The organism is Cytobacillus firmus (assembly GCF_023715565.1).
GTDB lineage: Bacteria > Bacillota > Bacilli > Bacillales > Cytobacillaceae > Cytobacillus > Cytobacillus firmus_C.
The window spans coordinates 1-97,504 of the sequence record NZ_JAMBOJ010000010.1 but is presented as its reverse complement, the minus strand read 5'-3'; the positions used below and the strand labels follow the sequence as shown (position 1 = coordinate 97,504).

General features: G+C 40.0%; 101 protein-coding genes, 1 pseudogene and 1 other annotated feature. Of the genes and pseudogenes, 81 read left to right on the top strand and 21 right to left on the bottom strand.

Going from position 1 to position 97,504, the window contains the following annotated elements; translation table 11 throughout:
* The first annotated feature begins 8 nt into the window (after positions 1-8).
* The 9 genes from M3205_RS25885 to M3205_RS05885 all read left to right on the top strand — a co-directional run bounded on the left by M3205_RS25885 (position 9) and on the right by M3205_RS05885 (position 8,959).
* Positions 9-92, top strand: coding sequence for an IS3 family transposase (locus M3205_RS25885; RefSeq protein WP_224936932.1), 84 nt, complete (start codon positions 9-11; stop codon positions 90-92).
* A 285-nt stretch (positions 93-377) separates the two neighbouring features.
* On the top strand, positions 378-1,511 hold the full coding sequence (mltG, locus tag M3205_RS05920) for an endolytic transglycosylase MltG (protein ID WP_251169058.1): 1,134 nt from the start codon (positions 378-380) through the stop codon (positions 1,509-1,511).
* 269 nt (positions 1,512-1,780) lie between these two features.
* Positions 1,781-2,416: an O-methyltransferase gene (locus tag M3205_RS05915; protein ID WP_251169065.1), complete on the top strand. Its 636-nt coding sequence runs from the start codon at positions 1,781-1,783 to the stop codon at positions 2,414-2,416.
* A 5-nt stretch (positions 2,417-2,421) separates the two neighbouring features.
* The gene (locus M3205_RS05910) at positions 2,422-3,351 is read left to right on the top strand and encodes a peptidase U32 family protein (RefSeq protein ID WP_251169057.1); all 930 of its coding nucleotides are present in this window, start codon (positions 2,422-2,424) and stop codon (positions 3,349-3,351) included.
* 35 nt (positions 3,352-3,386) lie between these two features.
* The gene (locus M3205_RS05905; RefSeq protein WP_251169056.1) at positions 3,387-4,655 is read left to right on the top strand and encodes a peptidase U32 family protein; all 1,269 of its coding nucleotides are present in this window, start codon (positions 3,387-3,389) and stop codon (positions 4,653-4,655) included.
* Positions 4,656-4,658: 3 nt separating this feature from the next.
* Positions 4,659-5,294, top strand: coding sequence for a uridine kinase (gene udk / locus M3205_RS05900; RefSeq protein WP_251169055.1), 636 nt, complete (start codon positions 4,659-4,661; stop codon positions 5,292-5,294).
* A gap of 251 nt (positions 5,295-5,545) precedes the next feature.
* The gene (gene greA / locus M3205_RS05895) at positions 5,546-6,022 is read left to right on the top strand and encodes a transcription elongation factor GreA (RefSeq protein WP_095245918.1); all 477 of its coding nucleotides are present in this window, start codon (positions 5,546-5,548) and stop codon (positions 6,020-6,022) included.
* A 56-nt stretch (positions 6,023-6,078) separates the two neighbouring features.
* Positions 6,079-7,872: a peptidoglycan D,D-transpeptidase FtsI family protein gene (locus tag M3205_RS05890; RefSeq protein WP_251169054.1), complete on the top strand. Its 1,794-nt coding sequence runs from the start codon at positions 6,079-6,081 to the stop codon at positions 7,870-7,872.
* Positions 7,873-8,293: 421 nt separating this feature from the next.
* Entirely contained in the window at positions 8,294-8,959 is a 666-nt protein-coding gene (locus M3205_RS05885; protein ID WP_251169053.1) for a YrrS family protein, read from the top strand.
* Positions 8,960-8,982: 23 nt separating this feature from the next.
* Here M3205_RS05885 and M3205_RS05880 read toward each other — a convergent pair whose 3' ends face one another.
* Positions 8,983-9,189 carry a YrzA family protein gene (locus M3205_RS05880; protein WP_251169064.1) on the bottom strand — a complete coding sequence of 69 codons (207 nt, stop codon included), beginning with the start codon at positions 9,187-9,189 and terminating at the stop codon, positions 8,983-8,985.
* Between the two features lie 203 nt (positions 9,190-9,392).
* On the opposite strand from M3205_RS05880, the gene mtnN reads away from it, so the two are divergent.
* From mtnN to sigK, 4 genes are all read left to right on the top strand, one after another.
* On the top strand, positions 9,393-10,097 hold the full coding sequence (gene mtnN, locus M3205_RS05875) for a 5'-methylthioadenosine/S-adenosylhomocysteine nucleosidase (RefSeq protein WP_251169052.1): 705 nt from the start codon (positions 9,393-9,395) through the stop codon (positions 10,095-10,097).
* Between the two features lie 116 nt (positions 10,098-10,213).
* Positions 10,214-10,474, top strand: a complete 261-nt coding sequence (locus tag M3205_RS05870) for a YrhC family protein (protein WP_251169051.1) — start codon at positions 10,214-10,216, stop codon at positions 10,472-10,474.
* A 424-nt stretch (positions 10,475-10,898) separates the two neighbouring features.
* Positions 10,899-11,120: a YrzI family small protein gene (locus M3205_RS05865; RefSeq protein WP_251169050.1), complete on the top strand. Its 222-nt coding sequence runs from the start codon at positions 10,899-10,901 to the stop codon at positions 11,118-11,120.
* An 838-nt stretch (positions 11,121-11,958) separates the two neighbouring features.
* A complete protein-coding gene (sigK, locus tag M3205_RS05860) occupies positions 11,959-12,678 on the top strand; it encodes an RNA polymerase sporulation sigma factor SigK (protein WP_035331221.1) in 720 nt (239 codons plus the stop codon).
* A 25-nt stretch (positions 12,679-12,703) separates the two neighbouring features.
* On the opposite strand, the gene M3205_RS05855 is transcribed toward sigK, so the two are convergent.
* The gene (locus tag M3205_RS05855) at positions 12,704-13,669 is read right to left on the bottom strand and encodes a F510_1955 family glycosylhydrolase (RefSeq protein ID WP_251169049.1); all 966 of its coding nucleotides are present in this window, start codon (positions 13,667-13,669) and stop codon (positions 12,704-12,706) included.
* 732 nt (positions 13,670-14,401) lie between these two features.
* Here M3205_RS05855 and M3205_RS05850 point away from each other — a divergent pair.
* The gene (locus M3205_RS05850; protein WP_174749532.1) at positions 14,402-14,554 is read left to right on the top strand and encodes a hypothetical protein; all 153 of its coding nucleotides are present in this window, start codon (positions 14,402-14,404) and stop codon (positions 14,552-14,554) included.
* A gap of 123 nt (positions 14,555-14,677) precedes the next feature.
* Positions 14,678-16,477 (top strand): M3 family oligoendopeptidase, encoded by a 1,800-nt coding sequence (locus tag M3205_RS05845; RefSeq protein WP_251169048.1) that lies wholly within the window; start codon positions 14,678-14,680, stop codon positions 16,475-16,477.
* A gap of 37 nt (positions 16,478-16,514) precedes the next feature.
* Here M3205_RS05845 and pssA read toward each other — a convergent pair whose 3' ends face one another.
* A complete protein-coding gene (gene pssA, locus M3205_RS05840; protein ID WP_251169047.1) occupies positions 16,515-17,054 on the bottom strand; it encodes a CDP-diacylglycerol--serine O-phosphatidyltransferase in 540 nt (179 codons plus the stop codon).
* Between the two features lie 274 nt (positions 17,055-17,328).
* On the opposite strand from pssA, the gene M3205_RS05835 reads away from it, so the two are divergent.
* A complete protein-coding gene (locus M3205_RS05835; RefSeq protein ID WP_251169046.1) occupies positions 17,329-18,105 on the top strand; it encodes a phosphatidylserine decarboxylase in 777 nt (258 codons plus the stop codon).
* 56 nt (positions 18,106-18,161) lie between these two features.
* On the opposite strand, the gene M3205_RS05830 is transcribed toward M3205_RS05835, so the two are convergent.
* The gene (locus M3205_RS05830) at positions 18,162-18,302 is read right to left on the bottom strand and encodes a sporulation histidine kinase inhibitor Sda (protein WP_035331211.1); all 141 of its coding nucleotides are present in this window, start codon (positions 18,300-18,302) and stop codon (positions 18,162-18,164) included.
* Between the two features lie 506 nt (positions 18,303-18,808).
* Between M3205_RS05830 and M3205_RS05825 the strand changes: the two genes are divergently transcribed.
* Genes M3205_RS05825 through M3205_RS05790 form a run of 8 tightly spaced genes read left to right on the top strand, consistent with a single transcriptional unit; the run spans position 18,809 to position 23,877 of the window.
* Positions 18,809-19,324 (top strand): YqeG family HAD IIIA-type phosphatase, encoded by a 516-nt coding sequence (locus M3205_RS05825; protein WP_251169045.1) that lies wholly within the window; start codon positions 18,809-18,811, stop codon positions 19,322-19,324.
* Between the two features lie 3 nt (positions 19,325-19,327).
* On the top strand, positions 19,328-20,434 hold the full coding sequence (gene yqeH / locus M3205_RS05820; protein WP_251169044.1) for a ribosome biogenesis GTPase YqeH: 1,107 nt from the start codon (positions 19,328-19,330) through the stop codon (positions 20,432-20,434).
* A gap of 46 nt (positions 20,435-20,480) precedes the next feature.
* The gene (gene aroE, locus M3205_RS05815; protein WP_251169043.1) at positions 20,481-21,320 is read left to right on the top strand and encodes a shikimate dehydrogenase; all 840 of its coding nucleotides are present in this window, start codon (positions 20,481-20,483) and stop codon (positions 21,318-21,320) included.
* Positions 21,314-21,604, top strand: a complete 291-nt coding sequence (yhbY, locus tag M3205_RS05810; protein WP_251169042.1) for a ribosome assembly RNA-binding protein YhbY — start codon at positions 21,314-21,316, stop codon at positions 21,602-21,604. The genes aroE and yhbY overlap by 7 nt, the downstream gene beginning before the upstream one ends.
* Before the next feature lie 39 nt (positions 21,605-21,643).
* Entirely contained in the window at positions 21,644-22,213 is a 570-nt protein-coding gene (locus tag M3205_RS05805) for a nicotinate-nucleotide adenylyltransferase (RefSeq protein ID WP_251169041.1), read from the top strand.
* A complete protein-coding gene (gene yqeK, locus M3205_RS05800; protein ID WP_251169040.1) occupies positions 22,203-22,778 on the top strand; it encodes a bis(5'-nucleosyl)-tetraphosphatase (symmetrical) YqeK in 576 nt (191 codons plus the stop codon). Before M3205_RS05805 ends, yqeK begins: the two co-directional genes overlap by 11 nt.
* Positions 22,775-23,131, top strand: a complete 357-nt coding sequence (gene rsfS, locus M3205_RS05795; protein ID WP_095245902.1) for a ribosome silencing factor — start codon at positions 22,775-22,777, stop codon at positions 23,129-23,131. The genes yqeK and rsfS overlap by 4 nt, the downstream gene beginning before the upstream one ends.
* The gene (locus tag M3205_RS05790) at positions 23,128-23,877 is read left to right on the top strand and encodes a class I SAM-dependent DNA methyltransferase (RefSeq protein WP_251169039.1); all 750 of its coding nucleotides are present in this window, start codon (positions 23,128-23,130) and stop codon (positions 23,875-23,877) included. The genes rsfS and M3205_RS05790 overlap by 4 nt, the downstream gene beginning before the upstream one ends.
* Positions 23,878-23,952: 75 nt before the next feature.
* Here the strand turns inward: M3205_RS05790 and comER are convergent, their stop codons facing one another.
* Entirely contained in the window at positions 23,953-24,777 is an 825-nt protein-coding gene (gene comER / locus M3205_RS05785) for a late competence protein ComER (protein WP_251169038.1), read from the bottom strand.
* A gap of 89 nt (positions 24,778-24,866) precedes the next feature.
* Here comER and M3205_RS05780 point away from each other — a divergent pair, with 89 nt between their 5' ends.
* The 3 genes from M3205_RS05780 to M3205_RS05770 all read left to right on the top strand — a co-directional run bounded on the left by M3205_RS05780 (position 24,867) and on the right by M3205_RS05770 (position 28,560).
* Positions 24,867-25,499 carry a helix-hairpin-helix domain-containing protein gene (locus tag M3205_RS05780; protein WP_251169037.1) on the top strand — a complete coding sequence of 211 codons (633 nt, stop codon included), beginning with the start codon at positions 24,867-24,869 and terminating at the stop codon, positions 25,497-25,499.
* A gap of 102 nt (positions 25,500-25,601) precedes the next feature.
* On the top strand, positions 25,602-26,165 hold the full coding sequence (locus M3205_RS05775) for a ComE operon protein 2 (RefSeq protein ID WP_251169036.1): 564 nt from the start codon (positions 25,602-25,604) through the stop codon (positions 26,163-26,165).
* 67 nt (positions 26,166-26,232) lie between these two features.
* Positions 26,233-28,560, top strand: a complete 2,328-nt coding sequence (locus M3205_RS05770) for a DNA internalization-related competence protein ComEC/Rec2 (protein WP_251169035.1) — start codon at positions 26,233-26,235, stop codon at positions 28,558-28,560.
* 126 nt (positions 28,561-28,686) lie between these two features.
* Here M3205_RS05770 and M3205_RS05765 read toward each other — a convergent pair whose 3' ends face one another.
* Positions 28,687-28,821 carry a YqzM family protein gene (locus M3205_RS05765; protein WP_035331183.1) on the bottom strand — a complete coding sequence of 45 codons (135 nt, stop codon included), beginning with the start codon at positions 28,819-28,821 and terminating at the stop codon, positions 28,687-28,689.
* A 298-nt stretch (positions 28,822-29,119) separates the two neighbouring features.
* On the opposite strand from M3205_RS05765, the gene holA reads away from it, so the two are divergent.
* Positions 29,120-30,157, top strand: coding sequence for a DNA polymerase III subunit delta (holA, locus tag M3205_RS05760; RefSeq protein ID WP_251169034.1), 1,038 nt, complete (start codon positions 29,120-29,122; stop codon positions 30,155-30,157).
* 88 nt (positions 30,158-30,245) lie between these two features.
* Here holA and rpsT read toward each other — a convergent pair whose 3' ends face one another.
* Positions 30,246-30,512, bottom strand: coding sequence for a 30S ribosomal protein S20 (gene rpsT, locus M3205_RS05755; protein WP_095245631.1), 267 nt, complete (start codon positions 30,510-30,512; stop codon positions 30,246-30,248).
* Between the two features lie 253 nt (positions 30,513-30,765).
* Between rpsT and gpr the strand changes: the two genes are divergently transcribed.
* The 13 genes from gpr (at position 30,766) to deoC (ending at position 45,779) form a co-directional block, all read left to right on the top strand.
* Positions 30,766-31,893 carry a GPR endopeptidase gene (gene gpr / locus M3205_RS05750; protein ID WP_251169033.1) on the top strand — a complete coding sequence of 376 codons (1,128 nt, stop codon included), beginning with the start codon at positions 30,766-30,768 and terminating at the stop codon, positions 31,891-31,893.
* Between the two features lie 69 nt (positions 31,894-31,962).
* Positions 31,963-33,168, top strand: coding sequence for a stage II sporulation protein P (spoIIP, locus tag M3205_RS05745; protein ID WP_251169032.1), 1,206 nt, complete (start codon positions 31,963-31,965; stop codon positions 33,166-33,168).
* A gap of 17 nt (positions 33,169-33,185) precedes the next feature.
* Entirely contained in the window at positions 33,186-33,530 is a 345-nt protein-coding gene (locus M3205_RS05740; protein WP_251169031.1) for a YqxA family protein, read from the top strand.
* 196 nt (positions 33,531-33,726) lie between these two features.
* Positions 33,727-35,562, top strand: a complete 1,836-nt coding sequence (gene lepA / locus M3205_RS05735) for a translation elongation factor 4 (protein ID WP_251169030.1) — start codon at positions 33,727-33,729, stop codon at positions 35,560-35,562.
* A 121-nt stretch (positions 35,563-35,683) separates the two neighbouring features.
* On the top strand, positions 35,684-36,817 hold the full coding sequence (gene hemW, locus M3205_RS05730) for a radical SAM family heme chaperone HemW (RefSeq protein ID WP_251169029.1): 1,134 nt from the start codon (positions 35,684-35,686) through the stop codon (positions 36,815-36,817).
* Positions 36,818-36,937: 120 nt separating this feature from the next.
* Positions 36,938-37,969 carry a heat-inducible transcriptional repressor HrcA gene (gene hrcA / locus M3205_RS05725; RefSeq protein ID WP_251169028.1) on the top strand — a complete coding sequence of 344 codons (1,032 nt, stop codon included), beginning with the start codon at positions 36,938-36,940 and terminating at the stop codon, positions 37,967-37,969.
* Positions 37,970-38,062: 93 nt separating this feature from the next.
* The gene (gene grpE / locus M3205_RS05720; RefSeq protein ID WP_251169027.1) at positions 38,063-38,674 is read left to right on the top strand and encodes a nucleotide exchange factor GrpE; all 612 of its coding nucleotides are present in this window, start codon (positions 38,063-38,065) and stop codon (positions 38,672-38,674) included.
* Positions 38,675-38,699: 25 nt separating this feature from the next.
* Positions 38,700-40,520: a molecular chaperone DnaK gene (gene dnaK / locus M3205_RS05715; RefSeq protein ID WP_251169026.1), complete on the top strand. Its 1,821-nt coding sequence runs from the start codon at positions 38,700-38,702 to the stop codon at positions 40,518-40,520.
* Positions 40,521-40,620: 100 nt separating this feature from the next.
* Entirely contained in the window at positions 40,621-41,742 is a 1,122-nt protein-coding gene (gene dnaJ / locus M3205_RS05710) for a molecular chaperone DnaJ (RefSeq protein ID WP_251169025.1), read from the top strand.
* A gap of 20 nt (positions 41,743-41,762) precedes the next feature.
* Positions 41,763-42,701, top strand: coding sequence for a 50S ribosomal protein L11 methyltransferase (gene prmA, locus M3205_RS05705; RefSeq protein WP_251169024.1), 939 nt, complete (start codon positions 41,763-41,765; stop codon positions 42,699-42,701).
* A gap of 129 nt (positions 42,702-42,830) precedes the next feature.
* Positions 42,831-43,580, top strand: coding sequence for a 16S rRNA (uracil(1498)-N(3))-methyltransferase (locus M3205_RS05700; RefSeq protein ID WP_251169063.1), 750 nt, complete (start codon positions 42,831-42,833; stop codon positions 43,578-43,580).
* 6 nt (positions 43,581-43,586) lie between these two features.
* Entirely contained in the window at positions 43,587-44,939 is a 1,353-nt protein-coding gene (gene mtaB / locus M3205_RS05695) for a tRNA (N(6)-L-threonylcarbamoyladenosine(37)-C(2))-methylthiotransferase MtaB (protein WP_251169023.1), read from the top strand.
* Between the two features lie 168 nt (positions 44,940-45,107).
* Positions 45,108-45,779, top strand: a complete 672-nt coding sequence (deoC, locus tag M3205_RS05690; protein WP_251169022.1) for a deoxyribose-phosphate aldolase — start codon at positions 45,108-45,110, stop codon at positions 45,777-45,779.
* A gap of 26 nt (positions 45,780-45,805) precedes the next feature.
* Here deoC and M3205_RS05685 read toward each other — a convergent pair whose 3' ends face one another.
* A complete protein-coding gene (locus tag M3205_RS05685) occupies positions 45,806-46,732 on the bottom strand; it encodes a Na/Pi symporter (protein WP_251169021.1) in 927 nt (308 codons plus the stop codon).
* A 232-nt stretch (positions 46,733-46,964) separates the two neighbouring features.
* Here M3205_RS05685 and rpsU point away from each other — a divergent pair, with 232 nt between their 5' ends.
* From rpsU to M3205_RS05655, 6 genes are all read left to right on the top strand, one after another.
* Positions 46,965-47,138 carry a 30S ribosomal protein S21 gene (rpsU, locus tag M3205_RS05680; RefSeq protein ID WP_009333009.1) on the top strand — a complete coding sequence of 58 codons (174 nt, stop codon included), beginning with the start codon at positions 46,965-46,967 and terminating at the stop codon, positions 47,136-47,138.
* Between the two features lie 15 nt (positions 47,139-47,153).
* On the top strand, positions 47,154-47,597 hold the full coding sequence (locus tag M3205_RS05675) for a GatB/YqeY domain-containing protein (RefSeq protein ID WP_095245646.1): 444 nt from the start codon (positions 47,154-47,156) through the stop codon (positions 47,595-47,597).
* Between the two features lie 203 nt (positions 47,598-47,800).
* Positions 47,801-49,132: an NfeD family protein gene (locus tag M3205_RS05670; protein WP_396105209.1), complete on the top strand. Its 1,332-nt coding sequence runs from the start codon at positions 47,801-47,803 to the stop codon at positions 49,130-49,132.
* A 21-nt stretch (positions 49,133-49,153) separates the two neighbouring features.
* Positions 49,154-50,152 (top strand): flotillin-like protein FloA, encoded by a 999-nt coding sequence (floA, locus tag M3205_RS05665; RefSeq protein ID WP_048010291.1) that lies wholly within the window; start codon positions 49,154-49,156, stop codon positions 50,150-50,152.
* A gap of 34 nt (positions 50,153-50,186) precedes the next feature.
* Complete coding sequence (locus M3205_RS05660) at positions 50,187-50,660, top strand: cell envelope integrity TolA family protein (protein ID WP_251169020.1); 474 nt, start codon at positions 50,187-50,189, stop codon at positions 50,658-50,660.
* Between the two features lie 244 nt (positions 50,661-50,904).
* Positions 50,905-52,209 (top strand): hypothetical protein, encoded by a 1,305-nt coding sequence (locus tag M3205_RS05655; RefSeq protein WP_251169019.1) that lies wholly within the window; start codon positions 50,905-50,907, stop codon positions 52,207-52,209.
* 183 nt (positions 52,210-52,392) lie between these two features.
* On the opposite strand, the gene M3205_RS05650 is transcribed toward M3205_RS05655, so the two are convergent.
* Positions 52,393-52,995, bottom strand: a complete 603-nt coding sequence (locus M3205_RS05650; protein WP_251169018.1) for a recombinase family protein — start codon at positions 52,993-52,995, stop codon at positions 52,393-52,395.
* A 609-nt stretch (positions 52,996-53,604) separates the two neighbouring features.
* Here M3205_RS05650 and M3205_RS05645 point away from each other — a divergent pair.
* Together M3205_RS05645 and M3205_RS05640 are read left to right on the top strand one after the other, a co-directional pair.
* Complete coding sequence (locus M3205_RS05645; RefSeq protein ID WP_251169017.1) at positions 53,605-54,051, top strand: hypothetical protein; 447 nt, start codon at positions 53,605-53,607, stop codon at positions 54,049-54,051.
* Complete coding sequence (locus tag M3205_RS05640; protein WP_251169016.1) at positions 54,052-54,873, top strand: hypothetical protein; 822 nt, start codon at positions 54,052-54,054, stop codon at positions 54,871-54,873.
* A 61-nt stretch (positions 54,874-54,934) separates the two neighbouring features.
* Here the strand turns inward: M3205_RS05640 and M3205_RS05635 are convergent, their stop codons facing one another.
* The 4 genes from M3205_RS05635 to M3205_RS05620 all read right to left on the bottom strand — a co-directional run bounded on the left by M3205_RS05635 (position 54,935) and on the right by M3205_RS05620 (position 59,696).
* Positions 54,935-55,876 carry a hypothetical protein gene (locus M3205_RS05635; protein ID WP_251169015.1) on the bottom strand — a complete coding sequence of 314 codons (942 nt, stop codon included), beginning with the start codon at positions 55,874-55,876 and terminating at the stop codon, positions 54,935-54,937.
* A 24-nt stretch (positions 55,877-55,900) separates the two neighbouring features.
* Positions 55,901-56,761, bottom strand: a complete 861-nt coding sequence (locus M3205_RS05630) for a hypothetical protein (protein ID WP_251169014.1) — start codon at positions 56,759-56,761, stop codon at positions 55,901-55,903.
* A 239-nt stretch (positions 56,762-57,000) separates the two neighbouring features.
* Entirely contained in the window at positions 57,001-58,014 is a 1,014-nt protein-coding gene (locus M3205_RS05625; protein ID WP_251169013.1) for a hypothetical protein, read from the bottom strand.
* Positions 58,015-58,169: 155 nt separating this feature from the next.
* Positions 58,170-59,696 carry a recombinase family protein gene (locus tag M3205_RS05620; protein ID WP_251169012.1) on the bottom strand — a complete coding sequence of 509 codons (1,527 nt, stop codon included), beginning with the start codon at positions 59,694-59,696 and terminating at the stop codon, positions 58,170-58,172.
* 109 nt (positions 59,697-59,805) lie between these two features.
* Here M3205_RS05620 and yqfC point away from each other — a divergent pair, with 109 nt between their 5' ends.
* The 22 genes and pseudogenes from yqfC to M3205_RS05510 all read left to right on the top strand — a co-directional run bounded on the left by yqfC (position 59,806) and on the right by M3205_RS05510 (position 81,543).
* Entirely contained in the window at positions 59,806-60,096 is a 291-nt protein-coding gene (yqfC, locus tag M3205_RS05615; RefSeq protein WP_035331147.1) for a sporulation protein YqfC, read from the top strand.
* Positions 60,097-60,114: 18 nt separating this feature from the next.
* Entirely contained in the window at positions 60,115-61,308 is a 1,194-nt protein-coding gene (yqfD, locus tag M3205_RS05610) for a sporulation protein YqfD (RefSeq protein ID WP_251169011.1), read from the top strand.
* Positions 61,305-62,270: a PhoH family protein gene (locus M3205_RS05605; protein WP_251169010.1), complete on the top strand. Its 966-nt coding sequence runs from the start codon at positions 61,305-61,307 to the stop codon at positions 62,268-62,270. Before yqfD ends, M3205_RS05605 begins: the two co-directional genes overlap by 4 nt.
* Positions 62,271-62,495: 225 nt before the next feature.
* Positions 62,496-64,688 (top strand): HD family phosphohydrolase, encoded by a 2,193-nt coding sequence (locus tag M3205_RS05600; protein ID WP_251169009.1) that lies wholly within the window; start codon positions 62,496-62,498, stop codon positions 64,686-64,688.
* Complete coding sequence (gene ybeY / locus M3205_RS05595; protein ID WP_251169008.1) at positions 64,685-65,155, top strand: rRNA maturation RNase YbeY; 471 nt, start codon at positions 64,685-64,687, stop codon at positions 65,153-65,155. The genes M3205_RS05600 and ybeY overlap by 4 nt, the downstream gene beginning before the upstream one ends.
* Positions 65,133-65,525 carry a diacylglycerol kinase family protein gene (locus M3205_RS05590; RefSeq protein ID WP_251169007.1) on the top strand — a complete coding sequence of 131 codons (393 nt, stop codon included), beginning with the start codon at positions 65,133-65,135 and terminating at the stop codon, positions 65,523-65,525. The genes ybeY and M3205_RS05590 overlap by 23 nt, the downstream gene beginning before the upstream one ends.
* Positions 65,526-65,839: 314 nt before the next feature.
* Positions 65,840-66,304 (top strand): cytidine deaminase, encoded by a 465-nt coding sequence (locus tag M3205_RS05585; RefSeq protein WP_396105205.1) that lies wholly within the window; start codon positions 65,840-65,842, stop codon positions 66,302-66,304.
* On the top strand, positions 66,297-67,211 hold the full coding sequence (gene era, locus M3205_RS05580; RefSeq protein ID WP_251169006.1) for a GTPase Era: 915 nt from the start codon (positions 66,297-66,299) through the stop codon (positions 67,209-67,211). The genes M3205_RS05585 and era overlap by 8 nt, the downstream gene beginning before the upstream one ends.
* 157 nt (positions 67,212-67,368) lie before the next feature.
* Positions 67,369-67,512: a YqzL family protein gene (locus M3205_RS05575; RefSeq protein WP_009332996.1), complete on the top strand. Its 144-nt coding sequence runs from the start codon at positions 67,369-67,371 to the stop codon at positions 67,510-67,512.
* Positions 67,513-67,542: 30 nt separating this feature from the next.
* Complete coding sequence (recO, locus tag M3205_RS05570; RefSeq protein ID WP_251169005.1) at positions 67,543-68,295, top strand: DNA repair protein RecO; 753 nt, start codon at positions 67,543-67,545, stop codon at positions 68,293-68,295.
* 70 nt (positions 68,296-68,365) lie between these two features.
* Positions 68,366-68,550: a binding site (T-box leader), on the top strand.
* Between the two features lie 119 nt (positions 68,551-68,669).
* On the top strand, positions 68,670-69,560 hold the full coding sequence (gene glyQ / locus M3205_RS05565; RefSeq protein ID WP_251169004.1) for a glycine--tRNA ligase subunit alpha: 891 nt from the start codon (positions 68,670-68,672) through the stop codon (positions 69,558-69,560).
* Positions 69,553-71,625 (top strand): glycine--tRNA ligase subunit beta, encoded by a 2,073-nt coding sequence (glyS, locus tag M3205_RS05560; RefSeq protein ID WP_251169003.1) that lies wholly within the window; start codon positions 69,553-69,555, stop codon positions 71,623-71,625. Before glyQ ends, glyS begins: the two co-directional genes overlap by 8 nt.
* 254 nt (positions 71,626-71,879) lie before the next feature.
* Positions 71,880-72,515: a helix-turn-helix transcriptional regulator gene (locus M3205_RS05555; RefSeq protein WP_311315710.1), complete on the top strand. Its 636-nt coding sequence runs from the start codon at positions 71,880-71,882 to the stop codon at positions 72,513-72,515.
* A gap of 28 nt (positions 72,516-72,543) precedes the next feature.
* Positions 72,544-73,362: a pyruvate, water dikinase regulatory protein gene (locus M3205_RS05550; protein WP_251169001.1), complete on the top strand. Its 819-nt coding sequence runs from the start codon at positions 72,544-72,546 to the stop codon at positions 73,360-73,362.
* Between the two features lie 321 nt (positions 73,363-73,683).
* Positions 73,684-74,088, top strand: a pseudogene (locus M3205_RS25880) (DUF188 domain-containing protein).
* Positions 74,089-74,127: 39 nt separating this feature from the next.
* Positions 74,128-75,945, top strand: coding sequence for a DNA primase (dnaG, locus tag M3205_RS05540; RefSeq protein WP_251169000.1), 1,818 nt, complete (start codon positions 74,128-74,130; stop codon positions 75,943-75,945).
* 89 nt (positions 75,946-76,034) lie between these two features.
* Positions 76,035-77,159, top strand: a complete 1,125-nt coding sequence (rpoD, locus tag M3205_RS05535) for an RNA polymerase sigma factor RpoD (protein WP_251168999.1) — start codon at positions 76,035-76,037, stop codon at positions 77,157-77,159.
* 72 nt (positions 77,160-77,231) lie between these two features.
* Positions 77,232-77,759: a hypothetical protein gene (locus tag M3205_RS05530; RefSeq protein WP_251168998.1), complete on the top strand. Its 528-nt coding sequence runs from the start codon at positions 77,232-77,234 to the stop codon at positions 77,757-77,759.
* A 103-nt stretch (positions 77,760-77,862) separates the two neighbouring features.
* Complete coding sequence (locus M3205_RS05525; RefSeq protein WP_048011149.1) at positions 77,863-79,002, top strand: acyl-CoA dehydrogenase; 1,140 nt, start codon at positions 77,863-77,865, stop codon at positions 79,000-79,002.
* 205 nt (positions 79,003-79,207) lie between these two features.
* Complete coding sequence (cccA, locus tag M3205_RS05520) at positions 79,208-79,573, top strand: cytochrome c550 (RefSeq protein ID WP_251168997.1); 366 nt, start codon at positions 79,208-79,210, stop codon at positions 79,571-79,573.
* Positions 79,574-79,723: 150 nt separating this feature from the next.
* Positions 79,724-80,431 carry a tRNA (adenine(22)-N(1))-methyltransferase gene (locus tag M3205_RS05515; RefSeq protein ID WP_251168996.1) on the top strand — a complete coding sequence of 236 codons (708 nt, stop codon included), beginning with the start codon at positions 79,724-79,726 and terminating at the stop codon, positions 80,429-80,431.
* The gene (locus M3205_RS05510) at positions 80,428-81,543 is read left to right on the top strand and encodes a Nif3-like dinuclear metal center hexameric protein (RefSeq protein ID WP_251168995.1); all 1,116 of its coding nucleotides are present in this window, start codon (positions 80,428-80,430) and stop codon (positions 81,541-81,543) included. The genes M3205_RS05515 and M3205_RS05510 overlap by 4 nt, the downstream gene beginning before the upstream one ends.
* A 60-nt stretch (positions 81,544-81,603) precedes the next feature.
* On the opposite strand, the gene M3205_RS05505 is transcribed toward M3205_RS05510, so the two are convergent.
* Positions 81,604-82,554 (bottom strand): 4-hydroxy-3-methylbut-2-enyl diphosphate reductase, encoded by a 951-nt coding sequence (locus M3205_RS05505; RefSeq protein WP_251168994.1) that lies wholly within the window; start codon positions 82,552-82,554, stop codon positions 81,604-81,606.
* A 190-nt stretch (positions 82,555-82,744) separates the two neighbouring features.
* On the bottom strand, positions 82,745-83,308 hold the full coding sequence (locus M3205_RS05500; RefSeq protein WP_251168993.1) for a YqfQ family protein: 564 nt from the start codon (positions 83,306-83,308) through the stop codon (positions 82,745-82,747).
* A gap of 319 nt (positions 83,309-83,627) precedes the next feature.
* Here M3205_RS05500 and M3205_RS05495 point away from each other — a divergent pair, with 319 nt between their 5' ends.
* Together M3205_RS05495 and M3205_RS05490 are read left to right on the top strand one after the other, a co-directional pair.
* Entirely contained in the window at positions 83,628-84,938 is a 1,311-nt protein-coding gene (locus tag M3205_RS05495; RefSeq protein WP_251168992.1) for a DEAD/DEAH box helicase, read from the top strand.
* 24 nt (positions 84,939-84,962) lie between these two features.
* The gene (locus M3205_RS05490; protein WP_251168991.1) at positions 84,963-85,856 is read left to right on the top strand and encodes a deoxyribonuclease IV; all 894 of its coding nucleotides are present in this window, start codon (positions 84,963-84,965) and stop codon (positions 85,854-85,856) included.
* Positions 85,857-85,924: 68 nt separating this feature from the next.
* On the opposite strand, the gene M3205_RS05485 is transcribed toward M3205_RS05490, so the two are convergent.
* A complete protein-coding gene (locus tag M3205_RS05485; RefSeq protein WP_251168990.1) occupies positions 85,925-86,179 on the bottom strand; it encodes a DUF2624 domain-containing protein in 255 nt (84 codons plus the stop codon).
* Positions 86,180-86,337: 158 nt separating this feature from the next.
* Here M3205_RS05485 and M3205_RS05480 point away from each other — a divergent pair, with 158 nt between their 5' ends.
* The 3 genes from M3205_RS05480 (at position 86,338) to M3205_RS05470 (ending at position 88,588) form a co-directional block, all read left to right on the top strand.
* Complete coding sequence (locus tag M3205_RS05480; protein WP_251168989.1) at positions 86,338-87,132, top strand: metal ABC transporter ATP-binding protein; 795 nt, start codon at positions 86,338-86,340, stop codon at positions 87,130-87,132.
* Complete coding sequence (locus M3205_RS05475; protein WP_251168988.1) at positions 87,129-87,971, top strand: metal ABC transporter permease; 843 nt, start codon at positions 87,129-87,131, stop codon at positions 87,969-87,971. Before M3205_RS05480 ends, M3205_RS05475 begins: the two co-directional genes overlap by 4 nt.
* Positions 87,972-88,177: 206 nt before the next feature.
* Complete coding sequence (locus M3205_RS05470; protein ID WP_251168987.1) at positions 88,178-88,588, top strand: Fur family transcriptional regulator; 411 nt, start codon at positions 88,178-88,180, stop codon at positions 88,586-88,588.
* Between the two features lie 27 nt (positions 88,589-88,615).
* Here M3205_RS05470 and M3205_RS05465 read toward each other — a convergent pair whose 3' ends face one another.
* Positions 88,616-89,200, bottom strand: coding sequence for a hypothetical protein (locus M3205_RS05465; protein WP_251168986.1), 585 nt, complete (start codon positions 89,198-89,200; stop codon positions 88,616-88,618).
* A 188-nt stretch (positions 89,201-89,388) separates the two neighbouring features.
* Here M3205_RS05465 and M3205_RS05460 point away from each other — a divergent pair, with 188 nt between their 5' ends.
* Positions 89,389-89,742 carry a hypothetical protein gene (locus M3205_RS05460; RefSeq protein ID WP_251168985.1) on the top strand — a complete coding sequence of 118 codons (354 nt, stop codon included), beginning with the start codon at positions 89,389-89,391 and terminating at the stop codon, positions 89,740-89,742.
* Positions 89,743-89,815: 73 nt separating this feature from the next.
* On the opposite strand, the gene ispG is transcribed toward M3205_RS05460, so the two are convergent.
* The 3 genes from ispG to M3205_RS05445 form a co-directional block, all read right to left on the bottom strand.
* Positions 89,816-90,928, bottom strand: a complete 1,113-nt coding sequence (ispG, locus tag M3205_RS05455) for a flavodoxin-dependent (E)-4-hydroxy-3-methylbut-2-enyl-diphosphate synthase (RefSeq protein ID WP_251169059.1) — start codon at positions 90,926-90,928, stop codon at positions 89,816-89,818.
* A gap of 117 nt (positions 90,929-91,045) precedes the next feature.
* Positions 91,046-91,375 carry a hypothetical protein gene (locus M3205_RS05450; protein ID WP_251168984.1) on the bottom strand — a complete coding sequence of 110 codons (330 nt, stop codon included), beginning with the start codon at positions 91,373-91,375 and terminating at the stop codon, positions 91,046-91,048.
* Positions 91,376-91,515: 140 nt separating this feature from the next.
* On the bottom strand, positions 91,516-92,286 hold the full coding sequence (locus M3205_RS05445; protein ID WP_251168983.1) for a DUF1189 domain-containing protein: 771 nt from the start codon (positions 92,284-92,286) through the stop codon (positions 91,516-91,518).
* A 267-nt stretch (positions 92,287-92,553) separates the two neighbouring features.
* Here M3205_RS05445 and M3205_RS05440 point away from each other — a divergent pair, with 267 nt between their 5' ends.
* From M3205_RS05440 to M3205_RS05425, 4 genes are all read left to right on the top strand, one after another.
* Complete coding sequence (locus tag M3205_RS05440; protein WP_285886183.1) at positions 92,554-94,161, top strand: Na/Pi cotransporter family protein; 1,608 nt, start codon at positions 92,554-92,556, stop codon at positions 94,159-94,161.
* 168 nt (positions 94,162-94,329) lie between these two features.
* A complete protein-coding gene (locus M3205_RS05435) occupies positions 94,330-94,812 on the top strand; it encodes a DUF456 domain-containing protein (RefSeq protein WP_251168981.1) in 483 nt (160 codons plus the stop codon).
* 197 nt (positions 94,813-95,009) lie between these two features.
* Positions 95,010-95,618, top strand: a complete 609-nt coding sequence (locus M3205_RS05430) for a superoxide dismutase (RefSeq protein WP_095245680.1) — start codon at positions 95,010-95,012, stop codon at positions 95,616-95,618.
* Between the two features lie 120 nt (positions 95,619-95,738).
* Positions 95,739-96,956: an MFS transporter gene (locus M3205_RS05425; RefSeq protein ID WP_251168980.1), complete on the top strand. Its 1,218-nt coding sequence runs from the start codon at positions 95,739-95,741 to the stop codon at positions 96,954-96,956.
* A gap of 129 nt (positions 96,957-97,085) precedes the next feature.
* Here the strand turns inward: M3205_RS05425 and M3205_RS05420 are convergent.
* A partial coding sequence (locus tag M3205_RS05420; protein WP_251168979.1) for a transposase occupies positions 97,086-97,504 on the bottom strand: 419 nt, incomplete at its 5' end.

Below are 97,504 nucleotides of genomic sequence, written 5' to 3'. Positions count from 1 at the left end.
AGGATTACATTTACCATTACAATTACAAACGCAGACAAAAGAAACTAAAGAAACGCGCGCCGATAGAATATCGACACGCGCTCACTGCTTAGCTTTTTATGTTGTCTACTTGACAGGGACAAGACCACCCGGGCCAGTTTTTTATTTGTTTCTTTTTTCGGCCGGAGCTGAATAAGCTAAAGTGCAAATCGTGGAAAAAAATGGCGGATCCTTTTGGTTTTTGTAATATCCTGCGACTTACAAAAGAAAATATAGTATAATAAGCCCGTGATGTCTCAGAAATAATAAGAAAATACGAGTTCTTAGGCCAGTTGGCAATAAAACATGCTAGTTAATTTCCAAGGAAGCCAACGTCTTTTTTAACGGGGGGATATGTGATGTCGGCAGACGATCAAAAAGGGAAAAAAGAAATAATACGGGAAAAAATGATTGAGCGCCAAGGCGAAGCAAAAGTAGTACGTAAAATTGTACTGATAGTTGCAATTATATTATTAATCTCAGCTGCTGCAGTGCTCGGCGGCGGATATTTTTATATTAATTCAGCATTAAAGCCTGTTGATCCCGATAATAATAAGCCGAAAAAAGTCGAGATACCAATCGGGTCATCTGTGACGGGAATCGGCACTGTGCTTGAAGAAAATGGAATTATCAGGGATGCACGTGTATTTAAATATTATGTGAAGTTTAAAAATGAAGCTGGATTCATGGCAGGAGAATATGAATTGAAGCCTTCCATGAATATGAAGGAGATCCTTGATAGCTTGAAAACAGGTAAGGTAATGGAAGAAGTAGCTTTCAAGATCACCATTCCTGAGGGAAAACAGCTTGAGCAGATAGCGGGAATCATTGCAGAAAAAACTGAAAAAAAACCTGAAGATGTTTTGAAAAAACTTAATGAAGAAGCTTTTATTAAATCTTTAATGGCAGAATATCCTGATTTGCTTACAAAGGAAATCCTGGGTGAGAATATTAAATATCCTCTTGAGGGATACTTATTCCCGGCAACCTATCCTTTTTACAAAGAAGATCCGACTATAGAAGAAATTGTCAAAGTTATGCTTGATAAAACGGAATCAGTTATGGAAAAGTATAGCGGTGATATGGAGAAGCAGGAATACACTCCGCACAAATTATTGACAATGGCATCGCTCATAGAGGAAGAAGCAACTGCGAAAGTAGACCGTGATCAGATTGCGAGTGTTTTCTACAACCGGATTGACACAGGGATGCCACTCCAGACAGATCCAACGGTCCTGTATGCACATGGTGAACATAAATCAAGAGTCCTATATAAAGACTTAGAGATCGACTCACCATACAACACATATAAGTACCCTGGACTGACGCCCGGGCCAATTTCAAATGCAGGTGTTTCTTCAATTGAAGCAGCATTGGTGCCTGCAGAAACAGATTACCTTTACTTCCTTGCTACATCATCAGGAGAAGTTCTTTTCTCCAGGACGCTGGATGAGCATAATCAGAAAAAGGCGCAGCATATCTCAAATAATTAAATTGGTAAAGGGGAATGTGCAGATATAGCATTCCCCATTTACTTATGGTAAAATAGATCAGGTGTTTTATATAAGCTTCGCGATAGCGTGAATCACGGACAAGCATGGATACAGGCTCATCTAGCCGGAATGCAGCACAGCGCATTTTTACATCCTATCTGTGAACGCTATTTTTTCATGTCTAAATAAAAAAGCGGCTGAGATCTGAGTTTCTCTTAAATCCGCAGATTGACAATAAAATTCCATCCGATTGAGGTGATGCTAGCTTGATGAACAATAAGCTGCATGCATATATAGAGGAAATAATACCTGGTAGACCCCAGTTACTGGACAAAATGGAGCAGTACGCCAAAGAGCACAATGTTCCAATTATGGAGCTGGCAGGAATCGAAGCGATGCTTCAGCTTTTGCGTATTCAAAAACCGAAAAGGATACTCGAAGTAGGCACGGCAATCGGCTATTCAGCACTCAGAATGGCCTTCACAGTTCCTGAATCGAAAGTTGTTACGATTGAACGCGATGCGGACCGATACGAGCTTGCTGAAAAGTATATAGAAGAAGCCGGGAAAAAGGAGCAAATCTTCATCATTAAGGGAGATGCCCTGGAAGTCGAAGAAGACGTTGAAAAGCACGGACCTTATGATGCTATATTTATTGATGCTGCAAAAGGCCAATATCAGCGGTTCTTTGAAATCTATTCACGATTTCTCACAAATGGCGGCGTAATTATTACAGACAATGTCCTTTTCAAAGGCCTTGTTTGTGAATCAAATATAGAAAATAAACGTATCCGGAATATGGTTAGAAAAATTGATGTATTTAATAAATGGTTAATGAGTCATCCTGAATATCATACAGTTATTTTACCTGTTGGGGATGGCATGGCAATTAGTAAAAAGAGGTGATTATAATGAAAAAACCTGAACTGTTGGTAACGCCAACAAGTGTTGAAGATATAGGGCTCCTTGTGTCTGCAGGTGCCGATGCCTTTGTTGTGGGAGAACAGCGATATGGACTGAGACTTGCAGGGGAATTCACAAGGGAAGATGTGAAAGAAGCGGTTGAACTTGCACACAAGCATGGAAAAAAAGTGTATGTGGCGATGAATGCTTTATTTCATAATGATAAAGTGCCTGAACTTGAAGGTTATATCAGTTTCCTGAAACAAATAAAAGCTGATGCAATTATATTTGGAGACCCTGCTGTATTAATGGCCGCCCGCTCTGCTGCGCCGGACATGAAACTCCATTGGAATACAGAAACTACTGCCACAAACTGGTATACATGCAACTATTGGGGCAGAAAAGGTGCAAAACGTGCAGTCTTGGCAAGAGAGATTAATATGGATGCCATCATTGAAATAAAAAAGAATGCCGAGGTGGAAATTGAGGTGCAGGTTCATGGTATGACTGCCATGTTCCAATCAAAGCGCTCCTTGCTGGGCAATTATTATGAATACCAGGGGAAAGCACTGGAAGTGGAAAACCGCAAACAGGAAAAAAATATGTTCCTTCACGACAAGGAACGGGAAAATAAATACCCGATTTTTGAAGATGAAAATGGCACTCATATCATGAGTCCTAATGACATCTGCATTATAGATGAACTGCAGGAAATGATTGAAGCAGGCATTGATTCATTTAAAATAGACGGGATATTAAAAACTCCTGAGTATATTGCTGAAGTGACTAAACTTTATAGAAAAGCTATTGATCTATGTGTCGAAGATCCGGACCAATACGATGAAATAAAAGATGGTCTTCTCACTGAAGTTGAAGAAATTCAGCCGGCGAATCGTCCGCTTGATACCGGATTCTTCTTTAAGGAAACTGTCTACTAATTTGACTATATGAAAATGAAAGAGGAGGAAGCTCTATGGCAGCGGTAAAAGAAAAAATTTCCGAAATTGTCAACGGCAAACGGGTCATTGTAAAAAAACCTGAATTGCTTGCTCCGGCTGGGAACCTTGAAAAGCTGAAGATTGCCGTTCACTATGGTGCCGACGCTGTGTTTATCGGCGGACAGGAATATGGCCTTCGTTCAAACGCAGGCAACTTCACTTTTGAAGAAATGAAAGAAGGCGTCGAATTCGCCAAAAAATACGGAGCGAAGATTTATGTTACAACCAATATTTTTGCTCATAACGAGAATATTGATGGTCTTGAGGATTATTTGCTGGGCCTTAAAGAAGCAGGAGTTGCAGGAATCATTGTAGCTGATCCGCTGATCATTGAAACCTGCCGTCGTGTCGCGCCTGAGATAGAAGTTCATTTAAGCACACAGCAATCCCTCTCCAATTGGAAGGCAGTCGAGTTCTGGAAGGAAGAAGGATTGGAGCGTGTGGTCCTTGCGCGTGAAACAAGTGCGGAGGAAATCAAAGAAATGAAGGAGAAGGTTGATATTGAAATTGAAACCTTCATTCATGGGGCGATGTGTATTGCCTACTCCGGGCGCTGCACACTCAGCAACCATATGACAGCACGTGATTCCAACAGGGGTGGCTGCTGCCAGTCCTGCCGCTGGGATTATGATTTATATCAGCTTGAAGGAGAGAATGAAGTTCCTTTATACAGCGAAGGAGATGCTCCATTTGCAATGAGTCCTAAAGATCTTAAGCTGATTGAATCAATTCCGCGTATGATCGAATTGGGAATTGACAGTTTAAAAATTGAAGGACGCATGAAATCCATCCATTACATTGCAACAGTAGTAAGCGTGTACCGCAAAGTGATTGATGCCTATTGTGCAGATCCGGACAACTTCCAGATTAAGCAGGAATGGCTTGAAGAGCTTGATAAATGTGCCAACCGCGAAACGGCGACAGCCTTTTTTGAAGGGGTTCCCGGGTATAAAGAGCAAATGTTTGGAAATCATAGCAAAAAGACGAATATCGACTTCGTCGGGCTTGTGCTGGATTACAATCCGGAAACACAAATTGTTACCCTGCAGCAGAGAAACAAATTTATGCCCGGAGAGGAAGTAGAATTCTTCGGCCCTGAAATTGAAAACTTTACACAAGTCATCGATAAAATATGGGATGAAAAAGGCAATGAGCTTGATGCTGCGCGCCATCCGCTTCAAATTGTTCAATTTAAAGTTGATAAGCCGGTATACCCTGACAACATGATGCGAAAGGAGCTCTAATCAATGAAACGCAAACCCGTTGTAATTGGGGTGGCCGGCGGTTCCGGCTCAGGAAAAACGAGTGTAACTAAAGCGATTTATGACCGATTCAAAGGGCACTCAATCCTTATGATCGAACAGGATTATTATTATAAGGATCAGACTCATCTGCCTTTTGAAGAGAGGTTGAAAACGAATTATGACCATCCGCTTGCATTTGATAACGACCTGCTTATTGAACATATTGAAAGTCTGCTGAGATATGAGCCGATAAGAAAGCCTGTGTATGATTATGCCGTGCATACAAGGTCTGAAGAAGTAATTGAAGTCGAACCCAAGGATGTCATCATCCTAGAAGGCATTCTGATTCTTGAGGATGAGAGGCTCCGTAATCTAATGGACATGAAATTATATGTAGATACGGATGCCGACCTGCGGATCATCCGCCGCTTATTCAGGGATATAAAAGAGCGGGGACGCACCATGGATTCAGTCATTGAACAATATGTAAATGTTGTACGGCCAATGCATAATCAATTTATTGAGCCGACGAAAAGATATGCTGACATCATTATTCCCGAAGGCGGGCATAATTACGTTGCGATCGATTTAATGGTCACAAAAATTCAAACAATTCTTGAACAAAAGTCATTTTTATGAAACAATAGCATTGAAAATGTTCTATAGGATTTATCCTTTTACCGAGTGGCTTTTTAAGATCTATTGCTTGTCCCGGTTCAATATAACCGTCAGCTAAATCTTCCAGAGCCGGTCAATATAAAAAGATGATCTGCGCGCCCTTTAACAAAGGACGCGCTCCTGTTCATTTTCCTGAAAATATGATAAAAAGAAGTACATACATTATAGAACACATCCTTTTACAGGAAGTGTAATTCGAAGGAGTGAAGGTTTTGGCTACAGAAAAAGTTTTCCCAATGACACAGGCAGGTAAAGAAAAACTTGAGCAAGAACTGGATTATTTAAAATCGGTTAAGCGCAAAGAAGTGGTTGAACGTATAAAAATCGCAAGAAGTTTCGGAGATCTTTCCGAGAACTCAGAATATGATTCAGCAAAAGAAGAGCAGGCTTTTGTTGAAGGACGGATTACCACTCTTGAAAATATGATCCGCAATGCTAAGATCATTCAAGAAGAAGAAATGGCCGGAGATATTGTTGGACTTGGCCGTTCCGTTACGTTCGTAGAGCTTCCGGATGGTGACGAGGAAACTTACACTATTGTAGGAAGTGCAGAGGCGGATCCTTTTGAAGGAAAAATCTCTAATGATTCTCCAATCGCCAAGAGCCTTATGGGCCGTACAGTTGGAGACGAAGTTACCGTTCAGACTCCTGGAGGAGAAATGAACGTACGCATTGTTTCCATTAAATAAGAATAGCTGGTTTGAAATCAGAAAACCTCGTCAAGACTTTTGACGAGGTGTTTTTTATGTGGAGAAAAAGGGCAGTTGGCTGGCTAATCGTTAGTTTCATAGTAATTTGCTTTCTTATGGGAAGGCTCATACAGCTGCAGCTTGTTTCAACAGAGCATTTTACTGGCAGGAAGATCAATCTTCTTGAAGCGAGTGTCCGTCAGCGATCCCAGGAAATGATTATCGATGCCGGGAGAGGGGATTTTCTTGATCGCAACGGTAATCCCATGACATTTGAAAATAAATCTGTTCTTATATTATTCCCTTTCCTCACAAGAATGGATTGGGATATAAAAAAGGTATCTGAAATTACGGGTGCTTCGGAGTATTCATTGCGGCATTCTATTGAGAATGCAAAAGAACCTTTTGCATTTGGAAGTCCGGAGCCCATTCAGCTGTCTTTCGATCAAATGAAGAAAATCAATGACTTGAAAATTCCGGGTGTCTTTGCTGTTGAGAAGAAATACAGCCGTTCCGAGAAACCTGCATCCCAGCTAATCGGAATTACCGGTCAGAATCAGTCCGTCCTTAAAGAAAGATACCCGGACAAAGATCTATCTTCTGACACAATGATTGGCATTACTGGGATGGAGAAGAGCTTTGATGAATTTCTGCTTCCTGAAGGGGCTTCAAAACTTGTCTATCATGTGGATGGGACTGGCGGACCGCTGTTTGGCATCAACGTGAAATATGTAGAGCCGGCAAACCCCTTTTATCCAGTCAATATTAGGACAACTTTGGATTATGATTTACAGATGATGGCTGAAAAATTGGCGGATCAGCATGGGATTAAAAAAGGCGGTATTATCCTGCTTGATATAGAGACTAGTTCAATCTTGGCAATGGTGTCGCGTCCATCCCTTAATAAAAGTAATCCTTTTGAAGAAAAAAGCAAAGGCACGGTTAATCATATGATTAAACAGCAAATTATGGGATCGGTTTTTAAAACGGTGGTGGCAGCAGCCGCAATTGACCATGGTCTGGACGATCCTAAGTTGCAATTTGACTGCAGCAGGAAAATTAATGGGGAACCGGATCTTAAATATCAGCATGGCATGCTGAATTTCGATGAGAGCTTTGCCAGGAGCTGTAATAATACATTTGCCTCCATTGCTAAGGAGTTGAAAGATATTAACCCGAATCTCCTTGAGCAGTATGCAGACAAACTGTCTTTAATAGGTCCTGTAAGCTGGGAGGGAGATATTTATCATTTCAGCGATTTTAAACAACTTCAGGATGAAGAAAAAGGACGGGTGTTCCTGTCTGAAGATGCTAAAAAGGACAGTAATTTTGCAGGTCTGACAGGAATTGGACAGCATGAGGTGAGAGCTACTCCACTTGCTGTTGCCAACATGATGGCAACTATAGCCAGAGGAGGAGATAAAGAAATGGTCCGGGTTGCTTCAGAAATTGAATATAAAAACAGTACATCTCTTATAGAATTCAAGAAACAGAAGCTGCAGGGAGAAATAATTGCCCCGTTTACCGCTATGAAGCTTCAAAGACTGCTAAGGGAAGTTGTAATTAATGAAGAAGGGACCGGCCGCTGGTTTAAAGAACTTCCTTACGAAGTTGCCGGAAAATCCGGCACAGCTGAAACGGGCATAATGGCTGATGGAAAGCAACTGCACAATAAATGGTTCGCAGGTTACTTCCCGTATAAAAATCCAAAATATGCCCTTGTAACTGTAAATCTGGAGGTTACTGAAGACACAGGGGGAGTAAACCCGCTCTTTGCTGATATCGTCAAAGAAGTTTATAACATTAATCATAAACAAGAAACTGCTCCATTGGGATCTGCAGACCAGTAAACAAATATGGTATAGTGTAACTTTGCTGATGTTGCCTACGTCCATTTACTTGCCGGCAGTACGATGTACATAGGTTATTTCTTTTAACATAACCTAATTCCGTGTTAGAATGTTGACAGCCGCTGTTTGGGTAAAGTAATCCTCATTTTTTATAATTATTTCTTTCATAGTAGATGATTTATGCACTAAGTATGTGCACTGAGTTGATTGGAGTGGAGGGCACTTGACTTCTGCGGGAAGTGAGGGAATGCGAGACCCCACAGGCAAAGCTGAGGAGGCTGGCAGCACTCCTCGCGGAAAGCAAGGCCTGGAGCGGAAATCAACAGACAAAATTATAAGTAAAAATTATATTATTATAGTGCATTAAATAGTTCATTCTGGTATTTACTTGTAATTCTTACAAATTGGGGAGGAGAAAGTCTTGAAAGGAAATAACAGAGAATCCCGTTTTGGTCAACGGGAAAAAAGAAAAAAAACCAATATTATCTTAAATAGCCTTATTGCACTTGTCATCATCCTTATTATTGTTGTATCAGCCAAAATATTCTTTGGCGGTAATAATGACCAGGCACTTCCTGCCGATGAACAGACAGCTTCTGAATCGAAACAAAAAGAGAAAAATAAGGAAGATAAGGGAAATGACATAGAGCAAAATAAGGATAAAGACAAAGAGAAAGCTGATAAAGATCCTGAAGAAGAAAAAGAAAAAGAAAAAGAAGAAAATGCTGAGGAGACTGAGGGAGATCAAGAACAAGTTGTAACAGAAGGCGGAAGCGGGCCTGACGTTGAAAGAACGATTGAAAATCCAGCATGGAAACCAGTAGGAACCTCTCAAACCGGAGAGCATACAGCTGTCTATGATCAAAATCATGCAGATTGGCAGGAAATGCTCAGCGCCATTTCTTATGCAACAGGTGTTGATCAAGGAAATATGACTGTTTGGTTCCTCGGAAATAATGGACCCAACAGCTCTGTTGGAACAATTTCCACAAAAGATAAAAGTGAAAAGTACCGTGTCTATATAGACTGGGTTGACGGAAAAGGATGGAAGCCATCCAGGGTAGAGGTCTTAAATGAAATAAATTAGTTAATAAGGACGCCAGGGCGTCCTTATTTTTTTGCTTTATAGTGGACCACCGCCGAGAAATAAGTCCTTCCATTCTCATCAAGATGCATTTGATGCGATACGTGGTGAACAGATAAAAGGATGGCTTTATTATGCTCAATCTGCAAATTTATCTTCTTTTCAAGCTCCTTTAAACTAGGAGCTTCATAAAACTCAACCTTATCTTCTATCAAATCAAACTGGAAATTCATCATAATTCCTCCTTCCCTTCGATACTATCTTTTATTTTATGGGGTTAGTTTTAGTCTGGCAACTTTCAAAACCTGCATGAATTAATTACGAATATGGCAAACATCACGTTTATGATGGTAGAATAGAGTTTGCATAAATCATATGGGCATGCAAATACCATGATTGTAATCAAAGCAAAGAAAAATCAGAAAGAGGTTTTAAAATGAAAATAGCTATTATTGGAGCAATGGAAGAGGAAGTTACTTTACTTAGAGATAAAATAGAAGATAAGCAACAGGAAACGATTGCCGGATGCGAGTATACAGCAGGAAAGATGAATGGTGCAGATGTTGTGCTGCTCCGTTCTGGAATAGGCAAAGTGAATGCAGCCATGTCGACTGCCATCCTCTTGGAGAGGTACAAGCCGGATTTTGTCATTAACACCGGTTCAGCTGGAGGATTTAATCCTGCACTGAATGTTGGAGATACGGTAATTTCGACTGAGGTTAGACATCATGATGTAGACGTTACTGCTTTTGGCTATGAATATGGCCAGGTGCCTCAATTGCCGGCAGCATTTGAAGCTGATCACGGCCTTGTGCAAATTGCTGAGGCATGTGCCAGAGAAATCGGTGATATCCAGGTTGTTAGAGGGTTAATTGCAACAGGTGACTCCTTCATGAGTGATCCTGCAAGAGTGGATTATATCCGTGATAAATTTACAGATCTTCAGGCAGTAGAAATGGAAGCAGCAGCAGTTGCGCAGGTTGCTCATCAGTTTGAGACTCCTTTTGTTGTCATCCGTGCCCTGTCTGACATTGCAGGTAAAGAATCTGATGTTTCATTTGAACAATTTTTGGAGAAGGCAGCACTTCATTCTGCTACACTCGTAATGAAGATAGTAGATGCCCTTAAGAATAACAAATAATTTTTTAAAGGGATAATCCTTTCCCTTTTTTTCCTATCTTACATTATTTACATCACCTTCAAACTTGCTAAGTATGTTAAAGTAGAAATACAGTCTTTCTTAGAAGGTGATAATAAATGATGAACGAAGCAAAGCACTTATATCAAAAAATGGTTGATTTCAAGCGGTTTGCAATTTCAATGCTCGCTGTTGGATCGTTTTTTTACATTGGTTTAATTATCCCTGACACTGCCAATACAGTTTCTGATTTATATATAATGGCTGGATCTTCCTCAGCTTTCCTTATAGGCTCAATCCTTTTCTTTACCCTTTCCAAACGTTGCAGAACGAAATTGAATGAAACGGATGAAGGCCAGGAATATCTCATGAGAAAATAAGTAAAACCAACGCCCGGATCTCCGGGCGTTTTTTTCATCGGTTATTTTCGTAAAGTATGTTGCTTCTTAATATTTTTATGCATTTTACTAAGCGGATCTTCGCTGTGGGCATTTGATTCTCGAAAATGCTGACGCATCCCTACTCGCGGAAATCGACTGGCTACATTTATAAAAAAAATATAAAATAATAATTTATCAAAAAGAGGTTTACAAACAGCATAATCGTGGATATAATTACCAGTGTAAGCGAAAATTCTATAAAGGAGGTCGAATGAAATGATGTTAACTGCAATTGTATTAAAAGCACAGCTAAATAAATATTGTACAAATTCGACCTATATGGAATGGATCGCTTAGATTTTCTTTATTGACATTACATATCCATGCCGCAGGAAGAATTGTCCCTGCGGTTTTTTATGCCTAAATGGAAAGCCGCTGGGAGTATATCTCTTTGCGGTTTTTTTGTGCCTTTTGGCAGGATATGAAAGAGGAGGTGGAATATTTAATGACATTAAATATCTTATTTTTGACAGTCACGATAAAAAAACGTCACGTATCAGCAGAAGATGTTGTTCGGGAACAAATGGCTAAAAAAATTATTGAACAAAACCGTGATCGTCAATTCTCAATTTACCGTCCATTTTAATTTCAGTGACAAAAAAACATGAAAGGTGGTTTGTAATATGATTTACATTTTACAAGGTCGTCAGGCAATTTTCTGGGTGGAGAAAGATTCCACCTAACAAAGCTGTAACCGGTTAGGAGGTAAGGGGCATGTCTTTGCATATTTTAATTTTAACCTTGAAATTCCGAAAGAAAAGAAACTGATTCATTGATGCTGATTAACAGAATGTTCACATTCCTACCATTTTTTGAAACAGAAACCATGTTACATTAAAGAAAATAAGGAATTATAAAAGGGGTGTGGAGGATGTTCTGGATCGTAATGGGATTGGTTGTGTGCGGTACTGTCGGCTGCATCATTTCTGCTGAGGTAAGCGTAACGGAGGAATATGAAATATAACAAAAAGGACTGACTTCCGGATTGAGAAGTCAGTCCTTTTTGTTAGGGTAAATCCAAAGAAATAGAACAATTCCAGTAACTGCGAGCAATATCAGCAAGGTCTTTAAAGAAAAACCTTCAAATATAAACTTTGCAAGGCTGTCAAGAAAAACAATAAAAAATACAAGGGCTAAAATTATTCTCTGACCATTCAAATTATCAAGACCTCTTTCTTCCTGATTAATTATATAACTTGAAACGAAGCTATGTATACAGCATGTAGGCGATAATAATTATACCAAGAATAATTATAGCCTATCACCACTGTGAAAAGCTTTAATGAAGGTTTAATGCCTGAAAAAATGAGGGCAGCAAATTTTTCTGAGGAAATTATCTGAAGTGGACAGACAAAAACAACTCCATCCACACATAGGAATTAGTTAAAGGCATTTTTGAACGCATTATAAGCGGGGGTGGAACGATGTCCGGTATTTTGACTGCACTCGGATTTTTGGTTAAGGAGATAGTGTTTCTTGTATCTTATGTAAAAAATAATGCATTTCCCCAACCGCTGTCTCCTGCAGATGAAAAGAAATACCTGCGTTTGATGGCTGCGGGCGATTCGCATGCCCGTAATATGCTTATTGAACATAATCTCAGGCTGGTTGCCCATATTGTAAAGAAGTTTGAAAATACAGGAGAAGATTCTGAGGATCTAATTTCAATAGGGACAATCGGGCTAATAAAGGCCATTGAGAGCTATTCGGAAGGGAAGGGCACTAAGCTAGCCACTTATGCAGCCCGTTGTATTGAAAATGAGATACTGATGCACCTGCGCGCATTAAAGAAGACTAAAAAAGATGTGTCACTTCATGATCCAATTGGGCAGGACAAAGAAGGCAATGAAATATCTCTGATTGATGTTCTAAAGTCAGAATCTGAGGATGTTATTAATACGATTCAGCTAAATATGGAGCTGGAAAAAGTGAAGGAGTACATTGATGTTTTAGATGACAGAGAGAAAGAAGTCATTGTAGGTCGGTTCGGGCTTGATCTGCAAAAAGAAAAAACACAAAGAGAAATTGCCAAAGAGCTTGGAATATCAAGAAGTTATGTCTCAAGAATTGAAAAGAGAGCATTAATGAAAATGTTTCATGAGTTTTATCGGGCAGAAAAAGAAAAAAGGAAAAATAACAGCTAAAGGGACAGTTTGACTGTCCCTTTCGTTATTCAATTCTGCCGTTTTTCAATAAGAGCTTCCAGTTCTCACCGCTGTCTGCAGATTCATATACATCTTTGAGATATGTTGAAACAGCAAGCTTTCCGTCAGATTTTTGATCGGAGGCAATATATGTAATAGGGTTGTCATAGCTGAGAAAAGGGATTTTAACCTGTGAGTCTTCCATCGTTATAAGATCAATTTTGTTCATTTGAACCTTTTCCTGATCTGCAGAGGCATAATACAAGCTGTTTTTCGTAAAAGTGAGGGCTGTAGCCATAATTGGCTCAGTTACTAATTTGACGGTTTCTCCTTTATCCTCTGAGTAAAAGATGCCGCTTCTTGTTGACATGGCCATGATTTCCGGATTTGATGGATGTGCCGCGATCATACCAAGTGTGTCGGCCTCAAGTCCTTGTAAGCTGACCGGATCCCATGTTTTGCCTGCATCTTGAGAGCGGTAGACACCTGCCGCAAGCTCCTCGTTTTTTTCCTGATTGATCATATAGATTATATTGGTATCATAGCCTGCAGCTAAAAAAGGAAAAGAACTTGTTCCGCTAAAAGCAAGTTTTTTGAATGAGGCGCCTTTATCTGTACTTTTCACAATTCCAAGAGCGTTTTTTATCACGGAGTTCTTATCAGGATGGCCGCTGACAATGAATCCATCTTTGACTGCCTGAAACCCCATATAGTCATGGTTAAGAGAAGTGGTCTCGTGCCAAATGCCATCTTTGAAAAACTTGAATCCTTCGCTTGATGCAAGATAGAGGCCAGGATCATTTCCCGGATATCCGATCCCTTGAATATGCTCGATTTGCTGGGCTGAGGCCTCAATAATAGTATAGTCAGTCACTTCTGATGTTTCATTTGAAGGTTTATCATCCGTTTTCTTGCTTTGCTGCTCTTCAAGAGAACAGCCAGCTGTAAGCAATAAAAGGAGAACTGCCAAAATCGTTCTGCCTTGCTTCATTTGGTTCACTCCAATTCGTAGAATTCGATGGTTATTATTATCGATGTCATTATATAGTATTTCAGCACAAAATAAAAAACCCTTGCCTGTGAAAGGGTTCATATAATGGCTCCCTGCTATGAGCGAAGAAAATACTTATTCCTCTCCTTATACTTGATATCGGAAGGCTCTTTTCGTATAAATTGTTGTTTTTCGCTTATCAATGTTGTCCGTTGATTGCAGTGAGAGCATGCTCAGCAAACCACGGGGCGGGCGGTGAGCCTCCTCGACGCTACGCATCTGCGGGTCTCACCAGTCCTGCTAATCCCGCAAGGACTCTGAATTGGCTACCTTGATAAACACCGCACGAAGAGAATGCGAATGCATTTTCGAGGATCTCACACCTTCCACTACAATCAACTCAGTAAATATAATATAAATAGCAACAAACTTTGCGAAAACAGCCTATCGGAAAGATGTTCTGTCAGTTTGCCTGACCCCTTACAGGCAGGGCAGGTTTTCTTTAAGAATTTACATGCTTTTATGCTGCCTGTGCCTTTGCATTTCTTGCAGATTGAGATAATCTTCATTTAACACTCCTCCCATAAAATTCCTTCTAGTATATTCTATGAACTGTTCTAATAGAGGTGCTAAGAAAACATCGATTTATAGCAGTTATTTAGTACAAAAGCCTAAGCGATTGTCCATTTGTTACATATCTTAATAATAGAAGGCGAAGGGAGGTAATTGGTTATGCCTTATGGTTACGGCGGTTATCCTGTTCCCCCTCCTTATCCATGTGGTTATTATGGAGGAGGGGGTTTCTGGCTGGCCCTCGCAGTTGTCCTGCTGATTCTGCTTCTTGTCTTTGGGGGATTTGCTTATTATGGAGGCTATTTCAGGTAGCGATAACCAACAGTTGGCTCATATCTTAGGATATGGGCTCTTTTAAATGTGTGATTTTATAGAAATTTCCGAAAAATAAAGGTATAATATTTCTGCATCCGAAACTTTTAATGGGGGGATTTTATGACTGCAACAGCATATTCATTAGTGTGGGATTTAGATGTCTTTTTTAAGGATGGGAGCGGTTCAGCTGAATTTGAACAGCACTTACAGGAAACAAGAAAACATATTGATACATTTTCTAATTCAATACATAATTGGAAGCCTTCTAACTCAGCGGCAGATGCCGCTGAAATAAGTAAAATTATTGAGCTGTTTCAGCAAACGGCCAGAAAAGTGCGCCAAGCAGGTGCTTTTGTCAGTTGTCTTCAGGCTCAAAATACCGAAGACAAAAAAGCGAAAGATCTTAGAGGGGCAACTACGGAATTGAGTGCAGGTTTTCAAAATGCTTTAACTGTATTTGATCAGAAGCTGGCAAGTTTAGATCAGAGTGCATGGGAGCAGATAATAAATGATCAGGAATTAAATGAACTCTCATTTGTATTAAGCGAACGCCGTGAAAATGCCTCAGAAAAACTTTCGCAGGAGGAAGAAACTGTTATTAATGCTCTTGCTGTTGATGGGTATCACGGATGGGGCCAGATGTATGACGTAATAGTAGGAAATATAAAGATTCCCTATACTGAAAATGGGGAGAAAAAACAGCTGTCAGTTGGACAGGCTGCCAATAAGTTTTCGAGTCCTGACCGAAAGTTGCGCAAGGAAGTTTTTGATAATTGGGAAAAATTATGGGGCAGTCAGTCTGATTATTTGTCCAAAACTCTAAATCACCTAGCCGGTTTTAGGTTGAATGTATATAAATTAAGAGGCTGGGATGACTATCTTAAGGAACCGCTGGATTTAAACAGGATGAAAAAAGAAACCCTGGAGACAATGTGGGATGTTATTTCCCGAAATAAAGCACCGCTTGTTAACTATTTGGAGAGAAAAGCAAAGCTTTTAGGTTTAGAAAAATTAAGCTGGTATGATCTGGATGCACCACTCTCTGAGTCAGAAACGAAATTAACTTATCAGGAGGGTGCGGAATTTATCCTTGAGCAGTTTGCTCACTTTGGAGAAGAGATGACCTCTTATTCTACAAAAGCCTTTGAAGAAAAGTGGATTGAAGCAGAGGACCGTCCAGGAAAGGCGCCAGGCGGTTTTCATACTTACTTCCCTGAAGATAGCCAATCAAGAATCTTTATGACATACTCAGGGACACCATCCAATGTTTCTACCCTGGCACATGAACTTGGGCATGGTTTTCATACATATGCAATGAGAGATCTTCATTTGCTGAATCGAAATTATGCCATGAATGTTGCAGAAACCGCTTCTACTTTTGCAGAAATGATTGTCTCTGATGCTGCAGTGAAAAATGCAGGATCAGAAGATGAGAAATTGGCACTTCTAGAAGATAAAGTACAAAGATCCGTTGCACTACTAATGAATATCCATGCGCGATTCCTCTTTGAGACAAGATTCTATGAAGAAAGAAAACAGGGAAATGTAAGTTCTGACCGTCTGAATGAAATCATGGCGGCTGCTCAAAAAGAGGCTTATGGCGACGCACTTGATGAGTATCATCCTTCCTTCTGGGCTTCAAAGCTTCATTTCTTTATTACTGGAGTCCCATTTTATAATTTCCCATATACTTTTGGATATTTATTTTCGCTTGGAATCTATGCACAGGCACTAAAAGAAGGGAAGGGGTATGAGGAAAAATATATTGCATTATTAAAGGATACTGCATCGATGACAGTTGAGGATTTAGCAATGAAGCATTTAAATGCTGATTTAACCAGACCTGAGTTCTGGGAAAGCGCCGTTCAATTATGTATGGATGATGTAGAAGAGTTCCTGGAATTAACTAAAGATAAATAAAAATTGGAAGCCGTGCTCATATTGTGAGCACGGCTTTTTACATTTTTTTCAGCGTGAAAGGGCTTATCATTAAAGTTGATAGTGCAAGCATTATGAAAAGGAATATTGGAGAAGGCCAATACGGAATCGCCAGAAAGCATAATGTGGCGAGACACCCGGAAGCTGTTATAGGCAATCCTGTAAAATAACCGTTATTCTCACTGATGTTAAAACGGGCAAGCCTTAATGCTCCACATCCTATATATAGAGCAGTCAGGAAGGCGCCGGGTGCCCCGAATTCATAAAGTACTCCCGTGTATAAGAGCAGTGCAGGTGCAACTCCAAAGGAAATAATATCACTCATGGAATCAAGCTGCTTTCCTAAATCCGATTCAATATTCATTTTTCTTGCTGCCATCCCATCAAATCGGTCAGCTAGAGCTGCGATAAAAATCAGCAGTACACTCAATTTTAAATTATTATTAATAGAAAATAAAATAGCAAAGCACCCTAAGAACAAGTTAGACAGAGTTAAGATATTGGCTGTCTGTGCTTTTAGCTTCTTAATGGTTAGATCAAGAACATCCTGAAAAAACATATTAAGCACTCCTTACACCGGGAAATCACAGCTTGCAGTCTATTTGGAAGATTTTCTAACAGCTATGTGTTAATGTCTTTCGGCAAATGGGAACTATCGGGAAGGGTAGAAATCATAGAAGTAATCCGCAACTTTAATGAAGCCAATAATAAAAAAAGTGCCAAATCCGGGGAAGTCTATGGCAAACTTAGTTTTATATGTTATATAATAATATTTTATTCTATGCTTTTTATGCCTGTTCGTAAAGAACATATTTAGTTAGGGGGCATTTCCTTTGTTAAAACCTGTATATCGACTGCTGATTGAATTGACAAATGGAAAATGGACATCCGGTATACTTCAGAAATTTGCACAATCAAACCTTAGCAGGAGGGTGATTCCTTCATTTTCAAGAATTTATAATATTAATGAAAGTGAAATGGAAAAAAACCTGCATGAATATCCAACACTTCATGAGTTTTTCATCAGAAGGCTGAAAGCAGATGCACGAGTAACGGATGAGAGCCCTGATTCAGCAGTGAGTCCTGTAGATGCTGTAATTGAAGATATTGGGGATATCCGGGAGAATCGTATAATTACGGTAAAAGGGAAGAACTATTCCATCTCTGAGATGCTTGGTGCAAATAAAGCAGGGAAATATGCAGGCGGCACTTACATGATCTTTTATTTAAGTCCGAGCCACTACCACAGGATACACAGTCCGGTCACTGGAAAAGTAACAGATCAATGGATTCTGGGGTTAAAATCTTTTCCTGTTAACAAATGGGGTTTAAAATATGGCAGAGAAACGCTTTCCAAAAATTTCAGGAGCATAACTGAAGTAAAGCATGGTGATTCAGCCATCGCAATTGTGAAAGTGGGGGCTATGTTTGTAAATTCCATCGAACTTACCCATGAAGGGGACCAGCTTGAAAAAGGAAAGGAAATGGCCTATTTTACATTTGGCTCTACTGTCATTCTTCTGTTTGAGAAGGGGAAATTCCAGCTCGAAAAGTCAATTAAGACTCCTGCTCACATTAAAGTAGGGGAGCGGATTGGAACCCTGTTGTGAATGAAAAGACCAGTTAAATATGAGTATAAAAAAAGCCCTGGTAAGGGCTTGTCCATTTATGATGTTACTTTTATTCTGTTTGATAGTGAACGACGGTGGATTTCTGTTTCAATTAAACGGATGAAGTCTTTGCTAAGCTGCAGTTCTTTTGCTTTATAATAGGATTCGATTAATAATTCATCTGACAGTTTACGCATTCCTGTCCCACCTCCAGGTACTTGATATTTCAGTTCTAAAAGAATTATTTTATACATATAATGTAAGATTTTATGTTGTACCCCTACTTTAGCAAATTAAAACGGTTAGAACAACTGTTCTCTTATCCACAGGATACGGTGGATAACCTGTGATTATTTTGTTTATAAAAAGGGGAAAAGTAGTAAAATCATATTGGGTTATGTGCATAAAGTTATCCACAGGGCTGAGGAGCAGTTGGTTTTTGTCGAAAAATTTTTATTTTAACGTTAATTAACAAGTATTCTGTGGAAATTTACTGAGTTTTGAGTGTCTTTCCCCATTTTGTGGAATCGTATAAAATAGAACGGCCTGATTGAAATCCGTCATGCTTTATTTTGAAAGAGCGGACAAAATTGGGTATGATGAAATCGGTGTTTTCTAATTAACATTTAAGACGGGGATTAATTTGAGGGCATAGATACACTATTGCCGGACAATATGAATCAATGATTGAGGTGTAAATATAGTGTTAAAGCATTTTTTGCCTAATCAGCATGTTAAAAGTATTTTTGAAATAACTCCACATAGTTTACAGGAAAAGGGAGTTAAAGGGATAATTACGGACCTGGATAATACACTAGTCGAATGGGACAGGCCAAATGCAACACCAAAGCTGATTAGCTGGTTTGAGGAAATGAAGCAAAGCAACATTAAGGTTACCATTGTGTCAAATAATAATGAAAATCGTGTTAAGGCTTTTTCCGACCCCCTTGAAATTCCTTTTATTTATCAGGCCAGAAAGCCAATGGGCAGGGCCTTTCGAAGAGCGCTGACTGAAATGGGACTGAAAAAAGAGGAAACAGTGGTGATTGGAGACCAATTGCTGACTGACGTACTGGGAGGAAACAGAAGCGGGTTCCATACCATTTTGGTCGTACCTGTAGCTCAAACTGACGGTTTTTTTACAAAATTTAACCGGCTGGTGGAAAGACGGATATTAAATTGGTTCAGAAAAAAAGGAATGATTCAGTGGGAGGATTAAAAAGTGAGTGAAGAACAATTTGTGTGTGTAGGCTGTGGAGTGAAAGTTCAAACAGAGAACCCTGATGAATTAGGTTATGCTCCTCAATCAGCTCTGCAGAAGGAAACGATTATTTGCCAGCGCTGTTTCAGGCTGAAGCATTATAATGAAGTTCAGGATGTCAGCTTGACTGATGATGATTTTCTAAAGATCCTGAATGAAATTGGGCAAAGTGATGCACTTATTGTGAAGATTGTGGACATTTTTGATTTTAACGGCAGCTGGCTCCCAGGTCTTCACCGTTTTGTCGGCAGTAATAAAATCTTGCTTGTTGGAAACAAAGTTGACCTGCTTCCAAAGTCCGTGAAAACAAATAAGCTGATTAACTGGATGAAGCAGGAATCAAAACAGCTGGGGCTGAAACCGGAAGAGGTGTACCTGGCCAGTGCTGCAAAAGGGTACTCCATTAAAGAAATTGCAGCAGCCATCGATCATTATCGGGAAGGAAAAGACGTTTATGTAGTAGGGTGTACAAATGTAGGTAAATCCACTTTCATCAACCGCATATTAAAAGAAGTAACAGGTGAGGGCGATGTCATCACTACTTCCCACTTCCCAGGAACGACTCTGGATATTATCGAAATCCCTCTATCTGATGGAAAGGCTTTGGTGGATACTCCAGGCATAATTAACCATCATCAGATGGCTCATTATGTAGATAAAAGAGACTTGAAGGTGATAACACCTAAAAAGGAGATTAAACCTAAGGTTTTCCAGCTTAATGAAGAGCAGACACTCTTTTTTGGCGGACTGGCCAGGTTTGATTATATTGCTGGCGGCCGGCGCTCATTTGTTTGTCATTTCTCAAATGAATTAAATATACACCGCACCAAAACAGAAAAGGCGGATGAGCTTTATGAGAATCATGCGGGAGAGATGCTTACACCGCCAAGAATAGAGCAGATGGAGACCTTCCCTGAGCTTGTGAAACATGAATTCACAATTAAAGAACCGAAAACAGATATAGTGTTTTCAGGACTTGGCTGGATAACGGTAAATGAGGGTGGGGCCAAAGTAGCTGCATATGTTCCTAAAGGTGTCCATGCCATGATAAGGAAGTCATTAATTTAGGCTGTTACTTGCATTTGCTTACGCTTTTCAAAAGGGGTGAGGATTTTTGAAAAAGCTTTTTGGAGTGATTGGGGACCCAATTTCCCATTCAATGTCTCCGGCTATGCACAATGAATTATTTAAGATTTACAGTATTGATGCACATTATCATCCATTTCATGTATCCAGGGGAAATCTGAATGACGCTGTTAAAGGGTTCAGGGCAATCGGAATTGAGGGATTTAATGTTACGGTACCCCATAAGGAGGCTATCATTCCTCTTTTAGATGAACTGGATCCTCTTGCTGAGGCAATTGGGGCAGTTAATACAGTGGTCAATCAGGATGGTAAGCTAATAGGCTGCAATACGGATGGAAGCGGATTTGTAAATGGCCTGCTGAATCAGAACCAATCAATTAATGAGAAAAAAGTGCTGATAGTGGGAGCAGGAGGAGCTGCGAGAGCCATTTATTTTACAATTGCTAAAGAAGGCCCAGAGCTTCTGGACATTTGCAATCGGACTCAAGAAAGGGCAGAGCAGATCTTGAATGACTGCCCTTTTGAGGTCCCTGCCCGGGTTTTGAACCGGCAGGAGGCAGAGGAAAGCCTGGAAAAATACGATTTAATTGTTCAGACTACATCAATTGGAATGCATCCGGAAATTGGCAAAAGCCCGCTTTCGGTACATAAACTTATGCCTGGAGCCTTTGTTAGTGATATCATTTATAATCCGCTGCAAACCAGGCTTTTAAAGGAAGCTGCCGTAAAGGGCGCCGGAATTCAGAATGGAATTGATATGTTCGTATATCAGGGGGCTCTTGCTTTTGAAATGTGGACTGGCATTGAGCCTGACATTGAAAGAATGAGACAAAAGGTTTTAAATCAGCTGGGAGGATTATTATGCTAACAGGAAAGCAAAAGCGTTTGTTGCGATCAAAAGCGCATCATTTAAGCCCTATTTTCCAAGTTGGGAAGGGCGGGGTTAATGAAAATATGATTAAACAAGTAGGAGAGGCACTGGAAGCCCGTGAGTTATTAAAGGTTTCAGTCCTTCAAAATTGTGAAGAAGACAGAGATGCGGTGGCACAGCAGCTGTCAGAAGGTGCGAAGGCTGATGTTGTCCAAATCATCGGGAATATTATTGTTTTATACAAAGAATCAAAAGAAAACAAACAAATCAACTTGCAGTAAGCTTTGGGAAAATTAAACTGTTTGTATGGAGGAGTGTAAATGGAAAAGGTAGGCATACTTGGAGGGACCTTTAATCCGCCTCATTTAGGCCATCTCATTATCGCAAATGAGGTTATGTCTTCCCATGGTTTGGATGAAGTATGGTTTATGCCGAACCATGAGCCTCCCCATAAAAAAAGGTCAGATCATGTTAGCGGCAGTGATCGAATTGAAATGCTGAAACTCGCATTACAGAATCACCCAGGCTTTAAAATAGAATTAATTGAGATGGAGCGGGAAGGTCCTTCATTTACCTACGATACAATCAGGATTTTGAAGGAACACTATCCTCAAAAGCAATTTTATTTTATTATTGGAGCTGACATGGTTGAATATTTGCCCAAGTGGCATAACATTGACAAACTTCTTGAATTGATTACCTTTATAGGAGTAAGGCGGCCATCTTACAATTTGCAAACTCCGTACAAAATTCTTTATGCTGACGTTCCTGAAATGGGGATCTCCTCAAGTATGATCAGAAGCCGTATAAGGGAAGGCGGTACTATACGATATTTAGTACCGGATTCTATAAGGAGTTATATAAAGGAGAATCAATTATATGAATCGTGAAAAAGCTCTGGCTATTGTAAAGGAGCAACTGACTGAACATCGCTACCTTCATACAGTCGGGGTGATGGAAACAGCCATTAAACTTGCAGAAAAATATGGCGCTGATAGTAAAAAAGCTGAATTGGCAGCCATTTTTCATGATTATGCTAAGTTCCGCCCTAAGGAAGAAATGAGGGAAATTATCATTAATACTGGTATGCCAGCCGAGCTTTTGAATTACAATAGTGAACTTTGGCATGCTCCTGTCGGTGCTTACTTGGCAGAGAAAGAAGCTGGAGTGCATGATATAGAGGTTTTGGATGCAATAAGATATCATACTTCAGGGAGGCCGGGAATGGCACTACTTGAAAAGATCATTTATCTAGCAGATTATATTGAACCAGGAAGGCATTTTCCTGGAGTTGACGAAGTGCGTGATTTAGCACAGACCAACTTAAACAAGGCTTTAATAAAATCTGTTCAAAATACCATTATGTTTTTAATGAAAAAAGGGCAGCCTGTTTTTCCGGCGTCCTTCGAAACTTATAATGACCTTGTAATGAATAAGGAGGGATTGATTAAATGAAAGAAAATACTATGCTGATGACGGCAGTAAAAGCAGCGGATGATAAACGTGCAGAAGATATAACGGTTCTAAATATGAAGGGGATTTCCCTGATTTCGGACTACTTTGTTATTTGTCACGGAAATTCTGATAAACAAGTGCAAGCCATTGCTCGGGAAATGAAAGAAAAATCTGAAGAACAAGGGTTTACGGTTAAGCGAATGGAAGGCTTTGATGAAGCAAGGTGGATTCTGGTTGATATGGGTGATATCGTTGCACATATTTTCCATAAGGATGAGAGAAGCTACTATAATCTTGAAAGACTCTGGGGAGATGCTCCGGTCGAAAACGTTCAGGGCATTCTTAACCAATGAGCTACGGTAAGTTCGCTTATCTCTATGACAGGCTGATGGAAGATGTTCCTTATGACAGCTGGATTAAATTGATCAATGAAAAGCATATGGAATTTAATGTTACAGGCAAACAATTGCTGGATCTTGCATGTGGCACAGGGCAGCTTTCCATAAGGTTAAGTGAACAGGGCTATGAGGTAACAGGTGTGGATTTATCAGAGGATATGCTGGCTGTAGCCCATGCCAAGGCGGAGCAGAAAGGTCTGCAAATCCCCTTTTACCTGCAGAACATGGCAGAGCTTGAAGGGTTTAGTGAATTTGATATTATTGGCATATTTTGTGATTCTTTGAATTACCTGGAGACGGAATCAGATGTAAAAAACACTTTCCGGCGGGTTCATAGCTATTTAAAAAACGATGGTCTATTTATTTTTGATGTTCATTCCATTTATAAAATCATGCAGATATTTATGAACCAGACCTTTGCTGAAAATGACGAGGAAATCTCATATATTTGGCACAGTTTTCAGGGCGAATACCCAAATTCTGTAGAGCACGATCTTTCGTTTTTTGTTCAGGACGAAAAAACAGGAAAGTATGACCGCTATGACGAACTGCATTTGCAGCGCACTTATCCTATTGACCAATATAAAAGCTGGCTTGAGGAATGCGGTTTTGACCTTGTTGACCTTTCAGGAGACTTTAAAGAAGGAACACCAGACAGCCAGGCTGAACGAATTATCTTTATTGCAAAGAAAAAGAACTAATATAAAACAGCCGGTTTAATTTTTCCGGCTGTTTTTTTAAAATAGTGAAGGATTATTTCTGTTGACATCGAATAGTTAATAGAGAGAATACTGCTTTTTTACTTCTACAAGATCTTCATCAAACTTGGAATGTGTCGCCTGGAATAAGTGTTCAAAAACACTGCCGAGCTCGCTTTCAAGAATTTTAATTCCCTCTCCTGTAATTCCTCCTTTGACACATACCTTCTCCTGCAATGTAGGCAATGTATAAAAGCCTTTTTTCAGCAATTCTCCAAGTCCGATCAGCATTTCACTAGCAAGCTTTGTTGCTGTTTCATTATCAATTTCCGTTTCAGCAACTGCCGCGTTGATGAAGCGCTGTGTTAAGTAGCTGAAAAAGGCAGGTCCGCAGCTGACAATATCCGAAGAAACCCTGGTAATTGCTTCCTCTATAAAAACAGGTGTGGAGATACTTGCAAAAAGCCTGTTAAGTTCCCCTTTCCATTGTTCTCTGCAATGTTCCCCGAATGATAATAAAGACACCCCTGATAAGGCCCTGTTAGTAATGCTTGGAATCGCCCTCGCCGCTGAACAAGGCACAACTGATTCCAACTGTTTTACACTAATGGGGCTGGTTATGGACACTACACATTTATCTTCTGACAGGAACGGCAACATATCCTGAACGACATTATACACATCATGGGGCTTTACACAAATAAAGATCAGCGAAGAACGATGTGCGGCCTCTCTTGCATTATTTACAACAGTAATTTCATGATGTTTTTCCTTTATTTTCCTTGCTTTTACGACTGTCCGATTGGTTATCGTCATGGAGGCCGGGGAAACGGCTCCCCCGTCAAGGAACGCCTCGGTCAATATTCTCCCCATATTACCTGTGCCAATGATTCCGATTTTCAATGCTACATCCCTCCTCTGAAAGCAGGCTCTCTCATATAACGATATGTATCAAAAAAACTTTTATTCCAAAAAGAAAGGATGGATCCATAGTGCCCGAATGGATAAAAGCCTATAAATTTTATTTTGCAGGAGCTGCTGTTGCATTGGCTGCTCTCCTCTATTATTTTTTAATGCCTGTTCAGTATAGTGAGGTATTACCGGAGATTGAACAGTCAATTTCTTTGAACGAAGATGAAGGTAGAGAAACAGCAGGTGATACGCAGGCTGAACAGGTGATGCAGACGATGAAGGCAGATATTAAAGGAGCAGTAAAAAAACCGGGAGTGTATGAAGCAAAAGAGGGTGAAAGGGTAATAGACCTGCTGGAAAAAGCAGGGGGACTGACGGAAGAAGCGGATAGCACTAAAATTAATTTTGCCCTGAAAATTACAGATGAAATGGTAATTTATGTTCCTGAAGAGGGTGAAATTCTTGAAGAGGCCCTGGCGGTAGCCGGAAATGTCGAGGTTAAAGGACAACAGGATAGCAGAAAGGTAAATTTAAACGGGGCGGATGAAACAGAGTTACTGACATTGCCGGGGATTGGGCCTTCTAAGGCTGCAGCGATAATTGAACACCGTGATACAAATGGACCCTTTAAGAATATTGAGGATTTGAAATTAATTTCAGGGATAGGGGATAAAACCTTTGAAAAACTCAAAGAGCATATTAGTGTAAACTAATTTCCTTCCATTGACCTGCACAAGCTTGAGGCTTACACTTATTGAGAGAAAAAGTTATATTTTAATTCAGGGCATTTATGCCTGTGTAAAGGGGAGAGACAGATGGACCGGATTTCCTGGAACCAATATTTTATGGCACAAAGCCATTTGCTTGCTTTGAGGAGCACATGTACAAGACTTGCAGTCGGTGCAACCATTGTTAGGGATAAGAGAATCATTGCCGGCGGCTACAATGGATCAATTGCCGGCGGTGAACATTGTGTTGATGATGGCTGCTATGTTATTGATAATCATTGTGTAAGGACCATACATGCGGAAATGAATGCGATTTTACAGTGTGCAAAATTTGGGGTGCCGACAAGTGATGCAGAAATATATGTAACTCATTTTCCGTGCCTGCAATGTTGCAAAGCAATTATACAGGCGGGAATTAAAACAGTTTACTATGCACAGGACTATAAAAATCACCCTTATGGAATTGAACTCTTTGAGAAGGCTGGTGTGAAAACTGTCCACGTGGCGGCTGAAAAAGTATCCTTCGAGAACAGCATACAGGAAAAACGTGATTTTATAGAGGAATTAATCAATGAGCTTGAAAAAAACGGTAAAAATCAGGACATTATGAAAAGTTATAAAGAAAAAAAGGACAAACTATTTCAAAATTAATTCATAGGAGGAGCGGCGCATTCAATGACAAGTTGCTGCTCCTTTAAAAACTAAAGGAGTAAATAATATGAAAGGCAGATGGATCTACGCAGCTGCTGCCTCACTCCTGGGGAATTTGACATCATTACATCATCCGGCAATTGCTATCATTTTTTCTCTTCTTGCCCTATTTCTCGTCAAAAGAAATATTTTGGCCAAAAAGAACATGATTTTTCTGCTTTTGATTTACCTCGCCTTTACCATAAGGAGTGAACTAGCGGCAGAATATAACAGAACAAGTCTTACAGGAAATGAAAGTAATTTTGAAATTACCCTGTCAGAATCAGTAAAGATAGATGGGGACCTTCTCACAGTCCACGTTGAAATGACCGAAAAAAAAGAAAAGCTGGCTGTCAGGTATAAGATCAAATCGGAAACAGAACAAAAATTTCTTTCAGACTATCTTAGAGTAGGAATGACATGCCGGGTTAATGGCACCTTACAGACTCCTCCAACATCTACAAATCCAAATTCCTTCAGTTACAAGGATTTTTTAAACCACAATAGTATCTTTTGGATCCTCGAGTTGCAACAGTTAAACCTCTCTGATTGCACATACCATAAAAGCCGTATCTCATTACCAATTTTAAAAATGAGGGAGATGGGCACAAATCATATTTTAGAGCATTTCCCTGAACAGACGGCTCCACTTTCAATCGCGCTTGTCTTTGGGAATCGGAGTTTTATTGATGAGGATATTATCGATTCTTATCAGAAAATCGGAATTATCCATTTGCTTGCAATATCCGGACTTCATGTAGGGATGCTTGCGGGGATGTTTTTTCTTGCCGGAGTACGTGCCGGGATCACCAGAGAAAAAATGACCAGCATCCTTATAATGGTTTTGCCAGTATATGCAATACTTACAGGGGCTGCGCCATCTGTACTGCGGGCTGTGTTTATGATGCTTTTGGTTTTAGTGGCAAAGAAGCTGAAGATCCCTGTTCAATTAGCTGATATTATCTCCATTGTGTTTGCCGGCTACCTTTTTATCTCCCCTTTTGTTATCTATAATGCAGGGTTTCAGCTGTCTTTTGCTGTGGCCCTATCGCTAATTCTCTCAGCTCCAGCCATACTCAAAAAGTTTACTCATCCTCTTGCTGCCCTCCTGTCTGTCTCTTTTATTTGCCAGATAGCGGCCATTCCGATCCTCCTTTGGCATTTTTATGAGGTATCGATTATTTCCATAATTGCCAATCTGATCTTTGTACCGTTGTATTCTTCCATAGTCCTGCCTGTGGTATTAATTTTATTTATTTTTGATTTAATAACAGGAGAAAGGGTAGATTTCTTACTCTATGTATTGGAAAAAATGATTGTTTTTCTTAATTGGATTGCTGAAATGCTTGCCGCCATTCCTAATTCGACCCTTATTCTTGGCAGGCCAGCCCCTTTAATGCTGATCATTTATCTTTTTCTCATTCCCGTATTCTTTGCCGGCTGGGAAAGATCAAAAAACAAAAAAGCTATTATTAAGAACGGTGTGCTTCCTATTCTTGCGATAGTCATTCATTATTTTTCAAATGTGTTTACACCAGCTGGTGAAATTACATTTATTGATGTAGGGCAGGGTGACAGCATCGTGATAAAGCTTCCGTATGGGAGAGGGAATTATTTAATAGATGCAGGAGGTGCGCTAATGTTTCAAACTGAGGACTGGAAGATGCGTAGCGATCCATATGAAACAGGAAAGGACACAGTAGTGCCTTTTCTGAAAAGCAAAGGGATTAGTAAAATAGATAAATTTTTTCTCACTCACGGGGATATGGACCACATTGGCGGAGCATCAGCTGTTTTGAAGGAAATGAAGGTAAAGTCCGTCGTGTTTCCGCAGGGAGCTGAGTTCTCGGAGGCTGAAAATAATTTGATTGTACAGGCTGCAAATAGCAAAAGTGAAATCTTGTTCACTAAAGCCGGAGATAGCTGGCTCAATGGAGATTCCGTATTTCAGGTTTTGTCCCCGTTTGGAGGGGAGATGGGGGACGGTGTGAGAAAAAATGATGGATCTATTGTTCTTTTTGCCAAAGTGGGAGGGTTAAACTGGCTATTTACCGGAGATTTGGAGGAACAGGGGGAAGGCCAGCTCATAAAGTCTTATCCCGAGCTAAAAGCTGATGTTTTGAAAGTTGGACATCATGGAAGCAAAACTTCCTCAACTGATTTATTTCTCTCTAGGGTGAAGCCGCGGATTGGCGTTATTTCTGCGGGCAGGAACAACAGGTATGGGCATCCTCATAATGTTGTAATGAGCAGGCTGAATGACTATAATGTCAAAGTATTGAGAACCGATAGGCAAGGGGCAATTACCTATTTTTTTAAAGGGGATTCAGGAACCTTTTCAGTGCAGCTTCCATAGTATATGTTAGAAAGCATCAGGTTCCAGAATTGTTAGTGCTTTATCAAAACTCCGCTCAAAAAAAAGAGGCTGCTGAGGCAGCCTCAACGTGTCAGCAGTATTGTGACACATTACTGTATGTAGCCATTAAGCTCCTAAAAATTTAATGACTGTTGCAATAATAAACAACGTTGCGAAGAAACCGAATGATACGATGAATCCTACACCAGAGTCGATTGCATCATTACGTTTGCTTTGGACGTTCTTTTCAAATTCGTTCACAGTCTACCCCTCCTATTTCCTATATAGTATAAGTCATTCAAATAAAAAAATCTAGAGTTCGCCTGCCCTTTTCCTGTATTAGCAGGAGTTGTCACAAATATGACGAAACATCATGGGGAAAATAATTAACAAAGGTGCACCGCAGCTTCCTGAGTTTCCCGGGCCTCAGGGATGCAGCGTTCTATATAGATTGGAAATTGGCGTTCATTTGGGCGCCAATTTCTTATGTCTTGTCAAATTGCCATCGCTTCTTTAGGATATATAGTGAATATATTGTTTGGCGAACGGAGAGAAGAAATTGGTTTTTGATATTTGGAACAGAATTAAAGCGAAAAGTTTTGCTCCTATTTATTTATTATACGGAACAGAACCATATCTTATAAACGAAACGAAGCAGCTTCTGATCAGCAATGTGCTTAGTGAAGAAGAAGCTGATTTTAACTTATCCTCTTATGACCTTGAGGAAACCCCCATTGATACAGCGCTTGAAGATGCTGAGACATTTCCTTTTATGGGTGAAAGAAGACTGATCTTTTTACATAACCCGGTTTTTTTAACGTCAGAGAAATCGAAAGCTAAACTGGAGCACAACCTGGCTAAGCTTGAAGCCTACATTAAAGAGCCTGCCCCATATTCAGTGGTGGTATTTTCCTCATCGGCAGAAAAACTCGATGATCGGAAAAAAATAACCAAACAATTGAAAAAAACGGCTGCAGTACTTGAAGCCAAGAAATTAAATGAAGGTGAATTGAAAGCCTGGATTAGGGAACGTGCAGCATTGAACGGTGTGCAGATTGATGAATCTGCTGTTGAACTGATTTTGACATTGGCAGGCGCGAATCTGTTTATTCTGACCAACGAGATCGATAAATTAGCTCTATATGCGAATGACACAAAGCGGATAGATGAGCAAATGGCAGAAAAGATGGTATCACGGTCTTTAGAGCAAAATATTTTTTCCCTTGTGGATAAGGTGGTTCACCGCAAAATAGAAGAAGCCTTGAGAATTTATTATGATTTATTAAAGCAAAATGAAGAGCCTATTAAGATTTTATCTGTTATTACAGGGCAGTTCAGACTGATTTATCAGGTGAAGGAGCTTGCCAGGAGAGGCTACGGCCAACAGCAGATTGCCGGCTATTTAAAGATACATCCTTTTAGGGTAAAGCTTGCGGCCGGACAGGCCCAGATGTTTGCTGACGAAGAACTGACAGCAATTATTAGCTTGCTTGCTGATGCAGATTACCAAATGAAAACAGGAGGTATGAATAAAACCATGCTGATTGAAATGTTCCTGTTTCGTCTGCAAAGTCAGGCGCTTAGAAAAAATCCTTAATAAAAAAAGCGGTCCAGTTCACACATCTGGACCGCTTTTTTATGTAAAATAAAAGGCTATCCCTTAAGATAGCCGATATCTTTAAACATTACGCATTTAAAGAGTTCATTTTTTTCATTAAACGAGACTTTTTACGGGCAGCAGCATTTTTGTGGATAAGACCTTTTGCAGCAGCTTTGTCCAGTTTACGAGCAGCATCAGCGAAAGATTCAGTTGCAGCAGCAGAATCGTTGTTTACGATTGCAGCATCAACCTTCTTAACAGCTGTACGCATTCCTGATTTAACAGTAGCGTTTTGAGCTTTGCGAGCTTCGTTAGTTTTAACACGCTTGATAGCAGATTTAATGTTTGGCATTCCATTCACCTCCTGAAAAAGCATCGAGATTCTATAACTCGACATTCACGTTCATTAACAAATTCAGAACAAGTGATATTTTATCAAACACGGAGCCATAATGCAATACTCTGTACTCAAAATTACTGAGGGATAAATCGGTAAGTTCATTCTTTTTCTGCATGTTTTTGCAATTTAAAGGCAAAGATAGGATATATCTGAATTTTAGTCTGTTATTTTCCAACCTAATAAGCTTAGATTGTGAGGGATACATGTGAAGGAATCAATAGATTTAAGCCAGTACTCAGTTCGGACAGATCTTGCCATTGAAGCAAGGGAAATGGTGATTTCCGGGAGGCAGAAAGACAATGTTCACGAGCAGGAGAATCTTTCTCAAATAGAAGGCGTCATAATTAAAGAAAAAGAAGAAAACGATATTAAAATTTCCTTTGTTGAAGTAACAAAGCAAGGAGCAGAAGCATTAGGGAAAAAAGAGGGCAAATATCTGACACTAGAAGTGACGGGCATACGCCAGCAGGATACGGAGCTGCAGCACAAAGTGGAGACTGTATTTGCAAGTGAATTTTCCCAATTTATAAAACAGCTGGGCATTAATGAAGATGCATCCTGTTTAATAGTCGGACTGGGCAATTGGAATGTCACTCCCGACGCATTGGGGCCGCAAGTCTGCGAAAACCTGCTTGTTACAAGACATCTCTATCAGCTTCAGCCTGAAAGCGTAGAAGAAGGCTACCGTCCTGTAAGTGCTATTTCTCCGGGGGTAATGGGCCTGACAGGAATTGAAACAAGTGACATTATTCTTGGCATTGTGGAAAAAACAAAACCCGACTTTGTCATTGCGATCGACGCTCTTGCTTCCCGATCAATCGAAAGAGTCAATTCTACTATTCAAATCTCGGATACAGGGATTCACCCAGGTTCTGGTGTAGGGAATAAACGAAAAGAAATCAGTAAAGAGACTTTAGGAATACCTGTCATAGCGATTGGCATCCCAACGGTTGTCGATGCAGTATCCATCACAAGCGATACAATTGATTACATCCTGAAGCATTTCGGCAAGGAAATGAAAGAAGGTGACCGTCCATCGCGTGCCTTGGCTCCTGCAGGAATGACTTTTGGAGAGAAGAAAAAGCTGACTGATGAGGATTTGCCGGAGGAGCATCATCGAAAAACCTTCCTTGGCATGATCGGAACCTTGCCTGAAGAGGAGAAGCGTAAGCTTATTTATGAAGTACTCTCGCCTTTGGGTCATAACCTAATGGTGACGCCAAAGGAAGTGGATGTATTTATTGAAGATATGTCAAACTTAATTGCCAACGGCTTGAACGCAGCGCTCCACCAGAAAGTGAATCAGGATAATGCCGGATTTTATACAAGATAGAAAATATCATGTTCTATCTTCTCTAGCAAAGTCATAACATTTACTAGACTAGCAAGGAGAGGTGGAACAATGAAACCTTTTAAAACGAACGGACTTGTAGTAACTATTCAAGGGACAAGCCTGCTGAAGGCTATTGGCGGGTTTCTGCTTTTTCTATTTATGATATTTTCCATTAGCGGAGCATTAACTTCCTTAAAGCCTGAATATCGAATCAGTTCTTCTTCAGTAAATTCTGCTGCGAATAGCCTGACGGGAGAAATGCTTTATCATTTTCTTGGATGGGAAAATCACTCATTTCTCCATGGGGTTTCTGAAAGCAGTTCTCCCCCGGGCTTTGCGAATTTAATTTTTAAGTTATCCACGAATGTCAATTTGGATGATCCGAGAAGTCTTCTGGGAAGGGAGCTTCCTTTTTTCTCAATTTATGACAGTAAAATCCTGGTTGCAGGTGAAGGTACAGATTATACAAACATGCCAGTAGAATCTTCTCCACCTTTAGAAGTACTTATGGCCGAACAGGAGGCAACCCTGCAAAACACAGAAGGGCTTGAGACTTCTGGGGATGAAAAGCAGTCAAACACCCCGCCGGTCTCAACAGGTGATAAAAAACCTGTCTATCTATACTTTTCGCATAATACTGAATCCTATCTTCCGTATCTGAAGGGTGTCACCAACCCTGATGCTGCCTACCATTCAAAAATTAATATTACTAAAATCGGTGACAAGCTTAAGGAAGAGTTGGAGAGCAAAGGGATAGGCACATATGTGGATAAAACGGATATTCAAGGAAATTTAAACAAAAAGGGCCTAACATATGGACGCTCCTATCAGGAATCCAGAGAGGTAGTCCAGGCAGCAATCACTTCCAATCGGGATCTGGCTTATTTAATCGATATTCACCGTGATTCAAAAAGAAAAAAAGATACTACGAAAGAAATTAACGGAGAGTCATATGCCAAGCTGGCTTTTATCATTGGAGGAAATAATCCGAATTATGAAAAGAACTTAAAATTTGCTAAAGAACTGCATGATAGACTGAGTGTCAAGTACAAAGGATTAAGCAGGGGTATAATGAAAAAAGAAGGCGCAGGGACAAATGGCAACTTCAATCAGGATTTATCAGGCAATGCCATACTCATTGAGTTTGGGGGAGTCGATAATACATTTGAGGAGTTAAACCGTTCGGCCGAAGCACTCGCGGAAGTATTCAGTGAATATTATTGGCAGGCGGAGGAAGTGAATTCACCGGCTGGCAATGAATCAGAAAAGAACTAGTAATAGGATGATGCAGAATGAAAATGTTTATGCTTAAAGCTCTTTTTTTGACAGCGCTTATGTTTGTCTCAGTGCTATTCGGAATGCAGCAGGCAAATGAAGGAATTCACAGAATGAAGGGATTCTATGACGGGGATTTCAAAAGTGCCCTGACCATAAAAGAAACCAACGAAGGCGAAGTTCATGCTTCTGTCCTGGGGAATGATGTGTCAAGCCATGATATTCAGAAGAAAAGGGAAAAACTTGAAGAAATGAAAGCGTATAATTTCTTTTCTTCATTAGGAAAAAGCATATCCGAAGGCGTATCAGAGCTGACAGAAAAATCGCTCGCAATCATCACAGACTTAATAACAGGGAAATAGGCTGCTCAGGTGGGCAGCTTTATTTTTTTGGAAAATTAGCGGCTTAAAGCTTAGCATTGAATCTTCACAAACCTACTGATATAATCAAAAATAGTGTATAAACTAAAAGGACTATTTTAAAATTGATCACACTTAGCTCCAGGCGCCTGTTTAAGGCGCTTGCGCTTTTCTATAGTAGGAGTTGAAATAATAAACAATGAACAGAGAAGAGAGACTAAAAAGGCAAGAGAAGATAAGGAATTTTTCTATCATCGCCCATATTGATCATGGTAAGTCGACTTTGGCCGACAGAATTCTTGAAAAAACCAATGCGCTGACTTCACGTGAAATGAAGGACCAGCTCCTTGATTCCATGGATCTTGAAAGGGAGCGCGGCATTACGATCAAGCTGAATTCAGTTCAGTTAAATTATAAAGCGAAAGATGGAGAAACATATACTTTCCACCTAATAGATACGCCGGGACACGTCGATTTTACATATGAAGTATCCCGAAGCCTTGCAGCATGTGAGGGAGCCATTCTGGTTGTGGATGCAGCTCAGGGTATTGAAGCGCAAACTCTTGCCAATGTTTATCTGGCCCTGGATAACGATCTTGAGATCCTTCCAATTATTAATAAGATCGACTTGCCAAGTGCGGATCCGGAAAGGGTTCGAAATGAGATCGAAGAAGTTATCGGCCTGGATGCATCTGAAGCAGTATTAACTTCAGCAAAGGCTGGAATTGGAATAGAAGAAATTCTTGAACAGGTCGTTGAAAAAGTACCTGCTCCAGTAGGGGATCCGGATGCCCCGTTAAAGGCTCTTATATTTGATTCCCTTTATGATGCCTACCGGGGTGTAGTAGCCTATATCCGTGTGGTTGAGGGTACGGTAAAAGTAGGGGATAAAATTAAAATGATGGCAACCGGCAAAGAGTTTGAAGTCACAGAGGTGGGTGTGTTTACGCCAAAATCAACGCCACTGCCTGAATTATCAGTTGGAGACGTAGGATTTTTGACTGCTGCCATCAAAAATGTCGGGGATACACGTGTGGGTGATACTATTACAAGCGCGAAAAACGGTGCAGCAGAAGCTCTTCCTGGATACAGAAAGATGAACCCGATGGTTTATTGCGGACTTTATCCAATTGATAGCGCCAAGTTCAATGATCTTCGTGAAGCGCTTGAAAAGCTGGAGCTGAATGATTCCGCCCTTCAATTTGAACCGGAAACTTCACAGGCACTCGGATTTGGATTCCGCTGCGGTTTCCTTGGATTGCTTCACATGGAAATTATCCAGGAGCGCATTGAGCGCGAATTCAAAATTGATCTGATTACAACAGCACCTAGTGTTATCTATGATGTTATCATGACTGACGGCACTGAGGTTAAAGTGGATAACCCATCCAATATGCCTGACCCTCAGAAGATTGACCGTGTTGAAGAACCTTATGTAAAAGCTACAATGATGGCCCCGAATGATTATGTGGGTGCCATTATGGAACTTTGCCAGCTAAAACGCGGTATCTTTATTGATATGCAATACATGGATGAAACCAGAGTTAACATTATCTATGAATTACCTTTATCGGAAATTGTTTATGATTTCTTTGATCAGCTGAAATCCAATACAAAAGGATATGCCTCTTTTGATTATGAATTAATTGGTTACAAGCCATCGAAACTTGTTAAGATGGATATTCTGTTAAATGCAGAAAAGGTAGACGCATTGAGCTTCATCGTTCATAGGGATTTTGCTTATGAAAGAGGAAAAGTTATCGTTGAGAAGTTGAAAGAGCTAATTCCCCGTCAGCAGTTTGAGGTTCCAATTCAAGCTGCGGTTGGCCAGAAAATTGTAGCCCGCTCAACCATTAAAGCCATTCGCAAAAATGTATTGGCTAAATGTTACGGAGGAGACATTTCCCGTAAGCGCAAATTATTGGAGAAGCAGAAAGAAGGTAAAAAGCGGATGAAGCAGGTTGGTTCTGTTGAAGTTCCGCAGGAAGCTTTCATGGCCGTTTTGAAGATGGACGATAATACCCCTAAAAAGTAAAATATTTGATTTGTTTTAAGAGGTTAGATATGCTGTCATAATAATAACAGCACTAGCCTCTTTTTATTTAGGAAACTGTTGTATTATGAATGATGATTGAATGATGAAAGTAGTGAAATGAATGATTAAAGCAGCTTATATACACATCCCCTTTTGTGAACATATCTGCCATTACTGTGATTTTAATAAAGTGTATTTGAAGAACCAGCCGGTTGGAGAATACCTTGACTCTCTTGATAAAGAGATAGATCTTACTTTGAAAGAAACACAGGCAGCGCGCCTGAACTCCATCTTTGTCGGAGGCGGCACACCCACTGCGCTGAACGGGAAACAGCTTGAACAGCTTTGCAGTACAATTAAACGTCAGCTGCCCTATGACTCTTTCACAGAATATACATTTGAAGCTAATCCGGGAGATCTCTCTAAGGAAAAACTTCAAATATTGCATGATGCCGGGGTCAACAGGCTCAGCTTTGGTGTTCAGACGTTCAATGATGAACTCTTAAAAAGAATTGGAAGGTCACACCGGGCAAAAGATGTTTTTCAGTCAATTGAAGCTGCAAAACAAGTAGGTTTCGATAACATTAGCATCGATCTGATATACAGTCTTCCCGGTCAAACACTTCAGGACTTTAAAGATACACTTGAAACATCATTTACATTGGATATTGATCATTATTCAGGCTATTCTTTGATCATTGAGCCAAAGACGGTATTCTATAATCTGATGAGAAGAGGGAAACTTCCGACACCCGGAGAAGATGTGGAAGCTGAAATGTATGACTTATTGATAGAGCAAATGGACAAACATGGATTTGCCCAATATGAAATCAGCAATTTTGCCAAGCCTGGCTATGAGAGCAAGCATAATATCACTTATTGGGACAATGAATGGTACTTCGGCTTTGGGGCAGGTGCACATGGCTATGTTAATGGGCTTCGCCGTTCAAACCATGGACCTCTGAAAAAATATATGGAGCCAATTGAAAAGGGCCAGCTTCCGATCCTTGAAGAACATAGGGTGCCTCTGGAAGAACAGATGGAAGAGGAAATGTTTCTTGGACTGAGAAAAACTGAAGGTGTCTCAATTAGTCGTTTTAAAGAGAAATTTGGCAAAAACCCGCTGGAACATTTTGAAGTACAGATAAAACAGCACACCGATAAAAAATTAATTATTGCCGGGGAAGAGCATATTAAATTAACAAGACGAGGACGATTTCTTGGAAATGAAGTATTTCAGTCCTTTATAGGGTAATCTGACTGAGGATTGCTTCAGGAAAAAAGAAGCCAAATTATTGACACTGCACGTATGATTTGATAATTTATTATTAGAATTAGCACTCGGGGACAAAGAGTGCTAACAGAGGTGATAATTGTGTTAACAGATCGTCAATTATTAATTTTTCAAGTAATTGTTGATGATTTTATTCATACTGCACAGCCTGTAGGGTCGAGAACTCTGTCGAAAAAAGAAGAAATTTTTTTTAGTTCCGCAACGATCAGAAATGAGATGGCTGATTTAGAGGAACTTGGGTTTATTGAGAAAACACACACCTCATCGGGGAGGATTCCATCTGAAAAGGGCTACCGCTACTACGTGGATCACCTTTTATCCCCGCAAAAATTAAATCAGCATGATATCCACAAAGTGCAATCGATCTTTGCTGAAAGAATTTATGAGCTGGAGAAAATTGTTCAAAAATCGGCAAAAATACTATCTGAGCTGACTAATTATACATCCATAGTCCTTGGGCCAGCAGTAAGGGATAATAAACTGAAGAGGATTCAGATTGTTCCTTTGAATAAAGAAACAGCGATAGCGATTATTATCACAGATACAGGTCATGTGGAAAACAGAATGTTCCACTTGCCGGAAAACATTGATGCAGGTGATTTGGAAAAGGTAGTGAATATCCTAAATGACCGTCTTGCCGGTGCGCCATTGGAAAGTCTGAACAATAAGTTATATAAAGAGGTTGCCGTGCTTTTAAGGCATCATATCAATAATTATGATCTAATGCTGAATTCAATTGCCGATACTATAAAGATACCAGCCTATGATAAGCTTTTCTTTGGCGGTAAAACAAATATGCTCAGCCAGCCGGAATTTCATGATATTGAAAAGGTCAAAAACCTCATGAATATGATTGAGCAGGAAAAAGGCATATATGATTTACTCAGTAAAAACAAGTCAGGGATCAATATTAAAATCGGCAGGGAAAATAATAATTCAGCAATGGAAAACTGCAGTCTGATAACAGCAAGCTATTCAATTGGCACCGAAAAGCTCGGCACAATTGCCATTCTGGGGCCAACCAGAATGGAGTATTCAAGAGTCATCAGCTTATTGAACTATATCAGTGCAGACTTATCATCTGTTTTATCCAAGTTGTATCAAAATAGATGATGGTGGAGATATTGATTAAGGGTGGAAAAACCTTTCCACTCCTTTCCTTATGTTATTTTATAATAATCCAGCTATTCTTTAAGGGAGGTGAACATGTTGGCAGAAGAGAAAGAGACATTGAGCCATGAATTAAATGATCAAACCAACGTACCTGAAGGAACTGAAAATGAGGCTCCTATTGAAGAGGTATTTGCAGAGTCTGATGAAGCAGAAGGAGATCCTGATCAGGGAACTGATTCAGACCTTACAGCAGCAAATGCAAAAATAGCTGAATTGGAAGGTAAACTGGAAGAGGCTGAAAATCGGATCTACCGTCTTCAGGCTGATTTTGAAAATTCACGGCGCCGTGCAAGGCTGGACCTTGAAGCGTCTGAAAAATATAGAGCACAAAGCTTAATCTCTGATTTGCTGCCTGCGCTTGACAATTTTGAAAGAGCACTTCAAATGGAAGCTGAAAATGAACAGGCTAAATCTATTCTTCAAGGAATGGAAATGGTTTATCGAAGCTTGGTGGAGGCTATTAAAAAAGAAGGTGCAGAACAGATTGAGGCAGTTGGGAAAGAATTTGACCCTCATATGCACCAGGCTGTTATGCAGGTAGAAGACGAGAATTTTGATTCCAATACAGTGGTCGAGGAGTTCCAAAAAGGCTACAAGCTAAAGGATCGGGTCATTCGTCCATCAATGGTTAAAGTAAATCAATAACTACATATTTGGGGAGGTAAAGAACATGAGCAAAATTATCGGAATCGATTTAGGTACAACAAACTCATGTGTCGCTGTACTTGAAGGCGGCGAACCAAAAGTAATTCCAAATCCGGAAGGCAACCGTACAACACCATCAGTTGTAGCGTTTAAGAACGGTGAGCGTCAGGTTGGTGAGGTGGCAAAGCGCCAGTCTATTACAAACCCTAACACTATCATGTCCGTTAAACGCCATATGGGTACAGATCATAAAACAGAGGTTGAAGGAAAGGAATATTCTCCACAAGAAGTTTCTGCTATTATTCTTCAGTATTTGAAATCTTATGCAGAAGACTACCTTGGCGAGAAGGTTACTAAAGCGGTAATCACAGTTCCAGCATATTTCAACGATGCTGAGCGTCAGGCTACAAAGGATGCAGGCCGAATTGCCGGCTTGGAAGTTGAACGAATCATTAATGAACCGACTGCCGCAGCTTTGGCATATGGACTGGATAAGATGGATGAAGACCAAACAATTCTTGTTTATGACCTTGGCGGCGGTACTTTTGACGTCTCTATCCTTGAACTTGGCGATGGTGTATTTGAAGTAAAATCCACTGCCGGGGATAACCGTCTTGGTGGAGATGATTTTGACCAGGTAATTATTGATTACCTCGTTGATCAATTCAAAAAAGAGAACGGCATTGATCTTTCTAAAGATAAAATGGCTCTGCAGCGTTTAAAAGATGCTGCTGAAAAAGCGAAAAAGGATCTTTCCGGTGTAACTTCAACACAAATTTCACTTCCGTTCATTACTGCCGGCGAAGCTGGACCTTTACACTTGGAAGTAACACTTTCAAGAGCTAAATTTGAAGAGCTGTCAGCAGATCTTGTTGAACGTACAATGGGACCTACACGCCAGGCATTGAAAGATGCTGGTTTGACACCTTCAGAAATCGATAAAGTTATCCTTGTCGGGGGGTCAACACGAATTCCGGCTGTACAGGAAGCAATCAAAAAAGAAACAGGAAAAGAACCGCACAGAGGAGTTAACCCTGATGAGGTTGTAGCTATGGGTGCAGCTATTCAGGGCGGTGTCATCACTGGTGATGTTAAGGATGTTGTCCTTCTGGACGTAACACCTTTGTCTCTTGGAATTGAAACAATGGGCGGAGTGTTCACTAAACTGATTGAACGCAATACAACTATTCCAACATCAAAATCCCAGGTGTTCTCAACTGCTGCTGATAATCAATCTGCGGTTGATATCCATGTCCTTCAAGGGGAACGCCCGATGGCAGCGGATAACAAAACACTTGGCCGTTTCCAGCTAGGGGATATTCCTCCAGCTCCGCGCGGTGTGCCTCAGATCGAAGTGTCTTTTGATATCGATAAAAATGGTATTGTAAACGTACGCGCTAAAGACCTTGGCACAAACAAAGAGCAAGCCATCACAATCAAATCATCAACAGGATTATCTGATGAGGAAATTGAAAAAATGGTAAGAGAAGCTGAAGAAAATGCTGAAGCTGATAAGAAGCGTAAAGAAGAAGTTGAACTCCGCAATGAAGCGGACCAGCTGGTATTCACTACTGAAAAGACTCTAAAAGATCTTGAAGGCAAAGTGGATGAAGCAGAAGTGAACAAAGCAAATGAAGCTAAAGATGCACTAAAATCTGCAATTGAGAAGAACGATCTGGATGAAATCCGTACTAAGAAAGATGCATTACAGGAAGTTGTCCAGGCGTTAACAATGAAGCTTTATGAGCAGGCTCAGGCTGCTCAGGGCGCAGAAGGTGCTGAAAGCGAAAGTAATGACGATAACGTTGTAGATGCTGAATTCGAAGAAGTTAAAGACGATAAATAATATCTGAATCTTTTAAGTCAAAGTCAGGTCTTTCTTGGCTTTGGCTTTTATTTTTGATACAATAATCTTTATGTGAAATGAATCGGGGAGAGTGGTAATCATGAGTAAAAGGGATTACTATGAGGTTCTCGGAATCAGCAAGGGTGCATCCAAGGATGAAATTAAGAAGGCTTATCGAAAGCTTTCAAAAAAATATCATCCTGATATCAACAAAGAGCCTGATGCAGACGAGAAGTTCAAGGAAGTTAAAGAAGCATATGAAGTCCTAAGCGACGACCAGAAAAAATCGCATTACGATCAATTTGGCCATACGGACCCTAATCAAGGCTTTGGAGGAGCAGGGTTTGAAGGTTTCGGCGGATTCGAAGACATCTTCAGCACCTTCTTCGGAGGAGGCGGATCACGCCGGCGAGATCCAAATGCCCCAAGACAGGGTGCAGACTTGCAGTACACTATGTCCTTAAATTTTGAGGAAGCAGTATTCGGTAAAGAGACCGATATTGAAATTCCGCGAGAAGAGACATGTGAGACCTGTAGCGGTTCAGGTGCGAAGCCGGGAACTAAGCCGGAAACATGCCGTCATTGTCATGGATCAGGTCAGTTGAATGTTGAACAAAATACGCCATTTGGCAAGATCGTAAATAGAAGAGTTTGCCACTACTGTAATGGTACCGGCAAAGAAATTAAAGATAAGTGCACAACCTGCCGTGGAGCAGGTAAAGTGCAAAAACGCAGAAAGATACACGTGAAAATTCCTGCAGGCATTGATGATGGCCAGCAGCTTCGCGTAGCAGGCCAGGGGGAACCAGGCTTTAACGGTGGACCTCCAGGCGACCTTTATGTTGTATTCCATGTGCGGTCTCATGAGTTCTTTGAGCGTGATGGCGATGATGTTTATTGTGAAATGCCTATAACATTTGTGCAGGCTGCCCTAGGCGATGAAATTGAAGTGCCGACACTTCATGGGAAAGTAAAACTTAAAGTCCCTTCGGGCACTCAGACAGGAACCAAATTCCGTCTGAAAGGAAAAGGTGTACCAAATGTAAGAGGATATGGAACAGGAGATCAGCACATTATTGTCCGGATCATTACACCGACAAAACTGACCGAAAAACAGAAGCAGCTTTTAAGCGAGTTTGCTGAAGTTAGCGGAACAGTCCCGCAGGGAGAACAGGAAGAAAGTTTTTTTTCTAAAGTAAAACGAGCCTTTAAAGGTGAATAAAGGAATGGGAGTTGGTAGTAGTGAAATGGTCAGAAATCAGTATTCATACTGCAAATGAAGCTGTTGAACCGATTTCGAATATTTTGCATGAAGCCGGAGCAAGCGGAGTTGTAATAGAGGATCCTTTAGAACTTGTAAAAGAAAGAAAGGATCAATTCGGTGAAATCTACCAGCTCAATCCGCAGGACTATCCTGAAGAAGGCGTTATTGTAAAAGCATATTTGCCAGTAAACAGTTTCCTTGGGGAAACTGTTGATGAAATTAAAGAAGCAATTAATAACCTCATTTTATTTAACATCGATATTGGCGCAAATAAAGTCAGCATTAGTGAGGTAAATGAAGAAGAATGGGCTACTGCCTGGAAAAAATACTATAATCCCGTAAAAATTTCAGAACGCTTCACGATTGTCCCAACCTGGGAGGATTATACACCTGTCAGCAGTGATGAACTTATCATAGAGCTTGATCCGGGCATGGCCTTTGGAACTGGAACGCACCCTACAACGGTTATGTGTATCCAGGCTCTTGAAAGAACAGTAAAACAGGGTGATAATGTTGTAGATGTAGGAACAGGTTCGGGTGTCTTAAGCATTGCTGCAGCTATGCTGGGTGCCGGGAAGGTAAAAGCACTTGATCTTGATGAAGTCGCAGTAAATTCAGCTAAATTAAATATTAAGCTGAATAAAGTGCAGGATATAGTGAATGTATCACAAGGGAATCTGCTCGATGGTGTCAGCCAGGGAGCAGATGTGGTCGTTGCCAACATCCTTGCAGAAGTAATTCTTCGCTTTACAGATGATGTTGCCTCAGTCGTAAGGAAAGGCGGATACTTCATCGCTTCAGGCATTATCCAGCAGAAGAAGCAGGAAGTAAGAGATGCTATTTCCGCTGCAGGGTTTGAAATAGAAGAGACCATACAAATGGAAGATTGGGTTGCCATTGTCGCAAGGAGAAAATAATTAGAAAATCCCCGGTTCCTCGGGATGAGAGGGGCCGGTGTTGGATATACCGTAAAAAGGGGGTAATAAGTTTACCCTCCTTTTTACAGTTGAAAGGATTTTGAACAGGTAAGGAAGAGGGTGCCGATTGTGCAGCGGTATTTCACAGGAAATGCAGTTAAAGAAAATTACTTTCATATTACAGGAGAAGACCGTCATCATATAGTGAAGGTAATGCGCATGAAAGAAGGCGGCAAAATTATCTGTGTAGATCCATCTCAAAAAAGTGCACTTTGCACAATTGCAGAAATTACCGATGAATATGTGGCTGCAGAAGTTGTACAATGGATTGAAGGATCTTCAGAACTGCCTGCAGACATTACTATTGTGAGCGGACTGCCTAAAGGGGATAAGCTGGAGTGGATCATTCAAAAGGGGACTGAGCTGGGAGCGCGCCGTTTTATCCCTTTTACTTCAGCTCGTTCAGTAGTAAAATGGGATGCGAAGAAATCAATGAAAAAAGCAGAGCGATGGCAGAAGATTGCTAAAGAAGCTGCTGAACAGTCACATAGAAGCATAGTGCCTGAAGTTCTTGCACCGCTTGATTTAAAGTCATTGCTGAAAATATCAGCTGAATATTCATATAAATTGATTGCCTTTGAAGAAGAAGCGAAGCAGGGAGAGGACACTGTGCTTTATAAAACACTTTCTTCCATGAACAAAGGAGAATCACTTTTAGTTGTATTCGGACCAGAAGGCGGTCTTGCAAATAATGAAGTTTCATTGCTGCTCGAAGCAGGTTTTCTTGCCTGCGGTTTGGGACCGCGTATTTTAAGGACAGAGACAGCGCCTCTCTTTTTGCTGTCAGCTGTTTCCTATCATTTTGAATTAATGGGGTGAATATAGATGCCTGCAGTTGCATTTCATACACTTGGCTGCAAAGTCAATCATTACGAAACAGAAGCTATTTGGCAGCTGTTCAAAGAAGCTGGCTATGAACGGACAGACTTCGAATCCGTTTCAGATGTTTATGTGATTAATACATGTACGGTTACAAATACGGGTGATAAGAAAAGCCGTCAGGTAATCAGAAGGGCAATTAGAAAAAACCCTGATGCCGTTATCTGTGTAACAGGCTGTTATGCACAAACCTCACCTGCCGAAATTATGGCAATCCCTGGAGTTGATATCGTTGTAGGGACTCAGGATCGGGTGAAAATGCTTGAATATATCGAGCAATATAAACTAGAACGGCAGCCAATCAATGGGGTCGGAAACATCATGAAAAACCGTGTCTACGAAGAGCTCGATGTGCCGGCATTTACAGACCGGACACGTGCATCTCTTAAGATTCAGGAAGGCTGCAATAACTTCTGCACATTTTGTATTATTCCCTGGGCGCGCGGCTTAATGAGATCAAGAGACCCGAAAGAAGTAATCCGGCAGGCTCAGCAGCTTGTTGATGCCGGCTATAAAGAAATCGTTCTGACTGGAATCCATACAGGCGGATATGGCGAAGACATGAAGGATTACAACCTGGCTATGCTTCTTACGGATTTGGAAGCTCAGGTGAAAGGTCTTAAGCGTTTAAGAATCTCCTCAATTGAAGCCAGCCAAATTACCGATGAAGTTATTGAAGTTATGGATAAGTCCAAGGTCGTGGTAAGACACTTGCATATTCCTCTTCAGTCAGGCTCAAATACGGTTCTAAAAAGAATGCGCCGCAAGTATACTATGGAATTCTTTGCAGAGCGTCTTGAGCGCTTGAAGGAAGCTCTTCCAGGCTTGGCTGTTACATCTGATGTTATCGTAGGCTTTCCGGGGGAAACAGAAGAAGAATTTATGGAAACCTACAACTTTATTAAAAAGCATAAATTCTCTGAGCTTCATGTATTCCCGTATTCAAAGCGTACAGGAACGCCTGCGGCAAGAATGGACGAACAGATCGATGAAGAAGTCAAAAACGAGCGTGTTCATCGCCTGATTGCCCTGTCAGATCAGCTTGCAAAAGAATATGCAGCTCAGTACGAAGGTGAAGTTCTCGAAGTGATTCCGGAGGAAAGCTTTAAGGAAAGCAGTGACAGCAATTTATTTATCGGATACACAGACAATTATTTAAAAATCGTCTTCCCGGCAACAGAAGAAATGGTCGGCCAGATTGTAAAAGTAAAAATTACAAAAGCGGGCTACCCATACAATGAAGGACAATTTGTAAGAGTCCTGGATGAATTGAACGAAAGAGAAGAGGCGGCAGTCTAAAGGAATTACCTTAGGGTAGTTCCTTTTTTTTGATAAATTTATTAATATCTTTGGGGAAAACTACTTTCGAAAACGATTACAAAAAATATAAATAGTACTCGATATTTTATTATCTAAGTGATATTATGTAAGAGGTACGTACAACTGTTTTTAAAAGGAGTAGTTAAAATGACAAATAACGTAGCAAAAATGATCGATCATACATTACTTAAAGCCGATGCAACAAAAGACCAAATAGAAAAAATCTGTGCGGAAGCTAAAGAATACAATTTTGCGTCTGTTTGTGTTAACCCGACATGGGTTAAACTTTCAAGCGACCTCCTTAAGGGAACCGAAGTGAAGGTCTGCACCGTAATCGGATTCCCGCTGGGAGCTTCAACACCTGAAACAAAAGCATTTGAAACAAAGAATGCCATTGAAAACGGTGCAACAGAAGTAGATATGGTAATTAACATTGGCGCGTTAAAAGGCGGAGACAATGAACTGGTTGAACGGGACATCCGTGCGGTTGTTGATGCTGCAAAAGGAAAAGCATTAACCAAGGTAATTATCGAAACTTGCCTTTTGACTGACGAAGAAAAAGTTAAAGCATGTGAGCTTTCTGTAAAAGCGGGTGCTGACTTTGTAAAAACATCTACAGGATTCTCAACAGGCGGCGCAACTGCTGAAGATATTGCCTTAATGAGAAAAACTGTCGGACCTGATCTTGGAGTAAAAGCTTCCGGCGGAGTAAGAAGCGCAGAAGATGCACAGAAGATGATTGAAGCAGGTGCAACGAGAATCGGAGCAAGCTCCGGCGCTGCTATTGTTAACGGATTAACAAGCGATTCGGATTACTAAGAAAATGCCGGGATTCCCGGCATTTTTTACTTTTTATCGGCGTGCAATCTAATGACAAACCTGCCAAACTGATTTGCAAATGGGAGGACAAGCAGTGAAGATATGACATTAAATAAAACACTGATATGCGCAAGCTGTACATCCGGGGAACTGGCTGTACTCTCACCTGCGACAGCAAGGGCATGAATAAAAGGATAAAAGGCCGCCACGCCTATACAGTTCAGCCAAATATGGGCATAGGCAGTCAGTTTTGCTTCTTTTCCTGAACCGATGGATGCTAAATATGCGTCTACGCATGTACCTATATTAGATCCAAGCATTATGGCAATGCCCGTATCCAAATCCATTGCGCCAGCAGTTAAAAACCCCATTATAATGCCAGTTGTTGCTGTGCTTGATTGGATGATAGCCGTAAGGACAATTCCGGCAGCTACAGCGAATAAATAATTCCCATCCAAAGTAAGCAGCCAGTGGTTGACCATATCATTATCTTTAACAGAACCAGCAAGATACTCAAACCCGCGCATTGCTGCAAAAACCGCTGATAACCCAAGAACTGCCAGACCGGTGCTTCGTAGGCTCTTATTCTTCATTACAGCAAGGATGCTCCCGGCAGCAGCAAGCGGAACAATATATGACTCAATATTAAAAGTAATTAACTCTGTCGTAAATGTTGTACCTATGTTGGTTCCTAATATGATGCCAATCGTCTGGGGAAAAGTCAGCATTCGTGCAGAAACCATTCCAATTGTTATGATCATTACCGCTGAACTGCTCTGCAGGACAGCTGTCACGATTGTGCCTATAACAGTGCCTTTCCAAGGTGAATTAGTCACAACTGCCAGCCAATTCTTTAATGAATCGGCAGATAAATTAAATAGTCCCGATCTTAAGAGTGTCATACCATAAATAAATAACCCAATGAGCAGAAAAAATAATAAAAGCTGGACCAAGCATTCACCCCCTACATTTAATACTATGGGACACCCTGCCGGGACATGCTTATGTGCAAAAAATTGTTTAGCTTGTCAAGAATGGGGTACTAAATAAGCACAATCTATAAAAATCAATCCAGCAGGCTAATTACTGTTGACCTTGATAAGCTGTTATATTATAATTGCAAGGTACATGGAATAAACCATGTTGTTGATGTAAGTGTGTTGTGCTCGGAGGGAGGGAAAGAGAATGTCTAAAACCGTCGTTCGTAAAAACGAATCGCTTGAAGATGCTCTTCGTCGCTTCAAACGTTCAGTATCAAAAACTGGTACTTTGCAGGAAGCAAGAAAGCGCGAATTCTACGAAAAACCTAGTATTAAACGTAAGAAAAAGTCTGAGGCTGCTAGAAAGCGTAAGTGGTAAGAGAGGGTGTATGTAATGAGTCTTCTCGAGCGTTTAAATGAAGATATGAAACAAGCGATGAGGAATAAAGAAAAAGAAAAGCTTACTGTTATTCGTATGATCAAAGCTTCACTTCAAAACGAAGCAATCAAGCTTGGTGAAGATCTTAACGAAGAACAGGAGCTAACTGTCCTTTCTCGCGAAGTTAAACAACGCAAGGATTCCCTCCATGAATTTGAAAAAGCAGGTCGTGAAGATCTTGTTGAAAAAATTCGTACTGAACTTCAGTATGTCGAATTATATATGCCAAAACAGCTCTCTGAAGATGAAGTTTCAAAAATTGTTGCAGAAACAGTTGCAGAAACAGGTGCTTCTTCAAAAGCTGATATGGGAAAAGTGATGGCTGCTATCATGCCTAAGGTAAAAGGCAAAGCAGATGGATCACTAATAAATAAACTTGTACAACAACACCTTTCATAAAACTATGCATTAAAAGACCGAAAGCTAATGGCTGACGGTCTTTTTTACTTTTGTAACAGGAAAAGACTGGTGAAGTGAATTACTCTTGTTTCTAGGTTATAATAAAGCTGTAGCAGATTTCTGGATAAATAAAAATGAAACTTTTTAATGATTCATTCGTAAATACATATAGAAGTCATTTTGCGGTTAGAGGGGGGAAAGTTTTGAATGCCAGAAGAGCGATAACCGCCTTTTCATTATTTTTTACTCTGCTGCTGCTTTTAAGCCCTTTTCAAGGAAACGCCGATAATGAAAAAGTACTGATTGTACCTATTGAAGAAACGGTGGAAAAAGGACTTTACGCATTTTTAAGCAGAGCGGTTAAAACAGCTGAAGAAGAAAATGCATCAGCTATAATATTTGAAATAAATACACCCGGAGGGGCAGTGGATGCAGCCGGACAAATTGGAAGGCTATTAACCTCAACAAATGTAAAAACAATATCTTTTGTCAACAAGCAGGCTTTATCTGCAGGTGCCTATATCGCTTTGAATACGGATGAAATATACATGGTGCCGGGTTCGACAATGGGATCAGCTGCAATTATTGACCAGCAGGGAAATACCGCTGGGAAAAAAGCGGAATCATACTGGTTTGCGGCAATGCAGAGTGCAGCCTCACAAACGGACAGAGATCCTGTTTATGCTCTTGCCATGGCAGATGAATCGGTGGACCTGCCAGAATTGGGATCACCAAAAGGAAAGCTGCTTACCCTAACAGCAGCACAGGCTGAGCAGGTTGGCTATTCGGACGGTACAGTAGACTCAAGGTCGGATTTACTGAAAGTGCTCGGATATGATGAAGCTATTATCCAGACCATCGATGAAAGCTTTGCGGAGAAGGCAGCCCGTTTTATTACCCATCCTGTAGTCATACCAATTCTATTATCTATTGGAAGTCTTGGGCTGGTTCTGGAACTGTATTCACCGGGTTTTGGCATTCCTGGGTTAATGGGAATATCGTCTCTGCTTCTGTTCTTTTATGGTCATATGGTGGCCGGGCTGGCAGGATATGAGACTTTAATCTTGTTTGTAATCGGAATTGGCTTAATAATTGCCGAGTTCTTCCTGCCTGGAGGCATTGCCGGAATAGCTGGTGTTGCAGCAATACTTGGGAGCCTATTCCTGGCTTCTGACAACGTGGCCCATATGGGAATGTCTATTTTAATTGCTATAGGAGTTTCAATATTGGCATCTATATTAATGATAAAGGTGTTTGGGAAAAAGATGAAATTCTTTAAAAAAATTATTTTACACGACAGCACAAATACTGAAAAAGGCTATATTTCAAATAAGAGCAGACTTGAACTGATTGGCCTTGAGGGTTATGCACTTACAGCTTTAAGGCCTTCGGGCACAGTAGTCATAGAAGATGAAAGAATAGACGTTGTAAGTGAGGGAGCCTTTATTCATAAAGGGGCAAAAGTAAAAGTAGTTAAAGCAGAAGGATCGCGTATCGTTGTTAGAGAAATATCTAATCTTGTTTTAGATAAATAAAAAACATCAGGAGGTAAAATTATGTTAGAAGCAGGAACAGCAGCAATATTGGTTGCCGTTGTACTCGGTGTCATATTGCTGGGGATATTATTCACCTTTGTACCGGTCATGCTGTGGATATCAGCATTGGCAGCAGGAGTCAGAGTCAGTATCTTTACATTAATTGGAATGAGGCTTCGCCGGGTTATTCCAAGCCGTGTTATTAACCCGCTAATTAAGGCACACAAAGCAGGGTTGAATGTTTCGACAAATCAGCTGGAAAGCCATTACTTAGCCGGAGGTAATGTTGACAGGGTTGTGAATGCATTGATTGCAGCCCATCGTGCAAATATCGATTTAAGTTTTGAAAGAAGTGCCGCTATTGACTTGGCAGGCCGAGATGTTTTGGAAGCAGTACAGATGAGCGTTAATCCTAAAGTAATTGAAACTCCTTTTATTGCAGGGGTGGCGATGGATGGAATTGAGGTAAAAGCAAAAGCAAGGATTACTGTAAGGGCCAATATTGACCGCCTTGTTGGGGGAGCTGGAGAGGAAACTATCGTGGCGCGTGTCGGGGAAGGAATCGTATCTACAATCGGATCATCAGATAACCATAAAAAGGTTTTGGAAAATCCGGATATGATTTCTCAGACTGTTCTTTCAAAAGGCTTGGATGCAGGCACTGCTTTTGAAATTCTCTCGATTGATATAGCAGATGTAGATATCGGCAAAAATATTGGTGCAGAACTTCAGACTGAACAGGCTGAAGCAGACAAGAAGATTGCCCAGGCTAAAGCTGAAGAAAGACGTGCTATGGCCGTAGCTCAGGAGCAGGAAATGAAAGCACGGGTTGAAGAAATGAGAGCGAAAGTTGTGGAAGCAGAAGCGCAGGTGCCGCTTGCCATGTCAGAAGCACTCCGATCTGGAAATATTGGGGTAATGGACTATATGAATATCCAAAACATCTCGGCTGATACCGAAATGAGGGATTCAATCGGCAATATGAGTGATGACGGCAAAAATGGCCGTAAAAATGACTAAATGATCCCTGATCGGGAGAAGGGAGGAAACTCTCTTGGAATTTTTATTTGAGAATCCTTTTATTCTCATTGCTGTTATTGCTTTCATTTCCTCCTTGTTCAAAAAAAAGAAGGAGGAAAGGCCTGTGAAACAGGCTCCCCGAGTACAGCAAGAGAATCGGACAGAGGCGGAACGAACTTCTGCAGATCCTGCATTAGCCGAAGTGCTGGAAGAGGAAAAAAGGAAGCTGGCAGAGAAATCCAGAAGAATAGAACAAGAATACAGACAGCGTAAACAGCAGGCAGAACAAAGCATGAAGGCTCTCCAGAGTCAGCAGAGAGCTGCTGAAAGAAAAGCAAGCGCGATATCGAGAACAGCAGCTAATACAAAAGCTTACCCGGTGGAAGCCTCAGGAGCCGGTAAGTATGAACCGCAAAAACAGTCGCTTGTTGACGGGATTATCTGGTCCGAGATTCTTGGACCTCCAAGATCTAAAAATCCTCACAGGTCCCTCAATAGAAAGCGGTAAAAAATAAGTGCTAGAACCTTCGTTCATTTCATAAATTTGAATTTTTTTATGGGTGGTTGTGGGAATCACTTTAAATCAATATTTAAAAGGTTGGGGAAATTTTACCCTCAACCTTTTTACATTTTATACTTAAGCTTAACATTCTGAACGTTTAAGCATTCTTATTAATTTTAGAAAAATGTGACAGTGGAGGGTTTTTAAAAGTACACTTAAGATAGATGAAAGTGAAAGGTGGAGGAATTGGGTGATATTAGATATTGGCATTACAAATGAGAAAGAGTCTAATGAGTTTTTACGAAGTCTTTGGTCTCAGATGGCAAAGGAATTTGGGAAATGTGCTTGGCAGTACATGCCCCACAAAAACAAACAAACTAAAACAATAACGTTCGGTTTTATGGACATAGGTGTTTCAGTTTTAATGGCTGGAATTACATACAAGAATAATGGATCGATTATTAAGTTGTTCTTTGGATACAGTGGTACAAAATACGAATATAGAGGGGAACAAGAGGAGGAGTTAACAAGGGAATCCGAACTAGGACAGAGGTTAGTAAGAGTTGTGAAAAGGGCAAGAAGAGGCGTCAGGAAATATGATGATTACTATGCGATTCCCACAATAAAATCTTTATTTCCACTATCTAGTTATGAAGGGGATAATTTCAAAACGCAACTTGTTGCAGATGATATAACAAAAATTTATTTCCCTGTCTCTGCATATGATGAGAATCAAGTAGAAGGTAAAATTACTCAGAAGACAAACCAAGTGATGGATTTCTTATCAGTAGAAACTAATGTACCCTTTTGGATAACCTCAAGCCCTGATATCGAAGGTCAAGAAACGAAAGTATTGGCTGCTGAAGTATATCAAGAGCCAGACTTTATAGATGGTTTTTCTGTTAAGGATGGTTATTTAACAATTTCTGAGGAGGCTAAAGATTTTTTAGACTATATAATTACAAATGACGGAGAAGATGAAGATGTACAAATATATCTAAATGCCTGTTCGCATTTCCATACTGCAAGAAAGTATGATGCACAGATATATGACCATCAAGGCTATATAGACCACCCATTAGATGATGGTTTAGGTGTAGAGATTGAAATGTATACCAAAAATGAGGACTTAAAGACAGCACTTATGACAGGTGAATCTCAGACCGAAATAGCAACAACACTTTACATGTCAGCATTAGAGGTTGTTACATTAATTGGTTTTCAGAGTGAGAAGTGTAATGAGTGTAAACAGGACAAATATGGTATTGCCAGCAGAGTAAGGAATATAGTGAATAAATACTTAAATTCATATATAGCAGGACAGCTTAATGGATACTATGACAAGAGGTCAAAGTATCTGCATAGAGGTTACCTGTTAACTAATGACGAGCCAACAAGTAGTTCAATACCGTTACTTGATGTTGATGGGGAAAATGGGTGTAAATTTCCCATACAAGTATCTCTAATAAACCTTAGGGAGTACACTAGTTATGTTTTGAGGGCATTTTATAAAGAGTATTTCCTTAGCCAAGAAAAAGCTGTGGAAGATTTATAGATTATCTTACAGAAGCCCAATCATTTAGAAAGAATTTACTTACAACCTGAATTAGGATGACTTGAATAATTGAATGGTGTGTGGATGAACCGACTCTCGGCTTATCCTGTCCATGAGTCTAATGAATAAGTGGAAATACCCCCCTATATCCTCAACATAGAGAAAAGACCCTTAAAGGGTCTTTTAAATTCCTTCATATTCCTTAACCTTACGATAGAAGGTAGCTTTAGTCATATTTGATTTTTTCATTGCTTCAACTGCAGTGATATTTCCTTCTTTCCATTGTTTATAAGCTTGTTCAAATTCGGATGTAATAGATGTTTTAGGTCTACCTAGGTGTTTACCCTCTGCCTTAGCTAAAGCTATACCTTCAGCTTGACGAGTCTTAATCTTAGTTCTTTCTTCTTCTGCAACCCATGATAAAACCTGTAATACCAAGTCAGCTACAAAAGAGCCGATCGAGTCATTATATTTCCGTGTGTCTAACAATGGCATATCAATTACAACAATATGTGCTTTTATGTTGTGTGTAATATCTTTCCACTCGTTTAGAATCATATCTTTGTTACGTCCAAGTCTATCTAATGAATGTATATATAATGTATCTCCTTTACGTAATCGCATTTTCAAAGCTTGATATTGAGGTCTATTGAAGTCTTTACCGCTTTGCTTATCAATATGAATATCACGCTCATCGATTCCAAGAGCATACATGCTATCTAGTTGCCTTGCTTCATTTTGGTCTTTACTGCTCACTCTTACATATCCAAATTCTTTGTTGTCCATGATTAATTCCACCTTGTTAATTGATACTCTAATCATAATGAGTGCGTTTCAAAAGGTCAATGATAATTTTGATACGTTTCAAAATTTAGTTTATCACCATTTGAGGCTATCCAAAGCCTTATTCGAGCATTTAGGCATATGCGTTGCAAAAAGTGTACCTTTTGAAACGTGTGTAATTATCAACAACACCATGACAAAGACTATTTCTTCCATATCACAAAAGAATACAACTCATATTTTCAATCGATTTTGTTATCGAAAAATATCAGTAAATCCATGATTAATTCATTAATTTACCAGAGCAAATCTTAACTTTTATTTGTATCGTGTCGAGGATTTTCTGATGGCTGGTTTGTAGATGGGTGTGCTTCCTTCTTTTCATACAGCTTTCTTCCAACTTTTAAGGCTCTATAAACACTAGAATGAAGACATGTGGAGCATCTAAGAACATGCGTGCCTTTAATGGAGTGTATTTACTTATGTAGTGTACAGGTTAAAACAGAACAGCGGTAAAATGTAATCGCCAGTTCACGACATAAACGTTCCACCAACAGATGACTTGTATTATAATTAAGTTGTGCGAAAAAGGTAAAATATGGGGGAGTGAATATGCGAAAGAACTTTGTTGTTTCAAAGCAAAGTGATATTGAGGGATTTAGTTCTTTTAAATGCTCTTTATGCAGTGAAGAATTCAAACTGAAAACCAGTGAAGTTCAAGATGACGATGTTCTTGAGATGTTTTGTCCTAATTGTGGGATTCCTAGTCCAATTTCTTCCTACTACACCGATGATATTTTAGAACATGCAAAGACACTTGTTATGAATGAAGCAATGGATATGTTGAATGACATGTTTAAAGGCTTAGAGAAGTCAACAAGGAGGAACAAGAACGTAACCTTTAAAAGAGGTAAGTCATTACCAAGTAAACAACCAAGGTCATTGTACGAAAATGACGACTTGGAGCAAATTGAGTTTGTATGTTGTGACAGAAAGGCAAAACTCTCATTATTGTCTAAGACAATAAAACCGTTTTGTCCATATTGTGGGGTGAATTAATTGGAAAAAATCATCGATGTAAAAGAATTCAAATTAATATCTAGGCAATTCAGAAGGGTGGCGGGGGATTTACTCAATGCTCAAGATACATATGAAGCAATGAGGTTAGCGATAAGATTTGTTTCGTACATTGATAATGAACCAATTCTATCTGATTTTATAAGTAAAAACAATGTTCTAGAGTTTGATATGAAGGAAATCATTCAAACAAAGGAATATAATGGTAAATTTGACATTCCAATCAAAGTCAATGAAGAAATAGCCTTCATCTATCAGCTTTTAAAATATGTTACGGACAATTTCGACAGATATGATACCATTTCACGTGCTTATGCTTTCTATAGCGGTGCAAAGATTGCTGACAGTATCCGAGAATTTAACAGGGAAGTAGTAAAGTTATTAGTGAATCACATAACAGATTATTTAGAAGAGAAGGCGATCGAATTGGGTATTGATGAAAAACCAAATGCCAAAGTATTGGTACAAGGCAACGTTGGACAACTTAACTTTAGTGAAACAGGCAATATCCAAGCTAACCAAACGAACAATCAGAATGGTGATGAAGAATTAATACATCTTGCTAAAGAACTCATTACTCTCTTGAGAGAGGCAAATATTGAAAATACTGCTGATAAAGAAGATGCAATTGATTTTGTTGAAGAAGCAACTAATGCTATTGAATCTGGTAACCAGCCAAAACCATCTGTTATCCGTAGAGCAACTGAGTCTTTAAACAGATTAAGAACAGTGGTGGACGATGGTACTTTTCTAGCTTCTCAAATGGATAAAGTTGTCCAAGCATTGAGTCACATACAATTCTAATATTGGACAAGACGAAGGTATAAAAGCTTGAGGTAGTTACGTCCTCAAGCTTCTATTATACCTATACGACATAACCAAACGCCTTCAACTGTTTATATCTATTTACGGCAATAATACCTTTCCAATACCTTCTTGCAATTTCAAATTCTTCTGGATAACTCCCCCAACTCCATGAGATATCCCAAATTCCTTCGTCAGACATTTGTTTAATATACATATTGAGATTCTCTTCTATCAACGAACCGAAAGTTTCACAAAGGGGATGATAAGGATTATCGATAAAATCTAAAGGTAGTGGTTTATAGCCTTCGGACCAAGTTGAAATATCCTTATCTACACATTTCTCTGCAAGCATCAGTATTTGCTCAGAAACGCTTTTCAACGGATATTGAATTTTATTATCAAAAATAGACTCATGTGGTTTTATGATTTTAATTAATTGTTGATAGTTGTTTATTTCATGCTTATCCATTTCACTCTTATTCATTATGTGATTTACCGCTTTTGCGATAGTATTCCATCCAATTTCCGCAGCATTACTTTGCTCAGTAGACCAATGAACAAGAAACGCAGCTAGTTCAACACTTGGGTTAAACATCCAATTTTCTTGAACCCCCTCATGCCAATGCCACCAAGGTGCGTGTGGAAATTCATTATTCTCAGGTAGTACAGAATCCCACATTCCAGTTTCAATATCAATCGTATTTACTAAATAAGAAATCATCGACCTAATCATTGGTTCGTTTTTATCTGCACCAATTTCCATCAAAATTTGCCCAGCTGCCCATGTAGCCATCGGAGATGAGTGGGGCAACCAAAAATCTGGCTCAATTCCATGTCCAAAGCCACCATCCTCATTTTGATAAGTTATTAGGTGTCTTAAGACATTTTCCTTACTGCCATTTTCAAACAAAAATTCAAACCGAGAACGTTCTAATTCTCGAGCTTTTGAATTAATGAATTCTTTTGCACTTTCAAACTGTCTTTTCGGAAATTTACTCACTTAGTAAAACCTCTTTTCTCCTAATTACAAATCAATCATTTGGTGATTTTTCAGTGCCTTTAATACATCCATTGTGCAAATACTTTTCCAAACTTTCGCTCCTTCTTCATCTACATTCCAATTTAAAATGAAATACCCATCCGTTGATTGTGTATTGATTTCATTTTCTAAACTTCGGATAATAAACTCTTTAATTGGCAAAAACATTGGACTTTGAGGTGAGTAAGCAAAGTAAAATGGTTTAGCACAATAAGTAGTTGCCCATCTGCTGGAGTCTGACTCAATGATTTCCATTATATCCTTTTTTAATTGTTCTAGAATCATCGACTTAAATGGTTCGTCTGTTCTAATTGCCAAACGGAGTAGACTAAGTGCTTCTAAAAAGTAAAATTGTCTTGGTTCTCCAGATGTGTCAATGGTACTCATAGAGGCTATTGCATTTTCGGTAACGTTCCTTAGAAAATCTTCTGGAACTAATTCCTGATACTCATATAAAAAACCTAATAATTCAGCACATGGATTATCAAACCAACCCTTACTTTGTTGGTTAGGTCTCGCATGCCAACATTTGAGTTCATGGTCATATGAGTCAATTATGTATTTAATACCTTCTTGTACTATATTGTCGTTTACTGAAGCACCAACTTCACTAAGATATTGAAATGCCATGCAGGTATCCATCACATTTGTGAAAGTGCTATTCCCTTCTCCCATGTTTCTAAATCCACCATCAAGACCTTGATATGCTTGAAGTTTAGAAATGAATTTTTGAGGGTTACCATTTTCGAAATGAAAACGAAACAATTCCTGTTCAATGTCTCTACCGTTAATCATTAAGTACCTTCGTGCCTTTTGAAAATTTTCAGTAGTTAATGTTTTAACCATAGCCCACATCCTTATACTTTGATATAAACTATTACGACAACTAAAAGTCATTTCCTGCTAATAACTTTAGTTTATGATTAAATCGCTTTAAGAAAAGAAGAAGGTAAGCCACGGATCGTGGCTTACCTTCTTGTGAGAACAATCATCATTTTTCAAATACATTATCTAAAACAGCGGAAGAACAAAGGGGATATTTACTCTTATAAAAATCACAGTTTTATAAAGAATGGTGGATCAGCCTAATCGTTGTTCTCAAAAATGATGGTTTTACTTGTATCCAGTTTAAATTTTTCCTTTAATTCCTTATTCGCCTTTTTGTATTCTAAGTTATACTTTTCCTTAACTTCAGATATACTCCTATCAAACTCTCGACTCAGAATAGCCTTTTTGTTCTGTTTCTCTTTGTTAAATCCGTATTCCCAAGGTTGCAGTTGAGAATAATTGATTTGAACATACCTGAGAATTCTTTCCTTAGTTGTATAGCCATGACGGTTAATATCTTTAAGGATAAATTTCTCGATCTGAGTTTGAACATATTGGCTATACTCTGATATATAGCGTTCATCATGGAAAATTGAATCAGCAAACTCTTGTCCAAATACCTTGATTAGGAAAAACTTACTGAAGCCGTTTGCACGGAAATTATTATCTAAAAGAACCTTGGCTCTTCGATTTGATTCCGTAAGTAACTCCTTATTGTAAATAGAGATAGTATAAAAATTTATGGGTGATAATTTTTTATAGTCTATACCCATCTTTTGGGCTAATGCTTTAGTTTCTCTAATTGCTCTACGTTCTGTCGTACGATTATTAGTTTTTACCTTGTTTAATAAGCCCAATGTACAAAAGATTGAAATGTTTCGATTCCATGTATTGTAACTGCTAAAGTATTTACGTGCCAAGTATCTAGATGATGCAAAGAAATAGTAGTTCCCTTCTTGTCGTGCTACAGGACTAACTATTTTCTCTCTTGAATACTCAATTAATGTTGTTAAGAAGTGTACTCTACGTTTAATTAATCTATGGAGAAAAGGGTACTTTTTCTCTAATTGTACCTCGTTGTTTAACTGTTCTAAATTCCATTCTATTTTCACAAAATGTGGGGTTGTTTCTTTGAAAGTAATGTTGTATTTCTCCTTAAATTCCTTGACCGAGGAAAAATACATATAGTTTATTCCATCATCTTTTCCTTGAATGGTTCTCTTATCTATAGGTATGAACTGCTTATATACCTCTCTGTCGTTACTACTCAATTTATCACCTTCAACTTTATGTTTTTACTGTGAGTTTATTATGCTTGTAACTATGTGGAACAATAAATCGGACCAGTTTGATTACTAACGGGATGAACTTACACAATTGGTCGATTAAGTACAAGAAAAGGATACCCTTGTTGATGGGATATCCTTCATTTTGATTCAATAAACAAATCGACAAAATCACCTTGCTCAACTTCTGTATATCCCTCTAGGGGAGAAGTAATTGTAACCTTTTCATCGACTCTTGCATAATAAACCTTATTAATTATCAGCTTCAAGATGCGATTGCACTCTTCTAAATATTGTTGAGAGTCTTCCTTATTATATAGTTTATAGAACTGCTCAATCTTTTCAATTTTGGATTTATATTCAGACGAGATTGAATCCTTGTCCATGGATTCAACTTGTTCTTGTAGGTCGTTTATTGCATTGGATAGCTTTGTTAATTCAGCTTCAATATCATTCTTAGATTTCAGATATTCCTCTTTGCTAAATACCCCATCAAGGTAAGCATCTTTTGCTCTTGAGAGTCTTGTATTAAGCTTGTCTTGTGACTTATTCAGTTCTGCTACTTGTTGGAGTAAAGTGTCTTTAGAAACGCTCTGAGAGGATTTTAAAGCATTCTCCCACTCATTTTGATAGAACCCTTGAAGGAACTCAAACTCACTTATAAATGATGTTATTAGCTGATGCTCAACGATTCCACGGTTTCCGCATTTACATGACTTGAGATAGATTGCATCCTTTTGCTTACTATCCTTCCTAAACCCCATCTTTAGACCACATTCCTTACAGTATAAAAGGTCTTTCAGCATGCTCAATACCTTCCCTTTGGAGCGGTTTCTTGTATCCATATCACCGCTCATACGTCCCTTGATTGCTTGTTGAACGGACTTGAATTGTTCGTTAGTGATTATTGCTTCATGAGCATTCTTCATCACTATTGTTTCAGTGATTTTTCCCTTTTTGTCTTTGATATTATAAATGATACTACCTGTGTAAGTCTTATTATTTAGTATGGTATAGATTGCTGTATTAGTAAATTGATTTCCAGCTTTTGTTTTATGCCCTTCAAGTTTGGTCACAATGCTTTGGATACCATAACCGCTCTCAGCATAATTGAATATCATTCTAACTAGATTTGCTTCTGATTCAATGATTTCGAGTTTCTTTTCCTTTCCTCTTGTATATCCAAGCGGAGGAACACCCTGCACCCATTCACCACGTTTAGCACCTTCACGTTTTCCTCTTTTCTGACGTTTTGCAATCAAACGTAATTCTTGAGAAGACATAGCACCCAACATATCAAACATCAATCTATCATCACCGTTTAGGTCATAAAGCTTCTCAGGTGTCAGAATATAAACGTCATTGTCTGCTAATACCTTTGCTACATATTGAGTGTAATAATTATCTCTGCTGATACGGTCTGTGGAAATTACAAATATAGCTTCATACATTTGAATATCAATTAGTAACTGGTTCAACGATTGTCTTTCTTCAATATCTTTTGCACCTGATATAACTTCCTCGTAAATCTTGTATGAATATCCTTTATCTCTACAATACCGTTCTGCAATCGTTCTATGTGAAAGAAGGGTGTCTCTGCCTTCTCCTGATTCCCTTGAAATCCTGAGATATACTCCAACGCTTTTTACCATGTTTGCTACTGTCATAGTTGTTTTTCCTCCCGAATATAATCTCACAGGGACAATTATATCAATGGTATATACATATATCTATAAATAATTTCATAAATATGAGATGAAAGGGGGTTCTTTTTTTATGGCAAAAAAGTGGGGACAATTCGTCCGCGGCTGGATGACTAAAAATATGGAGCTTCCTCAAGATGTCATGATGGACCTGCCCCGTATTACAATGATTGGGCAAATCCATATCTATATAGAAAACCACAGGGGATTACTGGCTTTTTCAGATAAGGAATTAAGACTGCTATTAAAGCAGGGGCAGCTTTTAATAAGAGGGAAAGCCTTCGTCATAAAAACGATACTGCCGGAAGAAATACTGCTCGAGGGAAAAATTGATTCAGTTACTTATATTACGGACACTGATTAAGAATTCAGGGGGAAGGAAATGAAGAACCAGTGGATCGAATTTTACAGGGGTCTTGTAACAGTTAAAGCAAGCGGGAAAGGAATAGAAAGATTTATTAATGCACTTACCCGCAGCGGAATTAATATCTGGAATGTAAAGAACCATGGAACGCAATCAGTCACCTTCAAAATGAAATTGGAAGATGCAAAAAAAATAAGAAGCCACGCTAGGAACAGCGATTGCAGAATCGAGTTCCTGCGGCGGACAGGAGCACCGTTTCTTATGAAAAGGCTGCTGAAAAATAGCGGATTTGCAGCTGGTGCCCTCGCGTTTGTTGTTGTCATTCTCCTTTTATCGAATATGGTCTGGGGCATAGAGATTAAGGGGGCAAATCCTGCAACTGAATATCAGATCATCAAAGAATTGGACAAGATGGGGGTTAAAAAAGGAAAAATGCAGTTTTTTGTAGATAATGTAGAGTCTATTCAGCGGACACTATCCAACAATATCGAGGCAATAACCTGGGTTGGCGTGGAGTTAAAAGGGACAACCTACCATCTGCAGGTAGTTGAGAAAAATGAACCTGAGAAACCGGAGTATTTAAGCCCGCGGCATCTGGTAGCCAAAAAGAAAGCTGTTATTGTAGAAATGTTTGTTGAAGAAGGACGTCCGGTCGTGGAGATTCACGATCATGTCCAGCCAGGGCAGCTTTTAGTCTCCGGGATCATCGGTAAAGAGGGGCAAACGGAGACTGTTCCTTCAAAAGGCGAGGTTTTCGGGGAAACATGGTATAAATCTGAAGTCATTCTTCCGCTTAAGAGCACATTTAAAGTCTTTAGCGGCAATGAAAAAGTTAAGCATAGCATCACAATCGGAAATCTGGAGATTCCTGTATGGGGTTTTGGAAAACCGGGGTTTGAAGAGTATGAATTAGAGGAAAATAAAAAAGTAGTAAAGTTCCTGAAATGGGAACTGCCAGTTTCATATGTAAATAAGACATTCCGTGAAAGAGAGCAAGTCACCAGAATATATTCCAATAAAGAGGCTTTGGACGCTGCGAAAGATTTGGCAAGAAAAAAAATAAAAAGCAGCTTAGATGAAAATGCTAAAGTTAAGGGAGAAAAAGTTTTGCACCAATCAATTGACAATGGTAAAGTAACTATAGCAATACATTTCCAAATTATTGAGAATATTGCAGAAGGACAACCAATTATTCAAGGAGATTCGGAATGACAGAAGACTTGAAAACAATGAACCTGCAGCTGGAAGATCCTAATGAAGCCATTGCATTATTAGGCAATTCAGATGCAAACCTAAAAATTATTGAGCAAGAACTAAATGTTTCCATTGTAACCAGGGGAGAATCCGTTTATGTGTCTGGCGAAATGGACAAAGTGGAACTGTCTGGTAAGGTTCTGGATAAACTGCTTTATGTAATCCGGAAAGGTATAAATATAAGCCAGAGAGATGTTATGTATGCTCTTCAAATGGCAAACAAGGGAACATTAGAGTATTTCAGTGATTTATACGAAGAAGAAATCACCAAGAATGCAAAAGGAAAGTCTATTCGTGTAAAGACACTGGGACAGCGTCAATACATTCATGCAATTCGCCAAAATGACCTGGTTTTTGGCATAGGGCCAGCAGGAACAGGAAAAACATATTTGGCAGTTGTAATGGCTGTCAATGCTTTGAAAAATGGGAATGTGAAGAGAATCATTCTTACCCGTCCTGCAGTCGAAGCTGGAGAAAGCCTTGGCTTTCTTCCGGGGGATCTTAAGGAAAAAGTCGATCCTTACCTAAGGCCTTTGTATGATGCTTTGCATGATATTTTAGGTGCAGAGCATACACAGAGAATGATTGAAAGAGGCACGATTGAAATTGCACCGCTGGCTTATATGCGCGGGAGAACTTTAGATGATGCCTTTGTTATCCTGGATGAAGCGCAAAATACAACTCAGGCACAAATGAAGATGTTTCTGACCAGGCTGGGCTTTGGTTCAAAAATGATTATTACCGGAGACAGAACACAGGTTGACCTTCCTAAGGGTGCAAAATCAGGTCTGATCGCAGCAGAAGACATACTCAAGGGTGTAAGCGGACTATCATTCGTTCACTTGGAACAAAGTGATGTTGTGCGTCATCCACTTGTGGCCAGGATTATTCAGGCATACCAGACAGAAGATAACCAATGAACCATGTAGCCGCCTTTTTTTGGCGGTTTTTTCTTTTGCAGATAAAATCGGCATTTAATTACTATGGAATTATTTGCTATTAATGAAATGTTTAGGTAACCTGTTAATAGATAGTCTATTTTTCATTAGTGAAAACCAACTGAAAAACTGTTATGATTTTACATGATCAATAATTAAAACATTAAGAATATTGAAAGTTTTTTACCCAGGACAGGAGGGGTAAATGTGTCAAATCTTCAGCAGAGTATGACTACAATCAGAAATTTACTTAATATGACCTTTTTTCGTGTTCTTTTATTTGTTCTTTTGGGAGTTGCTATGTATTTTTCCATGTATAGCAATGTGAAGCCTGAAAAGCTGGATTTAAGTCTATTCTCTGTCGCTGAACAGACAATAAGGTCGCCCATTACAATAGAGGATAAAGCAAGCACAGAAAGAAAGAGAAAAGAAGCAGAAAATAATGTTAAGGATATTTACGTTGTAAAAAAGGAGATTGCTCAAAACAGAGTTGACCTCGTTACTTCCATTTTTGGATCAGTTTCGGAAGTGAATGAAGAAGTAAAAGAAGGGCTGGAAGAGAAAAAGAAGTCTGCTGCAAATGAGTCAGATAAAGATGTAGAGGCACCAGCCCCTTCAACCCCTAGTCCTGAAGACAAGTTGTCCATGGTTAAAGAAAAACTCACAGAAGATGTAACACGTGAAGTATCGGATGGCGTTTTCCTTGCTTTGCTGCAGGCAAAGGAGGGGGAACTGAGTATTGCGAAAGATCTCACTGTTACGGCCATCAATAAAATCATGAATAATGAAATTCCGGCGGAACAGGTGGAGAACGCAAAGAAGCGTGTTGAAGAAGAACTTAAGTTCACCAGTTTAAATTCAGAAATAAAAAAAGCCGCAATAGAGCTTGGGCGCTATGCAATATATCAAAATCAATTCTATGATCCTGCGGCCACTGAAGAATTACGGCAGCAGACTATTGAAAGTGTCGAGCCGGTAAAAATCCTTCAGGGACAGATCATTGTTGAAGAAAATCAGCTGATCAGCAGGGACATATACCGACAGCTTGAACTTGTAGGGCTTCTGGACAGTGTTAATTCGATTCAGCCTTTTATCGGCTTATCTCTGATTATTATCATTGTTTTATCAGCCCTATATTATTATTTCCATGAATTGAATGTGCAGCGGGAATTAAAGCAAAGCTATTTATTGCTGTTCAGCCTTGTCTTTATCTTATCGTTGTTGCTTATGAAGGTCATAAGTCTTTTCCAATACGCCGATTACTCAGAAATAGGGTATATCTATCCTGCAGCTATGGGAGCTATGCTGATCAAAATACTGATTGATGAGAAGCTTGCAATGTACTACACAATTATTATGGCTATCAGCGGAAGCATCATTTTTAATGAAGGTGTTACAGGGACATTCCAGCTGACATCAGCCATTTATATCCTCTGCAGCGGCTTGGCTGCCATTTTGTTTTTGAGCAGACAGAATCGCCGCTCTAAAATATTGCAGGCTGGTTTATTCGTATCTGCAGTAAATATACTTGTTATCTTTTCTATGCTTTTCTTAAGAAATGGCCACTATGAAACGATTGAATATGGATTTTACTTTGTAATTGCTTTGATTTCAGGTATTTCGTCTGCAGTCCTGGCCATTGGCCTTCTGCCATATTTTGAGGCGGGATTTGGAATTTTGTCTACTATGAGGCTGATTGAGCTATCTAATCCTAATCATCCGCTGCTGAGAAAGATACTGACCGAATCTCCCGGAACCTACCATCATAGTGTAATGGTTGCAAATCTCTCGGAGTCAGCTTGTGAAGCTATTGGGGCAAATGGTCTTTTAGCAAGGGTGGGCTGCTACTATCACGATATCGGCAAAACGAAACGGCCTCAGTTTTTTATTGAAAATCAGGTGAATATTGAAAATCCGCATGATCGGCTTCCTCCTCAGACCAGTAAGAATATTATTATCGCCCATGCCGCAGATGGTGCTGAACTGCTAAGAAAGCATAAGATGCCTAAGGAGATAGTGGATATTGCCGAACAGCATCATGGGACAACATTGCTGAAATTCTTTTACTACAAAGCAAAACAAAATGGTCTTGAGGTAAAAGAAGAAGACTATCGTTATCCTGGACCTAAACCGCAATCAAAAGAGTCGGCTGTCATTGGCATTGCGGATAGTGTAGAAGCTGCAGTCCGTTCAATGGCACATCCTACAACAGAGCAAATAGAGGATTTAGTCAAAAAGATAATCGCAGACAGGCTTCAGGATGGACAGCTGAATGAATGTGATTTAACCTTAAAAGAGCTGGAAACCGTATCACACTCTTTCTGTGAGACGTTAAACGGAATTTTCCATTCACGTATCGAGTATCCTGAAATGACAAAACAGAAGGTGAAACAGGCATGAATTTAAACATTGATTTTTTAGACGAAACGAATGAGCTCCAGGAAAATGATATAGCCAAAATTGAAGAGTTAATTAACTTTGCGGCTTCAAAAGAATCTGTGGAGCCTGATACCGAAGTATCCATTACTTTTGTGACGAATGAGCGCATCCGCGAAATCAACAGGGAGTACCGGGATAAAGACCGGCCTACAGATGTTATTTCTTTCGCTATGGAAGAGCTGGGTGAGGGTGAAGTTGAACTTGTTGGGGCTGATATGCCGCGAATCCTGGGGGATATCATTATCTCCACTGCTAAGGCGAAGGAGCAGGCGGAGGAGTATGGACATTCTTTTATTAGGGAGCTTGGCTTTTTGGCGGTCCATGGCTTCCTGCATCTTCTTGGCTATGATCATGAAAATCCGGAAGATGAGAAAAAAATGTTTTCCCGCCAGAAGGATATACTTGATGAATACGGGCTCACAAGGTAAAAAAGTCCGAAAACACAATGTCCTCAAATCCTTTGTGTTTGCTTTTTCCGGAATTAGAACGGCGCTATTAAACGAAAGGAATCTGCAGATACATTTGGCAGTATCCCTCGCTGTCATGTTCTTTGGCATCTATTTTGGCATCAGCCGGGTTGAATGGATAATCATTCTAATGGCCATCGGGGGAATGCTCTCACTTGAACTCCTAAACACAGCCATCGAAAGGGCTGTGGATCTGGCAACCGAAGATTACCATCCACTTGCCAAGCAGGCTAAGGATGTAGCTGCTGGGGCGGTACTGGTGTTTGCCATAATAAGTGTAATAATAGGCGGAGCAATATTCCTGCCAAAAATCCTGATATTTTTGCAGTGAGGTGAAGCTGTCCGAATGGGCAGCTTTGTTTTTTCCTAAGAATAAATAAGACTGATTGTAAACTGCTTTGAATTAGCGGACTCGAGTTTGAAAACGTTCACTGAATCAGCTAAAATGACAGAACAGCCTTAAATTACACAGGCTGGGGAGAATCCGAGGGATGCCATTTAGAAAACAATGGTCAGATAAGTTTAAAAGGCCTAGTTATTTTTAGAAAATTCAATTTTTTTGTTACGTTTTTGCTACAATCGATGAAAATCCCAGTAAAGTGTTGTAAAATATAAGAGAAGCGGCTGCTTTTCAAGAAAGAAGCATTGCGAGCCTCAAAGCCCATGATTCATCGGGAGCAGCTCCGTTTTACAGGAAAGGAAGAAATAATTGTGAATATCGATCAACTAATACACGAAGCAAAGATTGCAAGAGATAGAGCATATGTGCCATATTCAAAATTCAAAGTGGGAGCGGCGTTATTAAGCAGTGACGGTCAGGTTTTTCATGGCTGCAACATAGAAAATGCAGCGTACAGCATGTGTAATTGCGCTGAAAGGACTGCGCTTTTTAAAGCATATTCTGATGGCGTTAAAAGCTTTTCAGCCATTGCTGTTGTTGCTGACACAGACCGTCCTGTTCCCCCATGCGGTGCATGCAGACAGGTAATATCCGAATTATGTCCGCCTGAAATGAAAGTTGTTCTAACCAACTTAAAAGGGGATATTAGAGAATTAACAGTAGAAGAATTACTGCCAGGAGCATTTTCACCGGAGGACTTACATGAATAATACACAACAAGGACACAAATCAGGCTTTATTTCCATAATCGGCAGACCCAACGTAGGGAAGTCAACATTTTTAAATCGCGTAATTGGGCAGAAAATTGCCATTATGAGTGATAAGCCGCAAACAACGCGCAATAAAGTTCAGGGTGTCCTGACTACCAATGATGCACAATATATTTTTATTGATACGCCAGGAATCCATAAGCCAAAGCATAAACTGGGAGACTTTATGATGAAAGTTGCCCAAAATACGCTTAAAGAAGTGGATGTCATCCTGTTTATGGTAAATGCCCAGGAAGGTTTTGGACGCGGTGAGGAATTCATACTTGAGAAATTTCAGTCAGTCCGTACCCCAATTTTCCTTGTGATCAATAAGATTGACCAGGTACATCCAGATGAACTTTTAAAAATTATTGAATCTTACAAGGAAAAGTACGATTTCAGTGAAATTATCCCCATTTCAGCTTTGGAAGGCAATAATGTAGAGACGCTGTTAGAACAGATTAAAAAGTATATTCCTGAAGGGCCGCAGTTTTATCCTGCTGATCAAGTAACAGATCACCCGGAGAGATTTATCGTTTCCGAACTGATCAGGGAAAAAGCGCTGCATCTAACAAGAGAAGAAATTCCGCACTCGCTTGCTGTGACTATTGATAAAATGGAGCGCCGCGAAGACAAAGATGTCGTTCATGTCATGGCTACGATCATAGTGGAACGTGATTCACAGAAAGGCATTGTCATTGGAAAGCAAGGAAAAATGCTCAAGGAAATCGGAAAAAGAGCAAGGGTGGATATTGAAAATCTTCTCGGATCACAGGTTTTTCTGGAGCTGTGGGTCAAAGTCCAGAAAGACTGGCGCAATAAAATGTCACAGCTTCGCGATTTTGGCTTCCGTGAAGATGAGTACTGAGCCAGCCCTAATTAAAGTATTAACCATTTCTGGTTTATATTCATAAAGGTGATTGACAATATTTTCGTCTCATGATTTTACAAAGACAGGCTATGATATAGATAAATGTATTGGGATAAAGAATTGCTAGTTGAATAACTGAAAGGTGGGGTTTTCGATGATGGATTTTACCTGGAGAGTGTTTTCCCAGACAGGAAACATTGACACATATCTTCTCTTCAAGGAGCTAGAAAAGGAAACTCAGGATATACCCGGCAGCAATGATGAAGAGCTAGCAGAAGCTGATTTTCCCATCTCATAGGTTTGTCGAAAGACAGGGATGGTGTCACGGTTGCTTGATAAATGTGAAGGCATTGTCATCAGGACAACTAATTATAGTGAAACAAATAAGATAGTTACTTTATATACCCGTGAATGGGGAAAAGTTGGTGTGATGGCACGTGGAGCGAAAAAACCCAACAGCAGACTTGCTGCTGTCACCCAGCTTTTTACATACGGGAATTTTTTAGTTCAGCGTGGAAGCGGTCTGGGCACTCTGCAGCAGGGTGACATGATTTCATCGATGCGATCTATTAAAGAAGATATTTTTCTTACGGCTTATGCAAGCTATATTGTCGATTTAACAGATAAAAGCAGTGAGGATAAGAAGCCCAACCCATTTTTGTTCGAATTGCTGCATCAAACACTGAATTTAATAAACGAAGGATATGATCCGGAGATTCTCACGAATATTTATGAAATGAAAATGCTTAACGGTTTGGGTTTATATCCAGTTCTTGATCAATGTTCTGTCTGCGGAAGCACTGACGGGCATTTTGCATTTTCAATCCGGGAAAACGGCCTCCTTTGTCACCGCTGTCTTGATAAGGATCCTTATCATTATAAAGTATCACAGGCGACAATTAAGCTGCTGCGCCTCTTTTATTTTTTTGACTTGTCAAGGCTCGGCAATATCTCTGTTAAACCGGAAACCAAATCTGAATTGAAAAAGATTATCTCTGCTTATTATGAAGAGTATTCCGGCTTAAACCTCAAGACTAAGAAGTTTTTGAATCAAATGGACAAGTTTAATGATCTTATGTAATGAGCTCCTTTTACTTTTATTAAAGATTGACAATCCAATGTGATTCCGCTATGATTCAAATTAATAAAATATTATTGCTGTGAAGGAGAAGAGTACTTAACTTTTTCTCATTAAAGCGAACTCGGGACAGTGGGAGCCGGGTATGGATAGTTAAGGAAGGGCGCTCTGGAGCAATTTTGTCTATTGACAACCAAAGAGGCTGCGGTCAAAATCGCAGCAAATAGGGTGGAACCGCGGGTAACTCTCGTCCCTATGCCATTTGGCATAGAGACGGGAGTTTTTTATGTTCCACGGGAAAGCGAACAGTCTGGAGTGGAGAACGACAGACAACATTGAGAGATAAAATACAATAATTTATATGAAAGAGGTGTCCTATGAATATTCAAAACATGATATTAACACTTCAAAAACATTGGTCTGAACAGGGGTGTATCCTGATGCAGGCTTATGATACTGAAAAGGGTGCAGGCACAATGAGCCCATATACATTTTTACGGGCAATCGGACCAGAACCGTGGAATGTGGCTTATGTAGAGCCTTCACGCCGTCCTGCTGATGGGCGATATGGAGAGAATCCAAACCGGCTTTATCAGCATCATCAATTTCAGGTTATCATGAAGCCGTCCCCTGATAATATCCAGGAGCTGTATCTTGATTCACTAAAGGCATTGGGTATTGATCCGCTTGAACATGACATCCGGTTTGTGGAAGATAACTGGGAGAATCCTTCATTGGGCTGTGCGGGCTTAGGGTGGGAAGTGTGGCTTGATGGAATGGAAATTACACAGTTCACATACTTCCAGCAGGTAGGAGGATTGGAGTGCAAGCCTGTATCTGTTGAAATTACATATGGAATTGAAAGGCTTGCCTCTTACATTCAGGATAAGGAAAATGTCTTTGACCTTGAATGGACAAGAGGATTTACAGTTAGGGACATTTTCCTGCAGCCAGAGTTTGAGCATTCGAAATACACGTTTGAAACATCAGACCAGGAAATGCTTTTTAATTTGTTCAATATCTATGAGAAAGAAGCTCATAGGCAAATGGATGAAGGGCTTGTACACCCGGCTTATGACTATGTATTGAAATGTTCCCATACTTTTAACCTGCTCGATGCCAGGGGAGCGATCTCGGTGACAGAAAGAACCGGATATATTGCAAGGTGCAGGAACCTGGCCAGAAAAATAGCCAAAACCTTTTATGAAGAGCGGGAAAAACTTGGCTTCCCAATTTTAAAGGATAAGGAGGAAGGATCTCATGAATAAGAAAGATCTTCTGCTGGAAATTGGACTCGAAGAAATGCCTGCCAGATTTGTCACTAATTCAATGAATCAGCTTTCAGATAAAGTAAAATCATGGCTTTTGGAAAAGAAAATATCTTTTGAAGAGATCAGTGCTTTCTCCTCTCCACGCCGTTTGGCTGTTCTTGTTACGGGAGTGGATACCGCCCAGGAGGACATAAATGAAGAAGCGAAAGGACCTGCGAAAAAAATCGCGTTAACCAATGATGGAGAATGGTCAAAAGCTGCTATTGGATTCAGCCGAGGTCAGGGAGCTTCTGTTGAAGGTATATTCTTCAAAGAAATTAACGGTGTTGAATACGCCCATGTCAGCAAATTCATTAAAGGTCAGGAAACAGCTGCCCTTCTGCCTGAACTTCAGCAGATTATTACCTCGCTATCATTCCCGAAGAATATGCGCTGGGCAAACCAGGATTTACGTTTTATCAGGCCGATTAAATGGCTTATTGCATTATTCGGAAATGAAATCATTCCTTTTTCAATCACAAATGTCCAGACTTCTAACCTTACAAGAGGTCACCGCTTTTTAGGGGAAGAGATTGAGATTAACAATCCTGCTGATTATGAAAAGGCCATGCTGGCGCAATATGTGATCACTAACCCTCAGGAAAGAAAAAGTGCCATTCTTTCACAATTGGAAAAAATTGAGGAAGAACATGGCTGGGTTGTTCCGGTGGATGAAGATTTATTGGAAGAAGTAAATAATCTGGTTGAGTACCCGACTGCATTATATGGCAAGTTTGAAGAAGAATACCTTGAGCTTCCGGAAGAGGTGTTAATTACTTCCATGAAAGCGCACCAGCGCTATTTCCCGGTAAAGTCCAAAGATGGCACCCTTCTTCCTTACTTTGTAACAGTCCGGAATGGTTCTCATGAACATTTGGAAAAAGTGGCAAAAGGAAATGAGAAAGTATTGCGGGCAAGACTTTCTGATGCAGCTTTCTTCTATAGAGAAGACCAAAAAACGGACATCGCAGTATCGCTTCGAAAACTCAATAACATTGTGTATCACGAAGAAATAGGAACCCTTGCTGAAAAGGTAAACCGTGTCCGCCAGCTGGCAGCAAAACTGAGTGAGATTCTTGACTTCAGCGATGAAGCAAAAGCAGTGACAGACCGAGCTGCTGAAATCTCAAAGTTTGATCTTGTTTCACATATGGTTTACGAATTTCCAGAGCTGCAAGGTTTTATGGGAGAAAAATATGCCCTGCAAAAAGGCGAAAAAGAAGCTGTGGCGCGTGCAATTAATGAACATTACATGCCGCGCAATGCAGAGGACCAGACTCCGGAAAGCGATGCTGGTGCAGTACTTTCCATTGCTGAGAAACTGGACACGATTGTGTCATCGTTTGCAATTGGAATTATTCCAAGCGGTTCCCAAGATCCATATGCTTTAAGGAGACAGGCATCGGGTATCATCCAGACGTTACTGGCTAAACACTGGGATCTGAAGCTCGAAGAATTGATCGCATTATCTTCAGAGACCGTGATTAAAGCGAATATAGGAAAGAAATCCAAAAGTGATTTAATGCAGGAATTAGTTTCTTTCTTTAAATTAAGGGTTAAATATATGCTACAGGAAAAAGCAATACGCTATGACTTAATTGAAGCTGTATTAGGAAATGATATCGGCTCCGTGCCTTCACTTGTGAATAGAGCTCAGGTACTGGAATCCCACAAGGAAGCAAATGGCTTCAAGGAAAGCATTGAGGCTCTTGGCAGGGTAATCAACATTGCTTCTAAGGCAGAAGATAAAGGGGATATTGATACCAGCTTATTTGAAAATGATAATGAAAAAGCTCTGTTCAACAAATATTTATCAGTAACCGAGGAGTTGAAAAAAGAGGTTAAAGAGGAAGAAGCCTTTAACTTGTTAATCAGCTTGAAACCTGAAATTGATCAATACTTTGAAAATACTATGGTAATGGATGAAAATCAGGAAGTTCGTCGCAATAGGCTGCATCAAATGGCGCATTTGTCTGATGTGATAAAGAAATTTGCAAATATGAATCAAATAATTGTTAAGTAATAAGCTGAAACTTTGCGTTTTATGCTTGAATACGATTAAAATCTAAGATGAGGACAGCTGCCGTTGCTGTCATTGAAAGAGCCTGTTTATCACACTGACGGGCTCTTTCGTATTTTGGGATAATAGGCAGTTCAAAGCAAACTATATATGAAACGCATCTTTTCATTTATGATAAATAGTATATAATAATTATATAAAAGTATAACCTTATTATAGTGGGAAATGAGTGCCAAAAGCATCTCCTTTTCAGATAGGTGGTGAGGGAAATCGAATTAAATAAAAGGCAGGAAAAAATAATAGAAATCGTTAAGGAAAACGGGCCGATCACTGGTGAGAGTATTGCAGAACAGCTTAGTTTAACGAGGGCAACACTAAGGCCAGACCTGGCTATATTAACAATGGCAGGCTATTTAGATGCCCGTCCGCGTGTAGGCTATTTTTATACAGGGAAGACAGGGGCGCAGCTGCTGACTGAAAACCTTCAAAAGCTATATGTAAGGGATTATCAATCCATTCCTGTAGTGGTTAATGAGAATGTGTCGGTATATGATGCCATTGTGACAATGTTTCTGGAGGATGTTGGCACGCTATTTGTTGTTGATCAGGGTTCAGTGCTTGTTGGGGTTCTGTCAAGGAAGGATTTACTCCGAGCAAGTATTGGCAAGCAGGAGCTAAATTCCATCCCAGTCAATATTATTATGACCAGAATGCCTAACATTACCATGTGCGAAAAAGATGATTTGCTTATCGAAGTTGCTAAAAAGCTGATTGAAAAGCAGATTGACGCTCTTCCTGTTGTAAAAAAGACGGAAAAAGGGTATGAAGTAAACGGCAGGATAACTAAAACAAATCTGACAAAAGCATTCCTGGCTCTGGCCGGAGAAAAGTAGCATTGAAAGAAGGAGATGGTGTTAAAGGATGGAAAAAATGCCGGTCATTTATGTCGTTTCAGATTCAGTGGGAGAAACGGCTGAACTTGTAACAAAAGCTGCAACGAGCCAATTCAATGGCAGCGATATATCTATCAAGCGTTTTCCATATGTTGAAGAGAAAGTACATATTGATGAAGTTATTTCACTCGCAAAGCTTGATAATGGGATGATAGCCTATACGATGGTCAAGCCGGACATGAGGAAATATATTAACCAGAGGGCTGCTGAAGAAGGGATATATGCTTTTGATATCGTTGGCCCTTTAATGGATCAAATCCAAAGAGCCTGCGGCGTTACACCGCTTTTCGAGCCAGGGCTGGTCAGAAAGCTGGATGAAGATTACTTTAAAAAGATTGAAGCAATCGAGTTTGCTGTAAAATATGATGATGGCCGTGACCCTCGTGGCATACTAAAGGCTGATATAGTGCTTATAGGTGTATCAAGGACTTCAAAAACACCTCTTTCCCAGTATCTTGCCCACAAGCGCCTTAAAGTGGCTAACGTGCCCCTTGTGCCTGAAGTCGATCCTCCAGAAGAGCTGTTTCTTGTTCCGCCGGATAAGTGCTTCGGTCTGAAAATCAGTCCTGAAAAATTAAACTTTATTCGAAGAGAACGCCTAATATCATTAGGTCTAAGCGATAATGCCAGCTACGCAAATATAGAAAGAATCAAAGAAGAAATAGGTTACTTTGAAAAAACCGTTTCCAAAATTAAATGCCCGGTTATTGATGTTACGAACAAAGCAGTTGAAGAAACAGCCAATATGATCCTAAATCAATACCGGAAAAACTTTCCAAAAAGCTAGCACATAAATTCTTTATGTGCTTTTCTTTTTTATTGGCAGGTTAAGAGGGCTTTTTCGTATACAGACTGCAAAATTAATTCTTTTCTTGCCAGATAAAATAATGGCAAAATAGAGATTAATGTACTATAATAAAAAATTGTGATAAAAATGTATCCGAATAGGTTTAGAGTTCATTGTCAAGGAATAAACTATTTATTGTGGCATGTCAAGCTTTCGACCAAGAAAAAATTCGACATATCTCACTATGCAAAAGTTATTCATTTAAAGAAGGATTATGCGGAGTGATGTAGAATTATTAGAACATTAGGCAAACCAATCAATATGGTGGGTGCTGATTCCTGTCCAGTAAAAGAAGAAATTGTCGAAATAGGCAATTCCTTTAAGGTGGACGCAGTGTTTGTTGCTTCATATGCCCATATCCAAAATGAACTGAATGGGGCTTGATTTATTCATAATGAATAATGTGAAATCAGGAGATGCGGTTATCACACAAGATATTGGATTGGCATCACTCTTTTGTTAAAAGGTGTTTATGTCCTTTCTCCCAGGGGAATTTTATTTGAGGAAAGTGAAATTCCGAACCGCTTTGGAAATGAGTTACCTTTCAGCCAAAGCACGAAAGAGAGTTTATGGGAAAGGCCCAAAACCATTTAATCAAGAGGACCGCGATCCAGGTTTGTGCAACAGTTGATAAAAAAATTGTCGAATTTTGAAGGGATTCAGTAACGTTTATCGAATACCTCAGTAAGTAATGGAGTTGTTCATATGGCAGAACGGATCGCCGAGGAGAAAGTAAATGAGATTCGGCAAGCTGTAGATATTGTTGATGTCATTGGCGACTATATCCAATTAAACAAGCAAGGACGCAACTACTTTGGGCTTTGTCCTTTTCATGGCGAAAATACTCCTTCCTTTTCTGTATCACCCGAAAAGCAGATCTATCATTGCTTTGGATGTGGAGCGGGAGGCAATGCGTTTTCTTTCTTAATGGATTTAGAAGGATATTCCTTTCAGGAAGCCGCATTAAAACTCGCTGAAAAGGGAAATGTTAAGCTCGAAATTGATGCGGCATCCGCTGCATCAGCAAAATCAATGCCTGTGGATATACAGCAGATGATGGAAGCCCATGAGCTTCTACGTAAATTTTATCACCATCTGCTTGTAAACACAAAAGATGGTCAGCATGCATTAGAATATTTGCTTAATAGGGGCTTTACAATGGAATCAATCGAGAAATTTCAAATCGGTTATTCATTAAAGTCCTGGGATTTTGTCTTCAAGTTCCTGACTAAAAGAAAGTTCCCCGAAGGCGTTATGGAAAGAGCAGGACTGATCATCAAAAGGGAGAAAGATGGGAACTATTTTGACCGCTTCAGAGATAGAATTATGTTCCCGATTTTTGACCGCAGCGGAAATACGATTGCTTTCTCAGGGAGATCCCTTGGGGCCGATGAGCCCAAATATTTAAATAGCCCTGAAACAGCAATCTTTAATAAAAGCAAAACCTTATATAATTTTCATTTGGCGAGACCGCAGATTAAAAAATTGCAGAAAGCCGTTCTTTTTGAAGGGTTTGCAGATGTAATCGCCGCTGATCGTGCTGGTGTCGGTAATGGTGTTGGTACGATGGGCACTGCTTTAACTGAAGAACATGTTGCTTCCTTAAGAAGAAATGTTCAATCAATCACGATCTGTTATGATTCCGATAATGCCGGTATCGAAGCCGCATACCGTGCAGCATACCTGCTAACGGAAGCAGGCTGCCAGATCAGAGTGGCACTGATGCCTGACGGCTATGATCCGGATGATTATATTAAAGAATACGGCGAAGAAAAATTTCGTCATGATGTAATCGAATCCAGCATAACCTTTATGGCATTTAAACTTCTTTATCTCCGTAGAGGCAAAAGGCTTCAAAATGAAGGAGATAGACTCTTATATATCGAAGAGGTATTAAAGGAAATCAGCCGGCTTGATAAAGCGGTGGAAAGAGACCATTATCTTCGCCAGCTGGCAAATGAATTTTCACTTTCTCTGGAAGCCTTGAAAGAGCAGCAAAAACAGGTTTATTACACAGAGAAGAGAAAAAGCAGCCAGAAGGGCAAAGGTGCCTTCGAGCCTCAAAAAAGGCTGCAGACACCGAAAAGGGCTGATAGTCTTAAACCCGCCTTTCATACAGCGGAAAGAAGGCTGATTGCCCACATGCTCAGAAATAGTGACATAGCATTTAAAGTTCAGGATATGCTTCAGGGAAATACATTTAACATCGATGAACACCAGGCTATAATTACCTATCTATTGGGCTTTTACGAAAAAGGCCATACGCCTGATCCTAGTGCATTCATAAATTTCATAAATGATGAAAAGCTTAAGCGTATTGTGGTGGATATAGAAATGATGTCCATAAACGATGAAATAAGCGAACAGGAATTATCAGATTACCTTAAACAGGTGTTGAATTATCAAAAGATGTTAAAAATAAAAGAAAAACTAAATGAAGAAAAGGAAGCAGAACGCCAAAAAGATTATGCTAAAGCGGCTTTAATCGCAATGGAAGTTCTTCATTTGCGAAAGTCACTATAAGAAGGCTGTGTGCCTGAAATAAAAGTTATGGAATTAGCACCACCTAAGAAGACTTAGAATGTGTGTGATTTTTGGAAGGAGGGGGACATATGGCTGAAAAATCGGCCCGTTCAAAAGAGGTTGATACAGAATTGACCCTTGAACAAGCGAAAGATCAATTAGTTGAAATAGGAAAAAAGACAGGTGTCCTTGCCTATGATGATATAGCAGAAAGATTATCTCAATTTGAACTTGATTCCCACCAAATGGATGAATTCTATGAATTCCTTGGAGATCAGGGTGTTGAGTTAGTTGGAGATAATGAAAATGAAGATCCGAATGTTCAGGAACTTGCAAAAAATGAGGAAGAATTTGATCTTAATGATTTAAGTGTCCCTCCAGGTGTGAAAATTAATGATCCTGTCCGTATGTACTTAAAAGAAATTGGACGTGTTGATTTACTCTCTGCAGAGGAAGAGATTGCACTTGCCAACCGAATCGAGGATGGCGATGAAGAAGCTAAAAGACGCCTGGCAGAAGCGAACCTCCGATTGGTAGTGAGTATCGCGAAAAGGTATGTAGGACGCGGAATGCTGTTCCTTGATCTTATCCAGGAAGGGAATATGGGACTGATAAAAGCGGTTGAAAAATTCGATTACCGTAAAGGATTCAAGTTCAGTACGTATGCAACATGGTGGATACGACAGGCCATAACGAGAGCAATTGCTGACCAGGCCAGAACGATTCGTATTCCTGTTCATATGGTGGAAACCATCAATAAATTGATTCGTGTTCAGCGCCAGCTTCTTCAGGATCTTGGCCGTGAACCGACACCGGAAGAAATTGCAGAAGATATGGATTTAACTCCTGACAAGGTTAGAGAAATTCTTAAGATTGCACAGGAACCTGTTTCATTAGAAACACCTATCGGTGAGGAGGATGACTCCCACTTAGGTGATTTCATAGAAGATCAGGATGCCACTTCTCCATCGGAGCATGCGGCATACGAGCTCCTGAAAGAACAGCTTGAAGATGTTCTGGACACACTGACTGACCGAGAAGAAAACGTTCTGCGTCTTCGATTCGGCCTTGACGATGGCCGTACGAGAACTTTGGAAGAAGTCGGCAAGGTATTTGGCGTTACCCGCGAACGTATTCGCCAAATTGAAGCCAAAGCCTTAAGGAAGCTGCGCCATCCAAGCAGAAGCAAACGTTTAAAAGATTTCTTAGAATAAAAAATAATTGCCAGTGGATAGTTTACTTCTTACAATGGAAGTAAACTATTTTTTTTACAGGATGTGCTTTTGTTGGAAGAAAAAAGAAAAAATATTATTGTTAACGAGCTGCAGCATTGGAAAAAGAGCCGAATGCTCCCTGACCATTATTGTGACTATCTGCTAGCTCTTTACACCGAAGGAAGTCAGCCGAAGGATATAAAAAAAAGTAAAAATACAGTGGTATTGTATCTTGCCAGCCTTTTCCTCCTGTTGCTGATTCCAATTTCTGCTTTATTAATTTATTTTACTGAATTGTCTATTACTTTGCAAACCGTCATTTTAATTCTTTTCATTTCTTCGTGTGTTTTCTTAATTTTTTATTTTTCTGAAAAAGTAAAAATGATACATATACCCATCATATCAGGAGCATTGATTTTACTTATGGGATCTGTTGATTTTGTGACGGTGGTATATCCACGAAACGAGGGATTTCTCTATGTTTCCTTAGTAATTAATTGTGTTCTTTGGCTGTTATTGGGGTTTAAATGGAAATTAATATATCTTTCGATTTCAGGGGCTCTTGGCTTTCTTTTGTTAGCTATTTCTATATTCATATAATAAAATATTTTAAAAAGTTTTTAAATGTTGAGAAAACTTCAGCATCCCTTATATAATAGTAATGAAAGCGTATACAACTTTTGTTCTTATAAGGGGGATTTACATGAATTTTGACTTAACTGCAGAACAGAATATGATACTTAAAACAATCAGGGAATTTGCTCAGGAAGAAGTTGCACCGGGAGCTTTGGAAAGAGACCGGACAAAGGAATTTCCGGTAGAAGTATTTAAGAAAATGGCTGATCTTGGCTTGATGGGGCTTCCTTTTCCTGAAGAATATGGAGGCGCAGGAGCAGATACTGTAAGTTTTGCTATTGTTACAGAGGAGTTGAGCAGGGCTTGCGCTTCAACTGGAATCACGTATTCAGCCCATATATCACTGGGAGGAGCACCGCTTTATTTATTCGGAACCGAAGAGCAGAAGCAAAAGTATCTGGTGCCGATCTGTACAGGTGAGTCTTTTGGAGCTTTCGGGCTGACAGAGCCTAATGCAGGATCAGATGCCGGCGGTACCAGAACAACAGCTGTCGAAAAAGATGGTGAATATATCATTAATGGTAATAAATGCTTCATTACGAATGCCAGCTATGCAAAGCATTTAGCTTTGACTGCTGTCACCGGTGAAGTGGATGGAAAAAAAGAAATCAGCGCGATTATTGTTCCTACGGATGCAGAAGGATTTACCGTTATCGATAATTATGAAAAAATGGGACTCAATGCCTCAAATACAACTGAACTGGTGCTTGAAGACGTACGCGTTCCGACTGAGCACTTGCTCGGCAAAAAAGGGGAGGGCTTTAAACAATTTTTAATTACATTGGATGGAGGGCGTATTGGTATTGGGGCAATGGCTTTAGGGATAGCGCAGGCTGCTTATGATAAAGCACTTCAATATGCAAAGGAGCGCCAGCAGTTCGGCCGTTCTCTCTCAAACTTCCAAGCTATTCAGTTTAAACTTGCAGACATGGCGATGAAAATTGAATTGGCACGAAATATGGTTTACAAGGCTGCTTGGCTGAAAGATCAGGGTAGACCATTTGCCAAAGAAGCTTCCATGTGTAAGCTCTATGCCTCTGAAATCTGTATGGAAATCGCCGACCAGGCTGTTCAGATACACGGTGGATACGGCTATATGAAAGAATACCATGTTGAACGCTATATGAGGGACGGTAAGCTCACTGAAATCGGTGAAGGCACCTCTGAAGTACAAAGAATGGTCATTGCTCGCCTTATTGGATGCTAAAATTGTATTTCGTATTACATGAACGAGATACCCAGGTGAAATAATCGGAAAAACTCCATCCTCAAGGTGGAGTTTTTGTCCATTTTATGAACAAGATTTGACAAAGTTTACAATAGGGCTTTTCCTTCTGTCTTTTTTAAAGTAAAATAGAGATTGTTTGTATACTTACTTAAACTGAATGTGCTTACATAAGGGAGGTTAAATCATGAATCGCAATCCAATCATTCCATTTGTGTTAATTATGGTTTTTGGTGTGGTAGCAATGTTCCTAGTTTCTTTTAAAGGTCTTGGCGATATGGAAGAGCTCGCAAAAGAACAGGAAGGCGGCGGTGCTGAGACTGAAGAAACTGCTGCTGCGAACCCTGAAGAAATTTACCAGAAGAGCTGTATCGGATGTCACGGCGACCAGTATCAAGGCGGAGTTGGTCCTGCTCTAACAGGTGTAGGCGATCGTTTATCACAGGATGAAATCGCAGATATCGTAGTAAATGGTAAAGGCTCAATGCCTCCAGGATTAGTGCCTCAAGACAAAGCTGCCGATATGGCTGAATGGTTAGCAGGCCTTAAGTAACATCTATAATGAAAGTCCTTTGCATATGTAAAGGACTTTTTTTATACTATAAGAAAGGCTATCGTAAAATGACGATAGCTTTTTTAGCTTTTTGCTCAAGAAGAGCAGGCGCTATGCGCTTTTTACAATACATAAATAAGTGGTGACAGAATGAATACTGAAAAATTATCAAATCGGCTTGAAGCTGTAACAAATTATATCCCCTCAGGCGCACGAGTAGCTGATATAGGCTCAGACCATGCATATTTGCCATGCTTTACAGTAAAGAAAGGGATTGTCTCTTTTGCTGTTGCTGGTGAAGTGGTGGAGGGTCCCTATCAATCCGCAAAAAAACAGGTAAAAATGGAAGGACTCGAAAATCAGATCTCAGTAAGAAAAGGAAACGGGCTTGAAGTGATTAGCCCAAATGAAGTTGACTGCATAACCATTGCAGGCATGGGAGGAGCTTTGATTGCGAGCATTCTTGAAGAGGGGAAGAGTAAGCTTGCTTCAGTAGAGAGGCTGATCCTCCAGCCGAATTTAAGTGCCATCTCGATTAGAAGCTGGCTGATTGAAAATGGCTGGGAGCTAATAGCCGAACAAATCCTTGAAGAAGACGGAAAGATCTATGAAGTTCTTGTAGCTGAAAAAGGAGAGCCATTAAAACCCTACAAGAATAAAGAACAGGGTTTACTGATGGGACCTTTTCTTATGGAGCAGAAATCAGCCGTTTTTCAAAACAAATGGCATGGTGAAAAGAAGAATTGGGAGAGGATCCTTTTGCAGCTTGAAAAAGCAGCATGTTCCAGTGAAACAGAGAAGAGAAAACAGGAATTAAAGCAGAAAATTAAAATGGCAGAGGAGGTATTGATGCAGTGAAAAAAACAAATGGACATGAGATAATCCAACTATTTGAACAGTTTTCCCCAAAAGGGTATGCGATGGAAGGAGACAAAATTGGCCTCCAGGTTGGGAGGCTTAACACTCCAGTTGAAAATGTCATGGTTGCTCTGGATGTTCTCGAAGATGTAGTTGATGAGGCGATTGCAAAGAATGTTCAATTGATCATAGCTCACCACCCCTTAATCTATAGACCCTTGCAAAAAATTCCCACTGATAGTCCATCAGGAAGAATTATTGAAAAGCTTATCAAACATGATATAGCTGTGTATGCAGCACATACAAATTTGGATATCGCCAAAGGCGGGGTTAATGATATGCTGGCTGATGCACTGAAGCTTTCCCATACGGAAGTCTTATATCCCACATATGAAACTGTATTGAAAAAGCTCGCTGTGTTTGTGCCTGAAGAAAATGCTGACTCTTTAAGACAGGCTCTTGGAAACGCAGGGGCTGGTTCAATCGGCAATTACAGTCATTGCTCTTTTACGTCTTCAGGAACAGGGATGTTTAAGCCTGGAAATGATGCAAATCCTCATATTGGCCAGCAGGGTGAGCTTGCGGCAGTTAGGGAAGTCTGTATTGAAACCATTTTTCCTGAACATATAGAAAAGAAAGTGCTTTCTGCTATGTTCAAAAACCACCCTTATGAAGAAGTTGCCTATGATATTTATAAGCTTCAAAACAAAGGTGAAGTTCTGGGCCTGGGTAAAATTGGAGTAATTGGCGAGATGACTTTGGGTGAATTTGCGGAGCATGTGAAACAAACACTTGAAGTGGAGAGAGTTCGTGTAGTGGGCGACCTTTCTTCAAAAGTAAAAAAAGTTGCTGTTCTTGGGGGAGATGGAAACAAGTACTTTATGTCAGCGAAGATGAAGGGTGCTGATGTATATGTGACGGGGGACATGTATTACCATGTGGCCCATGACGCTATGATGACGGGCTTGAATATTGTTGATCCCGGCCATAATGTGGAAAAGGTAATGAAAAAAGGAGTCACCCAAAGGTTAGCTCAGATGTGTACAGAAAAAGGATATAGCGTATCCATTTTTCCATCTGAAGTTCATACAGACCCCTTTAAATTTGTCTGAAAATCAAAAGAACCGGCTTCCCGCAGGGACCGGTTCTCTTTATATTCACTTCCATTTTTCTTATAACTTTGCTGGCCTCTTTACTTTCGGAAGTATTTTATTTAACGCCACTTTCTTCTCGCGTGACCAGGTGGACTCATCAGCCGGATCATATTGTTCAAGGAAAGTAATAACTTCCTTTGTAATCGGTGTCGGGGTTGAGGCTCCTGATGTAACGGCAACAGTTTTAGCATCTTTAATCCAATTTACATCCAGTTCAGTAATATCAGCAATACGGTAGGCTGTTGTCCCCGCAATTTCTTCTGATACTTGTGCAAGACGATTGGAGTTATTGCTCTTAGGATCACCTACAACGATCAATACATCGGCCTGGCCGGCTTGTTCTGCAACTGCTTCCTGGCGGACTTGGGTAGCCATGCAGATTTCTTTGTGGAACTCTGCGTGAGGGTATTTTTCCTTTATCTGATCCATTACATGGACAACATCCCACTGGCTCATTGTAGTCTGATTTGTCACAAGTATTTTTTCAGCCTGTATGTTAAGTTCATTTACATCCTCAACAGTCTGTACTAAATGAACTGCATGAGGAGCCACTCCAACTGCACCTTCAGGTTCCGGGTGGCCTTTTTTGCCAATGTAAATGATTTGAAAGCCTTCCTTTTCCTTTTCCCTGATAAGATCATGTGTCCTTGTTACATCAGGGCATGTTGCATCAAGCGTCACAAGGCCTTTTTGTTTCGCTGCTTCCCGCACTTCAGGTGATATGCCATGTGCTGTGAAAATGACAGTCCCTTTTTCGACTTTTTCCAGGATTTCTTTGCGGTCTTTGCCATCAAGTGTAACAATGCCTTCCTCTTCAAAAGCGTCTGTCACATGTTTGTTATGGACGATCATGCCCAAAATATAGATGGGTCTCGGCAAAGATGGATCAAGTGCAGCGTTCCTTGCAATAACCATTGCATCCACCACACCGTAACAATACCCCCGAGGAGAGATTTTTATGACGTTCATCGGTATATCCTCCCTAATTAAAAAGCTTATATATGAATTGAACTGAGTCCTGTATCTAAACGGAAAAACTCCATATTGCACCTCTATTATATAAGAATTGCACCTCTATTATATAAGAGATAAACCGATAATACAAAAGGAGCAATTTTTTTTACGGAAAAAGAAAAAGAATGCCCCGGCATCCTTTTCTTTAAATATATAATTTTGGTTTGGAAAGGCCTTCTGCTGATGATCGCCTGGCAGCCGGCTGTTCCATATCCTGGTCCTTTTTGATGTTTTTTGGCCTTGAATTCTGTTCCTTTTTTTCTGTATTGGCCTGAGGGGACTCCGCTTTAGCTTCTGAGACTGTCTCATCAGCTTCAGGTGCATCCTTTATGCCTCTATATAGCTTCCACATGGCAGGAAGGTTCCTGACCAGCGGTCCATACTGCTGAACCATGGGCCCAAACTGCTGTGCTGTATTTAAAACCTTTTGAGTGTTAGTTAAAAAGCCGTTTATGGAAGATGGGTTGCTTATTGCCTGAAGGATGCCTCCGCCTGCCTGTGAGCCACCTGCAGCTCTTGCAGCGCCCATTCCTGTTCCAGGCTGGGCATTTCCTTTTCCTAATATTTTGGAGAGCAATCCCCCTCCTCCTCGTTTCATTCCCGGAGGACCGCCCATCATTGGCCCCATGGGAGGTCTGCCCTGCATTGGGGTCATAAAAGGATGGGGATGCATCCCTCCGCGCATTGGGGGTCTTGATCCTGGCATCATATTCATTTGCCTCCTATCTCTGCATATTTCTGATTCTTAAATAAAAATTCATATTATAAAGTATGCGTTTATCCCATTTTGGTTTAGGCATTATACAGAAGAAACCGTTTTTATTTATTAAAATAGCCTAAAATGCTCATCATAAAAATATAAATGCCTGTTTGAGTGGTTATTTACAGGAAACTTTATTATAATAACAGGATGTAAGAAAAGCTCGGAACCAGCAAGTTGTCAGTTGATACTAGTAGATCTTACTCACTAATATATGTTTCGGATGAAGCCTGAAACAAGGCGAATCTGATAATTGAGGAGTTTTTATATGAACGAAACGAAATTTGACCGATTTAATTTAAAGCCATTTATTATAGAAGCGGTTAAAGATTTCGGCTTTTTTGAGCCGACAGAAATTCAGGAAAGAATGATCCCTGCCGTGCTGAAGGGTGAAAGCGCAATTGGACAATCACAGACAGGTACAGGAAAAACGCACTCATATGTGCTTCCTATTCTTCAAAAAGTTGACCCTTCCCGCCAGGAGGTTCAGGCTATTATTACAGCTCCAACCAGAGAGCTTGCCAATCAGATATATCATGAAATCCTTAAGGTTACAGAGCATTGCCCGGAGGGAGAAGAAATAACAGCACGCTGCTATATTGGCGGTACGGACAAGCAAAGAACCATTGAAAAGCTTAAAAAACAGCCTCATGTGGTTGTAGGCACACCAGGTAGAATCAATGACCTTGTCAAAGAACAGGCATTGTTTGTGCATACTGCCGAAATCCTTATTGTGGATGAAGCCGATTTAATGCTTGATATGGGGTTCATTGAAGATGTTGATCAGATTGCAGCAAGGATGCCGGAGAAGCTTCAGATGCTGGTCTTCTCAGCTACCATTCCAGAGAAGCTGAAGCCTTTCCTGAAAAAATACATGGAAAATCCTAAATATGTTCATGTGGAGCCTAAGCAGGCCACAGCAGCCAATATTGAGCACTGGCTTCTGCCATCCAAACACCGCAATAAAGTGGAGCTGGTCTACCAGGCACTGACTTCCTTAAACCCTTACTTGGCCATTGTTTTCACCAACACCAAGAAAAAGGCAGATGAAGTGGCAGATGGCTTAATCAGCAAAGGTCTGAAAGTCGGAAGAATCCACGGGGACCTTAACCCGCGTGAAAGAAAGAAAATGATGAAGCAGATTCTCGACCTTGAGTTTCAATATATTGTGGCTACAGACCTGGCTGCCCGGGGCATTGATATACAGGGAATCAGCCATGTGATTAACTATGAGCTTCCAACTGATCTTGATTTTTATATACATCGGGTTGGGAGGACCGCGCGTGCAGGTTTTTCCGGAATTGCTATAACAGTGTATGAGATTTCCAATGAGGATGCATTAAACAGGCTTGAAAAAATGGGAATCGAATTCAGACACAAAGATCTGCAAAAAGGTGAATGGAAGGACCTGGATAATCGCAACAAGCGGAAAACAAGACAGAAGCAAACAGATGACATTGATAAAAAAGCCGCTTCATTGGTGAAAAAGCCGAAAAATGTAAAACCAGGCTACAAAAAGAAAATGAAATGGGAAATGGACAAAATAAAAAAACGCGAAAGAAGAATTAAGCGTAAATAAAGAATCAAAGGGAGAGGTATTGTCATGCTGAAAATTGGATCACATGTTTCCATGAGCGGGAAAAAAATGCTTTTAGCAGCAAGTGAAGAAGCTGTTTCATATGGCTCCAATACATTTATGATTTATACAGGAGCTCCGCAAAACACAAGAAGAAAAAAAATCGAAGATCTGAACATTGAAGCCGGACTGAAGCATATGGCAGAGAACGGGATTGCTGATATTGTTGTACATGCTCCATATATTATCAATATCGGGAATACTACAAACCCTTCTACATTTGAATTAGGCGTTAATTTTCTTCGCTCTGAAATCGACCGCACCGAAGCGATTGGGGCTAAGCAGATCGTTCTGCATCCTGGCGCACATGTTGGAGCAGGGTCAGAGGCCGGTATCAAAAAAATTATTGAAGGTTTAAATGAAGTCTTAAACGGCGAAGAAAATGTACAGATCGCACTTGAGACCATGGCCGGAAAAGGGTCAGAGTGCGGGAGATCCTTTGAAGAGCTGGCTATGATTATAGAGGGAGTCAATTATAACAACCACTTATCAGTATGTTTTGATACTTGCCATACACATGATGCAGGATATGATATTGTAAATGATTTTGACGGGGTATTGGAAGAATTCGATAAGGTTGTGGGACTTGACCGTCTGAAAGTTCTCCATATAAATGACAGCAAGAATGAGCGCGGTATGCGTAAAGACCGTCATGCAAATATCGGATTCGGCCACATCGGCTTCAGCGCATTAAATTATATTGTACATCATCCTCAATTGAAGGATATTCCTAAAATTCTGGAGACTCCTTATGTGGGAGAAGATAAAAATAATAAAAGAGCCCCATATAAGCATGAAATTGATATGCTGCGCAGTCAGGAATTCAATGAAAGCTTATTAGAAGCTATTGCGTCTGTATAAAATAGTAAAAAGCTGTGCCTGAGCTGCACAGCTTTTTGCTTGAAAAAATAAGTATCATGAGCAAAGTTCTATTTTGTAAATTGCAAAAAAAGCCTATTTACTTCCCTTGCAGTTTCCGGGCCGGCAATCCTGGCAATATCCTTTATGAGTTTTGTCCTTTCACGGTCATCAAAGATGTTGACCTGCTTGCCTCTTAAATGATCTGCAATTTTCTCAGCCTGTGCCTTTGTAATCTGGATGTTGAACTGCTCTCCATATTTTAATAATTCATCTGCTGTAATATTGCTTAATTTGTGATTAATGATGTTTTCGAATATTTTCATTTTCATCACTCCTCCTCAGTACTTTATGAGTGGAGAATGTGAATAGTGACAATATGTTTTAAGATTTATGATAAAAACATGTACCTTTACTTTAATTGCGGGTTCCTGTATACTGTGTTAGTAAATCGTAATGATTCTTAATATGTAAGGTGATAAAAATGGCACAGCCAATAATTGAAATAGCTCATGTTTCTTTTAGATATGAGAAAGAGATTGTTCTTGAGGATATAAATTTGACTATTAATTCAGGAGATTTTCTCGGAATTGTAGGTCCCAATGGGTCGGGCAAATCAACCCTTTTAAAGCTTATTCTGAATTTGCTTAAAGTGCAGAAGGGGAGTGTCAAACTGTTCGGCCAGGAGATTAGCCGATTTAAGGATTGGCAGAATATTGGATTTGTTTCTCAGAAGGCAAATTCATTTAATACAGGTTTCCCGGCAACAGTCTTTGAAGTCGTTTCAAGCGGCCTTACAAAGAAGCTGGGGCTTTTTAAATTTATGGGCAAGACCGATCAGGCAAAAGTTATGCGTGCGATTGAATCTGTTGGCATGCATGAGTATGCAGGACGTAATATTGGCGAGCTTTCAGGCGGGCAGCAGCAGCGGGTTTTCATCGCCAGGGCATTGGTAAGCGACCCGAAATTATTAATATTAGATGAACCTACAGTTGGTGTGGATGTGAAAAATGTTCAGTCCTTTTATGAAATGCTGGATGATTTAAATAAGGAGCTGGGCATTACTTTATTGCTTGTTACGCATGATATTGGGACAATTTCTGATAAAGTCACTCATGTGGCTTGCCTGAATAAAAGTTTGCATTTCCATGGAAATACAGCAGAATTCGAAAGCTTGAATATAAATGAAATGTCGGAAATCTATGGACATGATGTGCATGTCCTGACACATAATCATGATCACCATCACCACCACCACGATAAAGGAGCAGGCAGATGATTTCGGGAATCCTTCAATATGAATTTTTACAAAATGCTTTTTTTACTGGAATGATCATCGGGATTATTGCTCCTCTTCTTGGTGTGTTTATAGTTGTGAGAAGGCTATCTTTAATTGCCGATGCTTTAAGCCATGTCACACTTGCAGGGATCGCTGCAAGCCTGCTTCTTGAAAAGAAGTTTGTCGGTCTTAGCGGTTTGAATCCTTTGTATATGGGGATGGCTTTTTCGGTAGCTGGATCGCTGTTTATTGAAAAACTGAGAGCTGTTTATAAGCACTATCAGGAGCTGGCTATTCCCATTATTCTATCGGGCGGTATTGGACTTGGTGTCATATTCATTTCACTTGCTGACGGATTTAATACAGATTTATTCAGTTATCTGTTTGGCAGTGTCAGTGCAGTCAGCCGGCTTGATTTATGGACTATCTTAATTATCAGCGTGCTTGTCATTGCACTTGTAGTCCTGCTCTATAAAGAGTTGTTCTTGCTGTCATTTGATGAAGAGCATGCCAAGGCATCCGGAATTGCTGCCAAAAGTGTCCACTTTATATTTATTGTGATGGTGGCCCTTGTTATAGCTGCATCCATGAGGATAGTGGGGATTTTATTAGTTTCTTCCCTTATGACATTGCCGGTTGCTGCGAGCATCAGAATTGCAAAGGGGTTCAAGCAGACCATTTTCCTGTCTATGCTTTTTGGTGAAATATCCGTTTTAGGCGGATTGACTATTTCCTATTATATTGATTTGGCGCCGGGCGGAACTATCGTCATGATTGCCGTATTAATACTGATTGTAACAATATTGCTGAAAAAAATTGCGGGCATGAGGCCGGCATAAAGTGAAACTTCAATCAGTGGGAGGGTTCCTTATCCCCCACTGATTGTTAGTTGAACCAATCGGCTTTTACGAGTAGTAAGCCCCCCCCGCTTATCCTCCTTTGGTTCCTCTGAGTCTTGAAGTGGGGGTCTTACTGTCCGTTAGCCTGCGATAAATGTAGTTACTTCTATCCTGAATGATTTAAGAGCAAAAAAGAGGTGGAAAGAATGAATGTTGATGAAGCCATGCAGCTTTTAAAGGATAAAGGCTATAAGCATACGGGGAAAAGGGAAGAGATGCTTCAGCTGTTTGCCGACAGTAATAAATATATAACGGCTAAAGAGGTTCTCGAAAAAATGAAAGATAATTACCCTGGACTTAGTTTTGATACCATTTACAGAAATTTATCGTTATTTGTGGAACTGGGTATTTTTGAAATGACAGAGCTGTCAGGCGAAAAACACTTCCGCTTTACGTGCTCTCATGATCATCATCATCATCATTTTATTTGCCTGGATTGCGGAAAGACGAAAGAAATTGAAGTTTGTCCTATGAAACAAGTGCAGGAAAATCTAAAGGGATATGATGTATCAGGACATAAGTTTGAAATATATGGGAAATGCCCGGAGTGTTTTTAATACTGGAACAAACAAAGAAGCATGGAGCTATTTCTCCATGCTTCTTTGTTGCAGCAGCCATTCTTCTGTCCATGCGTTGGCTTCCTTCCAGTTTTTAACTCTAATAACGCCATTGGGAAGGGGGTCCTGATTATAAGGCGTATCAAATAAAATGACAGGAATTCCGCAAGCCTCATGGATCATGACCGCGTTATCATGCTTGTCTTCAAAAAAGATATCCACCTCATACTTTTTGGCAGCTTCAATTTTATCATGGTTTCCAATTAGTTCGATATGATCAAACTCCAAAGCGTTCTCTAAAAACCATTCCTCTGTGACTTGCTGCAGGTGAGAACCCCTGGCACTTATAAAATACAATTCATGCTCCCGTTTCCATTTGGTCAGAACGTCTTTCGCGCCTTTCGCCAGGGGGGATTCTTTGTAGATAATGGGCTCATTTTCATAAAACCAATGTGCAAATTGTTCTTCTGAGATTGTCACTAAAGGTGTTAAATCATATTGCTTAATATCATTTAAAGTAATATTTAAATTAAATGCTTCATTTAAATACGGAACCATGGCTTCAGGGCTTGTAACGGTTCCATCTATATCGATGCCAAAGCGCTTCTTCATTTTAATAATCTCCTTTAATGGATATATCCCTTATCTTAACAAAAGTCATGGCCTTTCAAAAGAGTGCTGATGGCCAGATTTGACAGTTAAACATTTACATCTTTAAAAAGTCTTTTATCGCAAACACTATAAATGCTCCATTAAGTAATAACTCTTTAGGAACTCCGCAAAGAAAGAGAGGGATTATTATGGCAGACCAAGATCGCACCAATGAAGAATATGACCTCCGATACAGTGAGCGAATTGGTGAAGCAGATTATTCAGAGGAAGCCTCTGCAGAAATAGCAGCGCCAGGTGTCTACAATAGATCATTGGACAGGGATGATGAGACTGAAACCGCTGCAGAAGGCAGAGGAGTCGGTTATGCAGCCCTGGCACTTTCCATATTATCTTTGTTTGTGCTGCCGGTTCTTTTTGGAGCAACTGGAATTGTCCTTGGTTTCATCGCAAGGAGAAGGGGTTCAGAAAGCCTTGGAGGCTGGGCGATTGCTATAGGAGCGATTTCCATTATTGTCGGTATGTTTATACTGCCGTTTTTTTAGAAAATAAGAAAAAGCCTGGTTTCCAAATTTAATTTGGTTCCAGGCTTTTCTGTTTAATTTATTGTGGTTTTTTCTATGGATGCAGGCTTTCAGCATGTGCTTTTTCTTCTTCCTGTTTTGCAAAATATTCTTCAGCGATTTTGTCGATTTCGATCTTTAGTTCCTCGACCATCGTTTCTTCCGGAACCTTCCTTACAATCTGGCCTTTGCGGAACAGAAGGCCTTCTCCGCGGGCACCGGCAATGCCGATATCAGCTTCCCTGGCTTCACCAGGTCCGTTAACCGCACAGCCCAATACAGCAACCTTAATGGGCGCTTTAATTTTTTGAATATATTCTTCCACTTCATTAGCAATGCTGATTAAATCAATCTCAATCCGTCCGCATGTTGGACAGGAGATCAGTGTGGCAGCATTGGAGGATAAGCCAAACACTTTAAGAAGTTCCCGGGCAACCTTGACTTCTTCAACCGGGTCTGCGCTCAATGAAATTCTTAATGTATTTCCAATGCCTTTGCTTAAGATTGCCCCGAGTCCGGCGGCGCTTTTCACAGTACCGGCAAAAAGTGTGCCTGATTCTGTTATACCTAAATGAAGAGGGTAATCAAAAGCTTGTGAAGCTTTCTCATATGCTTCAATGGCCAAGTTCACATCTGAAGCCTTCATAGAAACGATGATGTCATAGAAATCAAGGTCTTCTAAGATTTTGATATGATGAAGGGCGCTTTCAACCATGCCATCTGCTGTAGGGTATCCGTATTTTTCAAGAATTCTTTTCTCAAGTGAACCGGCATTTACCCCAATCCGGATAGGTATCCCTTTTGCTTTGGCTGCCTTGACGACTGCTTCCACCTTTTCTCGTTTGCCGATATTGCCAGGGTTTATGCGGATTTTATCTGCTCCGCCCTCGATAGCCTTTAGGGCCAGCTTGTAATCAAAGTGGATATCAACAACAAGCGGTATATTAATTTGTCTTTTTATATCTGCTATGGCATTTGCAGCTCTTTCATCAGGGCAAGCAACACGTACAATCTGACAGCCAGATTCTTCCAGCCTTTTAATTTCGGCTACAGTTGCTTCAACATCATGTGTTTTTGTTGTGGTCATACTCTGGATGAACAGCTCATTGCTTCCGCCAATTGTTAAAGGCCCAACTTTGACAGGCCTTGTTTTCGTGCGATGTATAATTTCACTCAATGGAGATTCGCTCCTTTTTATCTATTCATATAACAGCTGAATAGTACGCTGTTAGAGAAGGTCCATTCTATTGTATCAATGAACCGCTGATGTTGACAAGAATGATGATTAGTTGTCTTGACTATATTTTGGGAATTTATAGGTTTCACCTGATTTTATTTCTTCTGGCTTCATTCCATTGTTCAATTCCGAGAAGTCAGATACAACCTGGTCTATGCCAACAGGAATTGGCCCATCAAGGTTTAGTTCAATTATGGAAAGAACTGTCTCTCCCGGATTGGCTTTTTTCTCAAAAAAGCCAGTTGCTGTTTCTGCAGATGGAATTGTGCTGGCCTCTATAGGCGGGTTTTGCCCAGATGGGAGTGTACCATGATTCAGGTCATAAAAGATTACGTAAACTACAAGGACTGAAAGCAATACTCCCGCAATTTTCTTCATATCGGACAAACCTCCTGCAAATAGCATGTTTACCCAATATCTATGCTTGTCCTATTGTGCTTAGACCACTCATTTTATTATTCTGCAGACACAAGAGATTTATTTTAAGCCCAAATAAAAAAACGTGCAGTGTGCACGTTTTATTTGGGGTTATGAGCAGGAACTTCCTTAATTGCCAGCAGAAGGATAATAAGGGAAACAAGCCAGTTAATAATAGCCCCGTTTTGCACGGTGGTTTGCAGGGCTGACATAATAGCAAAGAATATGGTCGGCAAAGTAATGCTGTAGGCAGACATACGCCATAACTGACGGTATTCCAATTTTTTCGAAAGAGTTTTTTTAATTAGAAGGCCTGCCAGTGCCAGCAGGGATATCTCAATAAATCGAATGCCCGCTGCAAAAATGTAAATGACAATCCCTATTAAGGGAATAATAATCGGCATAAGTGATTCTGCAGAAGCAAGGAACTCGGAAAGATCACTTTTGGAAATTGTGCCGCCCGACAGCATCGAGTAAGGATATGTCTGTTCCTGTCCTTCTGCACGTATATAGATTTCATTTGTTAATAAAGCAATCGTATTACCGCTTTCGGTTAGAACTGAAGGGTCAACTGCACCTGTTGAATCAACAATGATTGTAAAGTCGTTCCTGCTGATGGTGAGGGGGGCTTTTTCATCTGTGTGAAGCTGTCCATCTATTATTTCAAACTGGGGTAATTGATTGTCAATGGTTTCATCAATGGCCTTTATTGCATTAATGATTCCTGTCCCGGAATAATATACTGTCGGCAAAACTGACAGAAGGGTAAGGAAAAAAACATACAAAATAGTCTTGCCTATTCCCTGTTGACGAAATAAAGATATATCTTTAGGAGAAAATAAGCTCTTATAAAACTGAACAAAAATATTCATTTGCACACATCCTTTTTGAGATTCACATTCTTATTTTAGCCAAATACCAAGATGTTACAAGTGGTACACTTTATTAGTATAAAAGCAATAGATTTTGCTGATTGTAACGAGACTGTAATATTAGTGGGGAATGTTAAGGTATTGTAAATTCGGCTCTTATTATATTTACTTTTTGCATGAGTATCATTAATAATTGTATGGGGTTTGATGAAACATGTCGAATAAAATACTAGGGGTTGAATAATTGTGGAACTTAATGTTCAGCAAATGCTTTTCGAATTTCTTGGAGGGCTTGGTATCTTTCTTTATGGAATCAAGTTCATGGGTGATGGGCTCCAAAAATCAGCCGGGGATCGGTTGAGGGATTTACTAGATCGTTTTACTACAAATCCAATCATGGGTGTTTTTGCTGGGATGCTCGTAACGATGCTGATTCAAAGCAGTTCAGCAACCACAGTTATTACTGTAGGATTGGTATCAGCAGGATTCATGACGCTGCGCCAGGCAATCGGGGTAATTATGGGGGCAAATATAGGGACCACTATTACTGCCTTCATCATTGGAATAAATGTTGGTGAATACGCTTTGCCAATCATTGCAGTGGGATCTGTATTATTATTTTTCTTTAAAAAACAGAAAATCAACAATATTGGGCAAATTGTTTTTGGCTTTGGTGCATTATTCTATGGGCTGGAATTAATGAGTGGAGGAATGAAACCTCTTCGTACATTGGAATCCTTCCATGACTTGACCGTCAGCATGAGTTCGAATCCAGTTCTGGGTGTTGTTGTAGGAACAGTATTTACTTTAATCGTTCAGAGCTCGAGTGCAACAATCGGTATTCTTCAGGGCCTGTTTTCTGAAGAACTGATCAATCTGGATGCTGCACTGCCGGTTCTGTTTGGAGATAATATTGGTACAACCATTACAGCTGTTTTAGCTGCTATTGGAGCGTCTGTTGCTGCAAGAAGAGCTGCCGCTGTACATGTACTGTTTAATTTAATCGGTACAACTATTTTCTTGATTTTATTACAGCCATTTACAATCCTGGTTGAAACACTTCAGGATAAAGTGGGTCTGAATCCTGAAATGACAATTGCTTTTGCACATGGAATTTTTAATACATCTAATACTATTATTCAGCTTCCATTTGTAGCTGTCCTGGCATGGATTGTGACAAAGCTTATTCCGGGTGAAGATGCGGTTACAGATTATAAAGCAAAGCATTTGGATCCTATGTTTATTGAACAGTCCCCATCGATTGCACTTGGACAGGCAAAAGAAGAAGTCCTCCGAATGGGAGCATTCTCTGTACGCGGACTTGAAGAAACGGTTCAGTATTTAAAAACAGGCAATCAAAAACATTCTGATACCGCATATCAATTAGAAGATGCGATCAATAACCTTGACCGTAAAATTACAGATTATTTGATCAAGCTCTCTACAAGTTCACTTTCAGCACATGAATCTGCCGAGCACACAATGCTGATGGATACGGTAAGAGATATTGAGCGTATCGGTGATCATTTCGAAAATGTAATAGAGCTTATTGATTATAAACAGGCAAATAAAGTGTCCATTACTGATTCAGCCATGGCCGATCTGGAACAAATGTTCAAATTAACCATTTCCACCGTGAAAGAAGCCATGCAGGCACTTGATCATAATGATAAAATTGCTGCAGAACATGTTGTAAAAAAAGAAGAAGAGATTGACAAGATGGAAAGAAAGCTCCGCAAACAGCACATCCTTCGATTGAATGAAGGAACTTGCACTGGACAGGCCGGCATTGTGTATGTTGACATTGTCAGCAACCTGGAGCGTATGGGTGATCACGCTGTGAATATTGCCGAGGCTGTTTTAGGGGAAGAATAAGTGGTAAAATAAGCAAGGGAATTCCCTTGCTTATTTTATCGAGGTCTAACGGGCTGCAAGACCCCCGTTACAAGACTCAGAGAAATCCAGGAGGATAAACGGGGAAAACTGCCCGTTGGGGATAAGGAACACCCCCCACTGATTTATTTTAATAAAGAGGTGCTGATATTGGAGATAGTTTATTGGACACTGATTATTCTGTTGTTTATTATTGCTTTTGCGGGTCTGGTTTTTCCAATTATACCAAGTGTGCTGTTTTTGCTGGGCGGTTTTATCCTTTATGGATTTCTATTTTCTTTTGAACCGTTTAACTGGCTATTTTGGACGATTCAAGGGCTGTTTGTTCTTCTGCTGTTTGGAGCTGATTACGTAGCCAATATGATTGGCGTGAAAAAATATGGCGGTTCTAAAGCTGGTGTATGGGGAAGTACAATTGGCCTTTTAGCTGGCCCATTTGTCATACCTGTACTAGGAATCCTGATTGGCCCATTTCTCGGAGCGGTTATTGCTGAACTTGCAGTTAATAGGACAAACTTTAATGATGCCTTAAAGATTGGATTTGGATCTGTAATCGGATTTGTCAGCAGTGCTGCAGCAAAAGCGGTAATCCAGGGTGTTATGATTATTTATTTTCTTTTTGTGGTTCTATAAATAAGCAAGCTTCTGCGGATTAAAAAGTCCTAATTTGGATAATGTATATATGTAGCAAAGCATTTTGTTTGAAACAAAAATCCAACTTTGGTAATCTTAATCTAAAGACCTTAGAAACATTTTAAAATCTGAATTTTATAAATGATTGAATTGTTTCAGGGGCTGACCAAAACAGATACATAGGGAGGAATTTTATTATGGCATTCGAATTACCGCAATTACCTTACGCCTACGATGCATTGGAGCCAAACATCGACAAAGAAACGATGAATATCCACCATACGAAGCATCACAATACTTATGTAACAAACCTTAACAACGCTTTAGAAGGAAACGAAGAGCTTCTTTCTAAAACTGTTGAAGAAGTGGTATCCAACCTGGATGCTGTTCCTGAAGCTGCCCGTACTGCTGTACGCAACAACGGTGGCGGTCATGCAAACCATTCTCTTTTCTGGCAGATCATTTCTCCAAATGGAGGAGGAGAGCCAACAGGTGAATTAGCAGATGCCATCAGCAGTAAATTCGGAAGCTATGACAGCTTTAAAGAAGAGTTCGCTAAGGCAGCTACAACTCGCTTTGGTTCAGGCTGGGCTTGGCTTGTAGTAAACAATGGTGAACTTGAAGTAACAAGCACACCTAATCAGGATTCACCATTAATGGAAGGTAAGACTCCAATCCTTGGTCTTGACGTTTGGGAGCATGCTTACTACTTAAAATACCAAAACCGTCGTCCAGAATACATCAATTCTTTCTGGAATGTTGTTAACTGGGACGAGGTAACTAAGCGTTACAGCGCTGCAAAATAATAAAACAAACAGCACGGCAGATTATATCTGCCGTGTTTTTCTTGTGCAAATTTCTAAATTATTGCATAACCGCACTGGCTTTGTAGGAGACTACCCTTAGAACCAAAGGGGAGTTTTTTTATGAGCAAATTTAAAAAACTGATCGGTGATGTCGATTTAACAAAAGATTTAACATTGCTATTATTTATTGGCGGACTCTATTCTTTGAGTGCTGCCCTTTCAAACACGTTTGTTAATATCTATCTCTGGAAGCAGTCTGGTGAGTTCAGTGATCTGGCTTTGTATAACCTGGCCATTGTTGTTCTGCAGCCTTTGACTTTTATTTTGGCGGGGAGATGGGCGAAGAAGATTGATCGTGTCATTGTACTGAGAATCGGTGTGATTTTTTTAGCCCTTTTTTATCTGACCGTACTGTTTATAGGAACAAATGCCTCGAATTTCTTATTGCTTCTTGGGGCTCTGTTGGGAGTAGGGTACGGGTTCTACTGGCTTGCTTTCAATGTACTCACTTTTGAAATAACTGAGCCGGAGAATCGGGATTTCTTTAATGGCTTCCTTGGAATACTAACATCCGTTGGGGGTATGATTGGACCAATAGCAGCGGGTTTCATTATTTCAAGGATGGAAAAGTTCACCGGTTATTCCGTTATTTTCGGAATCTCCCTGACTCTTTTTTCAATAGCAGTTTTTTTAAGCTTTTTTCTTAAAAGGCGGCCGGCCGATGGAAGGTATTTATTTGGAAGGATCCTTGCAGAACGAAAAAACAGCCTGAATTGGCGCATGATTACCAATGCCCACTTTTTTCAGGGGCTCAGAGAAGGAACCTTTATTTTTGTCATATCAGTTTATGTATTTATTTCAACTGGCAGTGAACTGGCTCTTGGTACATACGGTTTGGTCAACTCAAGTATATCTTTTTTAGGGTATTATCTTGTGTCAAGACTTTTAAAAAAGGAGTATCGGAAAAGAGCCATACTGATCGGCGGATTGGTACTGTATGTATCCATATTTTTTATCGTTTCTGATGTCACCTATCCAAAACTGCTGATGTATGCTGCTGCGATTGCTGTAGCTTATCCTCTCCTGCTTGTGCCTTATATCTCATTAACCTATGATGTCATTGGAAGAGGATGGAAGGCTGCCGAGATGAGAATTGAGTATATTGTCGTCAGGGAAATCTTTTTAAATGCGGGCCGTATAGTATCGATTTTAGGTTTTTTAGCTGCGGTAACTTTTTTTCAGGAGGAAAAAAGCATCCCAATTCTTCTCCTGATAATAGGAGCCGGACATTCCGTCATTTATTTTTTTATCAGAAAAATTCATTTTCAGTCTGCATGAGAGAGGATATCCTCTCTCTCAGTTTGTAGACAAAAGGGGTTCGGAATAGTCTCATTCCGGACCTCTTTTTTGAATTTTATTGGCTTTGAAGCATTTTCAGATGATGATAGACCTCTCCGAGGTCATCTTCTAGGCCATTTCTGGACCTTGCCAAGTCCAGTTGGCCATTTTTTTCAAATTCATGGCAGCGAAAGTAAGCATCGCCTGCATGGACAATTTTTTAAGTCCCCTTAGGGTTGTCCAACGCATGCCATGCTTTTCTTTTGCATCTGCAAATACACGTTCAATTGTTTCTTTGCGCTTCTCATAGATCGGTTTGACGTCTTGATGGTGACGAAGGTGATCTGCCTCTTCCACATGTTCCTCCCACACATGACGTTGAATTAGTTTTTGGTGCGCTTGACTCTGTGTGCATTGAGGCAAGAATGGGCATCCAGCACAAATTCGCGGATCTGATTTATATTGACGATACCCTTCCTTGGTAGTCGTAGTATATTTTAAAATCTCACCAGCTGGGCAAATGTAACAGTCAAAGTGCTCATCATAAA

Coding starts and splice junctions, on each gene's coding strand:
- mltG (WP_251169058.1), top strand. CDS start 378: ATGTCGGCAGACGATCAAAAAGGGAAAAAAGAAATAATACGGGAAAAA.
- M3205_RS05915 (WP_251169065.1), top strand. CDS start 1,781: ATGAACAATAAGCTGCATGCATATATAGAGGAAATAATACCTGGTAGA.
- M3205_RS05910 (WP_251169057.1), top strand. CDS start 2,422: ATGAAAAAACCTGAACTGTTGGTAACGCCAACAAGTGTTGAAGATATA.
- M3205_RS05905 (WP_251169056.1), top strand. CDS start 3,387: ATGGCAGCGGTAAAAGAAAAAATTTCCGAAATTGTCAACGGCAAACGG.
- udk (WP_251169055.1), top strand. CDS start 4,659: ATGAAACGCAAACCCGTTGTAATTGGGGTGGCCGGCGGTTCCGGCTCA.
- M3205_RS05890 (WP_251169054.1), top strand. CDS start 6,079: ATGTGGAGAAAAAGGGCAGTTGGCTGGCTAATCGTTAGTTTCATAGTA.
- M3205_RS05880 (WP_251169064.1), bottom strand. CDS start 9,189: ATGAATTTCCAGTTTGATTTGATAGAAGATAAGGTTGAGTTTTATGAA.
- mtnN (WP_251169052.1), top strand. CDS start 9,393: ATGAAAATAGCTATTATTGGAGCAATGGAAGAGGAAGTTACTTTACTT.
- M3205_RS05870 (WP_251169051.1), top strand. CDS start 10,214: ATGATGAACGAAGCAAAGCACTTATATCAAAAAATGGTTGATTTCAAG.
- M3205_RS05865 (WP_251169050.1), top strand. CDS start 10,899: ATGGAAAGCCGCTGGGAGTATATCTCTTTGCGGTTTTTTTGTGCCTTT.
- sigK (WP_035331221.1), top strand. CDS start 11,959: ATGTCCGGTATTTTGACTGCACTCGGATTTTTGGTTAAGGAGATAGTG.
- M3205_RS05855 (WP_251169049.1), bottom strand. CDS start 13,669: ATGAAGCAAGGCAGAACGATTTTGGCAGTTCTCCTTTTATTGCTTACA.
- M3205_RS05850 (WP_174749532.1), top strand. CDS start 14,402: ATGCCTTATGGTTACGGCGGTTATCCTGTTCCCCCTCCTTATCCATGT.
- M3205_RS05845 (WP_251169048.1), top strand. CDS start 14,678: ATGACTGCAACAGCATATTCATTAGTGTGGGATTTAGATGTCTTTTTT.
- pssA (WP_251169047.1), bottom strand. CDS start 17,054: ATGTTTTTTCAGGATGTTCTTGATCTAACCATTAAGAAGCTAAAAGCA.
- M3205_RS05830 (WP_035331211.1), bottom strand. CDS start 18,302: ATGCGTAAACTGTCAGATGAATTATTAATCGAATCCTATTATAAAGCA.
- yhbY (WP_251169042.1), top strand. CDS start 21,314: ATGCTAACAGGAAAGCAAAAGCGTTTGTTGCGATCAAAAGCGCATCAT.
- M3205_RS05805 (WP_251169041.1), top strand. CDS start 21,644: ATGGAAAAGGTAGGCATACTTGGAGGGACCTTTAATCCGCCTCATTTA.
- yqeK (WP_251169040.1), top strand. CDS start 22,203: ATGAATCGTGAAAAAGCTCTGGCTATTGTAAAGGAGCAACTGACTGAA.
- rsfS (WP_095245902.1), top strand. CDS start 22,775: ATGAAAGAAAATACTATGCTGATGACGGCAGTAAAAGCAGCGGATGAT.
- M3205_RS05790 (WP_251169039.1), top strand. CDS start 23,128: ATGAGCTACGGTAAGTTCGCTTATCTCTATGACAGGCTGATGGAAGAT.
- M3205_RS05775 (WP_251169036.1), top strand. CDS start 25,602: ATGGACCGGATTTCCTGGAACCAATATTTTATGGCACAAAGCCATTTG.
- M3205_RS05770 (WP_251169035.1), top strand. CDS start 26,233: ATGAAAGGCAGATGGATCTACGCAGCTGCTGCCTCACTCCTGGGGAAT.
- rpsT (WP_095245631.1), bottom strand. CDS start 30,512: ATGCCAAACATTAAATCTGCTATCAAGCGTGTTAAAACTAACGAAGCT.
- spoIIP (WP_251169032.1), top strand. CDS start 31,963: ATGAAACCTTTTAAAACGAACGGACTTGTAGTAACTATTCAAGGGACA.
- M3205_RS05740 (WP_251169031.1), top strand. CDS start 33,186: ATGAAAATGTTTATGCTTAAAGCTCTTTTTTTGACAGCGCTTATGTTT.
- lepA (WP_251169030.1), top strand. CDS start 33,727: ATGAACAGAGAAGAGAGACTAAAAAGGCAAGAGAAGATAAGGAATTTT.
- hemW (WP_251169029.1), top strand. CDS start 35,684: ATGATTAAAGCAGCTTATATACACATCCCCTTTTGTGAACATATCTGC.
- grpE (WP_251169027.1), top strand. CDS start 38,063: ATGTTGGCAGAAGAGAAAGAGACATTGAGCCATGAATTAAATGATCAA.
- dnaK (WP_251169026.1), top strand. CDS start 38,700: ATGAGCAAAATTATCGGAATCGATTTAGGTACAACAAACTCATGTGTC.
- dnaJ (WP_251169025.1), top strand. CDS start 40,621: ATGAGTAAAAGGGATTACTATGAGGTTCTCGGAATCAGCAAGGGTGCA.
- mtaB (WP_251169023.1), top strand. CDS start 43,587: ATGCCTGCAGTTGCATTTCATACACTTGGCTGCAAAGTCAATCATTAC.
- deoC (WP_251169022.1), top strand. CDS start 45,108: ATGACAAATAACGTAGCAAAAATGATCGATCATACATTACTTAAAGCC.
- rpsU (WP_009333009.1), top strand. CDS start 46,965: ATGTCTAAAACCGTCGTTCGTAAAAACGAATCGCTTGAAGATGCTCTT.
- M3205_RS05675 (WP_095245646.1), top strand. CDS start 47,154: ATGAGTCTTCTCGAGCGTTTAAATGAAGATATGAAACAAGCGATGAGG.
- floA (WP_048010291.1), top strand. CDS start 49,154: ATGTTAGAAGCAGGAACAGCAGCAATATTGGTTGCCGTTGTACTCGGT.
- M3205_RS05650 (WP_251169018.1), bottom strand. CDS start 52,995: ATGGACAACAAAGAATTTGGATATGTAAGAGTGAGCAGTAAAGACCAA.
- M3205_RS05645 (WP_251169017.1), top strand. CDS start 53,605: ATGCGAAAGAACTTTGTTGTTTCAAAGCAAAGTGATATTGAGGGATTT.
- M3205_RS05630 (WP_251169014.1), bottom strand. CDS start 56,761: ATGGTTAAAACATTAACTACTGAAAATTTTCAAAAGGCACGAAGGTAC.
- M3205_RS05620 (WP_251169012.1), bottom strand. CDS start 59,696: ATGACAGTAGCAAACATGGTAAAAAGCGTTGGAGTATATCTCAGGATT.
- yqfC (WP_035331147.1), top strand. CDS start 59,806: ATGGCAAAAAAGTGGGGACAATTCGTCCGCGGCTGGATGACTAAAAAT.
- yqfD (WP_251169011.1), top strand. CDS start 60,115: ATGAAGAACCAGTGGATCGAATTTTACAGGGGTCTTGTAACAGTTAAA.
- M3205_RS05605 (WP_251169010.1), top strand. CDS start 61,305: ATGACAGAAGACTTGAAAACAATGAACCTGCAGCTGGAAGATCCTAAT.
- ybeY (WP_251169008.1), top strand. CDS start 64,685: ATGAATTTAAACATTGATTTTTTAGACGAAACGAATGAGCTCCAGGAA.
- M3205_RS05590 (WP_251169007.1), top strand. CDS start 65,133: ATGAATACGGGCTCACAAGGTAAAAAAGTCCGAAAACACAATGTCCTC.
- era (WP_251169006.1), top strand. CDS start 66,297: ATGAATAATACACAACAAGGACACAAATCAGGCTTTATTTCCATAATC.
- M3205_RS05575 (WP_009332996.1), top strand. CDS start 67,369: ATGATGGATTTTACCTGGAGAGTGTTTTCCCAGACAGGAAACATTGAC.
- glyQ (WP_251169004.1), top strand. CDS start 68,670: ATGAATATTCAAAACATGATATTAACACTTCAAAAACATTGGTCTGAA.
- glyS (WP_251169003.1), top strand. CDS start 69,553: ATGAATAAGAAAGATCTTCTGCTGGAAATTGGACTCGAAGAAATGCCT.
- M3205_RS05550 (WP_251169001.1), top strand. CDS start 72,544: ATGGAAAAAATGCCGGTCATTTATGTCGTTTCAGATTCAGTGGGAGAA.
- dnaG (WP_251169000.1), top strand. CDS start 74,128: ATGGCAGAACGGATCGCCGAGGAGAAAGTAAATGAGATTCGGCAAGCT.
- rpoD (WP_251168999.1), top strand. CDS start 76,035: ATGGCTGAAAAATCGGCCCGTTCAAAAGAGGTTGATACAGAATTGACC.
- M3205_RS05525 (WP_048011149.1), top strand. CDS start 77,863: ATGAATTTTGACTTAACTGCAGAACAGAATATGATACTTAAAACAATC.
- cccA (WP_251168997.1), top strand. CDS start 79,208: ATGAATCGCAATCCAATCATTCCATTTGTGTTAATTATGGTTTTTGGT.
- M3205_RS05515 (WP_251168996.1), top strand. CDS start 79,724: ATGAATACTGAAAAATTATCAAATCGGCTTGAAGCTGTAACAAATTAT.
- M3205_RS05505 (WP_251168994.1), bottom strand. CDS start 82,554: ATGAACGTCATAAAAATCTCTCCTCGGGGGTATTGTTACGGTGTGGTG.
- M3205_RS05500 (WP_251168993.1), bottom strand. CDS start 83,308: ATGATGCCAGGATCAAGACCCCCAATGCGCGGAGGGATGCATCCCCAT.
- M3205_RS05495 (WP_251168992.1), top strand. CDS start 83,628: ATGAACGAAACGAAATTTGACCGATTTAATTTAAAGCCATTTATTATA.
- M3205_RS05490 (WP_251168991.1), top strand. CDS start 84,963: ATGCTGAAAATTGGATCACATGTTTCCATGAGCGGGAAAAAAATGCTT.
- M3205_RS05485 (WP_251168990.1), bottom strand. CDS start 86,179: ATGAAAATATTCGAAAACATCATTAATCACAAATTAAGCAATATTACA.
- M3205_RS05480 (WP_251168989.1), top strand. CDS start 86,338: ATGGCACAGCCAATAATTGAAATAGCTCATGTTTCTTTTAGATATGAG.
- M3205_RS05475 (WP_251168988.1), top strand. CDS start 87,129: ATGATTTCGGGAATCCTTCAATATGAATTTTTACAAAATGCTTTTTTT.
- M3205_RS05470 (WP_251168987.1), top strand. CDS start 88,178: ATGAATGTTGATGAAGCCATGCAGCTTTTAAAGGATAAAGGCTATAAG.
- M3205_RS05465 (WP_251168986.1), bottom strand. CDS start 89,200: ATGAAGAAGCGCTTTGGCATCGATATAGATGGAACCGTTACAAGCCCT.
- M3205_RS05460 (WP_251168985.1), top strand. CDS start 89,389: ATGGCAGACCAAGATCGCACCAATGAAGAATATGACCTCCGATACAGT.
- M3205_RS05450 (WP_251168984.1), bottom strand. CDS start 91,375: ATGAAGAAAATTGCGGGAGTATTGCTTTCAGTCCTTGTAGTTTACGTA.
- M3205_RS05445 (WP_251168983.1), bottom strand. CDS start 92,286: ATGAATATTTTTGTTCAGTTTTATAAGAGCTTATTTTCTCCTAAAGAT.
- M3205_RS05440 (WP_285886183.1), top strand. CDS start 92,554: ATGCTTTTCGAATTTCTTGGAGGGCTTGGTATCTTTCTTTATGGAATC.
- M3205_RS05430 (WP_095245680.1), top strand. CDS start 95,010: ATGGCATTCGAATTACCGCAATTACCTTACGCCTACGATGCATTGGAG.
- M3205_RS05425 (WP_251168980.1), top strand. CDS start 95,739: ATGAGCAAATTTAAAAAACTGATCGGTGATGTCGATTTAACAAAAGAT.